Origin of the sequence: Azoarcus sp. CIB, assembly GCF_001190925.1 — a bacterium.
GTDB lineage: Bacteria > Pseudomonadota > Gammaproteobacteria > Burkholderiales > Rhodocyclaceae > Aromatoleum.
On record NZ_CP011072.1, the window covers coordinates 3,133,245 to 3,246,607 of the forward strand.

At 64.9% G+C, this 113,363-nt stretch carries 101 protein-coding genes, 3 tRNA genes and 2 pseudogenes (2 of these 106 cut by a window edge); 40 read left to right on the forward strand and 66 right to left on the reverse strand.

Translation table 11 applies throughout. The annotated features are described in order from the left end of the window. A protein-coding gene (locus tag AzCIB_RS13850; RefSeq protein ID WP_050418376.1) for a sigma-E factor negative regulatory protein crosses the window boundary here: on the reverse strand, positions 1-521 show its 5' portion. It extends 34 nt beyond the left edge of the window; the window shows 521 of its 555 coding nt (coding positions 1-521); the start codon lies at positions 519-521; the stop codon falls past the left edge of the window. A 9-nt stretch (positions 522-530) separates the two neighbouring features. Next, complete coding sequence (gene rpoE, locus AzCIB_RS13855; protein WP_050416433.1) at positions 531-1,130, reverse strand: RNA polymerase sigma factor RpoE; 600 nt, start codon at positions 1,128-1,130, stop codon at positions 531-533. A gap of 223 nt (positions 1,131-1,353) precedes the next feature. On the opposite strand from rpoE, the gene nadB reads away from it, so the two are divergent. Next, a complete protein-coding gene (gene nadB, locus AzCIB_RS13860; RefSeq protein WP_050416434.1) occupies positions 1,354-2,937 on the forward strand; it encodes an L-aspartate oxidase in 1,584 nt (527 codons plus the stop codon). Between the two features lie 38 nt (positions 2,938-2,975). Here nadB and AzCIB_RS13865 read toward each other — a convergent pair whose 3' ends face one another. The 9 genes from AzCIB_RS13865 to AzCIB_RS13905 all read right to left on the reverse strand — a co-directional run bounded on the left by AzCIB_RS13865 (position 2,976) and on the right by AzCIB_RS13905 (position 9,546). After that, entirely contained in the window at positions 2,976-3,461 is a 486-nt protein-coding gene (locus AzCIB_RS13865; protein WP_353611518.1) for a protein YgfX, read from the reverse strand. A gap of 19 nt (positions 3,462-3,480) precedes the next feature. Beyond that, entirely contained in the window at positions 3,481-4,719 is a 1,239-nt protein-coding gene (gene fabF, locus AzCIB_RS13870; RefSeq protein ID WP_050416436.1) for a beta-ketoacyl-ACP synthase II, read from the reverse strand. A 21-nt stretch (positions 4,720-4,740) separates the two neighbouring features. Further along, the gene (gene acpP / locus AzCIB_RS13875; RefSeq protein ID WP_004255952.1) at positions 4,741-4,980 is read right to left on the reverse strand and encodes an acyl carrier protein; all 240 of its coding nucleotides are present in this window, start codon (positions 4,978-4,980) and stop codon (positions 4,741-4,743) included. A gap of 93 nt (positions 4,981-5,073) precedes the next feature. Further along, entirely contained in the window at positions 5,074-5,823 is a 750-nt protein-coding gene (fabG, locus tag AzCIB_RS13880; protein WP_050416437.1) for a 3-oxoacyl-ACP reductase FabG, read from the reverse strand. A gap of 5 nt (positions 5,824-5,828) precedes the next feature. Continuing rightward, positions 5,829-6,758, reverse strand: coding sequence for an ACP S-malonyltransferase (gene fabD / locus AzCIB_RS13885; RefSeq protein ID WP_050416438.1), 930 nt, complete (start codon positions 6,756-6,758; stop codon positions 5,829-5,831). A 15-nt stretch (positions 6,759-6,773) separates the two neighbouring features. Then, positions 6,774-7,739, reverse strand: coding sequence for a beta-ketoacyl-ACP synthase III (locus AzCIB_RS13890; protein WP_050416439.1), 966 nt, complete (start codon positions 7,737-7,739; stop codon positions 6,774-6,776). Continuing rightward, positions 7,736-8,749 carry a phosphate acyltransferase PlsX gene (plsX, locus tag AzCIB_RS13895; protein WP_050416440.1) on the reverse strand — a complete coding sequence of 338 codons (1,014 nt, stop codon included), beginning with the start codon at positions 8,747-8,749 and terminating at the stop codon, positions 7,736-7,738. The genes AzCIB_RS13890 and plsX overlap by 4 nt, the downstream gene beginning before the upstream one ends. Positions 8,750-8,835: 86 nt before the next feature. After that, complete coding sequence (gene rpmF, locus AzCIB_RS13900; protein WP_018992335.1) at positions 8,836-9,015, reverse strand: 50S ribosomal protein L32; 180 nt, start codon at positions 9,013-9,015, stop codon at positions 8,836-8,838. 27 nt (positions 9,016-9,042) lie between these two features. Continuing rightward, positions 9,043-9,546, reverse strand: a complete 504-nt coding sequence (locus AzCIB_RS13905; RefSeq protein WP_050416441.1) for a YceD family protein — start codon at positions 9,544-9,546, stop codon at positions 9,043-9,045. Between the two features lie 134 nt (positions 9,547-9,680). Here AzCIB_RS13905 and AzCIB_RS13910 point away from each other — a divergent pair, with 134 nt between their 5' ends. After that, complete coding sequence (locus tag AzCIB_RS13910) at positions 9,681-10,256, forward strand: Maf family protein (protein WP_050416442.1); 576 nt, start codon at positions 9,681-9,683, stop codon at positions 10,254-10,256. After that, the gene (locus AzCIB_RS13915; RefSeq protein WP_050416443.1) at positions 10,253-10,972 is read left to right on the forward strand and encodes an SAM-dependent methyltransferase; all 720 of its coding nucleotides are present in this window, start codon (positions 10,253-10,255) and stop codon (positions 10,970-10,972) included. Before AzCIB_RS13910 ends, AzCIB_RS13915 begins: the two co-directional genes overlap by 4 nt. Positions 10,973-10,985: 13 nt before the next feature. On the opposite strand, the gene AzCIB_RS13920 is transcribed toward AzCIB_RS13915, so the two are convergent. Together AzCIB_RS13920 and AzCIB_RS13925 are read right to left on the reverse strand one after the other, a co-directional pair. Further along, a complete protein-coding gene (locus AzCIB_RS13920) occupies positions 10,986-11,642 on the reverse strand; it encodes an HAD-IA family hydrolase (protein WP_050416444.1) in 657 nt (218 codons plus the stop codon). After that, positions 11,635-12,594, reverse strand: coding sequence for an RluA family pseudouridine synthase (locus AzCIB_RS13925; protein WP_050416445.1), 960 nt, complete (start codon positions 12,592-12,594; stop codon positions 11,635-11,637). Before AzCIB_RS13925 ends, AzCIB_RS13920 begins: the two co-directional genes overlap by 8 nt. 378 nt (positions 12,595-12,972) lie before the next feature. Here AzCIB_RS13925 and AzCIB_RS13930 point away from each other — a divergent pair, with 378 nt between their 5' ends. Continuing rightward, positions 12,973-15,846, forward strand: a complete 2,874-nt coding sequence (locus AzCIB_RS13930) for an Rne/Rng family ribonuclease (RefSeq protein WP_050416446.1) — start codon at positions 12,973-12,975, stop codon at positions 15,844-15,846. Between the two features lie 77 nt (positions 15,847-15,923). Here the strand turns inward: AzCIB_RS13930 and AzCIB_RS13935 are convergent, their stop codons facing one another. Together AzCIB_RS13935 and uvrB are read right to left on the reverse strand one after the other, a co-directional pair. Then, positions 15,924-16,394, reverse strand: coding sequence for a low molecular weight protein-tyrosine-phosphatase (locus AzCIB_RS13935; protein WP_050416447.1), 471 nt, complete (start codon positions 16,392-16,394; stop codon positions 15,924-15,926). An 11-nt stretch (positions 16,395-16,405) separates the two neighbouring features. Continuing rightward, positions 16,406-18,463 (reverse strand): excinuclease ABC subunit UvrB, encoded by a 2,058-nt coding sequence (uvrB, locus tag AzCIB_RS13940; RefSeq protein WP_050416448.1) that lies wholly within the window; start codon positions 18,461-18,463, stop codon positions 16,406-16,408. A 172-nt stretch (positions 18,464-18,635) separates the two neighbouring features. Here uvrB and AzCIB_RS13945 point away from each other — a divergent pair, with 172 nt between their 5' ends. The 3 genes from AzCIB_RS13945 (at position 18,636) to AzCIB_RS13955 (ending at position 20,098) form a co-directional block, all read left to right on the forward strand. Beyond that, positions 18,636-19,844, forward strand: coding sequence for an amino acid aminotransferase (locus tag AzCIB_RS13945; protein WP_050416449.1), 1,209 nt, complete (start codon positions 18,636-18,638; stop codon positions 19,842-19,844). A gap of 59 nt (positions 19,845-19,903) precedes the next feature. After that, positions 19,904-19,979, forward strand: a tRNA-Asn gene (locus AzCIB_RS13950). Positions 19,980-20,022: 43 nt separating this feature from the next. After that, positions 20,023-20,098 (forward strand) — tRNA-Asn (locus AzCIB_RS13955). Positions 20,099-20,216: 118 nt separating this feature from the next. Here the strand turns inward: AzCIB_RS13955 and AzCIB_RS13960 are convergent. Continuing rightward, the gene (locus AzCIB_RS13960; protein ID WP_050416450.1) at positions 20,217-22,652 is read right to left on the reverse strand and encodes a Lon protease family protein; all 2,436 of its coding nucleotides are present in this window, start codon (positions 22,650-22,652) and stop codon (positions 20,217-20,219) included. Between the two features lie 95 nt (positions 22,653-22,747). Continuing rightward, positions 22,748-22,954 carry a hypothetical protein gene (locus AzCIB_RS13965; protein ID WP_232299225.1) on the reverse strand — a complete coding sequence of 69 codons (207 nt, stop codon included), beginning with the start codon at positions 22,952-22,954 and terminating at the stop codon, positions 22,748-22,750. 344 nt (positions 22,955-23,298) lie between these two features. On the opposite strand from AzCIB_RS13965, the gene moaA reads away from it, so the two are divergent. From moaA to AzCIB_RS13980, 3 genes are all read left to right on the forward strand, one after another. Beyond that, positions 23,299-24,375: a GTP 3',8-cyclase MoaA gene (moaA, locus tag AzCIB_RS13970; RefSeq protein ID WP_050416452.1), complete on the forward strand. Its 1,077-nt coding sequence runs from the start codon at positions 23,299-23,301 to the stop codon at positions 24,373-24,375. A 388-nt stretch (positions 24,376-24,763) separates the two neighbouring features. Next, positions 24,764-25,651: an NHL repeat-containing protein gene (locus AzCIB_RS13975; RefSeq protein WP_050416453.1), complete on the forward strand. Its 888-nt coding sequence runs from the start codon at positions 24,764-24,766 to the stop codon at positions 25,649-25,651. A gap of 92 nt (positions 25,652-25,743) precedes the next feature. Continuing rightward, the gene (locus AzCIB_RS13980; RefSeq protein ID WP_050416454.1) at positions 25,744-26,655 is read left to right on the forward strand and encodes a cytochrome c3 family protein; all 912 of its coding nucleotides are present in this window, start codon (positions 25,744-25,746) and stop codon (positions 26,653-26,655) included. 129 nt (positions 26,656-26,784) lie between these two features. Here AzCIB_RS13980 and AzCIB_RS13985 read toward each other — a convergent pair whose 3' ends face one another. Together AzCIB_RS13985 and AzCIB_RS13990 are read right to left on the reverse strand one after the other, a co-directional pair. Beyond that, entirely contained in the window at positions 26,785-29,280 is a 2,496-nt protein-coding gene (locus AzCIB_RS13985) for an ABC transporter permease (RefSeq protein ID WP_050416455.1), read from the reverse strand. A gap of 31 nt (positions 29,281-29,311) precedes the next feature. Beyond that, positions 29,312-30,478, reverse strand: a complete 1,167-nt coding sequence (locus AzCIB_RS13990) for a M20 aminoacylase family protein (RefSeq protein WP_050416456.1) — start codon at positions 30,476-30,478, stop codon at positions 29,312-29,314. A gap of 137 nt (positions 30,479-30,615) precedes the next feature. On the opposite strand from AzCIB_RS13990, the gene AzCIB_RS13995 reads away from it, so the two are divergent. Further along, positions 30,616-31,572, forward strand: coding sequence for a histone deacetylase family protein (locus AzCIB_RS13995; RefSeq protein WP_050416457.1), 957 nt, complete (start codon positions 30,616-30,618; stop codon positions 31,570-31,572). Between the two features lie 7 nt (positions 31,573-31,579). Here the strand turns inward: AzCIB_RS13995 and AzCIB_RS14000 are convergent, their stop codons facing one another. From AzCIB_RS14000 to mltG, 6 genes are read right to left on the reverse strand one after another with little or no spacing between them, the layout of a single operon-like run. Further along, positions 31,580-32,254 carry an ankyrin repeat domain-containing protein gene (locus tag AzCIB_RS14000; RefSeq protein WP_050416458.1) on the reverse strand — a complete coding sequence of 225 codons (675 nt, stop codon included), beginning with the start codon at positions 32,252-32,254 and terminating at the stop codon, positions 31,580-31,582. Then, entirely contained in the window at positions 32,238-33,011 is a 774-nt protein-coding gene (locus AzCIB_RS14005; protein WP_050416459.1) for a TatD family hydrolase, read from the reverse strand. Before AzCIB_RS14005 ends, AzCIB_RS14000 begins: the two co-directional genes overlap by 17 nt. 10 nt (positions 33,012-33,021) lie before the next feature. Next, positions 33,022-33,387 (reverse strand): PilZ domain-containing protein, encoded by a 366-nt coding sequence (locus AzCIB_RS14010; RefSeq protein WP_050416460.1) that lies wholly within the window; start codon positions 33,385-33,387, stop codon positions 33,022-33,024. Next, entirely contained in the window at positions 33,384-34,442 is a 1,059-nt protein-coding gene (gene holB, locus AzCIB_RS14015; RefSeq protein ID WP_050416461.1) for a DNA polymerase III subunit delta', read from the reverse strand. The genes AzCIB_RS14010 and holB overlap by 4 nt, the downstream gene beginning before the upstream one ends. Continuing rightward, on the reverse strand, positions 34,439-35,071 hold the full coding sequence (tmk, locus tag AzCIB_RS14020; RefSeq protein WP_083447021.1) for a dTMP kinase: 633 nt from the start codon (positions 35,069-35,071) through the stop codon (positions 34,439-34,441). Before tmk ends, holB begins: the two co-directional genes overlap by 4 nt. After that, positions 35,068-36,069 carry an endolytic transglycosylase MltG gene (gene mltG, locus AzCIB_RS14025; protein WP_050416462.1) on the reverse strand — a complete coding sequence of 334 codons (1,002 nt, stop codon included), beginning with the start codon at positions 36,067-36,069 and terminating at the stop codon, positions 35,068-35,070. The genes tmk and mltG overlap by 4 nt, the downstream gene beginning before the upstream one ends. Positions 36,070-36,201: 132 nt before the next feature. On the opposite strand from mltG, the gene ygfZ reads away from it, so the two are divergent. The 3 genes from ygfZ to AzCIB_RS14040 are packed head-to-tail and all read left to right on the forward strand — an operon-like array spanning position 36,202 to position 38,338. Beyond that, positions 36,202-37,239, forward strand: a complete 1,038-nt coding sequence (gene ygfZ / locus AzCIB_RS14030) for a CAF17-like 4Fe-4S cluster assembly/insertion protein YgfZ (RefSeq protein ID WP_050416463.1) — start codon at positions 36,202-36,204, stop codon at positions 37,237-37,239. Then, a complete protein-coding gene (locus AzCIB_RS14035; protein WP_050416464.1) occupies positions 37,236-37,544 on the forward strand; it encodes a DUF4936 family protein in 309 nt (102 codons plus the stop codon). The genes ygfZ and AzCIB_RS14035 overlap by 4 nt, the downstream gene beginning before the upstream one ends. Continuing rightward, positions 37,535-38,338 (forward strand): NRDE family protein, encoded by an 804-nt coding sequence (locus AzCIB_RS14040; RefSeq protein WP_050416465.1) that lies wholly within the window; start codon positions 37,535-37,537, stop codon positions 38,336-38,338. Before AzCIB_RS14035 ends, AzCIB_RS14040 begins: the two co-directional genes overlap by 10 nt. Before the next feature lie 5 nt (positions 38,339-38,343). Here AzCIB_RS14040 and AzCIB_RS24465 read toward each other — a convergent pair whose 3' ends face one another. The 3 genes and pseudogenes from AzCIB_RS24465 to tadA all read right to left on the reverse strand — a co-directional run bounded on the left by AzCIB_RS24465 (position 38,344) and on the right by tadA (position 39,743). Next, positions 38,344-38,796, reverse strand: a complete 453-nt coding sequence (locus tag AzCIB_RS24465) for a GNAT family N-acetyltransferase (protein WP_198149711.1) — start codon at positions 38,794-38,796, stop codon at positions 38,344-38,346. Then, a pseudogene (locus tag AzCIB_RS24470) lies at positions 38,797-39,273 on the reverse strand (L,D-transpeptidase family protein); the annotation flags it as partial. It lies immediately after the preceding gene. A 5-nt stretch (positions 39,274-39,278) separates the two neighbouring features. Then, positions 39,279-39,743: a tRNA adenosine(34) deaminase TadA gene (tadA, locus tag AzCIB_RS14050; protein ID WP_050416466.1), complete on the reverse strand. Its 465-nt coding sequence runs from the start codon at positions 39,741-39,743 to the stop codon at positions 39,279-39,281. A gap of 261 nt (positions 39,744-40,004) precedes the next feature. Here tadA and AzCIB_RS14055 point away from each other — a divergent pair, with 261 nt between their 5' ends. Further along, complete coding sequence (locus AzCIB_RS14055; protein WP_050416467.1) at positions 40,005-40,745, forward strand: PEP-CTERM sorting domain-containing protein; 741 nt, start codon at positions 40,005-40,007, stop codon at positions 40,743-40,745. Positions 40,746-40,867: 122 nt separating this feature from the next. Here the strand turns inward: AzCIB_RS14055 and AzCIB_RS14060 are convergent, their stop codons facing one another. The 12 genes from AzCIB_RS14060 to fdhD all read right to left on the reverse strand — a co-directional run bounded on the left by AzCIB_RS14060 (position 40,868) and on the right by fdhD (position 54,863). After that, the gene (locus AzCIB_RS14060) at positions 40,868-41,275 is read right to left on the reverse strand and encodes a thioesterase family protein (RefSeq protein ID WP_050416468.1); all 408 of its coding nucleotides are present in this window, start codon (positions 41,273-41,275) and stop codon (positions 40,868-40,870) included. 62 nt (positions 41,276-41,337) lie between these two features. Continuing rightward, a complete protein-coding gene (locus AzCIB_RS14065; protein ID WP_050416469.1) occupies positions 41,338-43,422 on the reverse strand; it encodes a CoA-binding protein in 2,085 nt (694 codons plus the stop codon). 77 nt (positions 43,423-43,499) lie between these two features. Continuing rightward, entirely contained in the window at positions 43,500-44,843 is a 1,344-nt protein-coding gene (gene paaK / locus AzCIB_RS14070; protein WP_050418378.1) for a phenylacetate--CoA ligase PaaK, read from the reverse strand. After that, entirely contained in the window at positions 44,833-46,161 is a 1,329-nt protein-coding gene (gene padI, locus AzCIB_RS14075) for an NADH-dependent phenylglyoxylate dehydrogenase subunit beta (protein ID WP_050416470.1), read from the reverse strand. The genes paaK and padI overlap by 11 nt, the downstream gene beginning before the upstream one ends. A 10-nt stretch (positions 46,162-46,171) precedes the next feature. Beyond that, positions 46,172-47,440, reverse strand: coding sequence for an NADH-dependent phenylglyoxylate dehydrogenase subunit epsilon (gene padH, locus AzCIB_RS14080; protein ID WP_050416471.1), 1,269 nt, complete (start codon positions 47,438-47,440; stop codon positions 46,172-46,174). 7 nt (positions 47,441-47,447) lie between these two features. Next, positions 47,448-48,701: an NADH-dependent phenylglyoxylate dehydrogenase subunit alpha gene (gene padG, locus AzCIB_RS14085; RefSeq protein ID WP_050416472.1), complete on the reverse strand. Its 1,254-nt coding sequence runs from the start codon at positions 48,699-48,701 to the stop codon at positions 47,448-47,450. Beyond that, the gene (padF, locus tag AzCIB_RS14090; RefSeq protein ID WP_050416473.1) at positions 48,698-48,997 is read right to left on the reverse strand and encodes an NADH-dependent phenylglyoxylate dehydrogenase subunit delta; all 300 of its coding nucleotides are present in this window, start codon (positions 48,995-48,997) and stop codon (positions 48,698-48,700) included. Before padF ends, padG begins: the two co-directional genes overlap by 4 nt. Beyond that, positions 48,994-49,566, reverse strand: a complete 573-nt coding sequence (gene padE / locus AzCIB_RS14095) for an NADH-dependent phenylglyoxylate dehydrogenase subunit gamma (protein ID WP_050416474.1) — start codon at positions 49,564-49,566, stop codon at positions 48,994-48,996. Before padE ends, padF begins: the two co-directional genes overlap by 4 nt. A gap of 173 nt (positions 49,567-49,739) precedes the next feature. Continuing rightward, positions 49,740-50,648 (reverse strand): DmsC/YnfH family molybdoenzyme membrane anchor subunit, encoded by a 909-nt coding sequence (locus tag AzCIB_RS14100; protein ID WP_050416475.1) that lies wholly within the window; start codon positions 50,646-50,648, stop codon positions 49,740-49,742. Beyond that, the gene (locus AzCIB_RS14105) at positions 50,645-51,292 is read right to left on the reverse strand and encodes a 4Fe-4S dicluster domain-containing protein (RefSeq protein ID WP_050416476.1); all 648 of its coding nucleotides are present in this window, start codon (positions 51,290-51,292) and stop codon (positions 50,645-50,647) included. The genes AzCIB_RS14100 and AzCIB_RS14105 overlap by 4 nt, the downstream gene beginning before the upstream one ends. Beyond that, positions 51,289-54,045 carry a molybdopterin-dependent oxidoreductase gene (locus AzCIB_RS14110; RefSeq protein ID WP_050416477.1) on the reverse strand — a complete coding sequence of 919 codons (2,757 nt, stop codon included), beginning with the start codon at positions 54,043-54,045 and terminating at the stop codon, positions 51,289-51,291. Before AzCIB_RS14110 ends, AzCIB_RS14105 begins: the two co-directional genes overlap by 4 nt. Positions 54,046-54,065: 20 nt before the next feature. Then, positions 54,066-54,863 carry a formate dehydrogenase accessory sulfurtransferase FdhD gene (gene fdhD / locus AzCIB_RS14115; RefSeq protein ID WP_232299226.1) on the reverse strand — a complete coding sequence of 266 codons (798 nt, stop codon included), beginning with the start codon at positions 54,861-54,863 and terminating at the stop codon, positions 54,066-54,068. A gap of 299 nt (positions 54,864-55,162) precedes the next feature. Here fdhD and paaX point away from each other — a divergent pair, with 299 nt between their 5' ends. Continuing rightward, a complete protein-coding gene (paaX, locus tag AzCIB_RS14120; protein ID WP_050416479.1) occupies positions 55,163-56,119 on the forward strand; it encodes a phenylacetic acid degradation operon negative regulatory protein PaaX in 957 nt (318 codons plus the stop codon). A gap of 53 nt (positions 56,120-56,172) precedes the next feature. Here paaX and AzCIB_RS14125 read toward each other — a convergent pair whose 3' ends face one another. Further along, positions 56,173-56,790 carry a TetR/AcrR family transcriptional regulator gene (locus AzCIB_RS14125; protein WP_050416480.1) on the reverse strand — a complete coding sequence of 206 codons (618 nt, stop codon included), beginning with the start codon at positions 56,788-56,790 and terminating at the stop codon, positions 56,173-56,175. Positions 56,791-56,902: 112 nt separating this feature from the next. Between AzCIB_RS14125 and AzCIB_RS14130 the strand changes: the two genes are divergently transcribed. Genes AzCIB_RS14130 through AzCIB_RS14140 form a run of 3 tightly spaced genes read left to right on the forward strand, consistent with a single transcriptional unit; the run spans position 56,903 to position 61,065 of the window. Further along, positions 56,903-58,357, forward strand: a complete 1,455-nt coding sequence (locus AzCIB_RS14130; RefSeq protein WP_050416481.1) for an efflux transporter outer membrane subunit — start codon at positions 56,903-56,905, stop codon at positions 58,355-58,357. Positions 58,358-58,378: 21 nt separating this feature from the next. Further along, positions 58,379-59,497, forward strand: coding sequence for an HlyD family secretion protein (locus AzCIB_RS14135; protein ID WP_050416482.1), 1,119 nt, complete (start codon positions 58,379-58,381; stop codon positions 59,495-59,497). A 14-nt stretch (positions 59,498-59,511) separates the two neighbouring features. Next, positions 59,512-61,065, forward strand: a complete 1,554-nt coding sequence (locus tag AzCIB_RS14140; protein WP_050416483.1) for a DHA2 family efflux MFS transporter permease subunit — start codon at positions 59,512-59,514, stop codon at positions 61,063-61,065. An 82-nt stretch (positions 61,066-61,147) separates the two neighbouring features. On the opposite strand, the gene AzCIB_RS14145 is transcribed toward AzCIB_RS14140, so the two are convergent. The 5 genes and pseudogenes from AzCIB_RS14145 to AzCIB_RS14165 all read right to left on the reverse strand — a co-directional run bounded on the left by AzCIB_RS14145 (position 61,148) and on the right by AzCIB_RS14165 (position 65,856). Next, on the reverse strand, positions 61,148-62,293 hold the full coding sequence (locus AzCIB_RS14145; protein ID WP_232299227.1) for an MFS transporter: 1,146 nt from the start codon (positions 62,291-62,293) through the stop codon (positions 61,148-61,150). Between the two features lie 68 nt (positions 62,294-62,361). Further along, complete coding sequence (locus tag AzCIB_RS14150; RefSeq protein ID WP_050416485.1) at positions 62,362-62,775, reverse strand: MarR family winged helix-turn-helix transcriptional regulator; 414 nt, start codon at positions 62,773-62,775, stop codon at positions 62,362-62,364. A 246-nt stretch (positions 62,776-63,021) separates the two neighbouring features. Beyond that, positions 63,022-63,198: pseudogene (locus tag AzCIB_RS14155) on the reverse strand (YfhL family 4Fe-4S dicluster ferredoxin); the annotation flags it as partial. Between the two features lie 88 nt (positions 63,199-63,286). Beyond that, positions 63,287-64,126, reverse strand: coding sequence for a 2-oxoacid:ferredoxin oxidoreductase subunit beta (locus AzCIB_RS14160; RefSeq protein ID WP_050416487.1), 840 nt, complete (start codon positions 64,124-64,126; stop codon positions 63,287-63,289). Between the two features lie 2 nt (positions 64,127-64,128). Then, positions 64,129-65,856: a 2-oxoacid:acceptor oxidoreductase subunit alpha gene (locus tag AzCIB_RS14165; protein WP_083447025.1), complete on the reverse strand. Its 1,728-nt coding sequence runs from the start codon at positions 65,854-65,856 to the stop codon at positions 64,129-64,131. 172 nt (positions 65,857-66,028) lie between these two features. Here AzCIB_RS14165 and AzCIB_RS14170 point away from each other — a divergent pair, with 172 nt between their 5' ends. The 6 genes from AzCIB_RS14170 to AzCIB_RS14195 all read left to right on the forward strand — a co-directional run bounded on the left by AzCIB_RS14170 (position 66,029) and on the right by AzCIB_RS14195 (position 69,061). Then, positions 66,029-66,490, forward strand: a complete 462-nt coding sequence (locus tag AzCIB_RS14170; protein ID WP_050416488.1) for a MarR family winged helix-turn-helix transcriptional regulator — start codon at positions 66,029-66,031, stop codon at positions 66,488-66,490. After that, on the forward strand, positions 66,487-66,726 hold the full coding sequence (locus AzCIB_RS14175) for a VF530 family protein (RefSeq protein WP_050416489.1): 240 nt from the start codon (positions 66,487-66,489) through the stop codon (positions 66,724-66,726). The genes AzCIB_RS14170 and AzCIB_RS14175 overlap by 4 nt, the downstream gene beginning before the upstream one ends. Beyond that, positions 66,723-66,920, forward strand: a complete 198-nt coding sequence (locus AzCIB_RS14180; protein ID WP_018990247.1) for a hypothetical protein — start codon at positions 66,723-66,725, stop codon at positions 66,918-66,920. Before AzCIB_RS14175 ends, AzCIB_RS14180 begins: the two co-directional genes overlap by 4 nt. A 13-nt stretch (positions 66,921-66,933) precedes the next feature. Further along, on the forward strand, positions 66,934-67,377 hold the full coding sequence (locus AzCIB_RS14185; protein ID WP_050416490.1) for an OsmC family protein: 444 nt from the start codon (positions 66,934-66,936) through the stop codon (positions 67,375-67,377). A 74-nt stretch (positions 67,378-67,451) separates the two neighbouring features. Next, positions 67,452-68,072 carry a histidine phosphatase family protein gene (locus tag AzCIB_RS14190; RefSeq protein ID WP_050416491.1) on the forward strand — a complete coding sequence of 207 codons (621 nt, stop codon included), beginning with the start codon at positions 67,452-67,454 and terminating at the stop codon, positions 68,070-68,072. A 23-nt stretch (positions 68,073-68,095) separates the two neighbouring features. Next, the gene (locus tag AzCIB_RS14195; RefSeq protein ID WP_050416492.1) at positions 68,096-69,061 is read left to right on the forward strand and encodes a Vgb family protein; all 966 of its coding nucleotides are present in this window, start codon (positions 68,096-68,098) and stop codon (positions 69,059-69,061) included. Positions 69,062-69,073: 12 nt separating this feature from the next. On the opposite strand, the gene AzCIB_RS14200 is transcribed toward AzCIB_RS14195, so the two are convergent. From AzCIB_RS14200 to AzCIB_RS14225, 6 genes are all read right to left on the reverse strand, one after another. Then, positions 69,074-70,003 (reverse strand): SphA family protein, encoded by a 930-nt coding sequence (locus AzCIB_RS14200; protein WP_050416493.1) that lies wholly within the window; start codon positions 70,001-70,003, stop codon positions 69,074-69,076. Positions 70,004-70,160: 157 nt separating this feature from the next. Continuing rightward, on the reverse strand, positions 70,161-71,603 hold the full coding sequence (locus AzCIB_RS14205) for an aldehyde dehydrogenase family protein (protein ID WP_050416494.1): 1,443 nt from the start codon (positions 71,601-71,603) through the stop codon (positions 70,161-70,163). A 9-nt stretch (positions 71,604-71,612) separates the two neighbouring features. Next, the gene (locus tag AzCIB_RS14210; protein ID WP_050416495.1) at positions 71,613-73,160 is read right to left on the reverse strand and encodes an FAD-binding oxidoreductase; all 1,548 of its coding nucleotides are present in this window, start codon (positions 73,158-73,160) and stop codon (positions 71,613-71,615) included. Between the two features lie 40 nt (positions 73,161-73,200). Next, complete coding sequence (locus AzCIB_RS14215) at positions 73,201-73,602, reverse strand: twin-arginine translocation signal domain-containing protein (RefSeq protein WP_050416496.1); 402 nt, start codon at positions 73,600-73,602, stop codon at positions 73,201-73,203. Between the two features lie 7 nt (positions 73,603-73,609). Next, entirely contained in the window at positions 73,610-73,912 is a 303-nt protein-coding gene (locus tag AzCIB_RS14220; protein ID WP_050416497.1) for a c-type cytochrome, read from the reverse strand. A gap of 283 nt (positions 73,913-74,195) precedes the next feature. Then, on the reverse strand, positions 74,196-75,191 hold the full coding sequence (locus AzCIB_RS14225; protein ID WP_050416498.1) for an integron integrase: 996 nt from the start codon (positions 75,189-75,191) through the stop codon (positions 74,196-74,198). 138 nt (positions 75,192-75,329) lie between these two features. On the opposite strand from AzCIB_RS14225, the gene AzCIB_RS14230 reads away from it, so the two are divergent. The 7 genes from AzCIB_RS14230 to AzCIB_RS14255 all read left to right on the forward strand — a co-directional run bounded on the left by AzCIB_RS14230 (position 75,330) and on the right by AzCIB_RS14255 (position 80,999). After that, the gene (locus AzCIB_RS14230; protein ID WP_050416499.1) at positions 75,330-75,920 is read left to right on the forward strand and encodes a hypothetical protein; all 591 of its coding nucleotides are present in this window, start codon (positions 75,330-75,332) and stop codon (positions 75,918-75,920) included. 140 nt (positions 75,921-76,060) lie between these two features. Beyond that, positions 76,061-77,230: a transposase gene (locus AzCIB_RS14235; protein WP_198149534.1), complete on the forward strand. Its 1,170-nt coding sequence runs from the start codon at positions 76,061-76,063 to the stop codon at positions 77,228-77,230. Next, entirely contained in the window at positions 77,182-77,574 is a 393-nt protein-coding gene (locus tag AzCIB_RS24475; RefSeq protein WP_232299443.1) for a transposase, read from the forward strand. Before AzCIB_RS14235 ends, AzCIB_RS24475 begins: the two co-directional genes overlap by 49 nt. Positions 77,575-77,764: 190 nt before the next feature. Further along, the gene (locus AzCIB_RS23860; protein ID WP_083447026.1) at positions 77,765-78,754 is read left to right on the forward strand and encodes a WD40 repeat domain-containing protein; all 990 of its coding nucleotides are present in this window, start codon (positions 77,765-77,767) and stop codon (positions 78,752-78,754) included. Positions 78,755-78,824: 70 nt separating this feature from the next. Beyond that, entirely contained in the window at positions 78,825-79,325 is a 501-nt protein-coding gene (locus AzCIB_RS14245; protein WP_232299228.1) for an RDD family protein, read from the forward strand. A gap of 483 nt (positions 79,326-79,808) precedes the next feature. Next, positions 79,809-80,477, forward strand: a complete 669-nt coding sequence (locus tag AzCIB_RS14250; RefSeq protein WP_050416502.1) for a DUF6064 family protein — start codon at positions 79,809-79,811, stop codon at positions 80,475-80,477. Between the two features lie 93 nt (positions 80,478-80,570). Continuing rightward, positions 80,571-80,999, forward strand: coding sequence for a MarR family winged helix-turn-helix transcriptional regulator (locus AzCIB_RS14255; RefSeq protein ID WP_050416503.1), 429 nt, complete (start codon positions 80,571-80,573; stop codon positions 80,997-80,999). A 16-nt stretch (positions 81,000-81,015) separates the two neighbouring features. On the opposite strand, the gene AzCIB_RS14260 is transcribed toward AzCIB_RS14255, so the two are convergent. The 4 genes from AzCIB_RS14260 to AzCIB_RS14275 form a co-directional block, all read right to left on the reverse strand. Further along, positions 81,016-82,383 (reverse strand): sigma-54-dependent transcriptional regulator, encoded by a 1,368-nt coding sequence (locus AzCIB_RS14260; protein ID WP_050416504.1) that lies wholly within the window; start codon positions 82,381-82,383, stop codon positions 81,016-81,018. Continuing rightward, the gene (locus AzCIB_RS14265) at positions 82,380-84,533 is read right to left on the reverse strand and encodes a PAS domain S-box protein (protein WP_050416505.1); all 2,154 of its coding nucleotides are present in this window, start codon (positions 84,531-84,533) and stop codon (positions 82,380-82,382) included. The genes AzCIB_RS14260 and AzCIB_RS14265 overlap by 4 nt, the downstream gene beginning before the upstream one ends. Before the next feature lie 113 nt (positions 84,534-84,646). Further along, positions 84,647-86,038 carry an MFS transporter gene (locus AzCIB_RS14270; protein ID WP_050416506.1) on the reverse strand — a complete coding sequence of 464 codons (1,392 nt, stop codon included), beginning with the start codon at positions 86,036-86,038 and terminating at the stop codon, positions 84,647-84,649. 111 nt (positions 86,039-86,149) lie between these two features. Then, positions 86,150-87,640: an AMP-binding protein gene (locus AzCIB_RS14275; RefSeq protein ID WP_050416507.1), complete on the reverse strand. Its 1,491-nt coding sequence runs from the start codon at positions 87,638-87,640 to the stop codon at positions 86,150-86,152. Between the two features lie 398 nt (positions 87,641-88,038). Here AzCIB_RS14275 and AzCIB_RS14280 point away from each other — a divergent pair, with 398 nt between their 5' ends. After that, positions 88,039-90,363 (forward strand): aldehyde ferredoxin oxidoreductase C-terminal domain-containing protein, encoded by a 2,325-nt coding sequence (locus AzCIB_RS14280; RefSeq protein WP_050416508.1) that lies wholly within the window; start codon positions 88,039-88,041, stop codon positions 90,361-90,363. A 113-nt stretch (positions 90,364-90,476) separates the two neighbouring features. On the opposite strand, the gene adeC is transcribed toward AzCIB_RS14280, so the two are convergent. The 3 genes from adeC to AzCIB_RS14295 are packed head-to-tail and all read right to left on the reverse strand — an operon-like array spanning position 90,477 to position 96,261. Next, positions 90,477-91,871, reverse strand: a complete 1,395-nt coding sequence (adeC, locus tag AzCIB_RS14285) for an AdeC/AdeK/OprM family multidrug efflux complex outer membrane factor (RefSeq protein ID WP_050416509.1) — start codon at positions 91,869-91,871, stop codon at positions 90,477-90,479. Next, a complete protein-coding gene (locus AzCIB_RS14290) occupies positions 91,871-95,038 on the reverse strand; it encodes an efflux RND transporter permease subunit (protein WP_050416510.1) in 3,168 nt (1,055 codons plus the stop codon). The genes adeC and AzCIB_RS14290 overlap by 1 nt, the downstream gene beginning before the upstream one ends. Before the next feature lie 11 nt (positions 95,039-95,049). After that, positions 95,050-96,261 carry an efflux RND transporter periplasmic adaptor subunit gene (locus tag AzCIB_RS14295; RefSeq protein ID WP_050416511.1) on the reverse strand — a complete coding sequence of 404 codons (1,212 nt, stop codon included), beginning with the start codon at positions 96,259-96,261 and terminating at the stop codon, positions 95,050-95,052. A gap of 123 nt (positions 96,262-96,384) precedes the next feature. Between AzCIB_RS14295 and AzCIB_RS14300 the strand changes: the two genes are divergently transcribed. Continuing rightward, the gene (locus AzCIB_RS14300; RefSeq protein WP_083447027.1) at positions 96,385-97,032 is read left to right on the forward strand and encodes a TetR/AcrR family transcriptional regulator; all 648 of its coding nucleotides are present in this window, start codon (positions 96,385-96,387) and stop codon (positions 97,030-97,032) included. A 16-nt stretch (positions 97,033-97,048) separates the two neighbouring features. Here the strand turns inward: AzCIB_RS14300 and def are convergent, their stop codons facing one another. Next, positions 97,049-97,588 carry a peptide deformylase gene (gene def / locus AzCIB_RS14305; RefSeq protein ID WP_050416512.1) on the reverse strand — a complete coding sequence of 180 codons (540 nt, stop codon included), beginning with the start codon at positions 97,586-97,588 and terminating at the stop codon, positions 97,049-97,051. A gap of 30 nt (positions 97,589-97,618) precedes the next feature. On the opposite strand from def, the gene AzCIB_RS24250 reads away from it, so the two are divergent. The 3 genes from AzCIB_RS24250 (at position 97,619) to nifJ (ending at position 102,625) form a co-directional block, all read left to right on the forward strand. Continuing rightward, the gene (locus AzCIB_RS24250; RefSeq protein WP_157058501.1) at positions 97,619-98,029 is read left to right on the forward strand and encodes a hypothetical protein; all 411 of its coding nucleotides are present in this window, start codon (positions 97,619-97,621) and stop codon (positions 98,027-98,029) included. 78 nt (positions 98,030-98,107) lie between these two features. Then, entirely contained in the window at positions 98,108-98,761 is a 654-nt protein-coding gene (gene alkB, locus AzCIB_RS14310) for a DNA oxidative demethylase AlkB (RefSeq protein ID WP_050416513.1), read from the forward strand. A gap of 189 nt (positions 98,762-98,950) precedes the next feature. Next, entirely contained in the window at positions 98,951-102,625 is a 3,675-nt protein-coding gene (nifJ, locus tag AzCIB_RS14315) for a pyruvate:ferredoxin (flavodoxin) oxidoreductase (RefSeq protein ID WP_050416514.1), read from the forward strand. Between the two features lie 19 nt (positions 102,626-102,644). Here the strand turns inward: nifJ and AzCIB_RS14320 are convergent. The 6 genes from AzCIB_RS14320 to tig form a co-directional block, all read right to left on the reverse strand. After that, a tRNA-Val gene (locus AzCIB_RS14320) sits at positions 102,645-102,720 on the reverse strand. A 38-nt stretch (positions 102,721-102,758) separates the two neighbouring features. Next, positions 102,759-103,031, reverse strand: coding sequence for an HU family DNA-binding protein (locus AzCIB_RS14325; protein ID WP_050416515.1), 273 nt, complete (start codon positions 103,029-103,031; stop codon positions 102,759-102,761). Positions 103,032-103,230: 199 nt separating this feature from the next. Next, a complete protein-coding gene (gene lon, locus AzCIB_RS14330) occupies positions 103,231-105,651 on the reverse strand; it encodes an endopeptidase La (protein ID WP_050416516.1) in 2,421 nt (806 codons plus the stop codon). An 87-nt stretch (positions 105,652-105,738) separates the two neighbouring features. Continuing rightward, positions 105,739-107,007 carry an ATP-dependent Clp protease ATP-binding subunit ClpX gene (gene clpX, locus AzCIB_RS14335; RefSeq protein ID WP_050416517.1) on the reverse strand — a complete coding sequence of 423 codons (1,269 nt, stop codon included), beginning with the start codon at positions 107,005-107,007 and terminating at the stop codon, positions 105,739-105,741. A gap of 17 nt (positions 107,008-107,024) precedes the next feature. Beyond that, on the reverse strand, positions 107,025-107,663 hold the full coding sequence (clpP, locus tag AzCIB_RS14340) for an ATP-dependent Clp endopeptidase proteolytic subunit ClpP (RefSeq protein ID WP_050416518.1): 639 nt from the start codon (positions 107,661-107,663) through the stop codon (positions 107,025-107,027). Between the two features lie 19 nt (positions 107,664-107,682). Next, the gene (gene tig / locus AzCIB_RS14345) at positions 107,683-108,987 is read right to left on the reverse strand and encodes a trigger factor (RefSeq protein ID WP_050416519.1); all 1,305 of its coding nucleotides are present in this window, start codon (positions 108,985-108,987) and stop codon (positions 107,683-107,685) included. Positions 108,988-109,257: 270 nt separating this feature from the next. Between tig and AzCIB_RS14350 the strand changes: the two genes are divergently transcribed. The 3 genes in view from AzCIB_RS14350 to AzCIB_RS14360 are tightly spaced (at most 60 nt apart) and all read left to right on the forward strand, a layout consistent with a single transcriptional unit that may run on beyond the window. Next, positions 109,258-111,180 (forward strand): PrkA family serine protein kinase, encoded by a 1,923-nt coding sequence (locus AzCIB_RS14350; RefSeq protein WP_050416520.1) that lies wholly within the window; start codon positions 109,258-109,260, stop codon positions 111,178-111,180. Positions 111,181-111,240: 60 nt separating this feature from the next. Continuing rightward, positions 111,241-112,509: a YeaH/YhbH family protein gene (locus tag AzCIB_RS14355; RefSeq protein WP_050416521.1), complete on the forward strand. Its 1,269-nt coding sequence runs from the start codon at positions 111,241-111,243 to the stop codon at positions 112,507-112,509. Beyond that, positions 112,506-113,363 carry the 5' portion of a SpoVR family protein gene (locus tag AzCIB_RS14360; RefSeq protein WP_050416522.1) on the forward strand. Its footprint extends 681 nt past the window's final position, so the window shows 858 of its 1,539 coding nt (coding positions 1-858); it begins with the start codon at positions 112,506-112,508; the stop codon falls past the right edge of the window. Before AzCIB_RS14355 ends, AzCIB_RS14360 begins: the two co-directional genes overlap by 4 nt.

The following is a 113,363-nucleotide window of genomic DNA, read 5'->3' on the forward strand; positions in this document are numbered from 1 at the left end:
GTGCGCACGTGCTGGATCACACCTGATATGGGTCCGCCACCGGACATCGCCTGATGAACAAACACATATTCGCGCGTCGGATCTACCGCAACCGGCGCCGGCGCAACCGCAGCCGGACGCACCACCGTGTGCGCCGCGACGGCAGCCGACGATCGCGCGACGGCAACGCGGCTGCCGGCCCCCGGCCCCTGATCGCGGTACAAGGTATGGGCAACCCACCCCACGGCGGCTACGCCCATCACCGAGGCGGCCAGCGGCATCACGGACTGCCACAGCCGCCCGCCCTCCGCCGGGCCTCGCACAGGAGGCGCAAGCAAGGTGGGCTCCTCGACGATGTTCGCCATGACGCGCCCGACAAAACCGGCGCTCCCGTCACGTTCTCCGCGGAGCACGTCACCGATCAGGCAGTACGCCTCCCAGTCGGTGCGCAATGACCGGTCCCGTCGCATCGACTCGAAAACCGGATGTGCCGATCGCTCGTCGAGGTCACCATCCAGAAGTGCCGACAATCTGTCCTTCATGAGTACCACCTACCAACGTTTATCAGGTGCCGTGTCCAGCAACGGCCGCAGTCTTTCAGCAATCGCCTCGCGTGCACGAAAGATTCGCGAACGCACGGTTCCGATCGGACAATCCATGATGCTGGCAATTTCCTCGTAGCTCAGCCCTTCGAGTTCCCGAAGCATGATCGCCGTACGCAACTCCTCAGGCAGCGCCTCCATCGCCTGATCGACGGTCTCGCCGATCTGCCGCGTCATCATCAAACGTTCCGGCGTATTGATGTCGCGCAACTGCTCGCCTTCCTCGAAAGTCTCCGCCTCTTCCGAATCGAATCCGGTCGAGGTGGGCGCCCGTCGGCCTTGCGAAACCAGATAGTTCTTGGCGGTATTGATCCCGATACGGTAAAGCCACGTGTAAAAAGCGCTGTCGCCCCGAAACGACCCCAAGGCGCGATACGCCTTGATGAAGGTTTCCTGGGCCACGTCTTCGACCTCTGCCGAATCGCGGATCAAGCGGGACAGCAGCCTGTGCAACTTGCGTTGGTACTTTGCTACCAGCAAGCCGAAAGCCTGCTTGTCACCGCGCTGCACGCGCTCGACAAGCTGCTGATCTATCTCGCGATCGCTCATGGGCGGGTCGTTTCTCTATGTTGTGCAAAATCCGCGCCAGTATAGCGACCCCGCCCCGTCTCCGGCAAAGTCGAATCTAACAAGAAGACCGACACGACTTGAAATAGTTCAGACCGCAAAGTGGTTTTCCCGCGCGCGCAAAGGGCACGGCGACCGACGTCCCGGAGCGGCATATCGAACGTGATATAGTTGAAGAACCTGTCGATTCCTGGCACATACGATCTTGTCAAAACAATACGACGTACTCATCCTCGGCAGTGGTGCCGCAGGGCAATCGATCGCCCTGCGCCTGGCGGACAGTCTTCGAGTCGCCCTCGTCACCAAACGCGCGATCTCCGACAGCGCTAGCGCTTGGGCGCAGGGCGGCATCGCTGCGGTCCTCGACACCTCCGACAGTATCGAAGCCCATATCCAGGACACCTATATCGCGGGCGGCGGCCTGTGCGATCCGAAGGCCACGCGCTTTGTCGTCGAACACGGGAAGGCGGCCATCGAATGGCTGATCGGACGCGGCGTCCCCTTCACGCGCGAAGACCAGTCGAGCCTCGGATACCACCTCACGCGCGAAGGCGGCCACTCGCACCGGCGCATCATCCATGCGGCGGACGCCACCGGCGCTGCGGTGCAGGCAACGCTGACCGAGCAGGTCAGCAAGCATCCCAATATCGACATCCTTGAAAACCACATTGCCGTCGACCTGATTCTCGGCGACAAGCTGGGCCTGCCCGACCGGGGCTGCCTTGGCGCCTATGTGCTCGACATCGCCAACGACCGCGTCGAGACGATCGGTGCCCGCAATACCGTCATCGCGACCGGCGGGGCTGGCAAGGTCTATCTATATACGACCAACCCCAGCGTCGCGACCGGCGACGGGATCGCCATGGCATGGCGGGCCGGTTGCCGCGCTGCGAACATGGAATTCATCCAGTTCCATCCGACCTGCCTTTATCATCCGCAAGCGAAATCCTTCCTGATATCGGAAGCCGTGCGCGGTGAAGGGGGCCTGCTGAAGCTTCCCGACGGCACCCGATTCATGCCGGCGCACGATGCCCGCGCGGAACTGGCTCCCCGCGACATCGTCGCCCGCGCCATCGACTTCGAGATGAAGAAGCACGGTCTCGACTGCGTCTATCTCGATATCAGCCACAAGCCGGCGGAATGGTTGCGCGAGCATTTTCCCAATATTCACGCGCGCTGCCTGGAACTGGGAATCGACATCACGCGTGAGGGAATTCCCGTCGTCCCCGCGGCTCACTACACCTGCGGGGGCATCGTTACCGATCTTGCCGCACGTACCGACGTGCCCGGCCTCTACTCCGTCGGCGAATCGGCGTACACGGGCCTTCACGGCGCGAACCGCCTCGCCAGCAACTCGCTCCTCGAGTGTCTGGTCTTTGGCGAGGCGGCAGCGAACGACATCCTTTCCCAACCGCGCCGCCCCCTGCCCCGGCTCCCGGACTGGGACGAGAGCCGCGTGACCGACGCCGACGAAGAAGTCGTGATCTCGCACAACTGGGCGGAACTGCGGCGCTTCATGTGGGACTATGTCGGCATCGTGCGCACGACCAAGCGCCTGCAGCGCGCGCAGCACCGCATCCGCCTACTGTCGCGCGAAATCAACGAGTTCTATTCGCACTTCCGCGTCAGCAACGATCTGATCGAACTGCGCAACCTCGTCGTCACTGCCGACCTGATCGTGCGCTGCGCCTTGCGCCGCAAGGAAAGCCGCGGCCTGCACAGCTCGCGCGATTACCCCGACACGCTGCCGGTCGCACGCCCCACCGTCCTGCGACCGCACCGACGCTGAGGACCCACCCCCGCCGGAACGGATTCGCAGCCGCGGACTTAGCGCTGCGCGGATGCATCGCCCCCGGACTCGTCCGTCCGGGCAGCGCCGGCCTTGTGCCTGAGCCAAATCTTCAGCCCTCGCCACTCGTCGTCGCCGACGTTTCCTGGCACGAGCATCAGCGCCCCGCGCATCGGTCTGCGAGGCGAACGTCGCACCCGCGTACCGCGCCAGTGAATCCACACCGCCCAGCCGAAATCGACGCAACCCGGCTCGGGCACCGCGTACACCAATCGGCGCCCGTGGCCATCGGGATCCATGCACAGTTCGCCATCGTCCTCGAGGACCAGACGCACGCACGCCTTTTCCCTTTCGGCACGGATCGTCGAGCGCAGCGAGATTCCCAGTCCCGCGACGGCGACGATGACGAGCGGCAGCGGAAAGGACGAACGCAGAAATGCAAACGCCGCGATCGTATGGATCGCGGCGTTCAACAGAAATATCAGCCTCGACGGGCGAAGCCGGATTTCAAGCGGGTAGCGCACGGGCTACCGTACCGGTGACTCAGACGCGGCGGAACGCGATGGTTCCGTTGGTGCCGCCAAAGCCGAACGAGTTCGACAGCGCGGCGCGGATCTCCATCGGGCGTGCCTTGTTCGCGACATAGTCGAGATCGCAGCCTTCGTCCTGCTCGAAGATGTTGATCGTCGGCGGAGCAATCTGGTGATGGATCGCCAACGTTGTGAACACCGCCTCCACGCCCCCGGCTGCGCCCAGCAGGTGACCGGTCATCGACTTGGTCGAATTCACCGCGATCGACTTGGCGCGGTCACCAAAGCAACGCTTGACTGCCGTCGTTTCGGCCAGATCGCCGAGCGGCGTCGACGTACCGTGCGCGTTGATATAGTCGACCTCGTCGAGTGCCATGCCGGCATCGCGCATCGCATTCGTCATGCAGCGCGCTGCACCGTTGCCGTCCTCGCACGGGGCGGTCATGTGGTAGGCGTCGGCGCTCATGCCGAAGCCGGCGACTTCGGCATAGATCTTCGCGCCACGCGCCTTCGCATGCTCATACTCTTCGAGCACGAGTACGCCGGCCCCCTCACCAAGCACGAAGCCGTCGCGCCCCTTGTCCCACGGACGGCTCGCCGTCTGCGGGTCGTCGTTGCGCGTGGAAAGCGCACGGGCCGAGGCGAAACCACCGACGGCCAGCGGCGTCACGGTTGACTCGGCGCCACCGGCGATCATCACGTCGGCGTCGCCGTACTGGATGAGACGCGCGGCTTCGCCGATGCAGTGCGTGGCTGTCGTGCAGGCAGTAACCATCGCCAGGCAAGGCCCCTTCAGGCCGAACATGATCGACAGGTTGCCCGCGATCATGTTGATGATCGTTCCGGGGATGAAGAACGGGGAAATCTTGCGTGCCCCCCCCTTCAGGTAATCGTCGTGGGTGGATTCGATCATCGGCAGGCCGCCGATGCCCGAGCCCAGATTCACGCCGATACGCTCGGCGTTCTCGGCGGTAACCTGCAGGCCGGCATCCTTGAACGCCTGGATGCCGGCGGCCATGCCGTAATGGATGAACACATCCATACGGCGGGCCTCCTTCGGCGAAAGATATGCGTCGATGTCGAACCCCTTCACCTCACCGGCGATCTTCACCGGGAAGTTCGTGGTATCGAAACGCGTGATTTCGCCGATACCGGAGCGGCCGTTGACAATGTTGTCCCAGGCCTCCGGAACGGTATTGCCGACCGGGGAAATGATGCCCAGACCGGTAATGACGACTCTGCGACGGGTCAATGTTCGCTCCGGTAATCAGTCTTACTTCTTCAGGTGGGCGTTGACGTAGTCAATCGCCTGCTGAACCGTGGTGATCTTCTCAGCTTCCTCGTCCGGGATTTCGCACTCGAACTCTTCCTCGAGGGCCATGACCAGTTCCACGGTATCCAGCGAATCCGCGCCCAGATCGTCGACGAACGAGGACTCGATCTTGATTTCCGACTCGTTCACACCAAGTTGTTCGGCGACAATTTTCTTGACGCGCTGCTCGATGTTCTCCATGAACTAACTCCTTCCCAGAATGATCCAGATATGTAAGAAAAAAAGCCGGCGTATTCTACCAAAAAGGATGAGAACCGCTATCGCCGCCGGTGATTACGACATGTACATGCCGCCATTCACGTGCAAGGTCGTGCCCGTCACGTAGGCGGCTGCGGGCGATGCCAGGAAGGCCACCGCCCCAGCGATTTCTTCAGGACGTCCCAGCCGGCCGAGGGCGATGTTGCCCAGCAGCGCGTCGCGGGCCGTTTCGGGCAGCGCACGGGTCATGTCGGTGTCGATGAAGCCAGGAGCCACGCAATTGACGGTGATATTGCGGCTACCCAGCTCACGCGCCAGCGCACGACTCATGCCGGCCACGCCGGCCTTTGCCGCCGCGTAGTTCGCCTGCCCGGGGTTGCCGGCGCTGCCGACAACGGACGTAATGTTGATGATGCGGCCGCCGCGGGCCTTCATCATGCCACGCATGACGAGACGCGACATGCGGAACACCGCTTTCAAGTTAGTGTCGATGACGGCATCCCACTCGTCGTCCTTCATGCGCATCGCGAGGTTGTCGCGCGTGATGCCGGCATTGTTCACGAGGATGCCGACGGCACCGAAGCGCTTCTCGATGTCGCCAATGGCCGCTTCGCACGCAGCCGCGTCGGTGACGTTGAGCGCCATCCCGCACCCCTTGATGCCGGCTTCCTGCAGACCATTTTCAATATCGGCGGCACCGGCTTCCGAAGTTGCCGTACCGACGACAGTCGCACCCAGACGGCCCAGTTCGAGCGCCACGGCGCGTCCGATCCCGCGGGACGCACCGGTCACAAGGGCCACCTGCCCCTCGAGCGAAAAACTCATTGAAATCACCTCAAGGCCGCAATGGATTGTTCGAGACTCGCAGCGTCGTGAATCGAGCCGCCCTGCACGTCGCCCGCGATCCGCTTCGTCATACCCGCAAGGACCTTGCCCGGACCACACTCGATGACGTGTCCCATGCCGCGGCGCGCCATCTCCTGCACCAGCTCGATCCAGCGCACCGGCGAGAAGGCCTGGCGCACGAGCGCGTCACGGATCCTGGCCGGATCGTCATACACGGCAACGTCCACGTTGTTGATCACCGCAATCTCGGGTTTGCCGATCGTTACCGACGCGAGTCGCTCGGCGAGTCGCTCCGCCGCCGGCTTCATCAGCGCGCAGTGGAACGGGGCGCTCACCGGCAGCAGCATCGCGCGCTTGGCGCCGCGTGCCTTCGCTGCCTCGATCGCACGCTCGACCGCGCCCTTGGCGCCGGCGATTACGATCTGACCGGGGGCGTTCAGGTTCGCAGCCTCGACGACTTCGCCCTGCGCCGCTTCGGCACAGGCTTCACGGACAGCGTCGACTTCCAGACCCAGCAACGCTGCCATGCCGCCTTCGCCGGCAGGAACGGCCTCCTGCATCGCCTGAGCGCGGAAACGCACAAGGGGCACCGCATCGGAGAAGGCCATCGCACCGGCAGCGACGAGGGCGGAATACTCGCCGAGACTGTGACCCGCAACCAATTGCGGCTTGGGACCGCCCGCAGCAAGCCAGGCGCGATATGCAGCCACACCGGCCGTGAGCATCAGAGGCTGGGTATTGACGGTCAGCACGAGACGCTCGGCAGGCCCTTCATTGGCCATCTGCCAAAGATCCTCTCCGAGCGCATCGGATGCCTCGGCGAAGGTGTCACGGATTTCGGCGCGCTCACCGTAGCCCGCCATCATTCCAACGGATTGGGACCCCTGTCCCGGGAACACCAGAGCAAAAGCCATTGATCTTGTCCTGTCTCAGAATTGGAGCAGCGCAGCGCCCCACGTGAAGCCACCGCCGACGCCTTCGACGATGATCCGCTGGCCCGCACGGATACGCCCGTCGCGCACGGCCAGATCGAGGGCGAGCGGGATCGATGCCGCCGACGTGTTGCCATGCCGATCGACCGTCGCAATGACCTTGTCCATCGGCACACCGAGCCGCTTCGCGGTCGCCTGGATGATGCGGATGTTGGCCTGATGCGGGATCAGCCAATCGACCGTCTCGGCCTGCACACCAGCGGCGGCGAGAACCTCGTGCGCGACCTCGCCCAACACCTTGACCGCAAACTTGAACACCGCCTGGCCGTCCATACGCAGGAAGGGGTCTCCGATCACCTGACCTGAGGCGACCGCGCCCGGCACGCACAGGATGGGGTGATGGCTGCCGTCTGCGTGCAGTGCAGTCGCCAGGATGCCCGGCGCATCGGACGCCTCGAGCACGACTGCGCCCGCCCCATCGCCGAACAGCACGCAGGTGCCGCGGTCAGACCAGTCGAGGATGCGCGAGAATACTTCCGCGCCAACCACCAGCGCGCGCTTGTGACTCCCCGAGCGGATGAACTTCTCGGCGATCGTCAACCCATAGACAAAACCGGTACAAACGGCCTGCACGTCGAACGCCGCGGCGCCGTTACGCATCCCCAGCTTTGCCTGCAGCAGGGTCGCAGTGCTCGGGAAGATGCAGTCCGGAGTGGAGGTCGCGACGACGACGAGATCGATGTCCTCGGGCTGCAGGCCCGCGGCCGCGATGGCGCGGCGGCTCGCTTCGCAGGCGAGATCGCTCGACGTGACGTCGCTGGCCGCGAGGTGACGGGTACGGATACCCGTGCGCTCGACGATCCATTCATCCGACGTATCGATTCCGCGAGTGACGAGATCGTCGTTACTGACAGGCTCGCCCGGCAGGAAACTTCCGGTGCCGGCGATTCGTGCATAGATCATGCTGCTCTCCCCATGGCCGTCATGCGCTCGCTAATGCGCTCAACGAGGCGGTTCGACGCAGCCTCGGCAGCCCGGTGAATGGCCTGCTCGAACGCATATGTGTCGGCAGAGCCGTGGCTCTTGACCACCACGCCGCGCAGACCGACCAGGGCCGCACCGTTATAACGACGGTGATCGACGCGGCGCTTGAAACGCTTGAGCGCGGGCATCGCAACGACCGCCATGACCTTGGTCAGCAGGCTGCGGCTGAATTCCTCCTTGAGGAATGCGGCAAGCATCTGCGCCAACCCCTCGGATGTCTTCAACGCCACATTGCCGACAAACCCGTCGCACACGACAACGTCGGTCGTCCCCTTATAGATGTCGTCGCCTTCCACGTTGCCGTAAAAGTTCAGGCCGCTTCCGCGCAGCAGTTCGCCGGCGCGTTTGACGACATCGTTACCCTTGATCGCCTCTTCGCCGATGTTGAGCAGCCCTACTGACGGGCGGTCGACGTGCTCGACCGCAGACACGAGCATTGCCCCCATGATGCCGAACTGGAGCAGGTGCTCGGGCTCGCAATCAACGTTAGCGCCGAGGTCGAGCACATACACCTGCCCCTTGCGCGTGGGCAGGATTGTCGCGATCGCGGGCCGGTCGATGCCGTCGAGCGTCTTGAGGACGAAACGCGAGATCGCCATCAGGGCGCCGGTATTCCCGGCCGACACTGCCGCCTGGGCCGTGCCGGCCTTCACCAGATCCACCGCGACGCGCATCGAGGAATCCTTCTTCTTGCGCATCGCGATCGCTGGCGGATCGTCCATTTCGACGACCTCGGACGCCGCACGGACCGACAAACGACCCGCGAAACCATTGCCGATGGCCGCCACGGCCTGATCGAGCGCGTCCTGACGCCCGACCAGAATCACCTTGGCCTCGGGATGGTTGCGCAGGAAGGCGCGCGCGGCCGGCACCGTCACGGACGGGCCATGATCGCCGCCCATGCAATCTATCGCAACGGTGACACCCATGGAACTTTCGTGCACCTCGAACAGGGACTCGGGATGAAAAAACGGCGCAGACGCCCTAAGCGCCGCGCCGCCTTGGAAGACAGGACTTATTCGCCCTTGGTCTTGACGACTTTCTTGCCGCGATACACACCGCTCGGGCTGATGTGATGACGCAGGTGGACTTCGCCGGTGGTCGCTTCGACAGCGAGCGGCGGATTGGTCAGGAAGTCGTGGGCACGATGCATGCCACGCTTGGAGGGGGATTTCTTGTTCTGCTGAACGGCCATGAAAAACTCCTAGTACAAATATCGCGCCTATTCCGCGCCGTCGGTCTTGCGCAACTTCTCAAGCGACGCGAAAGGCGATTCCTTTACGGCACCACCGTCGGGGCGGGGCGCCTCACACTTTTCATGCCGAGGCGCAATAGGCACCGCCAGCACGATCTCATCCTCGACCAACGCCTTCACATCCATATCCGGCGTCGCCTCAATTGCATCGAACTCGTCTTCTTCCAACTCGTCGTCCGCGATCGGCTGACCGGGCCTGACCAACTCGAATAGCGCATCCACCTCCAGCGGCCAAACCATCGAACCAAGGCAGCGCTGGCATCGCACCTGCAACTCGCCAGAAATGGCGAGCCGCACGCGCGGCTTGCGATCGAGCCCCACCTCGCCAACTAGGCTGAACTGCACGCTACCGGACTTATCCAGCAACACGTCGCCGAGTCGTGGCAACTCCACCAGCGGAATGACCCCACTCAGGCTGCGGCCTTCGGCTGCGAACTTGAACGGGTCCGGAAGAACGCTTCGTTGCGACATAAGAGGCGCATGATATTATTTTCGGCTTCCCCTGTCAAAACCCCGAAACGCCTATTTTCAAGGATTTGCGCCGCCAGCAAGGCTGCACAAGCCTCACCCGCATCGTCCGACAGCCGTTCGCACCCCCTTCGACCATGAAACTCGTACTCGCCTCGACCTCTGCCTATCGTCGCATGCTCCTCGAACGCCTCCAAACGCCGTTCGAGATCGCCAGCCCGAAGGTTGACGAAACCCCCCTGCCGGGCGAAACGCCGCCCGCGACAGCAAACCGCCTCGCGATCGAGAAAGCGCAGGCGGTCGCACTCAATCACACCGACGCCCTCGTGATCGGCAGCGATCAGGTCGCGCACATCGGCGACGAAGTGTTCGGCAAGCCGGGCACCGTCGAGCGCGCCGTCGCCCAGTTGCGTCGCATGAGCGGACAGGCCGTCACCTTTCACACCGCGCTCGCGATCGTCAACACCCGCAGCGGACACGTCCGCAGCGAGAGCGTCCCGACCTTCGTGCGCTTCCGCAATCTCGACGACGACGAGATCCGGCGCTACGTAGACAAGGAACGCCCCCTCGACTGCGCCGGCAGCGCCAAGTCGGAAGGCCTCGGCATCACGCTCCTGGAGTCGCTCTCTGGCGATGATCCGACAGCGCTGATCGGCCTCCCGCTCATCGCACTGTCGCGTCTCCTGCGCGCAGAAGGTATGCAGCTCCCATGAGCGCACAACGCGGCGCCCTGTTTCTCGTACCGGTGAGCCTCGGCGACACGGCGTGCTCGCACATTCTTCCGCACGAGGTGCAGGCGATTGCGCGCCGGCTTTGCCATTTTGTTGTCGAAAATGCCAAGACGGCACGAACGGAACTCAAACGCCTGGAACACCCGGGCCCCTTGCGCGACATCGACATCCAGGTCTTGCCCGAGAAGGACGCCCCGGCGGCACTCGACGCCCTGCTCACCCCGGCACTTCAGGGCCACGATATCGGCCTGATGTCGGAAGCCGGCTGTCCGGCTGTCGCGGACCCCGGGGCACGATTAGTGGCACGCGCGCACGCACGGGGCATCGAGGTGCGACCGCTGGTCGGCCCGTCGTCGATTCTGCTGGCCCTGATGGCCTCGGGCCTGAACGGCCAGAGCTTCGCCTTCAACGGCTATCTGCCCGTTTCCGAACCGGAGCGGGACGGGCGCATCCGGCAACTCGAGGACGAATCGCGCCGCCTGCAGCGCACGCAGATCTTCATTGAAACCCCCTACCGCAACGAGCGGCTGTTCGACGCCCTGCTGGCGAACTGCCGCCCGACGACACGAATGTGTGTTGCGCGCGAGTTGACGACGGACAACGAATGGGTGGGCAGCACGAGCATTGCCGACTGGCGCCGGAATCCCAAGCCCGAATTGGCCAGGCGCCCCACGCTCTTCCTGTTGCTCGCCAGCTGACCCCTCCCCGGGATCAGGCGTTCTCGCGCAGCCACAGGGCGAGCTCAGCGGGAGAGCCAACGATCCCGACAAGCTCCTCGCCCTCCAGCGCCACCCTCGGATGGGCCCCGAAGGCCACGCCTAGCCCGGCCACCCCCGCGTTCCTCGCCATCTGAAGGTCGTGCGTCGTGTCACCGACCATCAGCGTGCGATCCCGGGCGACGCCGAGTTCGTTCATGATTTCCTCCAGCATCGCCGGGTGCGGCTTGGAGAAGCATTCGTCCGCACACCGCGTGCAGTGGAAGAACGCCCCCAGCCCGCTGCACTCGAGTGCGCGACTAAGGCCCAGCCGGCTCTTTCCGGTTGCGACAGCCAGCATCCGCCCTGCCGCGGAGAGCTCCTCGATCATTTCGTACGCACCCGGGAACAGCGACAGCTCGTGATCCCGCGCCAGGTAATGGTAGCGATAGCGCTCGACCATGCGGGGATAGTCGGCCTCGGGCAAATCCGGCACGGCATGGCGGAGCGCGTCGGCCAGCCCCAGTCCGATGACGTAGCGAGCGCGCGCCTCGGACGGCTCCGGCAGATTGAGATCTCGTGACGCTGCCACGATCGCGTTTACGATCGCCGCCGCCGAATCCATGAGGGTTCCGTCCCAGTCGAAAACGATGAGGTCGAAGCGCTTAGCCATTCTTGCGAGACTCTGTTGCATCCAGGTGATCGATGAAGCCCTGCAGCTCGTGGGGAAGCGGCGACTGCAGCACGATCGGCTCCCCGGTAAGCGGATGGGCGAAGGAGAGATAGGCTGCATGGAGGAACATCCGCCTCAGCCCTTCCTGCTCGAGCGCCTTGTTGAGCGGGAAATTGCCGTACTTGTCATCGCCGCACAACGGAAAACCGAGGTGAGCAAGGTGGACACGGATCTGGTGGGTACGGCCCGTCTTGAGTTCCACCTCGAGCAAACTGAAGCGCTGCCAGCGCTTCACGAGCCGCACAACACTATGCGCCTGCTTGCCTTCGCCGCTCACGCGCACGCGCCGCTCACCCTCAGGCGTGAGGTACTTGAACAGCGGCTCCTTCACGTGCTGCAACGGGTTGGCCCACTTGCCGGGCACCAGCGTGAGGTAGCGCTTCTCCACGCGCCCCTCGCGCATCATGTCGTGGAGGGCGGTCAGCGCCGACCGCTTCTTCGCGATGATCAGGAGCCCCGAGGTCTCACGGTCGATGCGATGCGCCAGTTCGAGCATGCGTGCTTCGGGCCGCTGGCTGCGCAATTGCTCAATGACACCGAAGCTCACGCCGCTGCCACCATGCACGGCTTTGCCCGAGGGCTTGTCGACGACCATGAGGGCATCATCCTCGTACACGACGGGCAAAGCCTTGCCGGCTGGCACCACCGCCGGGGTGTTCGATTCCGCGACGCGTACGGGGGGAATCCGCACCTCGTCCCCGAGCGCGAGACGGTAGGTCGGACCGACCCGTCCGCCATTGACACGCACTTCCCCGCTGCGCAGGATCCGATAGACGTGGCTTTTCGGTACCCCCTTGCACACACGCATGAGGTAATTGTCTATCCGCTGACCGGCGACCGAATCATCGACGCGTTCGCGCCGGACCGTCACCGCTTTGCCTTGTGCCATCATCCTGAAATATACTTGCCGCCGGTTAGTCCCGGTTTCATCGACGCCCCTCTCGCACCGATGCGGAGGAAAGCGGTCGACAACGAGCCCCAGAAGAGCTCCCGGACAACCACAACGTGCTGTCGTTGCCGAAAAAGGCATCGATGGTAACGCAATTGACAATCTTCGATCCATTGGATTGAACAAAGACGCGTAACGCACCCGCAGGATCAAGCGTTCCGGCCCCAGGCGGGAATGCATGAACATCGACCAGCCGACCCATCACAGCCCATTACCGACCGGAAAAAAGTAGAAGAACCTACCCGCTCCTGATCACGTAACAAGCGCGATGGTGCGCGCGGTTCGTCCTGCCCGTGGGTTTCGCGCGGGGGAACGAAATCAATGAAGCGCATGCTTTTCAATGCGACGCAGGCCGAGGAACTGCGCGTCGCAATCGTGGATGGTCAGAAACTGATCGACCTCGATATCGAATCGGCCGCCAAGGAACAACGCAAGAGCAATATCTACAAAGCCGTCATCACGCGCATCGAGCCCAGTCTCGAAGCGGCGTTCGTTGATTACGGCTCGGAGCGGCATGGTTTTCTGCCGTTCAAGGAAATATCCCGCTCCTACTTCGCGCCCGGCGTCGATGCTGGCAAGGCGCGCATTCAGGACGCGCTCAAGGAAGGCCAGGAACTCATCGTCCAGGTCGAGAAGGACGAGCGCGGCAACAAGGGCGCGGCCCTGACCACCTACATCTCGCTGGCGGGACGCTACCTGGTCCTGATGCCGAACAACCCCCGTGGGGGTGGCGTTTCGCGGCGCGTCGAGGGTGACGAGCGCAGCGAACTGCGTGAAGTCATGGATCAGCTCGAAGTCCCCCCCGGCATGAGCCTGATCGCGCGCACCGCGGCGATCGGCCGCAACGCCGAGGAACTGCAGTGGGACCTCAACTACCTGCTGCAGTTGTGGCGCGCGATCGACGGTGCCGCGCAGTCGCAGTCTGGCGCGTTCCTGATCTACCAGGAAGGCAGCCTCGTGATTCGCGCAATCCGCGACTACTTCCAGCCGGACATCGGCGAGATCCTGATCGACACCGATGACGTGTACGAGCAGGCCCTCCAGTTCATGGCCCATGTGATGCCGGCCAACGTCAATCGCGTGAAGCGGTACAACGACGATGTGCCGCTGTTCTCGCGCTTTCAGATCGAGCATCAGATCGAGTCCGCCTACTCGCGCCAGGTGAGCCTGCCCAGCGGCGGCGCGGTCGTGATCGACCATACCGAAGCCCTCGTCTCCATCGACGTAAACTCCGGCCGCTCGACCAAGGGCGCGGATATCGAGGAAACGGCCTTCCGCACCAACCTCGAGGCGGCCGAAGAAATTGCACGCCAGCTCCGTCTGCGAGACCTCGGCGGCCTGATCGTCATCGACTTCATCGACATGGAGTCGCAGAAGAATCAGCGCGAGGTCGAGAACCGCCTGCGTGACGCGCTGCGCCACGACCGCGCGCGCGTCCAGACCGGCAAGATCAGCCGCTTCGGCCTGCTTGAGCTTTCGCGCCAACGCCTGCGCCCCGCGCTGGCGGAAACGAGCTACATCCCCTGCCCGCGCTGCAACGGCACCGGCCACATCCGCAGCACGGAATCGTCCGCGCTGCACATCCTGCGCATCCTCGAAGAGGAAGCGATGAAGGAAAACACCGGCGCAGTGCATCTGCAGGTGCCGGTGGATGTCGCAACCTTCCTCCTCAACGAGAAGCGTTCGGACATTGCACACATCGAGTACCGGCACAAGATCCAGCTGATCATCATTCCCAACCGCCACCTCGAGACGCCGCACCACGAGATCATCCGCCTGCGCCACGACCAGCTGAATCTGGAAGAACTGGCACTCGCCAGCTACCAGATGGTCGGCAAGCCCGCAGAAGTCGACCTGCGCCTGCCGACGAAGGACGACAAGAAGCCGGCCCGCGCCGAAGCCGTAGTGAAGGGCATCGCCCCTGCGCAGCCCGCGCCGGTGGTGGAGCCTAAGCCCGAGCCTGCTGCCGCTCCGGCTGCCGAGCCTGGCCTGTTTGCGCGCCTCTTTGCGTGGCTGCGCGGCGAGAAGACGACCCCGGCTCCGCAACCCGCGGAAGAAGCACAGTCGAAGCGCGAGGCGCGTCCCCGCGGCGAACGCGGGGAGAATCGCCGCGGCGGCAACAACCGCAACCGCCGTGAAGGCCAGCGCGCCGAACGTGAGGAACCTTCGCAGCCCACCCGCAGCAACGGCAGAGGCGAACAACGGCAAGAGCGCCAGGAGCGTACCGAACGGGCCGAGCGTCCCGAACGGGCGGAACGCCAGGAACGCGCCGAACGCGCAGAGCGTCCCGAAGCTGCGGAGCGCAGCGAAGGCCGCCGGCAGCGCGGACCGCGCCAGCCCAAGCCTGTCGAGGCCGTCGAAAACGCAGCCGAACAACAAGTCGTAGAGGCCGTCGCAGTAACCGGCGTGACCGAAACGGCCGCACCGACGGGCGAGGAAGGCACGCCGGAGAAGCGCCGCCGCCGCAGCCGCGGTCGCCGGGACCGTCGCCCAGGCGAAGACCAGGGAATTGCGGCCGCAGCGGGAGTCGGCAGTGAGACCCTCGAAGAGGCAATGGCAGGCGAAACCGCACAGGCGGAGCCGGCCCCGCGAGCGGTCGAGGCGACAACAGCCGCAACCGCCGAACCTTCCCGCGAGGTGATCACTGTCGCCGAAACCGAGGCGCCGCTGCCTGTCGTCGCCAGCACAGCGGAAGCGGTGCCTGCCGAGGTCGAAGAAGCGCCCATGCCTGTTCGTGCAATCGCAGCGGCAGCACCCGCCGAGGCGGTAGCCGATGCCGCACCGACCGTCGAGGAAATAGCGACAATCGAAGCGGCGCCGACGGCACAAACCGAAGAGGCGCCAGCCGAAGTCGTCGCACCGGCAGAGGAAGCCGCTGTGGCGCCCGCGGCGGCGCTTGCCGAAGCCGTGCAACCGACTCCAGTGGAAGCCGAGGCAGCCCCCCTAGTCGTCGAGCAGGCCGCCACGGCCGAGGCGCAGGAAATCGCGCACGCGCCGTCCGCACCGATCGATCTCGGCAGCTCGCTGGCGGAGAGTGGCCTCGTGATGATCGAAACGAGCAGCGAAAAGGTCCAGGCCTTCACCGAGTCCCATGCCGATGAGGCACCTGCCCGTCCGCTTGGCCGGCGTCCGCGGCCTTCGCTCGTGATCACCGACGAGCCGCTGCAGCAGGTTGAAACCCAAAAACCGCACTGATCAGCAGCGACAAGCGGAAAGGAAGGGGCGCCCACCGGGCGCCCCTTTTTCATTTCAGGCGGTCACACGAGGATCGTTCAGCGCGACGACCTCAGCACGTCGACGAGCCCCCCGATCGCATCTTCACAGTAGTCGAGTACCAGATCGAACCCGCGCTCGCCGCCGTAATAGGGATCGGGCACTTCGTCAGCCTTGAAGCGGCGTGCGTAGCTCATGAAGAGCCTGACCTTGCCGCGATGCTCGTCGGGACAGTTTCGCTTCATGATCTCAAGGTGCCCGGTGTCCATCGCGAGCAACAGGTCGAAGGCCTCGAAGTCCGCCGGTTCGAGTTTTCGCGCCCGCAACATCGAAAGATCGTAGCCGCGCTTCTTGGCCGCCTTGCGCGTGCGCGGATCGGGCGCCTCACCGACGTGATAGCCGTGCGTCCCGGCCGATTCGACCTCGATCACCCCGTCGAGCCCCGCCGCGCGGATGGCATGCCGCGCCACACCTTCGGCAGTAGGGGATCTGCAGATGTTGCCGGTACATACGAACAGGATTTTCGTCACGACGTCACCTCTCAGGCCTCCCCATGCTGGTCCGCGCCGAACGCGCGCTGGCGCAGCCTGAACAATTCGTCCCGGGCTGCTGCAGCCTTTTCGAATTCGAGGTTGCGGGCATGTTCCTGCATTTCCTTCTCGAGTTTCCGGATCGCCTTCGCGACGGACTTCTCGTCCATCGCGAAATATTCGGCCCGCGCCTCCTGCGCTACATTCGCATTGCGCTCGTCGCTGCTCGAGTAGACGCCGTCGATGATGTCCTTGATGCGCTTGGTCACCGACTTCGGGACGATACCGTGTTCGGCGTTGAACGCGAGCTGCTTTGCCCGACGTCGCTCGGTCTCGTCCATCGCGGCGCGCATCGAGCGCGTCACCACGTCCGCGTATAGGATCGCGCGGCCGTGGATATGCCGTGCGGCCCGCCCGATCGTCTGGATCAGCGAGCGCTCGGAACGCAGGAAACCTTCCTTGTCCGCGTCCAGAATCGCCACAAGAGACACCTCGGGAATATCCAGACCTTCGCGCAGCAGGTTGATGCCCACCAGCACATCGAACTCCCCGAGACGCAGATCGCGGATAATCTCGACACGCTCGACCGTGTCGATGTCGGAATGCAGGTAACGCACGCGAATGCCGTTTTCGGCAAGATAATCGGTGAGGTCCTCCGCCATCCGCTTCGTCAGCGTCGTTACCAGCACGCGCTCACCCACGGCAATACGGCGCTTGGCCTGGGACAGCAGGTCGTCGACCTGAGTGCTTGCGGACCTGACCTCCACCGCGGGGTCGATCAGCCCCGTGGGGCGGACGACCTGCTCGACGACTTGCGCCTGGTGCGTCGCCTCGTAATTCGCAGGCGTCGCGGACACGAAGATCGTCTGCGGCATCAGGCGCTCGAATTCCTCGAACTTCAGCGGCCGGTTGTCGAGTGCCGACGGCATACGGAATCCGTATTCGACGAGGTTCTCCTTACGCGAACGGTCACCCTTGTACATGCCGCCCACCTGCGGAATCGCCACGTGCGACTCATCGACGAACAGCAACGCGTCCGGCGGCAGATAGTCGATCAGCGTCGGCGGCGGCTCGCCTGGGCCGCGCCCCGACAAATGGCGCGAGTAGTTCTCGATGCCCTTGCAGAACCCCATCTCGTTGAGCATCTCCAGATCGAAGCGCGTGCGCTGCTCGATGCGCTGAGCTTCCACCAGCTTACCCGCGCGCTGAAAATCACTGACTCGATCGCGCAGCTCATCCTTGATCGCCTCGATCGCCTGCAGCACCGTCGCGCGCGGAGTAACGTAGTGGCTGGACGGGTAAACGGTAAAGCGGACGAGCTTCTGCTTCAGGTGCCCGGTAAGGGGGTCGAACAACGTCAGATGCTCGATCTCGTCGTCGAACATCTCGATCCGCACCGCATACTCGGCATTCTCCGCCGGAAACACGTCGATCACGTCGCCGCGCACACGGAAGGTCCCGCGCCGGAAGTCGATGTCGGAGCGGGTGTACTGCATCGCCACGAGTCGCTGCACGAGGTCGCGATGGGCAATGCGCTCGCCCTCACGCAGATGCAGGATCATCGCATGGTAATCGACCGGGTCGCCGATACCGTAGATGCACGACACCGTCGCGACGATCACCACGTCGCGCCGCTCCATCAGGCTCTTCGTTGCCGACAGGCGCATCTGCTCGATGTGCTCGTTGATGCTTGAATCCTTCTCGATGAAGAGATCGCGCGACGGAACATAGGCTTCCGGCTGGTAGTAGTCGTAGTACGAGACAAAATATTCGACGGCGTTCTCGGGAAAGAACTCCCGGAATTCGGCGTACAACTGCGCGGCTAGCGTCTTGTTCGGCGCCAGCACCAGGGCGGGTCGGCCGCAGCGCGCAATGACGTTCGCCATCGTGTAGGTCTTGCCCGAGCCGGTCACGCCGAGCAGGGTCTGGAACATCAGGCCGTCGGACACCCCCTCGGTCAGCAGATCGATCGCTGCCGGCTGGTCGCCCGCGGGCGCAAAAGGCTGATGGAGTCTGAACGGACTCCCTTCGAAAGTCACCACCGGAACACTGTCCGTCGAACTCGTCATGCTAGAATTTCCGGCTGTTTCAAGCGCTTGCCCGTTTGTTGCGATAGACGAAACAGAGTCGGGCAAATGCGCATTATTTCGCAAAACTCGGCTCAAGGCACGGCAGGATGGACCGTCACCAACGCGACAGGTTCAGTCCCCCGACGCCCCCCGCCCAACCTGGAGTTGTTTAATGCCCGCTTCGATCTTCGCCGCCGTCGAGATGGCACCCCGTGACCCGATCCTCGGACTGAACGAGGCCTTCATCGCCGACGGGCGCACTGAGAAGGTGAACCTCGGCGTCGGCGTCTACTATGACGACAACGGCAAGATTCCGCTGCTCGCAGCTGTGAAGACGGCCGAGAAGTCGCGTCTCGAAGCGATGCCGCCGCGCGGCTACCAGCCGATCGAAGGCCCCGCGGCATACAACACCGCCGTGCAGAACCTGCTCTTCGGCAAGGATTCGGCCCTCATCGCCAACGGCCAGGTCGTCACCGTCCAGGCATTGGGCGGCACGGGCGCGCTGAAGGTCGGCGCCGACTACCTCAAGCGCCTGGTCCCCGGCGCAACCGTCTACATCTCGGATCCCAGCTGGGAAAACCACCGCGCGCTGTTCGAGTCCGCCGGCTTCCCGGTCGAGAACTATCCGTACTACGAGCCAAGCACCCGCGGCGTGAACTTCGCCGGCATGAAGGTCAAGCTCGAACAGCTCGCCCCGGGCTCTGTCGTCGTGCTGCACGCCTGCTGCCATAACCCGACGGGGGCCGATCTGACCGAAGCCCAGTGGGGCGAGGTCGTCGGTGCATGCCGCGAACGCGGCCTTGTGCCCTTCCTCGACATGGCCTACCAAGGATTCGCCGACGGCATCGAGCCGGACGCGGTCGCCGTGCGCCTGTTCTCCGCCAGTGGTCTGCAATTCTTCGTTTCGAGCTCGTTCTCGAAGTCGTTCTCGCTTTACGGCGAGCGCGTGGGCGCCCTGTCGATCGTCACCGCGAACAAGGACGAGTCGGCCCGCGTGCTGTCGCAGGTCAAGCGCGTGATTCGCACCAACTACTCCAATCCGCCGATCCATGGCGGCGCCATCGTCGCGGCAGTGCTGAATTCGGCCGAACTGCGTCAGATGTGGGAAGACGAACTGGCCGGCATGCGCGACCGCATCCGCGCGATGCGTACCGGGCTGGTCGAAAACCTGAAGGCGGCCGGCGTCGCGCAGGACTTCTCGTTCGTGATCCAGCAGCGCGGCATGTTCTCCTACACCGGCCTGTCGGCCGCGCAGGTCGAACAGCTCAGGAACGACTTCGGCATCTACGCCGTGTCGACTGGCCGCATTTGCCTCGCCGCCCTCAACTCGCGCAACATCGGCTACGTCGCGAAGGCGATTGCCACGGTCGTGAAGGCTTAAGAATCCGCGCAAGCAATATTGACGCATAGCCGTGCGCTACCTATAATGCGCGGCTCAATTCCCCGATAGCTCAGTTGGTAGAGCAACGGACTGTTAATCCGTGTGTCCCTGGTTCGAGCCCAGGTCGGGGAGCCAAAATTTGGCTCCTGCAGCATCCTGCATGAGCAGACGATACCGATCCCCGATAGCTCAGTTGGTAGAGCAACGGACTGTTAATCCGTGTGTCCCTGGTTCGAGCCCAGGTCGGGGAGCCAGTAAAGCCAAGTAGATGGGCCACCTTTCGAGGTGGCCCATTTGCTTTGCGGGTTTGAGGCATGCCTCCTCCCAACCGCCAGCATCGTCGCACGCGATCACATCAACCCCATCGGAACCTCATTCCTGGCCGCTCTCATGCCGCCGTCGGAAGCGGGCGTGCCGAACTTCGCTGCCGTGATCGAACGCATGTTTCGCCACGATCATCGCGCTGAGGGCCGCGGCGACCTTGTGATTGACCGTCTCCCGCGGCATTACGCCCTTGGCGTCCGCAACCCCTGCCGACAACCCGGTCAGGATCTCCATCGCCTCATCCACGGTAGCGACGGCATGGAGGTGGAACCGGCCTTCGTGCGCAGCCACGACAACGTCTTCGCGTAACATGAGATGCCGTACGCTCGCCTGCGGAATGACAACTCCCTGCTCACCGGTCAATCCGCGCGCGACGCACAGATCGAAGAATCCCTCGATCTTCTCGTTCACACCCCCGATCGCCTGGACCTCGCCGAACTGATTGACCGACCCGGTCACCGCGAAGGTTTGACGAATCGGAACCTGCGCCAGCGCAGACATCAAGGCGCAGAGTTCAGCCAGTGACGCGGAATCACCCTCCACCGGCGAATACGACTGTTCGAACACGAGACTGGCCGACAGGGACAGGGGCTGATGGCGCGCATAGCGGGCGCCAAGAAACGCGGAGAGGATCAGAACCCCCTTGGAATGGATCGCCCCACCGAGCTCGGTTTCACGCTCGATATCGACGACATCTCCCTCCCCGAGTCGCACCGTCGCCGTAATGCGCATCGGATGGCCGAACTGCTCGCCAGCAAGCTCGACCACAACCAGCGCATTGATCTGGCCGCAGCGCGCGCCGTTGGTGGAAATGAGCGTCGTGCCGTCGATCATCGACTCAAGAACCCGCTCGGCATAGCGTCCGAATCGCCGCGAGCGGGATGCGATCGCCGCATCCACCTGCGAACAACCGACGGTAGGCAACTGCGAGGCGCGCGCATGGAAATCCGCCTCGCGCATCACGTCCGCCAGCAATCGCGTCTGCAGGCTGAGGCGACCGGCATGCTCGGCCAGGCGCGCGCCATGCTCAACAAGACGCGCAATGCCTGTCCGGTCGAACGGCAACAGGTCCGACGCCCGCCCGAGCATCGCGAGCAACGCCGCATAACGAACGACATTGGCGTCGCTGCGCGGCATATCCTCGTCGAAGTCGGCGGCCACCTTGAATAACTCGGGAAAATCAGGGTCGTTTTCAGTTAGCAGGTAGAACAACTCGCGGTCGCCGACCAGAATCACCTTGACGTCGCACGGAATGGATTCCGGCTCCAGGGTCAGCATGTTGCTCCACCCCTGAGCCTCCGACGGCGGCTCGATACGGATCTCGCGGGCGCGAAGCGCACGTTTCAATCCCTCCCACGCGAACGGCTGTGTCAGGATGCGTTCGACGTCGACCACCAGATAGCCGCCACATGCCCGATGCAGGGCGCCGGGACGGATCAGGCTGAAATTGGTCACGAGCGTGCCCATCTGGGAGATATGCTCGATACGCCCGATCAGGTTGCCAAAGGTCGGATTGTCCTCACAGATGACCGGCGCACCGCGCGTCGCGGAGTGATCGACCATCAGCTTGACCTGGTAACGGTGGAATTTCGTGCGCGCTTCGTCCTCCGCCCCATCGCCCTCTTCCCCCTCCTGAGCGGCCCAGTCGCTTCCACTCTCGAGGATCTCCTTCCTGATCGCATCGAAAAACGCTAGCACCGCAGGAAGGTCGGCATAGCGCTCCCGCAGCTCGCGCATCAAATGCGAAACTGCCGGCGTCAGTGCATCGCACGCCGCGCGCTTCATCGCCTCGTGAAGCTCTTTCCGCCACCCCGGAAACTGCTCGAGCAGATCGGCCAGTCGATCGCCCCAGGCACCCACCTTCTTCTCCACCGCGGCCCGTATTTCAGGTGCCAGGGCTTCGAAATCCTCGGGAGACATGGTCTGCCCGTCTTTCGTGGGCGCGAACACGAAGCCGTCCGGCGTTTGCAACAGCGACACCCCATCGGCCGCACATGCCTCGCCCAATTCATGCAGTGCGCCGTCTTCCCGCGTCTTGTGGGCATCTTGCAGCGATTCGATGCGGCTGCTGTAGGTCTCGCTGGCGAGCGCCGTCTCGATTGCCGGACCGAGATCGGCGATGAACGCCTGCATGTCGGCCCGCAATGCTGCCCCACGCCCGGCCGTCAGCGTGAGGAGCCGGGGGCGCTGCGGATCGTCGAAATTGTGCAGATAACACAGGTCTGGCGGGACCGCGCCGCAAGCGGAGAACTCACGCAGCAGGCGAAACACCGTTGCATGCCGGCCGGTTCCCGGCTCGCCGAGCACGAACACATGGTAGCCGGGTTGGCGCATCGCGAGACCGAAACGCAATGCCTCCTCTGCCCGCCCCTGCCCGACTCCGCCCGGCAGATCGGGAAGGTTTGCCGTATCCGCAAAATCGAAGATCTCTGGTGCGCAACGGATACGGAGACGGTCCGCTGCGAGTGGGCGCAGGTCGGCCATATTGTTGTTCTCCCGATACCGCGATGAAAACGGGGCGTCCGGATAAACGGCCGCCCCGTCATGATTCCCTCACCCACCCTTGCGGGCAAGCGTCGTCAGCGGATCCCCCGACGGGAGAGATCGCCCCAACGGGTGTCGTGGTTTCCGACATCGTTCTCGAACTGCGGGAAGCGCCGGTCGTGCTCCATCAGCAGCGACATGATGGTTCCCGCATGCTCGGGCGGAAACCCCTGACGCCCCCCGCCACGGGTGTCGGTCATCAGCAGGAAAATGAACTTGCGACACTCCGCCGTCCCCCACATCCCGTCTATCTTGTGAAGATGCGGAAAACGCTCGTAAAGTTTTTCGGTCGAAGTTTCTGTAACTCTTGTCGTCATCGCAAATCCCCCGAAAGGGCTACATGCAATCGCCGGGAGTTTAATACTTTTGGCTCATATCAACGAACCCGCTTCCACGCTACTGTGCCAACTACGGCGGCGGTCTGCAAGAAAGACGGACGCCGGCGCCTCGCGCGAAGTGATTTCCGGTATTGCCTTCAGCCGAAACCACCTGTTTAACTATCGTGTAAATAGACATCAGAACTCAGCCACAGTTTGCCCGACACCCGCAACATGCAGCATTTGAGGCCATTTCAGCCAGTCATCCGATGAAATCGATCCCGATCTACCCCGCCAGCGGGACGCTGCCGCTCGCCACCGACGAGCCCCCACCTGCGGGCGCCCCCCTTCTGGACAAACGCGGCCGCACTGTCCACGACCTGCGCATCTCGGTCACGGACCGCTGCAACTTCCGTTGCATCTACTGCATGCCGCGTGAGGTCTTCGACGCCGACCACGCCTTCCTCGCCCGCAAGGAGTTGCTGTCGTTCGAGGAGATCACGCGCGTTGCCCGGCTCTTCGCAGCCCGCGGCGTGCGCAAGATCCGCATCACCGGCGGCGAACCCCTGCTGCGCAAGCACGTCGAGAATCTCATCGCCCAACTTGCCGAGATCCCCGACGTCGAACTTACGCTGACTACCAACGGCGTACTACTACCTAAAATGGCCCACGTGCTGCGAGCAGCCGGCCTGCATCGCGTGACCGTGAGCCTGGACGCGATCGATGACGCAACGTTCCGCAAAATGAACGACGCCGACTACCCGGTTTCGGCCGTCCTCAAGGGAATCGCCGCAGCGGAAGACGCCGGATTCGGTCCGATCAAGGTCAACATGGTCGTCAAACGCGGCGTCAACGACCATGGCGTGATCGACATGGCACGCCATTTCCGCGGCACGGGTCACATCCTGCGTTTCATCGAATTCATGGACGTCGGCAGCTCGAACGGATGGGAGATGAGTGCAGTAGTCCCATCCCGCGAGATCATCGAGCGGATTCATCAGGTATTTCCCGTCGAACAGATCGAGCCCAACTACTCCGGCGAGGTTGCGGAGCGCTGGCGCTACAGCGACGGCGGCGGCGAGCTCGGTGTCATCTCGTCGGTGACACAGGCCTTCTGCTCGACCTGCACCCGCATCCGCCTGTCGACCGAGGGCAAGCTCTACACCTGCCTCTTCGCACAGAGCGGCCATGACCTGCGCACCCTGTTGCGCGCCGGGGCGAGCGATTCCGAACTCGATCAAGCCATCGCAGCCGTCTGGCAGCACCGCGAGGATCGCTATTCGGAAATCCGCACCGCCAACACGGCCGGTCTGCGAAAGATTGAAATGTCGTACATCGGCGGCTGAATACCCGCCGGCCCAAGAGGGTCCGAATCTTGCTTGATTAGACGGTTCCGCGAGTCCCCTGATGCAAGGGCTCCCGCGGTGCTCGTTCAAATATTGCGCATTGCCACGACCAGCCGGGATCGCGCACGACAAGATGACTCTCAGCACTCCGAATACCTCGACATACGCAACGTCACCACGACGGGCAATTGCACTCCTTGCTCTCGCAGGCGTCACATGCCTGATCGCAAGCGGCTGTTCAACGTCCGACGCTCCCGACAAGAGAAGCGCGAAGGAATACCAGCTTGCATGGCCTGAACCGCCAAACGAAGCGCGCTTCGTGTACGAAGCTCATCTACGGTCAGAAATTAACGTCCGCCCCGAGACGGACGATGGTCAGACGAGAAAGATGCTTACCGGCAAGGGTTCGGTATCGGAAGAACTTGTCTACCGCAAACCCGCAGCCCTCGCAGCCCGCAACGGACGCATCTACGTTGCCGACCCCCCGACTGGTGCTGTCGTCGTCTTCGACGCCGCCCGTCAGCGCTTGTTTCGAATGGGCATCCGCGAACCGAACAACGTCGTCAAGCCCGTTTCGATTGCAATCGACGACAAGAATTTTGTTTACGTCCTCGACGGCAAACTGCGCAAGGTGATGGTCTTTGACTCCCTCGGGCTTTTCCAGTTTGCCGTCGGCGCTCCGAATGCCCTCGTTCAGCCCTCGGGAGTCGCCGTCAGCGCCGACGGAAAGAAGATCTTCATCGTCGATCGAGGCAGTTTCGACGGCGACGATCACAAGATAATTGCTTATTCGCCCGACAACGCAGAACTCTTCCGGCTTGGTCCCCGTGGATCGGAACCTGGCGAGCTCAACATTCCCTTGGCGGCGACAACGACACCGGATGGACGGCTCGCGGTTCTTGATTCCGGGAATTTTCGAGTGCAAATCTTCGACCTGAACGGCAAGTATCAATCCCACTTCGGTAGCGTGGGGAATGGCTACGGGCAGCTTTCACGACCACGCAGCATCGCGTCGGACCGGGACGGTAACCTCTATGTCTCCGATGCATCGTTCAACAACGTCCAGATCTTCACCGGGACAGGTGAATTGCTCATGTGGGTCGGGGGACCGGGAATGGAGAACTACCCCGGGAAGTTCGGCCTGATCGCAGGCATTGCGGTTGATGAGACCGGGCGACTCTACATCGCGGACCACTACCACCAGAAGGTCGAGGTCTACAGGCGTGCCGACAAGCAGCAAACGCCAAGCACAGAACAAAACCTTACCAGCAAGTAGCAAGACTCAGACGCCCGGGCGCGACAAGCCGATTGCAGGCATTCTTTTTGCATACCATTGCAACAACAACAACTCCAGATGCTCAAGACACTATGAACAAGAAAATCGGTGCAGCGCTGATCATCGCATTGGGTACGTTCGCATTAGGACCTGTCCTGGCCGGAAACGACCGATTAAGCGAGTTCTCGAATCAGGGCACGATCGGCAACACCCGCCACAACTTGACCCAGCGGCCAACTGACGGTAGCACCGCGATCAATGCTGGCATGATGGAGGCGTACCGGAACGACTACCAGCAGGTGTGCGTCTACTGCCACACGCCACACGCGGCGAACACCAATATCAATGCGCCCCTGTGGAACCGCACGGTTCGCACGACGACCTACACCCTCTACACGCAACAAACGCTCTCGCAGGACACGACCCAGCCAGGACCGAACTCGCTGACCTGTCTGTCCTGCCATGACGGCCAGACTGCGGTCGACTCGATCGTCAACATGCCGGGCTCAGGCGGCTACAACGGTGCGCTGGCGCTGAACCCCTCCGCAGGAACCATGGAATCATTGCTGGACACATGGCGACTGAACGGTGGCGACCCGACGGCGGTTACGCACCAGGGTCTGAACTCGGACCCCAACAGCGAAACCAGCTGTCTCGGCTGCCACTCGCCCGGGAAGACCTCTGCAGCCACGGACTTCACTGTCTTTGCGCTGGGTACCGACCTCACCAACGACCATCCGGTCGGCGTCAAACTCCCTGCCGGCAGCGATTGGAACGTCCCTTCGGGCACCTTCCAGAACATCCGGTTCTTCGACAAGGACGGCGACAACCGGCCCGACAAGGACGAACTGCGCTTCTACGACTCCGGCGACGGCTTCGAAGTCGAATGCGCTTCCTGCCACGACCCCCACGGCGTGCCGGGCACGACCTCGAAGTTCCTACCGACGTTCCTGCGTGTAACGGCAGACGGTAGCCAGATTTGCCTGACGTGCCACGTGAAGTAAGGCAGATCGTCCGGGACTACGAGAGAGGCGCCGCAAGGCGCCTTTCTCATTTTTAGAAACCATTTTACAAATATTGTCTTTGAACTGAGAAATAAGTTCAGCCCAATGTTGCATTACATGAACCATAGGTCATGAAAGGCGACGCAGACTTGCCGTCGGCGATCGCGCGAGAAGATTCCGCGTTCCCAACCACCCCGCGCCAACCACCGCACACACGCCGGCAAACATCGCAAACCCCAGCGACCAAGGCTCAGGTACATAAGGCATCTTCAACGCGTAGCGGGCGAGAACCCAGCCCAAGAGCGTCGCCCCGCCTCCGGCAAGTCCGCAGGCTAGCGCGGCGAGCACCGAAAATTCGGCCAGTAGCGCCCGGCGCAGTTGCGCATTGCGGGCGCCCAGGGTCCGCAGCATTGCAAGTTCGTAGTCGCGCTCGTCATGTGTCGATTGCAGTGCCGAGAACAACACGATGAATCCGGCCAGCACAGAGAAGGCAAACACGAACTCGACGATGAGAACCAGCTTGTCGGTCGTCGCACGTACCTGGGCAATCACGGCGTCGACGTCGATGACCGACAGATTCGGGAAGTGCTTGACCAGATCCGTGGTCAGCTGTTGATCGCCGGGAGGCTGGCGGAAGCTGGTAATCAGGCTCGCGGGGTCGCCCTCGAGCAGCCCCGGGGAAGCAATGAAGAAAAAGTTCACACGCATCGAATCCCACTCGAGGGCGCGGACGCTGGTGATCGGGGCCTCAACAAGCCGCCCGGCGACGTCGAAGCGCACGCGGTCTCCGACCTTCAGCGAAAAAGTCTCCGCCAGACCGCGCTCGACAGAAAACTGCGCAGCACTGTCCGTCCCATGCCAGCGCCCTCCTACGACTTCATTTCCATCAGGAAGCCGGCTGCCGTAGCTCAGGTTGAATTCCCGTTCTGCAAGGCGCCGCGTACGCTCGTTCTCGTAACCTTCCGGCCGAACAAGGTTTCCGTTGATCGACTCCAGCCGGCCGCGAATCATCGGACGAACTTCGGGGTCGGGCAGCCCCCGGGCGACGAACAAGGCCGACAACGCTTCGCGCTGATCCGGCTGGATATTGATCACGAAACGGTTCGGTGCGTCAGGCGGGGTCATCGCCCGCCAGTCGTCGAGCAGATCGGCGCGAACGATCGTCAGCAGTAACAGGGCGGTCATGCCAATACCGAGCGCGACGATCTGGACAACGCTTGCGCCGGTGCGGCGCACCAGGGACGCGATGCCATAGCGCCCGCCGCTTCCGCCGAGTGACGTAGTCCCTCTCATGCGACCGAGCAGGTGAAGGAATCCCCACGCAGCGGCCGCGTACACCGCCAGTGCAATACCGAAACCTCCGGCGACCTGCAAACCGAGCCGCAGGTCGTCCGCGATCCAGAACACGAGGGCAAGCAGCGAGATGGCACCGGCCGCCCAGGCGGACGCGCTACGCGTTTCCACCAGCACGATCTCGCGCCGCAGGACACGGAGGGTCGAAACACGCCCGAGGCGCAGGAGTTGCGGAAATACGAATCCGAGCAGCAGGACGACACCGACCGCAACGCCGTGCGCGAAAGGTAACAGCGAGGGCGAAGGCAGGGGCGTATTCATGATCTCGACGAGAATCAGCGCAAGCCCCTGCTGCACAGCCCAACCGAGCGATGCGCCGAGCGTCGCAGCCGCCAGTCCGAACAACGCGAACTCACCCACGACGATCCACACGATCTGCATCTGCCTGGCGCCAAGGCAACGCATCACCGCGCAGGCGTCAAGGTGCCTCTGCATGAACCGCCGGGCCGAAATTCCGATCGCAACGGCCGCGAGTATCACCGTCAGCAGTGCAGCCAGGCGCAGGAATCGCTGGGCCTGATCGAGGGCATTGCGCACTTCGGGGCGCGCATTTTCGATACTCTCGAGCGTCTCGCCGCGCCCCAGGCGGGCTTTCGCCCAGCGCTCGAATGCCGCGACCGCGTCGGGCTCACCGGCAACATGCAGCCGCCAGGTCGCCCGGCTGCCCTGGATCAGGAGACCGGACTCGGCAAGGTCTTCGGCGTTGAAAATCGCGCGGGGAAGCAGGCTGAAGAAGTTTGCGCCGCGATCCGACTCGAAGGTCACCATCCCCCCGACCCTGAACTCCAGACGCCCCAGACCGACGCGATCGCCGACCGCGACGCCGAGGGCCGCCTGCAAGCGCTCGTCGAGCCAGATTTCGCCGCGCGCGGGGATGCGATTGACGATGGCATCGGCCTGATTGGGGCCCGCGGCGACACGGATGTGCCCACGCAAGGGGTAGCCCGCGTCGACGACTTTCACGCCGGCAAGCTGCGCGACACTTTCGGTGCTCACCATGCTGGTGAACAGGACGGTGCGGGCATGCTGCAGACCCAGCCTTTCGGCCTCGCCGCGATAGCTGTCGTCCCACGGGTGATCAGCCCGCAGCAGCAGATCCCCGCCCATCAACTGGTTTGCTTCGCGATCGAGTCCGCGGGCGACGCGATCGGCGAGGAAACCCACGCTGGCAAGGCAGGCCACCGCAATGACGATGGCGATGCCCAGCAGGTGGAGTTCCCCCGCCCGCAAATCGCGCATCATCATGCGCAGGGCGAGATGCAGTGTTCTCATGCGCGGGTGGACGGCCCGCGCCGCGAAAGGTTCAGGCCTTTGGCAGCAGCCGTCGCACGAGTTCGACCCAATAGGCGACGCCGAACGGAATGATGGCGTCGTTGAAATCGTAATGCGGATTGTGGAGGGTGCAGCCACCTTCGCCGGGGCCGTTGCCTATCCACACGTAGCAGCCCGGTTTGTGGCGCAGGTAGAAGGCGAAATCCTCGGCGCCCATGCTCGGGGGCATGTCTGTCAGGACGCTGGCGCCGGGCAGGCTGCCGGCCACGGCAGCGCAGATCGCGGCTTCGTCCGCGGTGTTGATCGTCGGCGGGTAGCCGCGGCGGTAATCGACCTCGACGCTGACCCCATGGCTCGCGGCGACACCATCGCCGATGCGGGCAATGGTCGCTTCGATGCGGTACTGTACCGCGGCGCTGAACGCACGCACGGTGCCACACAGCTTCGCCCGATCCGGGATGACGTTGTAGGCTTCGCCCGCATGGAACTGTGTCACGGACACGACTGCGGAATCGAGGGGGTCGAGGGTGCGGCTGACGACCGTCTGAAGCGCCTGCACCAGCGCGGCCCCTGCGATGATGGAGTCGGTGCCGAGGTGCGGCATCGCACCATGTGCGCCCTGGCCGCGAATCTCGATGTCGAAGCGATCGGCGCTCGCCATGACGGGCCCGTCATGCACGGCGAATTGCCCCGCCGGCAAGCCCGGCCAGTTGTGCATGCCGAAGATGGAAGCCATGGGGAAGCGGTCGAACAAACCGTCGTCGACCATCGCATCGGCGCCGCCCTCACCCTCTTCGGCCGGCTGGAAGATGAAATATGCGGTGCCGTCAAAGTCGGGGTGGGCAGCGAGCACCTCGGCGGCGCCGAGCAGCATCGTCGTGTGGCCGTCGTGGCCACAGGCATGCATGCAGCCTGCGTGCTGGGAGACATGCGCGAAGTCGTTGCGCTCCTGGATGGGCAGGGCGTCCATGTCGGCACGCAGGCCGATGGCACGCAGGCTGCGGCCGGCCTTGAGCACGCCGACGACACCGGTGCCGCCAAGGCCGCGATGCACCTCGACGCCGAGGGCCTCGAGGCGGCGTGCGACGAGTTCGGCGGTACGGCGCTCTTCGAAAGCGAGTTCGGGATGGGCGTGGATATCGCGCCGCAGCGCGGTCAACGCGGGGTGGCACTGCCGGATTTTTTCGGGGATGCTCATGGCCTCACCTGTCGTCGCAGGTTTGCGATGCGGTTGTCTGTCGGGGAACATTCCGAGTGTAATGGGCATCGCGCCGCGCGTCGATCTCGCGGATCCGCACACCGCCCGTGCGTCGAAACCTGCCCAGGAATTGCTGCGTGAAACTGTTCTACGCCGACCATTTCGTCCTGCCCCTGCCCGAGGGACACCGATTTCCGATGGAGAAGTATTCCCGTCTGCGCGAGCGGCTCACGCGCAGCGGACGCTTCTCGCACGACGACTTTACGGTCCCCGCGGCGGCCAGCGATACGGAGATTCTGCGCGCACACGATGCGGGCTACGTCGAGCGTGTGGCGTGCGGGACCCTGGATCCGGCCGAGCAGCGGCGGATCGGCTTTCCGTGGTCCGAACAGATGGTGGAACGCTCGCGACGCTCGGCGGGGGCGACGCTCGCCGCATGCCGGCACGCGCTGGTCGAGGGATGTGCTGCGAATCTCGCCGGCGGAACGCACCACGCCCATCGCGATTTCGGCTCGGGCTTCTGCGTGTTCAACGACGCGGCCATCGCGGCGCTGGCGATGCGCGCGGAAGGCCGCGTGCGGGCGGTGGCGATCATCGACTGTGACGTGCATCAGGGCGATGGTACCGCCACGATCCTCGCTGGCGAGCCGGACGTGTTCACGCTGAGCCTTCACGGCGAGAAGAATTTCCCCTTCCGCAAGGCGGTATCGAGCCTCGACATCGAGCTTCCCGACGGGACCGGGGACGCGGCCTATCTTGCGGCGCTTCGCGGCGGACTGGAGCAGGGATTCGCGGCGGTGCAGCCGGACCTCGCGATCTATCTTGCCGGCGCCGACCCGTATCGCGATGATCGCCTGGGACGTCTTGGGCTGAGCTTCGAGGGGCTGGCCGCGCGGGACGAGATGGTGCTGCAACACTGCGTCGAGCACGGAACGCCGGTCGCAATCGCGATGGCGGGCGGTTACGCGCGGGAAATCGACGACACCGTCGCCATCCACGCGACGACGATCACGACGGCGGCCTGCTTCGCGCCTGCCCTGCAAGCCGCTGCGCTTGAACGGACGGCACGCGGATCCGCGCCGCCTCCCCGATAAGTATCGTTCAGCGCGCGCCGGCGGCCTGCCGGCGGTTGCGTTCTGCGCGCAGCAGAGCGGCAATGTCGGTGTTCCCGTTTTCCTGCGCCCAGCTTTCGGCGGTGAAGCCGGCGTCGTTCTTCTGGTCGAGATCGGCACCGGTCTTCAACAGGCGGCGGACGACGTCGATGTGACCGTTACGCGCCGCCAGCATCAACGCGTTCGAAGCGTTCGGCGCCAGTGCGCCGGCGTCCGCGCCGCGTGCGAGCAGTCGGTCGACGATCTCGGTACGCCCCTCGAAGGCTGCGTATGTGAGTGGCGTCCAGCCGTCGTGGTTCACCTCGGCACCGGCGTCGAGCAGGAGGTCAACGATGGCCGTTTCACCCTTGAGCACCGCCAACATCAGCGCGGAGTCGCCCGCCGCATTGCGCAGCGACACCTTGGGGCGATGCTTGAGCAGCTCCTTCACGGTATCGAGGTTGCCTTCACGCGCAGCGAGGATCAGCAGGGAACTGCCCTGCGCGTCGACGGTGTTCGGATCCACGCCGCGCGAGATGAGCTGCATGAGTTGCGGCGTGTCGCCGCGGCGCGCCGAGCTGAGCGCATCTTCGTAGCTGTCGGCGTGCGCCGCTGCGCCGAAGAGCGAGCTTGCGAGGATCGCGGAGAGGACCAGGCGCTTCATCGATTCAGTGGGCTTGTGCATGGCGGAACAGTCGGAAGAAGTTTTCGGTGGTGGCAGCTTCGATGCGCTCGAGCGGCTCGTTGCGCAGGCGGGCGATCTCTTCGGCAACATGGACGACCCAGGCAGGCTCGTTGGTCTTGCCGCGATGCGGGACCGGCGCCAGATACGGGGCATCGGTTTCGATCAGCAGGCGGTCGAGCGGCACGTATTGTGCGACCGCCTTCAGGTCCTTGGCATTCTTGAACGTGACGATGCCCGAGAACGAGATGTAGAAGCCGAGATCGAGGGCGGCCTCGGCGACTTCGCGCGATTCGGTGAAGCAGTGCATCACGCCGCCAGCCTCGCCGGCCCCCTCCTCGCGCATCAGGCGCAGGGTGTCGTCGGCGGCGGAACGCGTATGCACGATCAACGGCTTGCAGCACTTGCGGGCCGCGCGGATGTGGGTGCGGAAGCGCTCGCGCTGCCATTCGGGCGCGTCCTTCTGCCAGTAGTAGTCGAGCCCGGTCTCGCCGATCGCGACGATTTTGGGGTGGTCGGCCAGCGCCAGCAGGCGCGCTTCGTCCGGTTCTTCCACGCCGTCGTTGTCCGGATGCACGCCCACGGAGGCGAACAGATTGGGGTGGCGCTCCGCGAGGGCGAGGACGCGGGGGAAATCTTCCATCTTGACGCTGACGCACAGCGCGTGGCCGACGCGGTTCTCGGCCATCGCTGCGAGGATGGCCTCTTCGCGCTCGGCCAGGTCGGGGAAATCCAGGTGACAGTGTGAATCTACGAACATCGGTGAAGCTTCAGAGGGTATGGGTGGGGCGGTTGGAGCCGAGGTGGCCGGCGAGGATCTGCTCGATGCGCGCGCGCAGCGCCTTGCCGGATTCGTCCGAACTGAAGTGCACGCCGATACCCTGGGTCTTGCCGCCTTGGGCGCCGTGGGGGGTGACCCATACGACGGTGGCCGCGACCGGATGCTTGGTCGGGTCGTCCATCAGCTGCAGCAGCATGAACACCTCGTCCCCGAGCGCATGCACGCGCGGCGTGGGAACGAAGATGCCGCCATTGGCCAGAAAGGGCATGTAGGCGGCGTATAGCGCGGATTTCGAGTTGATGTTCAGCGACAGCACGCTGGGGCGTGCGACGCTCGGTTTGGGAGCTTCGCTCATCGGCGGGTTCCGGTCACGGCGCGTGCATAGCGCAGGAGCATGTCTTCGAGCATCAGCCTTGCATTCAGCGGATGCTGTGCGACCCGGCGAATCCGGGCGAGTTCATTGTAGCAGTTCGTCACGGCGGCCACGCTCGTGCGCTGGGCGAGCGCGGCGATGACGCCATCCTCGCCGGGGAAGAAGCGCAGGCGCCCGCCGAGGCGCAGCGATGCGAGGTCGGTGACCCAGCGCTGCAGCCACTCGACGAGCTGCGACATGCCGAAGCCGGCGGCGAGCGCTTCCTTGGACTTGAGCCAGATTTCCCATTGACCGGCGAGTTTCAGCGGATCGGCGGCCGGCAGCGCCGCGATGTCCTTCACGAAGCGCCGTAGGAGGGCATCCGAGCCGCTCTTCGCGAGGCGCTGGGCTGCGAGCGGCATGCCGCCGGTCAGCGCGAGCAAGTCCGCGGGTGGCGCATCCGGGCAGGAGAGCCATTGCGCGACGACGTCTTCCGCCGGACGCGCGAAGCTCCACTGCTGGCAGCGGCTGCGGATCGTGGGCAGCAGGCGACGCGGCGCCGACGACACAAGCAGGAAGACGCAGCCTTCCGGCGGCTCTTCGAGCAGTTTCAGCAGCGCGTTGGCGGTGAAGGCGTTCATCGCCTCGGCCGGATCGACGACGATCACGCGCCGGCTGCTCTGGTGTCCGGTCACCGAGAGCGCTTCCTGCAGGTCGCGGATCTGTTCGATCCGGATCTGCGAGGACTTTTTCTTGCCGCTGCCGCCGTCGCCGCCCTCGCTGCCGTCCCCTGCTTCGCTCTCCGGCGCCGCATCGGCTTCAGGGACGATGGGCAGCAGGTCGGGGTGATTACCGGAAAGCCGCAGCTGGCAGGGCACGCAGTGACCGCAGGCATGCCCGTCCACGGCAGGGGCCGTGCACAACAGGCGTGCCGCGAGCGCGTCGGCGAGGTCGCGCTTGCCGAGGCCTTCCGGTCCGACGAAGAGCAGCGCATGCGGCAGCCGCCCGCCGAGGCCGACCAGCCGCTGCCAGGTCTCGTGCAGCCAGGGGTAGATCATCGGAAGAAACGCTCCGCGACGATCGCCTCGATCTCGGAACGGATCTGTTCGGGCGCGCGGTCGGCCGCGATGACGCAGATACGCTGCGGCGCCATGCGTGCGCGGTTGAGGTAGGCCGCACGCACGCGCTCGAAGAAATCACGCTGCTCGCGCTCGAAACGGTCCGGCGCGGTGCCGGTGTTGGCGACGCGTGCGGCGGCGATTTCCGGCGGCAGGTCGAAGACAAGTGTCAAGTCGGGCTGGAAGCCGGGGTGAACCCATTCCTCGAGAGCGGAGAATTTCGCCGCGTCGAGCCCGCGCCCGCCGACCTGGTAGGCGTAGGTGGCGTCGGTGAAGCGATCGGACACGACCCAGCTGCCAGCGTCAAGCGCGGGATGGATGCGGGCGGCGAGATGTTCGCGGCGCGCGGCGAACATCAGCATCGCCTCGGTTTCGAGGTGCATGGGTTCGTGCAGCAGAAGCTCGCGGAGTTTCTCGCCGAGGGCCGTGCCGCCCGGTTCGCGGGTCTGGTCCACGGTCAGCCCGCGCGCCTGGAGGAGCGCGACGACCGCCGCGATCTGGCTGCTCTTGCCCGCCCCGTCGATGCCTTCGAAGGTGATGAAGCGCCCGCGGGCGCGCGTCTGGTTCAACTTCCCGATCCCCGCTGATAACGATTGACGGCCTTGTTGTGGTCGTTGAGGTTGGAGGAAAACTCGCTGGTCCCGTCGCCGCGCGAGACGAAATACAGGTATTCGGTCTGTGCCGGGCGGACCGCGGCGTTGAGCGATTCCTCGCCCGGCATCGCGATGGGTGTCGGCGGCAAGCCCGCGCGCGTGTAGGTGTTGTACAGGTGGTCGTTTTCGAGGTGCCATTTCTTCAGGCGGCCATCGAAAGTTTCGCCGTAGCCGTAGATCACCGTGGGGTCGGTCTGCAGACGCATGCCGACGCGCAGCCGGTTGGCGAAGACCGAGGCGACCAGTCCGCGATCCTCGGGCCGTCCGGTCTCCTTCTCGACGATGGATGCGAGGATCAGCGCCTCGTAGGGCGACGAAAGAGGAACCCGCGGATCACGCGTTTGCCACGCCTGCGAGAGGCGCTGCTTCATCGCCGAGTAGGCGCGGCGCAACACTGCAACGGCGCTCGACTGCTTGTCGAAGAGGTAGGTATCGGGGAAGAACAGCCCTTCCGGATGCGTTTCCGTCGCACCGATCGCACGCAGGATGTCGGCATCGGCAAGGCCGGCGGTGTCCTGCAACAGGTGCGGATTGGATTCCAGCGCCGCGCGCACCTGGCGGAAATTCCAGCCTTCGACGAAGCGGACTTCCGCCTGCGAGACGTCGCCGCTGGAGAGCTTCAGGATGAGCAGCCAGGGCGTGATGCCCTGATGCACTTCGTAGCTGCCCGCCATGATGCGGCCGGCCTTGCCGGTGATCCGGGCGATCCAGTACAGCGCCCGGGGACTGACATCGACGCCCGCCGCAGCGATCGCCGCCGCCGCCTGGCGCATCGTGTGCCCGCGCTGGACCGTGAAGTCGACGACTGGCTGCGCCAGATTGAGCGGACGCTGCGCATACCACCACGCAGCGGCGGACACGGCCGCGATGGCGAGCGCGAGTGCGATCAGCAGGCGGAGGACGAAGGGCTTCATCGGAACGGTTATCGTGGCGCGACGCGCGGCGAGGAGGCTGGCGGAAATGTTTGGCCCGCAACCATTGCGTCTGCGGGGCCCTATAATACTTCATCCCAATTCCACATCCCTCCCCCGCCCCGACAAACGCACATGAATACGCTCTGGACAGAATTTCTCGTACGCGAAGGCGCCACGCTGGAAGACTCCGGCATCCGTTTCGATGCACCGGAAGCGGAGGCGAGCGCGGTGGAATCCGGCACCGTAGTCGTGCCGCTGATGCACCTCGGCCTGACCCGCTGCGCGGGCGACGACTCGGTCGCCTTCCTGCACAACCTGTTGTCGAACGACGTCAAGAAGCTGGGGCCGCAGTCGGCGCAGTGGTCCAGCTTCAATACGCCCAAGGGCCGCATGCTCGCCAGCCTGCTGCTGTGGAACGACGACGCCGGCCAGATGATTGCCGCGTCGGCCGATGTTCAGCCGATGCTGCAGAAGAAGCTGTCGATGTACGTGCTGCGCAGCAAGGTGAAGCTTGCCGACGCCACGCCGGACACCGTGCTGCTCGGCGTGAGCGGAGCCGCCGCGGACGCAGCGCTGGCGAAAGCCGGCATTGCGGCGCCGCTTGCCCCGATGACGCAGTCGGTGGCCGGCGAAGTGCGCTGCATCCGGCTCGACCAGCGTAATTTCGTCGTCGCGGTGCCGGCGACGGCGGCACCCGAGGTCTTCGCAAAGCTCGCCGCGGGCGGCGCGACGAAGGCGGGAACGGCCGCGTGGCAACTTGCGATGATCCGCGCCGGCCTGCCGCTGATCACCGCGGCGACGCAGGAAGAGTTCGTCGCGCAGATGCTCAATTTCGAGGTCATCGGCGGCGTCAGTTTCAACAAGGGCTGCTACCCGGGCCAGGAGATCGTCGCCCGCACGCAGTACCTCGGCAAGCTCAAGAAGCGCATGTACCGCGTGCATGTACCCGGTGACGCGCCACCCGCGGTCGGCGCCGACCTGTTCACGCCGGAATTCGGCGACCAGTCGGCCGGCAAGCTGGTGAACATCGTGGCCGCGCCCAAGGGCGGCTTCGAGGCGCTGGCGGTGATGCAGATCAGTTGCGCCGAAGCCGGCGAGGTGCATCTGGGCAGCCCGCAGGGGCCGCAGCTGCAGTTCCTCGACCTGCCTTACGCGCTGCCCGAAAAATGAGCGGCGACGCATCGGCTTGCGTGCATTACTTCGTCTATTACCGCGTCCGTGCCGATGCCGAGCACGAGGACGCGGAGGCGACGGTGCGCGCCATGCAGGCAGCGCTGGAACGACGCACCGGTGTCGCGGGGCGGCTGATGGAGCGGCGCGGCGACGCGGTGACGTGGATGGAAGTCTATGAGGGCGTGGCCGACCCGGACGCTTTCGAGACGGCACTGCGGATCGAGGTGGACGCGCACCGGGCCGCGGGCATCGTCGAGCCCGGTTCAGCGCGCCATATGGAACGCTTCGTCGAATGTGCCTGATCGTCGTCGGCTGGCACGCCCATCCGGCCTATCCGCTGGTCGTCGCCGCCAATCGTGACGAGTTTCTCGCCCGTCCGGCAGTTCCGGCGCACTGGTGGACCGACGCCGCCGACCTGCTCGCGGGGCGCGATCTCGAAGCGGGCGGGACGTGGATGGGCCTCAGCCGCGAAGCGGGCGGGACGTGGATGGGCCTCAGCCGCGGCGGCCGGTTCGCCGCGCTGACGAACTACCGTGACCCGACCCTCCATCGTCCGGGCGCGCCGTCACGCGGCACGCTGGTGCGCGACTGCCTGACCGGCAACGATGACGCGGACCGGCAGCTGCGGAAAGTGGCCGAGGTCAGCGCGCAGTATGCGGCCTTCAACCTGCTGGTGAGCGACGGCCGGCAACTGGGGATCCATGAAAGCACGACGGGTGCGGTGCGGATGCTCGACCCCGGCGTCTACGGGTTGTCGAACCATGTGCTCGACACGCCCTGGCCCAAGGTGAAGCTGGCACGCGAGCGCTTCACCGCGGCGCTCGGCCGCCTGCCGGACACGGACGCGTTCCTCGCACTGCTGCGCGACGACGAGCCGGCGCCCGATCATCACCTGCCGGAAACCGGCGTCAGCGCGGACTGGGAACGGTGGCTGTCGCCGGCATTCATCCGTGCGCCGGGCTACGGTACGCGCTGCTCGACGCTGATCCTGCTGGATCACGGCGGCAACGTGACCTTTCGCGAATGGTCCTGGAACGAGCGGGGCGAGTTCGCGAGCGAAGTCGCGCACCGCTTCACGGTCGCGTCCGGCGGCTGACGCCTTCAGCCGCGTATCGGCGCCAGGGTGCGGCGCATCGTCTGGTGACGGATGCCCGCCTCGATGAAGACTTCCCCTTGCCTCTCGAAACCGTGCCTTAAGTAGAAATCGACGGCGTCGATCTGGGCGTTCAGGACGACCTCGCGGAATCCGAGGCGAGCAGCTTCGGTGACGAGGGCTTCGAGCATCAGCCCGCCAATGCCCCGATTGCGCCACGGCGCGGCAACGGCCATGCGACCGATGTGCCCGTCGGGCAGCAGCCGGCCGGTGCCGACGACCTCGCCGGTCGCGGTCGTGGCGACGGCGTGGCGACAGTGCGGGTCCTTGGCGTCGCGTTCGAGTTCGGCGGGCACGCCCTGCTCCATCACGAACACCTGTTCGCGCAGCGGCATCGCGAGTGCCGCGGCGTCGCCCCAGTCGAGAATGCGGATCGTCGGCGCAGCGTCCAGGTTCGTCATTTCCGCGATGTCCACTTCCGTTCCGGCCTGCACCAGGTCGAACAGCTCGATCACGTCGGCGTTGCGCATGCGGATGCAGCCGTGCGAGCGCGGCTCGCCCATCGGCTGATCGTCCGGCGTGCCGTGGATGTAGATGTAGCGGCGCATCGAGTCGAGCTTGCCGAGGCGGTTGCGCCCCGGCTCGCAGCCGCTGAGCCACAGGATGCGCGACAGGATCCAGTCGCGCCCGGGGTTCTCCGCGGCGAGTTCCGGCGTCCAGATTTCCCCGGTCGGCCGCCGCCCGCGGAAGACCGCGGCCTTCGCGGCACCTGCGCCGATCTTCGCGCGGATGCGATGACGGCCGCGCGGCGTGCAGCCGCTGTCCCGGATTTCGCCCGGACCGTTCAGGGCAGTGGAAACGGCGTAGCGGCGGATGCACGCGCGATCAGCCCCGAAGAGGCTCAGGCGCTGGGCGCCGAGGTCGATCAGGATGCGCACGGCCGTCACGCGACGAGCGTGCGACCGCGTCGAGCCGCGAAGAAGCTCGACAACAGGCCGCCGCATTCCTCGGCGAGCACGCCGCCGGCTATCGTCGCGTGATGGTTCAGGCGCGGCTCGGCGAAGAGGTCGATCACGCTGCCCGCCACGCCGGTCTTGGGGTCGCGCGCGCCGAACACGACGCGCGCAATGCGCGAATGCATGATCGCGCCGCAACACATCGCACAGGGTTCCAGCGTGACGTACAGCTCGCAGCCGGGCAGCCGGTAGTTTCCGAGCCGGGCCGCGGCGTCGCGCAGGGCCATCACTTCCGCGTGGGCGGTGGGGTCGTGCCGGCCGATCGGCTGGTTGAAGCCGCGCCCCACAATCTCGCCGTCGAGCACGACGACGGCGCCGACCGGCACTTCATCACAACTCCCCGCCTCGCGTGCCAGCTCCAGCGCGGCACGCATGTAGTCTTCGTCATTCATCCTTTGCTCTCCATTCGGCGAAGTTTACTGGAGCGCGGCCCCGTTGAGCCAGACTTGAGCGGTGCGGGCAGCAAATCGACAGGCGGATCAACAATTTGCATGACTCGTGGCCGATGTCACGGCCGCCCCTGCCGTTCCAAAATAAAGTGTTGCAAACAACGGGAGGAGCCCCTGACCGAGCGGCACGGCTTCAGGGAGAACGCCGGCACTGTGGACGGGTACCGCCCACCGTCGGGCCGATCAGGGCAAAGGAGAAGAACAATGGACACCAATCGACTGCTTGCGCGTACCACGCTGTTGGCTGCGCTTTCGATGCCGGCATTCGTCAGCGCGGCGCCTGTTGCGGTGGAGATCTCCAGCGGAAGCTGGAGTCTGGGCTCCGGTTGGAGCGCCGCATGCACGAGCGCGAGCTGCGACGAGGGGCACAACTACCTTAACGCCAACTGGACCATCGACCCGGATCTTGCGGGAACGAGCTTCATGCTCACGGGGGTCGGCGACTTCGAGACCGTTCTTTTCGGCAGAGGCACGCTCGCCGAGGAGGATGCCGCGATCAGCGCCAACGGCAGCGCATCCGAGATCGATCACCTGGCCCTCGCTGCCCTGATCGAGTTCGACGCGCCAACAGGCGGCCCCGCGGATCTGGAAGCCACCGTGCAGGCCACTGTGGGCCCCTTCTGGGACAAGGGGGCCGGCCCGGCGAATACCGACCTCGCGGCGACTTTCCTGCCTTTCCTGCTCACGCTCGACGACGGTGGCGAGATCGAGATCAGTTTCTCGCCGGCGGTCTGGCTGTGTGAGGGAAACAGCGGCCAGTGCACATGGAGCAAGCCGAGTCCGAACGATATCTATGCAACATTCACGCTGACGAAGGCCCCACTCGCGCCAGAGACGACGGATGGCATCGCCGCGCAGGCGGTTCCTGAGCCTTCGTCACTGCTGCTCATCGGCGCCGGGCTTGTCGGGCTGGGATTCGGACGACGCCGGCAGAAGCCGGCCTGAACGAACGCCGCCCCCTGCGCGCCAAACGACGACGGGCGTCCGAAAGGACGCCCGGTTCGCTTCCGGTATTGCTCCATGAAGCGCGGCGACGGCCGGCAGCGGCCCGCCCCGCTTCAGGCAGATCAGGCCGCGGCCATCGCCTTTTCGAGCTTGGACTTGAGGCGCTGGGCGGTCTTCTCGGCGCCGACGATGAAGCGGCTGTGCTTGCCACGCGCGACTTCCTCGAGGGCGTCGCGGGCGGTGAACTCGAAGGTCACGGCCGGGCCGTTCACTTCGACGAGCTTCACGGTGATCTCCACCCACATGCCCAGCAGGGTTGCGCCGACGTGGTCGAGCTCGACGCGCGTGCCGACCGAATCCTTGCCGGCTTCAATGTTTTCCAGCAACAGGTCGCGGCATACGACTTCGATGTCGTAGAGCAGGGCCGGGGTCGAATAGACGCGGCAGTCGTCGCCCATGAAGCCGATGGTGCGGCCCTGGTCGATGTCGTAACGGCGGGTGGAGCTCAGGCCGGCTTTCAGTTCGCTCATCTTTCAGTCTCCTTCGTGTGGGGCGCCGGTTCATGCCGGCGCCGGGTTCGTCGTGGTTCGGATTACTTGTTGCGTTCGCGGATCGCGTCGGCTTCCAGGCGGGCCTCGACGTAGCGGGCGAGCGCCCGCGTGCCGCGACCACAGTTGCGGAACACGCACACGCCCTGGTCCATCAGCTTCGCAGCCATCGCGTCGTAGAGCGAGCCGCCGTCGACGATGCCGATGACCGGCTTGTCGCTCTTCGCGGCGAGCGGCGGGTAGATGTGCACGGTGCCCTTCGGGTCCGACAGGTCGTAGCCGGGGCGCAGCTTGCTCGTCTCCAGACCACGGATCGACGGCGCGGTCGGGTCGAGGCCGACGACGACGGCGTCGATGTTGGGGTCGTCGAGGAAGGCTTCGGTGATCTGCAGGTGGGCGTCGTCGTCGGCGCCCGGGTTGATGTCGATGGGGTTGCGTACCTCGACCAGCGCGTCGAGGCGCTTGGCGGCGAGGATAGCTTGCACGCGTTCGACCGTCGCGGTTTCGAGCGCGCCCATCTCCAACGAGGAGGTTTCGGTCGCGATGGAGTCGGCCATGCCGACGGCCTCGAAACCGGCGCCGCTGATCGCACCGATGCGCTTGCCGACCTTCTTGCCGTGCAGCGCGCCGGCGATGTAGAAGAGGTCGTCGAAGGTGTTGAAGTCTTCGGCGACGATCGCGCCGGCCTGGCGCAGCACCGCTTCGAAGAGAACCGGGTCACCGGCGATCGACGCGGTGTGGCCCATCACGCCGCCCGCCCCCGCTTCGCTGCGGCCGGACTTGTACACGACGACCTGCTTGCCGTTGAGCACCGCCTTGCGCACGGCGCGGGCGAAGTCGAGGCCGTCGCCGTCCTTGAACCCTTCGATGTAGATGCCCAGGGTGTCGATCTCGGGGCGGTCGGCGAAGAAACCGAGCATGTCGCCGTGCGTGAGGTCGGTCTGGTTGCCGAGCGCGAGCATGTAGGCCGGGTCCAGCCACGGGTTCTGCGAGATGCGCGTAATCATGAAGGCGCCGGACTGGCTCAGCATCACCGAGTTGCGCTGCGCCTTCTTCTGCGGCTTGGGCAGGCGCTCGAGCGGAATGAACCAGGAGTCGTAGTCGCCCGGATGCGAGACGACGCCGAGGCAGTTCGCGCCGAGGAAGACCGGGCCGCCGCCTGGATTGCCGTGGGCAGCGTTGATCTTCGCGGCGAGCGCGGCGGCCGGTTCGCGGCTCTTCGCCGTTTCGCCGAGGCCGCCGGGGATCAGCATCACGGACTCGACGGCGTCGGTTTCGATGATCTCGTCGACGAGTTCGTACACCGCGTCGGAGGGCACGGCGACGATCAGGAGGTCCAGTTTCCCGGGCAAGGCGCGCAGGCTCTCCACACAGCGCACGCCGTCGATCTCGGCCTCGCCGGGACGGATGATGGTCAGCTTGTCCTTCGAATAGCCACTGCCCATCAGGTTCTTCAGGATGATGCGGCCGAAGTTCATGCTAGTCGCAGACACGCCGATGAGACCGATCGACTGGGGATGAATCAGCTTGTCGATCTTGTGCGCGGGGCGCGGCAGGCGGCCTGCAACAGGCTGGCCGAATTCGACGCGTGCGACACCGACGGTGGGCTTCTTCGCGAACTGCACCTGGTCGAGTTCGAGCTGCCGGATCACGAATGCGGGCTGCGGGTTCGCAGCCGAGTATTCGCGGCCGAGGCCCAGCATCAGGCCGAAGCAGAATTCGAGCACGGGATCGGGCGCACGGCGGCCGTCGCGCTGCGCGAGGGCGGCCATCTTCTGGTAGGCGACGGTGCGACGGAACAGGCGCATGAAGTCGGCGGCATCAGTCAGTTCGACCGAGGCGGACACCGCGGCGCGGTCTTTGCGGAAGTTCGCGCGGTCGAGCGCGCCGTCGAGCCCGCCTTGGCCAGCCGTGAGCACCATGCCGAATTCGCGCGTGTTCTCCAGCGCGATGCGCAGGTCCACGCCGCCGGGCACGCCTTCGGCGAGCGCCGCGCCGAAGCTTGCGACGAAGCGCTGCAGCTCGTCCCCGTTCAGCGCGTCGCGCCCCTCGCCTGCCGCCTGCCTGAACAGCTCGCCGGTTGCGGCATTCAGCGCCGCGCCCGGACTGATGGTCGTCCGATCATTCACTATCGTGTCTCCGTTTCGCCACTCTTGTGTGGTGGCAGTGCTTGTGATGTTTCCCTTGGCCTTCGTGAAACGTCGCGTCAGCTCTTCGGCCGCTTGTCGATCACGCGCTTGGCCTTGCCGACCTGAGTGCGCTCGATGCGGCCCGTCTCGACGATATGGACGTCCGCGCTCACCCCCACGCGGCTCTTGATCTCGTGCCGGACTTCAGCGGCGATCTTCGAGCGCTGCGCATCGTTGAGCCCGTCGGACAGGTCGTGGCGCACTTCGGCGAGCACGGTCAGCTCGTCCATGTGGCCCGGCCGTGTGATCTGCAGCTGGTAGTGGCCGCACAGGCTGTCGTGACGCAGGATGATTTCCTCGATTTGCGTCGGGAAGACGTTCACGCCGCGAATGATCAGCATGTCGTCGCTGCGGCCGGTGATCTTGCCCATGCGGCGCATGGTGCGCGCGGTACCCGGCAGCAGCATCGTGAGGTCACGCGTGCGATAGCGGATGATGGGCAGCGCTTCCTTCGACAGCGAGGTGAACACGAGCTCGCCCGGCGTGCCGTCCGGCAGGACTTCGCCGGTGACGGGGTCGATGATCTCGGGGTAGAAGTGGTCTTCCCAGATGTGCGGGCCGTCCTTGGTCTCGATGCATTCGCAGGCGACCCCCGGCCCGATCACTTCGGAGAGGCCGTAGATGTCGATCGCGTCGATGCCGAGGCGCGTTTCTATCTCGCGGCGCATCTCGTTGGTCCAGGGCTCGGCGCCGAACACGCCGATGCGCAGCGTCGTCGAGGCGGGATCTATGCCCTGCTCCTGCAGGCCGTCGGCGACCGTGAGCATGTAGGACGGCGTGGCCATCATCATGGTCGGTTTGAACTCGCGGATCAGCTGGATCTGCTTCTCGGTGTTGCCCCCGCCCATCGGGATTACGGTCGCGCCCAAGGCCTCGCCCCCATAGTGGGCACCTAGGCCGCCGGTGAAGAGGCCATAGCCGTAGGAGTTGAGGATGATATCGTCGGGGGTGCCGCCCGCCGCGCGCAGGGAACGCGCGACGACCGAGCCCCACATCGCGATGTCGTTCTTCGTGTAGCCGACGACGGTCGGCAGACCGGTGGTTCCGGACGAGGCATGCACGCGAACGATGTCACGCATCGGCACCGCGAACAGCCCGTAGGGATAGTTTTCGCGCAGCTCCTTCTTGGTCGTGAAGGGGAAGCGCGAGAGGTCGGACAGCTGCTTGAGGTCCGACGGATGCACGCCCGCCGCGTCGAAGGCCTGCTTGTAATGCGCGACGTTGTCGTAGGCGTGCTGCAGGCTCCATTTGAGCCGTTCGAGCTGTAGCGCGGCGAGCTCGTCGCGACTTGCCGTCTCGATCGGATCGAGTGTTCCCGGTGCTGCCCCCTTCGGTGCTGCGAAACCATCCCTAGCCGACATGTGCATGCTCCGTCATACGTTCCACGAATTTCTGGTTTTCCACGACTTTCTTCTGGATGTGCTCGACCTGCTCCGGCTCCAGGTGTCGGAAGCGGCCCATCGCCTTGAGGTACTCGGTGACCGGCAGCGGGTTATCGACCGACTTGGTGAAGTGCAGGCCCTCCTGCGGGGTGTACTCCCAAAGCATCACGAAGTTGGTCTCGACCGCCTTGCGCGCGACTTCCATGTTGAGGTTCGACGGGAAGCGCCAGCCGGTCGTGCAGGGCGAATACACATGCAGGTAGGCGAAGCCGGTCTTCGAGGCGAGGATGGCCTTGTCGAGCTTCTCGTACAGGTCCTCCATGTACGCCGTGGAGGCCGTCGCGACGTAGGCGCAGCGGTGGTTCACCATGATCAGCGGGAGGTTCTTCGCGTCCTGCGTCTTACCGCGTGACGTTTCTCCCACGGGCGTCGTCGAGGTCCAGGCGCCGTAAGGCGTGCAGCTCGAACGCTGCATGCCGGTGTTCATGTAGCCTTCGTTGTCGACCACCATGAAGAGCATCTGCTCGCCGCGCTCGGCGGCGCCCGAGAGCGACTGAAAGCCGACGTCCGAGGCCCCGCCGTCACCGGCGATCGCCAGCGCCTGCACCTCGCGGCCGACGCGCTTGTACTGGCGCTTGATGCCGGCGAGCATCGCCGCGGTGTTGGTCAGCAGCGGGTGGAAGACCGGGATCTTGGTGCCGGTCGTGCCATTGAAGCCGACCGAACCCATGCCCGGCACGCAGCCCGGGGGGGTGGCGAGCACCGTGTCGGGGCCGACGCGGCGCAGAGTGTGGCGCATCAGCAGTTCCGTGTTGCAGCCCTGGCAGCCCGCGAGGCCCGGCGCGAAGAGGTCTTCCCAGTCGCCGACTTCGTTGTAGATATTGGCGGTGGTGATGTACTTCAGCGCGCCGTGCGGACAGGCCGGCACGCAGGCCGGGTTGCCGTCGCAGGTGTCACACTTCGAGACGTGACCGGCGGTTTCGTCCAGCGCGATGCCGGCGTAGGCACACCCGACCGTGCACAAGAGGCAATCGACGCACTTGCTCGCGTCCCAGCCGATCACGCCGGTGGTGCCGTCCTTGTTCAGGGCGCCCGCCGGGCACACCGTGACGCACTTCGGATCGGCGCACTGGCGGCACAGTGCGAGTTCGAAATCCTTCTCCCGGCCGTAGATCTGGATGCGCGAACGCGCGACATCGTCCGTGCCGGTCTTGGCCTGCGCGCAGGCCGTCATGCAATCGCCGCAACCGTCGCACTTGGCGGGGTCGAAGGCGATCGTGCTGTAAGCTCGTCCCATTGATTGCTCCTTAGCGCCAGGTCTGCGACATGATTTCGCGGCCGACCGCAAGCGGGTTCGCGACGAAGCGCTCGCGCAGCGGCGTGAGGTCGATGCGGCGCAGGATCAGCTGCGCCATCACGCCGCCGTCGAAGAATTCATTCACGCCGAAGATGCCGCTGAGGCAGCCGTCGGCGGCGAAGATCGCCTTGAGGTAGTGCCCGGTCCGCTCGTCGAAGCGCGTGACGACATCGCCGCCTTCCGGCACCTTGCTCGAGCCGACCGAGATCGCGTGGCGGCCGAAGAAGTGGTAGGTATTGAGCGGCACGCCGCCCGCGTAGTCCTGGATGCCGGGGTCGCCCGCCATCGCCATGCCGGCGACGCGGCCCTGGATCGTCGCGTCGGGGAGGATCGCGTTCATCACCGGGGTGCCGGTGAAGAAGCCGCGCGCCTGCGCGCAATCGCCCGCTGCCCAGACGTTGGCGACCGTGGTCTGCATGCGGTCGTCGACGACGATGCCTTGCTGGTGCTCGATGCCGGAGCCGTTGAGGTAGGCCATCTCGGGTTTCACCCCGGTCGCGACGAGCAGCAGGTCGGCGTCCAGCGTCGTGCCGTTTTCCAGCGTGAGGGTCGCGCCCGCCGCGGTGGGTTCGAGGCGCACGACGCGGTTGCCGGTCATGATCTTCGCGCCGGCGTCGCGGAAGGCCTGCTCGATCATGTCGGCGGCGACCTTGTCGAAGTAGCCCGAGGTGAGCTGATCGCTCATCTCGACGATGGTGACGCTGGCGCCGGCCTTCACGAGGTTCTCGGCAGCGTGCATGCCGACGAGGCCCGCACCGAGAACGACGGCCTGCTTCGACGCGGCGATCGCGCCGCGCAGTTTCAGCGCGTCGTCGAGGGTGCGCAGCACATGGTAGGAGACGGTGTCGATGCCGGGGATCGGCGGGATCGCGGGCGAGGCGCCGGTCGCGAGGAGCAACTTCTCGTAGACGATGGTCGATCCGTCCGCGAGCTCGGCGGTGTTCTGGTCCGCGTGCAGGATTTTCAGCGCCGACTCCGGCCGGTAGCTCACCTTGTTGCGCGCGAAGAAGTCCTCGTCGCGCAGGAAGATGCGTGCGGGCGCGGATTTGCCGGACACGACGTAGGGCAGCACGGTGGGCGAGTACGGCAGGTGCGAATCGCGCGTGACGACCGTCAGGCTGCCTTCCGGGTCGTGCATGCGAATCGCGTTGATCGCCTCGAGCGCCGCGTGGCTGCTGCCGGCGATGAGGTACTTGGTGTGTTCGATGGCTCGGTCCATGCTCGCCTCAATCCTTTTCGTTGAGCCACACCGGCTCGATGGGCGCAGTGGCGCCGTTCAGGAGCGCCTCGGTCTCGGCGATCACGCGATGCACGTGCGGGATCGTGATGTCGGCACCGGCCAATCCGCCAATGAAGCTCATCGACGGGATATGGCGGCCGAGGCGGTACAGCACGCCCAGCGTCTCCTGGTACATCGGCCCGCAGTTCCAGCGGAACGCCACGGAGCGGTCGATGACGCCCAGTGCGCGCACCTTGGCGAGCGCCTTCTTCAGCGCCTCGACCGGGAACGGGCTGAAGGTCTTGATCTTGATGAGGCCGACCTTCTTGCCGGCGTCGCGCGCCTCGTCGATGGCGTCCTTGGCAGCGCCGGTCATGCTGCCAAGCGTCATGATCGCGAAGTCGGCATCGTCGAGCCTGTACTCCTCGACAAGCGGCGCGAAGCTGCGGCCGATGCGCTTTGCCCAGTCCGCGTGCACTTCCTCGATCACGGAGAGCGCGTTCTGCATGCCGCGGCACTGGCCCTTGCGGTAGCGCACGAAGGTCTGCGGGCCCTTGCCGGTGGTGCCGCCGGTGAGCGGATCGACTGCCATGGGGCGCAGCGGGTCGAGCGCGACGTGCCAGTTCACATCCTTCTCGCCCATGAATTCATCGACGTCGGCCTGGTCGGGCAGCTCGACGCGCGAGGCGCCGTAGGAAAGGTAGTTGCCGTCGAGGCAGACGTTCACCGGCAGCATCACGTCGTGGTGCTCGGCGATCTTGAAGGCCATCACGGTGGTGTCGAGCACTTCCTGCACGTTCTCGCAATACACCTGGATCCAGCCCGCCTCGCGCACGGTCATCGCGTCCTGGTGGCCGCCCCACACACACTGCGGGGTGATGCCGTCGCGGGTGACGATGGTCAGCACGATCGGCAGGCGCATGCCCGGAGTGCGGAAGTACGGCTCGAACATGAAGGCGAGGCCGGGGCCGCAGGTCGCGGTGTAGGTGCGTGCGCCGGCGAGCGCCCCGCCCTGCAGCACGGAGAGCACCGAGTGTTCGCCCTCGGCATCGACGATGTCCGCGTCCATGCGGCCATCGGCGATCAGCTTCGCGAGGTGCTCGACGAGCGAGGACTGCGGCGTGATCGGGTACACCGACACCATGTCGGGGCGCGCAAGTGCGACGCCCAGCGCGGCGGCCTCGTTGCCTTCGGCGAGGATCACCTTCTGCTTGCGCGGCGCCTCGGCGACCGCAGCTTTCTCCAGCGTGGCTGTCGTCATTGGGTTTCCCCCACCATGGTGATCGCCCGCTGCGGGCACTCGTTGGCGCAGATGCCACAGCCCTTGCAGGTCTTGAGGTTGAAGTCGAACCACGCGGCGTGCTCCTCGACGCACTGCACCGGGCAGTACAGCCAGCACACCGCGCACTTCACGCATTTGTCGCGGTTCACCACCGGCCGCATGTTGCGCCAGTCGCCCGGCAGCATAGGGCTGACGACGGTGGCGACCGGACAGAGGTCGTCGGGGACCCCGGCCTGTTCGAGGTTGAAGAGTGGATAACTGTGGTGCCGGCTCATGCCGCGGCCCTCCTTTCGATCTGGTGCACGACGGTCTCGGCGTAGCCGCGTTCAAGCGCCGTCATGTTCTGCGCGAGGCCGGCATCGCGGAAATCGGAGTCCTCGAGCGCGCGCTTGAGCGAGTCGAGCGACACGACACCGGTGGTGCGTGCGAAGGCGCCGAGCATCAGCGTGTTGGTGATCGGGCGCTTGAAGATCTCGAGGGCGATGCGCACCGCGTCGAGCAGGCCGACCGTACTGACGCAGTCGGGTAGCGTGAGCTCCGCGAGCGGCCGGTGAGTCGCCTGAACCAAGGTGCCGCCCGCTTTCATGCCGGCGAAAATATCGACCGTTTTCATCAGCGTGGGATCGACGCACAGAATGCAGTCGGGCTGATAGATGTTCGTGAGCTGACGGATCTCGCGCTCACTCATGCGCAGGAAGGACACCACCGGCGCGCCGCGGCGCTCGAACCCGAAAGACGGGATCGATACCGCGTACTTGCCCTCCTCGACCATCGCCGCGGCAAGCATGCCGGACGCCATCACCGAACCCTGGCCACCCCGGCCATGGAATCTCACTTCGTACATCTTGTCTCCTCCTGCGTTGCAGGGTGCGGGGCTCGTCGACCCCGCGTTGTCATTTGTGCCGCGAACTTCACGTAGGACGGGAGAAGCGAAGCGCATCCCGCCAATCGACCGTTCCCGACTCGACCACCATTCGGCGGGATCCGCCTTCGGCTCCTCCCGCCCTACCTTCGTGCCTACGCTCCCCCCCAACCGGGTTTCACCGCCGGACCGGCCGGGCCGCGACCGCGCACCGGCAGGTGCGGAATCGCGAAACCCTGCGTGAAGGCGGCGCGGCGCACCAGCGTGTACTTGAACCACCAGCCTCCGGCGACCGCGACCAGACCGGCAAGGATCAAGGCCGGACTCGCCAGCGGCGCACCGACCACGCCGACCAGCAGCAGGACGGCCGGCAGCACGTTGCCGTACTTCAGGAACGGCCCGTCGATTGCGGACAGCGCGCGCAGGCTGCCTTCCGGGGCGCCGCCGCTGCGCAGGCTATGCAGGTAGTTGCGCCACAGCAGCACACGGGCGAGGAGCAGCACCAGCACGCCCGTCGCCACCGCGATCTGCCCGGCGACCTGCGGAATCACGAAGGGCGCCGCGACCGCCAGCAGGCTCGCGCCTTCGGCAAACCCGGTCGCCGCCACGAGCGGCATGCAGCGCGGGTGGCGCCAGGCGGGGATGCCCTTGTCTGCCGCGAGGATGCGCGCCTGCGCATAGACGAAGCACGCACCGAAGATGCCGGTGAGCAGGACGAACAGGCTTTGCCCCGTCGCCAGCGCCAGCACGCCGGAGCCGAACACGAAGGGTGCCACGGCCGCCTCGCGCGTCATCCACGAGGTTGCGAGGTGCCGATACACGTTGAGCGCACGCCACGGCTTGCCGATCTCGAACCACACGCAGGTGAGCCCGATGCCGATCAGCGCCATGCCGGCGACGAGCAGTGCGCGCACGTCCGTGCCCCACAGGCTGGCAACGGCCGCAAAGGCGAGGAGCCCGCCACCCGTGCCGCCAGCGATGAAGTTCGACGCCGCGCGCCAGTCCCAGTTGTGCTGCTGGTGGGGCGAGAAGCGGTCGCCGGATCGGATTTTCGCGGCTTTCATTTTTTGTCCCAGATGTAATACACGCCCGGCCCGGTGCCGAGTTCCTCGTGCATGCGGAAGTGCTGCGTCTCGGCGATCAGGCGGCTGACCTTGCTTTCCGGGTCGTCGAGGTCGCCGAAGACCATCGCGCCGGAGATGCAGGAATTGACGCAGGCGGGCGTCACGTCCGGATCGCGCCCCGGCACCTGACCGGTCTTCGCCGCGAGGTCGATGCGGTCGATGCAGAAGGTGCATTTCATCGACACGCCGATGCGCGCCGGGTCGAAGCGCACTTCCTCGGACTTGATCGGCTTGTCGCCATAGGCGAACGTCGCCTCATGCACGATCGAGCGCGCTTCGTAGGGACAGGCCATCACGCAGTTCGCACAACCGATACAGGTGTCGTAGTCGATGGCGACGAGGCCGTCGGGGCGCTTGGTCGTGGCCTTGGTCGGGCACACCTCCTCGCATGGTGGCTCGTCGCAGTGCATGCACGACACCGGCACAAAGCTGCGGCGCACGTCCGGGAATTCGCCCGTCTCGAGGTCCAGCACGCGGCGCCACTGCACGCCCGGCGGGGTCGCGTTGGCGTTCTTGCACGCGGCGGTACAGGTCTGGCAGCCCACGCAGCGGCGCAGGTCGATGGCCATCACGTAGCGGGTCATACAGCCTCCTTGCGTTCGACCTTGCGCACCGCGACACGCACGATGTCCGAGCCCGAGCCCGTCGCGTCCGTCAGTTCCATCGACATCGGCGCGATGGTGTTCAGGCTGGGCATGCCGAAATCCTTGGCGAGCGGGGTCGCCCAGTGGTCGAACTGGCCGAGGATCACCAGCGTATCGGGTCGCACACCCTGTGCGAGCACCGCATCGCCGTAAGTCGCGCCGATGTGCGAGCGCACCTCGATACGATCACCGTCGGCGATGCCCAGACTCTTCGCGGTCTTGGCGTTCATGATCACGCCGGTGTGGCCGCGCACGTTCTGCGAGACCTCGCGCATCAGCGCGATGCTGGCATTGCCACCGGTGTGGTACTGCATGCTCTTGGTCGCCAGCAGCCACAGCGGGAAGTCCTCCGGCTTGCCGCCGGCGTTGGCGATCTGCTGCGTCCAGCGGCCCGGCACGTCGTGCCACTCGGGCAGCGCGGCGTATTCGGAGAGCTGCTCGTCCCACCAGTGCATCTTGTGCTCGTGCAGGCGGTTGCCGAGCTCGCGGCCGATGCGCAGCAGGCGCTCCTGGTAGGGCATCTCGTAGCGCAGGCCTTGCTTTTCCAGCGTGGGGCTCAGGTACCACTCGGTCTTGGACATCGGCACGGTGTAGAAACCGTGCTCCTTGAACCATTCGAGGTCATGCACCTCGCGTCCTTCGCTGAGGCTCGCGCTCGACGCGCGGCACACGGCGTCCCAGATCTCCTCAACGCCGTGCTCCTTGCTCGCGTCGAGGCTGTAGTCGTAGTTCTCCGCCTTCAAGGGGGCACCGCCGCCTGCGCCGCGATTCAGCGCATTGTTGTACGCCTCCAGCAGGCCCGTGCGCTTGGCGAGCTGGGTGCTGATCCAGGTGAAGTCGCGCGTGTCGCCCTGCGGTTCGACCGCCGGCTGGCGCAGCACGACGCCGCGGTGCTCCCAGAACTGCTCGACGAACTTGGTGCCGCCGACCTTGATCATCTGCAGCGATTCGAGGTCGGTCGCCTCGGGCAGCAGCAGGTCGGCCATCCAGTTGGTCTCGTCCAACGTGTAGGCGAAGGACACCGTGAAGGGGAACTTCGCGATCTCCTCGACCAGCGTGCGCGTGTCCCAGAACGAGATCGCCGGATTGGTGCGGTAGATGAACCACACGTCCGGCAGCGTCGGCAGGGGCATGTTCCAGTCCGACGGCACTTCGCGCTGGAACATCCACGCGAGCTGCGTCGGGCCGAGCGCCTGACTCCACGCGGTGTTGCCGACGATGGGCACCAGCGTGCGGTGGATGTTGCGCCCGGTAGGCTTCGCGACCCAGTGTTCCTTGTCGGTCGGGTTGAAGTACTGCGCCATGAAGCCGTCTTCACCGGCTTTCACGCTCAACAGGCGGTTGTCGTGCGGGCGGTTCAGCCGCACTGTCGTGCCCAGCGTGCCGCCGGGATTTTCCAGCGCACCGACCAGCGTCGCAAGCAGCGTGCGCGCCCAGCAGCATTCGAACGCGCCCCAGCCGTTGTTCACCGACTTGCCCAGCGTGACCGCGACGGGACGCAGCGGCAGCGTCTGCCCGTCGATCTCGATCGTCTCGCCGATCGAGGCGTTTTCCAGGTACTCGTTGGCGATACGGCGGATCGTCGCGGCGGACACGTCGCAGATCGACTCGGCCCACTCAGGCGAGTATTTCGCCATGTGTTCGACGAGCTTCGTATAGGCGGTGATGCCTTCGGCGACGTCGAACTGCTGCCGCGCGTCGTCGGCGTCGATGCTGATTGCGCCTTCGACACGGAAATGTCCCGCCACTGCCGGCACTGCGCCTTCCGTGTCGAAGGGCACGGCGCGGCCACTACGTTCATCCCACAACAGCGGCTTGCCCGATTCCGCGTCGCGCAGGTACAGACCGTCAGGTCCGACCAGGTACGGCGACGAGCTGCGATCACGCAGGAAAGCCACATCCAGCTTGTCGAGCCCCTGTTCGCACACCAGCACATGGATCAACGCGAACATGAAGGCCGGATCCGTCTTCGGGCGGATCGGCACCCATTCCGCCGAACAGGCACCCGTCACCGACAAGTGCGGCTCGACCTGCACGCGCTTGTAGCCGCGCACTCGCGCGTCGGCATGGCGCGTCACCGCACAGGGGCCGCCCGAGGCTTCGACGTTGGAGCCGATCGAGATCACGTAGCGCGCGAGCGGCGTGTCGGCGGCAACCGTGAAGCCGCGGTGCCAGAACTCGCCGTAGAGGTGCTCCGAATGCACGCACTTCACGCCCTGGCCGGAGCCGAAGCTGTAGTCGATAGGTCCCCACGCGGCGAGGAAGGCCGGCAGCGAGCCCATGTACATGCCGGGCGTGCCGCCATGACCGAAGGTCGCAGCGACTCGCGGCAGACCGGAGTCATCGACCAGCCCCTTCGCGCGCACCGACGTCAGCTTCGCGCTGACCAGGTCGAGCGCCTCGTCCCACGAGATCGGCACGAAGCCCGGATCCTCGTTGCGCCCCTTCTTCGGGTTGGTGCGCTTCATCGGCTGCAGCACGCGGTGCGGGTTGTAGGTCTTCTGCACCAGGCCGTAGGCCTTCACGCACACGCGACCGCGCGCCGGATGGATGTCTTCGGCGGCGAAGTTCGGCTCGATCTCGGTCGCGACGCCGTCGACGACCTTCACGTTCATGAAATCCGGTCCGGCCACGCAGTTGTAGCAATAGGTCGGAACCTTCCGCACTGATTGCGGATTGGCAGTTGAGGACATGTCTCCCCCGTTTTGATTTTTTAGTGAACCCGCTCGGGGTGGGAATAGACGCTGTGGCGCTCGCCACGCGCAAAGCCGATCAGGGTCAGGCCGGCGGCCTGCGCGACGCGCACCGCCATGCCGGTCGGCGCTGAAACCGCCGCCACCACCGCGATGCCGACCGCCGCCGACTTCTGCACGATCTCGTAGCTCGCGCGGCTGGTCATGAACAGGAAACCGTCGTTGAAGGAACGCTGCTGCGCCGCGATGGCGCCGATGAGCTTATCGAGCGCGTTGTGCCGGCCGACGTCCTCGCGCACGAACTCGACACGACCGTCGAACCCGCACCATGCGGCGGCATGCACGGCGCCCGTAAGGTCGAACAGGTGCTGGCGCGACTGGAGCTCGGCCTGGGCGCGCTGCAAGGCGCCCGCATCGAGCATTCCCGTGGCGCCGACCTTGGTGATCGGGCGACAGGCAAGCTGATCGAGGCTTTCGACGCCGCAGATGCCGCAACCTGTGCGCCCCGTCATGGCACGACGGCGTGCCCGTAGCTGAGCGAAGCGCTCGCCCGCCAGCTGCATCTGCACTTCAGTCCCGTGCGCGTGCTCGACGACCTCGATGTCGAGGATCTCGCGGACGTTGCCGGCGATGCCCTCGCTCAGACTGAAACCGACGGCGAAGTCCTCGAGGTCCTGCGGCGTGGCCATCATCACTGCGTGCGAGAACCCGTTGTACACCAGTGCGACCGGCACTTCCTCGGCCACGCTGTCCTCGGCGCGGACCGCAGCGCCGTCGGTCCACCGGTCCACGTCGTACATCCCGTGAGCATCCGCCATCGAAACCGCATCGTGCCGCATCGTCCACCTCGCAAACCGGATTTGTGTCGCCTGCCGCTACCGACGTCCAAGCCCCGACGTCTTGCGTTCACGATACAAACTGATCGCCGTATGGTCAAGCTTTCTGTATCGCTTTTTTCCTCATTGTTTGATTTGCATCAATAACGCAGAATAGCCCCGCGCGCCTTTCGTCGGACTCCACCGCGCGTTCATTTCCCGTGCTTCCGACATGGCGTTAGAATCGACCGACCCCATCACGCTCGCGCCCCGCGGACATACGAAATAACGGTGCAAAAACAATGAAAAGCCGTTTCCTGGAACAGTGGATCAGCGACTACCTGGCCGAACACCGGGTGCGCGCGAACTCCCTGATCATCACCGTGTACGGCGACTTCATCGCCCCGCACGGAGGCACCGTCTGGCTCGGCAGCTTCATCCGGCTCGTCGAGCCGCTGGGCCTGAACGAGCGCATGGTGCGCACCAGCGTGTATCGCTTGTCGCAGGACAACTGGCTGGAATCGGAACAGATCGGGCGCAAGAGCTACTACAGCCTGACGGCCTCCGGCAGGCGGCGCTTCGAGCACGCCTACCGCCGCATCTACGACACGCCGCAGGAGAGCTGGAACGGGGAATGGCAACTGGTCCTGCTGCCCTCCACGCTGGGTTCGCCCGAGCGCGACACGCTGCGCAAGGAACTGTCGTGGGCAGGCTACGGCAACATCGCGCCGGGCGTGATGGGACACCCGTCCGCCGACACCGCGACGCTGACGGAAATCCTCCAGGACACCGGCACGCAGGACAAGGTCGTGCCGATGCAGGCGGCGACGCTCGGCGCGCTATCGACCCGGCCGCTGCAGGACCTCGCGCGCGAATGCTGGAATCTCGACGAGATCGAGGCGACCTACCGGGAGTTCTCGGACCGTATGCGGCCCGTATTGCGCTCGCTACGCAGCACGCGCAACCTCGATCCGGAACAGTGCTTCCTCATCCAGACGCTGACGATGCATGAGTTCCGCCGGGCGCTGCTGCACGACCCGCAGCTGCCCGCGCAACTGATGCCGCGTGACTGGAGCGGCACTGCCGCGCGTGCATTGTCCCGCGACATCTACCGCATCACCTGGCGGCACGCGCAGCAGCACCTGATGGCGGTCTGCGAAACACCCAGCGGGCCGTTGCCGGCCGCAGCGGCCTATTACTACCAACGCTTCGGCGGACTCGAAGCGGAATCTCCCGAGCAGGAACTGGTCGAGAACTGAGCGCTACGGGGCGGGACGCCCGGGGGGGGCGGATCGTTGCACCTTTGAACCGGTCAGACTCCCCGTTCGCAGGGGCCATAGGCCGCCATGAACACATCCAGCGCCCGCGCGGTCACACCGCGGATTTCCTCCTCGCCGACACTCCCCGGCAACTGGAACAGGAAGCCGTCGATCAGCTCGGATTCGAGCAAGGCATAGAAGTGCTTCGTCGCCAGCATCGGGTCGGCGCGGTGCAGTTTGCCCTGCGCCATCGCCGCCTGGAGGAAATCCGCGATCAACCTCTGACTGCGCAGCACGCCCCGTTCGTACATCAGGTGCCCGAGCTTGGTCCGCCCGGATTCGGCAATCGACAGGTGGCGGTTGGCCAGCACTTCCGGGGAGTAGAGAAAGCCTAGAAAACGCTCGCCGAAGTGGCGCAGCGACTCGCGGATGTCGTCGGTGTTCGGATCGATCGACAGGTGGGCGGCTTCGAACTCGGCCTCGCACGAGTGAGTCATCACCTCGAAAAACAGCTCGTCCTTCGACGCGAAATAGTTGTAGAGCGTCGCCTTGGAGCCGCCCACGCGGGCACAGATCTCCGACATCGAGGCGCCCTCGAACCCGAGCTCGCGGAAGGCCTGCGCCGCCTCGTCGAGGATGGCCTGGCGCTTTGCCTCGGTCTTGGTCTTCATGGGTCGCCCTCAAAAATAAAAGTGAACCGCTGAGTACGATTTTAGCACCACGCTGCTATACTTCATACCTGTACCGTACTGTACGGTTGTGATTTAGAGCGAGACACTCCCGATGCATTGCTCCGCCCCCTTCCCTGCCCCCCGGCCGAGACTGACCGCCAGCGCTGCGCTGCTGGCCGCCCTGCTCACCCTTTCCGGGTGTGCGCAGATTCCTGCGCTGTCCTCCACGTTTTTCCCCCGCCCCGCGTCCGACTATGCGACCGCGGCGGCATTCGACGCCCCTGCGCTGGCGTGGCCTGCCGACCGCTGGTCGAGCGCGTACCAGGACCCGCAGCTCGACGCGCTCGTCGACGAGGCGCTCACCGGTTCGCCCGACATGCAGGCCGCCGTCGCTCGCGTGCGCCGCGCCGAGGCCGCCGGCCAGGTGGCCGGCGCCGCGCTGTTGCCACAGGTGAGCGCGGGGGTTTCCGTGACCGGCGATCGGCTGAGCTCCAATTACCTGACCCCCAAGGCGATGACGCCCGACGGCTGGAACGATTACGGCCGCGCGACGCTGGACCTGCGCTGGGAACTGGATTTCTGGGGCAAGAACCGTGCGGGACTCGCTGCCGCGACCTCGCAGCTGGACGCCAGCCGCGCCGAACACGCGCAGGCGCGCCTGTCTCTGGCAGCGGCCGTCGCCGCGGACTACGCCGAACTTGCCAGAATCTTCGCGGTGCGGGATACGGTGGCGCGGTCGGTCGAGGTCCGGCGCAAGACTTTGACGCTGTTCAGCGAACGCTTCGACAACGGTCTGGAGACGACGGGCAGCGTGAATGAAGCCCGCGCACGGCTCGCGGGCGTCGAAGGCGAACTGCTGGCGCTGGACGAACAGATCGGCCTGCAGCGCAACCGCCTCGCAGCGCTGCTCGGCGCCGGTCCCGATCGCGGGCTGGCGATCGGGCGCCCCGCCGTGCAGCTGTCGAACGACTTCGGCCTGCCCGCGGAGCTTGCGACCGATCTGCTGGGCAGGCGCCCCGACATCGTCGCCGCACGCCTGATCGCCGAGGCGCAGGCGCACCGCATCGAGCAGAAGAAGGCCGAGTTCTATCCGAACGTGAATCTCGCGGCCGTCATCGGCGTCCAGTCCTTCGGGCTCGACATGCTCACCCAGGGCGGTTCCACGATCGGCAGCGTCGGACCGGCGATTTCGCTGCCGATCTTCACCGCCGGGCGTCTGCAAGGCGAGCTGCGCGGCGCGGCCGCCGGTTACGACGAAGCGGTCGCGAATTACAACCGCACGGTCGCCCGGGCATTGGAGGAAGTCGCCAGCGCAGGGCTGAGCCAGAAGGCACTGACGGCGCAGCTGAACAAGGGTCAGGAGGCGGTAACGGCCGCGGGCGAGGCCCATCGCGCAGCCAGCGACCGCTATGCGGGCGGGCTGGCGAACTACCTCGAGGTGCTCTTCGCGGAAGACACCCTGCTCGGCAGCCAGCGCAACCTCGCCACCCTCCAGTCGCGCGCCTTCGCCGTGGATGTCGCGCTCAAACGCGCGCTGGGCGGCGGCTACCGTCACCACGCCATCTAATTGAAAAGGATTGAACGAACGATGTCCGACACGACCATGGCCTCCCCCAAGGAACAACGCCGCAAGACGCAACTCATCGGCCTCGCTGCCGTCGTCGGCCTGGCCGCTGCGGCCTCGGCCGCGTACTGGTTCCTGCACGCCTCGCATTTCGTTTCCACCGACAATGCCTACGCCGCGGTGGAAATCGCGCAGGTGACGCCCTCGGTCGGCGGCACCATCAGCGAAGTGCTGGTCACCGACACGCAGGCGGTGAAGAAGGGCGACGTGCTGGTGAGGATCGACCCGACCGACGCCCGCCTCGCGCTCGCTCAGGCCGAAGCCGATCTGGGCCGCGCCGAACGTCGAGTGAAAGGCTACTTCTCCACGGACGGCAGCCTCGCCGCGCAGGTCACTGCACGCGAGGCCGATGTGCGACGGGCCGCCGCAGAGCTGAAATCGGCCGAGGCCGACTTCGAGCGTGCCAGAATCGACCTGAAGCGCCGCGAGGCGCTCGCCGCATCGGGTTCGGTGTCCGGCGACGAGCTCACGCGCGCGCAGAACGCCTTCGCCGGCGCCCAGGCAGCCCTCACCGGGGCGCAGGCCGCGTCCGCCCAGGCGCGCGCCAACCTCGACGCCGCGCACGGCGCGCGCAAGACCAATGCCACGCTGATCGCCGGCACGACCGGCGACGACAACCCCGAAATCGCCTTGGCGCGGGCACGCCGCGACCAGGCCGCGATCGACCTCGAACGCACGGTGATCCGCGCCCCGGTGGACGGCATCGTCGCCAAGCGCCAGGTGCAGCTGGGCCAGCGCGTGCAGGCCGGCGCGCCGCTGCTGGCCGTGGTGCCGGTCGCCGAGATGCACGTCGACGCCAACTTCAAGGAGGTGCAGCTCGAGAAGGTGCGCGTCGGCCAGCCGGTGACGCTGCGCGCCGACCTCTACGGCAGCTCGGTGAGCTACAGCGGCACCGTCGAGGGTTTCTCGGGCGGGTCGGGGGCGGCCTTCTCGGCGATCCCGGCGCAGAACGCGACCGGCAACTGGATCAAGGTCGTGCAGCGCCTGCCGGTGCGCATCAAGCTGAACCCGGAGGAGCTGGAGCGCCATCCGCTCAAGGTGGGCCTCTCGATGAACGCAGAAATCGACACGCGGCAGAACTGAGCGGAGCGCGCCCAATGAGCCAAGCCTCACCTGCAGCCAGCCTGCCCCGCGAGGCCGCCGCCCTCACCGGCGGCCAGCTGTGGTTCGCCGCCCTGATGCTCGCGGCGGCCAACTTCATCGCCGTGCTGAACATGACGATCGCCAACGTGGCCGTGCCGAACATCGCCGGCGCGCTCGGCGCGGCCACCAGCCAGGGGACGTGGGTGATCACCGCCTACGCGGTCGGCGAGGCGATCACCGTGCCGCTGACGGGGTGGCTGTCGTCGCGCTTCGGCTCGGTGCGCGTGTTCGTCGGCTCGATGATCCTGTTCGGCGTGTTCTCGGTCGTGTGCGGACTGGCGAACTCGATCGGCGTGCTGGTCGTCGCGCGCGTCTTCCAGGGTCTGTGCGGTGGACCGCTGATGCCGCTGTCGCAGACGCTCCTGATGCGCATCTTCCCGAAGGAGAAGTCGGCGGCAGCGATCGGCCTGTGGTCGATGACCACGCTGGTCGCCCCGGTCGTCGGCCCCATCCTCGGCGGATACCTGTGCGACGAATACAGCTGGTCGTGGGTGTTCCTGCTCAACGCGCCGATCGCACTGGGCTGCGCCTTCTTCGCATGGAAGCTGCTCAAGCGCTACGGCGACGCCCTGTCGCGCAACGGCATCGATATCGTCGGACTGGTGCTGCTGATCATCTGGGTCGGGTCGCTGCAGCTGATGCTGGACGAAGGCAAGAACCTCGACTGGTTCTCGTCGAACCTGATCATCGGCCTGGCCGTCACGGCCACGGTGGGATTCGCCGCGTTCATCATCTGGGAATGGCACGAGGAGCATCCGGTGGTGGACCTGCGCGTGTTCCGCCACCGCGGCTTCACGGTCAGCGTGCTCACCATCAGCCTGGCCTTTGCCGCCTTCTTCGGCGTGAATGTGCTGACCCCGTTGTGGCTGCAGAACTTCATGGGTTACACGGCGACGCAGGCCGGTCTCGCGACCGCGTGGACCGGCGTCACGGCCTTCTTCGTCGCCCCCATCGTCGCGCACGCGGCAACGAAGGTCGATTCGCGCAAGCTCGTGTTCGCCGGCGTGATCTGGATGGGCGTCGTCACCCTGTGGCGCACCATCGCGACGACCGACATGGGTTTCTGGGACGTCGCGATCCCACTGATCGTGATGGGCTTCGCCCTGCCCTTCTTCTTCATCCCGACCACCGGGCTCGCGCTCGCCAGCGTCGACGAGGCGGAGATGGACTCGGCGGCAGGCATCATGAACTTCCTGCGCACGCTCTCGGGCGCCTTCGCGACCTCGCTCGTGACGACGAGCTGGGACAACCAGATCACGCGCAACCACGCCGAACTGGTGGGGCTGGCCGACGCCGACCAAAGCGTGCGCACGATGCTGGATCAATCGGGCATGACGCCCGACGCGGTCAACCAGGCAATCGACTACCTCGTCACCGGCCAGAGCGTGATGCTCGCAACCAACCAGGTGATGTGGGCGATCGGCATCGCCTTCATCCTCGCTGCCTCGGTGATCTGGCTCGCGCCCCGGCCCACCCGGGTCGTCGAACCGGGCGCCGGCGGCCACTGAGCTGGGGAGCGAGACACAGAAGGTGCTCACCCACTGCGGCATCCCGGTCCTCGTCTATCGCTAGCCGGCCCGACGATCCGCCTCAATGGGCGGGTCCCGAGGCGAGCAAACGTACCACATGCCGGCCATGAAGCAGGTAGAACGCGCCCATGCACAGGATGGCGAGCGCCGCCATCCCCCAATACAGGTTGCGGTAGCCGATATGCGAGATGGCGAAGCCAAGGAGATAGGGGCCAAAGCCCAGACTGGCGTCCAGAAAAATGAAGAAAGTCGAGGTCGCCAGCCCCATGCGCTGCGGTGTGACCAGCTTGACGGCGACGGCGTAGAACGCCGACTGCAGATTGCCGAATCCCAGCCCGATCAATGCCGCGGCGGCTAAAAGCATTCCCGCCGTGTGAACGTTCGCGAGCAGAACCATGCCGACCGCGAGGAGCACGCAGCACGGCAGGACAACGACGTTCGAACCCTTCCGGTCCAACAGGCGGCCGGTCAACGGGCGAGAGCACAACACCACCGCCGAATACACGATGAAGAAGTAGCTCGCCGCCGTCACGAGATCGAGTTCGACCGCGTAGACATTGATGAAGGCCAGCACGCTCGCATAGCACAGCCCGGCGAAGAAGGTTACCACCGCGATCGGAATCGCGCGGCGCTCGAGCAGGCGGCCGAACGAGAACTCGAATCCACGGATTTCCCGGTGCGCAGCGTCGAGCTCGGGCACCCGCAGAAAGGTCGCCGCCAGCAGGCCGAGGCCCCCCACGGCCACGCAGGTGGCGAATATCCACTCGAAGCTCGCGTGCTGCAGCAGCCACAGGCCCAGGAAGGGTCCGATCGCCGACGATAGCGTCGTGCTGAGGCTGAAGTGGCCGATGCCCTCGGCCTTGCGGTCCGGCGGGATGATATGCGCCACCGCAGTACCGGCAGCCGTGCTGCCCACGCCCAACGCCACCCCGTGCAGGAAGCGCACCAGGATCAGCGTCGACACGGAATCGCTCAGGAAATACAGGCAGGTGGTGAGCGCAAAAGCCGCCGTACCGAAGATGAGGGTTTTCTTCCTGCCGATGACGTCGATGAGCTGGCCGATGACCAGCCGCCCCGACAGGGTACCGATGACGAAGATGCCGGCGACCAGACCGGCCTCGCTCAGCGAGGAACCGTATGCCTCGATGGCATACGCGCCGACCACGACGATCAGCATGTAGAAGACCAGGGCCAGAAAGAAGTTCACGCCCGCGACGATCAGGAAGTCGCGGGTCCACAGCGGTGACGATTTCATGTTGGGGAGGATCGGGATTGTTATTTGAGATTGCCGAGCAGCTGCCTGAAGACGGCGACCGTCTGTTCCAACGCACCGACGCCGATTCCGGCGGTGATGCGTTGCTCCAGCGCAGTGATCTTCACGCGGCACTCGGAATAGACGCGCTGCCCCTGCTCCGTCAGCGCAAGCGACTTCTCGCGCCGGTCGTTGCCCGGAACGCAGCTCAGATACCCCAGTTCCTCCAGACGCTGCACCCTGCGGGTAACGCCCGGCTTTTCGATGCCGTAGTACTGGGAAATCTCGACGAGCGAGGCGTGCTCGTGCTCGTGCTCATGCGCATAGAGCATCACCTGCCACAACGAGTAGGACAGCTCGTAGGGGTGGAGCAGCTGGTTCAGCGCCTGAATCAGGGGCCGATAGACAGACAGGTAAGACCTGAAGAATCCTTGCATCGGGCCGTATGATTGCCTTGATTAACCGTTAACCAGAGCAACTATATGACCGAACGGCGCATCGGTCAATCGGGCAGGCAGGAAGAATATCCTTCCGAAAAGACATCGTTGCGGAGCTGGTAATCTCACGTGTTCAGCCCCGGGTTGATAGTTGTGGCAGAGCCCTCGACCTCCGCGCGGCCGAGGGCGCCTTCGATTTTCCGCGGTACGCTCTATACGCGCGGGGCTTCAGGCTGCCCGCGCCACGATCGCATCGACCGGACAGACCTCCTTGCACTGCGGCGTGTCGTAGTGGCCTTCGCATTCGGTGCACTTGGCGGCGTCGATCACAAAGATTTCGCCCCCTGCCGTAATTGCCTCGTTCGGGCATTCAGGAATACACACGTCACAGGTGATGCAGTCGTCGATGATTTGCAGCGCCATTTGTCGATCTCCTCTTTGTTTTGGAAATGATTGTCTCTGATGGGGTTGGGGGTGCGCCCGATGGGCTCGCACCCCGCGCTGATCGCCGTCACAGCGCGAAATCGGCTTCCAGATCGGCCACCGCCGCCGCGCCCTTCGCCTCGGGCTGGTAAGCGGGGCGGTCGCCCTTGTACAGCACCTTGCCGACGTTGAAGCCGTCGTCGGTCATGAGCCGCCGCGCGGCGCGGGCGGCATCGTCGGTCACATCCACCACCGCGGTGCGCACCATGTGCTTCCATTCCTGCTGCTCGGGGCGGAAGGTCACGCACGGGCTGAGCACCTGCACCAGCGAGAAGCCCGGGTGGCGGATCGCCTGCGTGATGATGTCGGCGACGTTGTTGGGGTCGCTGCTCGAGCAGCGCGCGATGAAGTTCGCGCCGGCGGCGAGTGCCACGACCAGCGGATGGAAGGATTCAATACCCGCGCCGTCGGGGGTGAGCTTGCTGCCTTCCCAGTCCGGCTCGGTGGTCGGCGAGGCCTGGCCCTTGGTCATGCCGTAGACCTGGTTGTCCATGACGATGTAGGTGAGGTCTACGTTCCTGCGGCAGGCGTGCAGGAAGTGGTTGCCGCCGATCGAGAAGCCGTCGCCGTCGCCGCCCGTCACGAGCACCGTGAGGTCGGGACGTGCGATCTTCAGTCCCGTCGCCACCGGCAGCGCCCGGCCATGCACGCCGTGGAAGCCGTACACGCTGGTGTAGGCGGGGATGCGCGAGGAGCAGCCGATGCCCGATACCACCGCGACATTTTCCGGGGCGAGCTGCAGCGTGGCGAGCGCGCGCGTGATCGCGGCGAGCACCGAGTAGTCGCCGCAGCCCGGGCACCAGATGGGCTTGACGTCCGACTTGTAGTCCTTGGCGGTGTAGTCCCGCTGCTGTACACAGGCGTCCATGCTCAGCTCCACTGGGTGATGTGTTCGACGATGGCGCCGGGGCGAACCGCCAGCGGGCCGGGGTGATGCAGTGCCTTCACCTGGCGCGGCAGGTCGTACTGCGCGCGCAGGTAGCGGTGGAACTGCCCGCTGTGCGATTGCTCGACGACGAGCACGCGTTCGACACCCTTTAGTGCGTTCGCGAATTTCTCGGGCTGCACCGGGGAGATGAGGCGCACGGCGATGAGTTTTACGCGCTGGCCGGCGGCGCGCAGGCGCTCGAGCGCTTCGCGCGCGGGGCCGGCGCTCGACCCCCAGGTGAGGATCGCGGTGTCGGCGTCTTCGTCGCCGGTGATGTCGGCCCAGTGGTCGCCGTAGTTATAGCCCGTGAGTTTGCGCAGGCGCTTGTCGAGCTGCGCCTGGTGGTCGGAGGCTTGCGACGAGGGGGTGCCGGTTTCGTTGTGTTCGAGGCCGTCGGCGGTGTAGGTGTAGCCGGCCATGCCGGGGATGGCCATCGGCGAGACTCCCGAGGCGGTGTTGGCGTAGCGTTTGTAGTGCACGCCGGCTTCGAGGGCGGCGGGTTTCTCGCGCTGGCCGATGAAGCTGACCGCGGCCGAGCGCGGCATCACCGCGCGCGCCTGGCCCATCGCCTGGTCGGTGAGCACGATCGCGGCGGTCTGCAGGCTTTCGGCGAGATGCACGGCCCACTGCGTGGTGAACAGGCAGTCGGCGACCGAGGTGGGGGCGAGCACGAGGTGCGGGGCGTCGCCGTGCAGGCCGTACACGGCGATGTTGAGGTCGGCCTGTTCGGATTTCGTGGCGATGCCGGTCGAGGGGCCGACGCGCATGACGTCGATGACGACGATGGGCACTTCGGCGGCCACCGCGAGGCCGAGCGATTCGGTCATGAGGGCCAAGCCCGGGCCGGAGGTGGCGGTGAGCGAGGGCACGCCGCCGTAGGAGCCGCCGATGATCTGGTTGATGGAGGCGAGTTCGTCCTCGGCCTGCACGAGCACGCCGCCGACCTTGGGTAGCGCCGGCGCGAGCCATTCGAGCACTTCGGTCGCCGGGGTGATCGGGTAGGCGGCGACGAAGCGCACGCCGCCACGCAGCGCGCCCATGCCGGTGGCTTCGTTGCCGGTGATGCTCCAGCGCTCGCTGGTGGCCGGCGTGCCGGCGGGGAGCCTGGGTACCGCGGGGAAGTCGGCGGCGGCTTCGACGCCGGCGCGGAAGGCGGCGATGCTGGCGGCGATCGCCTCCTCGCCCTTGCGCTTCAGGGTGTCGCGCAGCACACCGAGGACGACGTCTTCGGTGAGGCCGATCATGCCCGCGATGGCGCCGAAGGCGACCATGTTGGGGCGCCCGTCGGGGACTGTCTTGGCCAGCGCCTTCATCGGCAGCGCGATCTGCTGCGCGCCGCTGCGCACGAATACTTCGGGGGTCTCGCCTTCGCCCGGATCGCCGATGATCAGGCTCTCGGCCCCTAGCGGGATCTCGGCAGCAAAGCGGCCGACGTTCTGCCAGTCGACGCCGACCAGCAGGTGGAAGCGGTCGTCATGCGAGGCGATCGGCTCGGTGCCGAGCCGGATCATTACCGCCGCTTCGCCGCCGCGGATCTGCGGGCCCGACGAGCGCGTCATGTACGCGTACCAGCCGGCGCGTGCCGCCGCCTCCAGCAGCAGGCTGCCCGCGGTCACCACCCCCGCCCCGCCGCTGCCTGCCATCACCAGTGAAACCGTCTGTCCGCCCATCCGACCCTCCGTCTGCGACGACTGGAACTGGCGCGTAGACCACGCGCCCCGATGAGCAAACTTTACCGATCGCATTGTTTCCTGTCAAATTGTTTGTCTTCCACTATTTTTATCAACGTTTGGACGGCATACTTGGGAGACCCAACGTTTTGTTTTTCCCCATATTCATTCCATGACACAAAAAAAACCGACGGACAAAAAAGGGCTCGACTTCGGCATGCTGCCCGGCCTGGCCGGCTACCAGCTGCGTCTCGCGCAGATCGCGATCTTCCGTGACTTTTCCGAAGGACTCGGCGAATTCGACGTCACCCCCGGCCTGTTCGGCATCCTCGTAATCATCGAGGCGAACTCCGGACTGAAACAAACCGAGCTCGCCCGCGCCGCCCACCTCGACCGCTCGACGGTCGTCTCCGTCATCGACAACCTCGAACGCCGCGGCCTCGTGGAGCGCCGGCCGGCCGAGAACGACCGCCGCTCGAACTCCCTCGTGCTCACAGCCGACGGCGTCGCCCTGCTGAAGAAGCTCAAGCGACGCGTGCAGGATCACGAAAAGCGGCTCGTCGAGCACCTCAACGAAGACGAACGCACGACGCTCGTGAGCCTGCTGCAGAAGATCTTCCCGGAACATCGGTGAGCGACACACAACGCGGAAACCCGCTTCACGGCGTCACGCTGGAAGCCATGCTGACCCGCCTGGTGGAACACTATGGCTGGGAGTCGCTGGGCGAGCACATTGCCATCCGCTGCTTCACGCATGAGCCCAGCATCCCTTCCAGCCTCAAGTTCCTAAGGCGCACGCCGTGGGCGCGCGAGAAGGTCGAGTCCCTATACCTTTACATGCTCCGTTCGCAGGCAAGGAATACGAAATGACCTACGAAGAACATCTGGATGAAGTCACGACCCTGATCACCGAGAAATACAACGTCGAAGACCAGGCCGCCATCGACATGGTGATGCGCGCCCAGGCGGACGATTTCTTCACGCTTCACGACGACGATCCGTCGATCTGCACGCTCGACCGCGCCCACGCCGACGCGCGGGCGGTCTACCAGAAATATCGCTGAGGAGAAGCACACGATGTCGCAGCATTCAGCCGCAATCGAATGGTCGCGCACCCCGCACGCGACCGACCCCAAGACCTACTCGCGCAACCACGTCAGCACCCTGGCAGGCGGCCAGAAGGTCAACATGTCCTCGTCCCCCGCCTTCCTCGGCGACCCGGACTGCGCCGACCCCGAGCAGATGGTGATCAGCGCGCTGGCGAGCTGCCACATGCTGTTCTTCCTCGCGATTGCCGACCTGAAGGGATTCCCGGTGGCCCGCTACACCGATACGCCCACCGGCGAGCTCGGCAAGACCGAGAAGGGGCAGGCCCTCACGCGCATCACGCTTTCCCCGCGCGTCACCTTCGTCGACAAGGCGCCCGACGCGGCCGCCCTCACCGCAATCCATGACAGCGCCCACAAGCGCTGCTTCATCGCGAACTCGCTCACCGCGGAGATCGTCCTCGACCTCGGCTGACCCCGCCACGGCCGCGCCGGGCAAGGCTCGCGATCTGTGCTATAGCGGAACCATCGACCTTCCCGGAGTCGAGGATGTCATTGCTGCGCTGTCTGGCTGCCGCCCTTGCCGCCCTTTCGCTGGCGCTGCCATCTGCCGCGCGTGCGGTCGAGCCCGCGCTGATCGAAGCGCTGCGCACGGGCGGCTACGTGCTCTACTTCAGGCATGCCCAGACGGACTGGACGCAGTCGGACCAATCGAAGGATGCCGGCTGGGCAAGCTGCGCCCCAACGCGCATGCGCCAGCTTTCGGCGGCCGGCCGCGAAACCGCGCGGCAGGTCGGTGAAGCACTGCGGCGGCTGAAGATTCCGGTCGGCCAAGTCCTCGCGAGCGAGTTCTGCCGCACGCAGGAAACCGCCCGATTGCTCGGACTTGGCGAGGTCGCCGTCACGCGCGCATTGATCAACGAGACCCACGCCGAGCATGCCGGCGGCACCGCCGCGCTGCGCGACGCCGCGAAGCGACTGATGGCCACCCCGCCGCCGAAGGGAACGAACACCGTGCTGGTCGCACATGGAAACGTGTTCAAGCTGGTCTCCGACCGGCGGCCGGTGGAGGCCGGCGCGGCAGTGCTGCGCCCGGACGGCCGCGGCGGCTTCGAGGTCGTCGCGCACGTGGCACCGGACGAGTGGATCCGGCTCGCCAACACGCAGTAAGGGCATTCGACGGAGGAGCGACGATGCGATGGAAAGCATGGACTGCAGCGCTGGCCTGTAGCGTCGCGCTGACTGCACACGCCGCACCGACAGTGACGACCGAGCGCTTCCGCGTACCGGAAGGCGCACACCCGCACGACATCGCGCCCGCCCCCGAATCAGGCGGGCCGGTGTGGTACACCGCCCAGCGTCAGGGCGCGCTCGGCGTCCTCGATCCCGCCACCGGCAAGACGCGCCACATCCCGCTCGGTCGCGGCTCCGCCCCGCATGGCGTGATCGTCGGCCCCGACGGCGCGCCGTGGATCACCGACAGCGGGCTCAACGCGATCGTCCGTGTCGATCCCAAGTCCTTCGAAGTCACGCGCTATCCGCTGCCGGAAAGCGGATATGCGAACCTCAACACCGCCGCCTTCGACGGCAAGGGCGTCCTGTGGTTCACCGGCCAGTCGGGCATCTACGGGCGGCTCGATCCCAAGACCGGCAACGTACAAGTCTTCGACGCCCCGCGCGGCCGCGGCCCCTACGGCATCGCCAGCACGCCCGGCGGCGAGATCTACTACGCCTCGCTCGCCGGCAGCCACATCGCGCGCATCGACACCGCCAGCGGCAAGGCCGAAGTCATCGAGCCGCCGACGCCGAACCAGGGCGCCCGGCGCGAGTGGTCCGACTCGTCAGGCAGGATCTGGGTCAGCGAGTGGCAGTCGGGCCAGTTGTCGCGATTCGACCCGAAGACGAAGGAATGGCGTGCATGGCGGATTCCGGGCGAAGGCCCGAAACCCTATGCGGTGTACGTCGACGAGCGCGACCATGTGTGGGTCAGCGACTTCGGCGCGAACGCTATGCACCGCTTCGACCCGGTGAGCGAACGCTTCGAATCCTTCCCCTCGCCCGAATCGAACGCCGCGATCCGCCAGATCCTCGGCCGGAAGGGTGAGGTGTGGGCGCCGGAATCCGGCACCGACCACCTCACCGTCTATCGCACGCAGTGAACGCCACAGGCCTCAGAACGGCACCACCAGCTTGAACCACGCCTTGTCGCCGCGGAAGCGGTTTTCGGCCTCGGTCTCGTGCTGCCACTGCGCGATGAACGTTGTGCCGCTCTTGTTCGTGTAGCTCACGCTCGGGCCGATCGCGAACACCTCGCCCTTGCGTCCGCGCGACCACACGCCCGGCACTTCCGGCAGCGTCTCGCCTTCCAGCTTGTCGTTCTCGGTCTGCTTCAGGTAGTAGCCGGAAAGCCCCATCGCCCACGGCCCGAAATGCTTGCCGACGAGGTAATCCATGTGGAATTCGTCGCCCGACTCGTAATCCATCTTGGGCATGCCCGGCGCGAGGCGGAAGTCCTTGTTCTTGCGCTTGATGTTGTACATGAACTTGCCCGACACCTCCCAGCCGTCGTCCGACAGCCAGGTCGCCGCGAAGATCGGCTCGAGGCTCCAGTAGTTCGCTCCGATGCTTTTCCTCGGTTCGCCTGACTTGTACTTTCCGGTCGGCATGTTGAGGTCGAGCGCGACTAACCAGTGCAGGTTCTTGGTGTGCCAGGCGATGATGAGCGGATTGAAGGTGATGTCCCCGAGCCCGGTCACCGTCTTGCTGTCACCGCCGAGCTTAACCTCCTGATGCACGAGGGGCACGATGAGGTGCATGCCCCAGTCGCCGCCCAGGACCTTCGTGTCGGTCATCTTGATGAAACGCAGTGCGTCGAACCACGCATCCACCGACGCGCCGGGTACCTTGTCGCCATCGCCGTCGCGCAGCTCGCCACGGTAGTGGCCGACGTAGTTGAGGAAATAATTCCCAGGCGGCGGCGCCGCGCCGGATAACCAGTTTTCGACGCCGTTCGGATACTGATCGCCGCCCTCCTTCGCGACGGCACTGCCGGTGGCGAGCATTGCGAGTGCGACTGCTGCGCTGATCTGTCTCATTTTCATCTTGTCTCCTCCCTGATTATTTCTGCAAATCCCGTCAAGTCATTGCACTCGTAGGGCGGAAAAGCCAAAGGCGCCTTCCGCCGCATGGTCAGCTCTGCACCGCCCTGTGGCGGAAGGCGCTGCGCTTTTCCGCCCTACGAGACGCCTTCCACTCTCGCTAGAACGGGAACTGCCGTTTCCCCATCTGCACGGTGATCCACTTGAGTTCGGTCATCTCGTCCATCGAGTGATGGCCGCCCTCGCGCCCCATGCCGCTGTCCTTGACCCCGCCAAAAGGCACGTGCGGCTCGTCCATGATCGAGGCGTCGTTGATGTGCACCATCCCCGCCTCCAGCCGCAGCGACAGGTCGAACGCCTTCTGCAGGTCGTTGGTGATGAGGCCGGACGACAGCCCGTAACACGAGTCGTTGGCGAGCCGCAGCGCCTCCTCGCTGTCCGCGGCGCGGATCACCGACACCGCCGGGCCGAAGCTCTCCTCGCGGAACACGACCATGTCGGGCGTCACGCCGGCGAGGATGGTCGGCTGGTAGAACGCCCCCTCGCTCTTGCCGCCCGACAACAGCTTCGCGCCCTTCGCGACCGCGTCGGCGACGTGGCGGTCGAGCACCGCGCACTGCTTGCGGTCGATCAGCGGCCCGATCACCGTGTGCGGATCGCGCGGATCGCCCACCTTGAAGCCGCTGATCTTGGTCGCGAGCTTGTCGCAGAAGGCATCGAAGATCGGCGCCTCGACGATCAGGCGCGAGTTCGCCATGCACACCTGCCCCTGGTGCAGGAAGATGCCGAAAGCCGCCGCATTCACCGCGTAATCGATGTCCGCGTCCTTCAGCACGATCAGCGGACTCTTGCCGCCGAGCTCCAGCGTGATTCGTTTGAAGTGCCGGCCGGCCTCCGCCGACAGCTCGCGCCCGACCTCGGTCGAGCCGGTGAAGGTGATCATGCGCACGCGCGGATCGGCGACGAACTTGTTGCCCAACACCGAGCCCTGCACCGGCACGACGTTCAGCACGCCCTTCGGCAACCCCGCCGCCTCGAAGATCTCGGCGATCTTCAATCCGGTCACCGGCGTATAGGTCGCAGGCTTCAGGATGAAGGTATTGCCCGCCGCGAGCGCCAGCGCCACCTTCTTCGTCGCGAGCAGGAAGGGGAAGTTGAACGGCGCGATGCCTGCGATGACGCCCAGCGGCCGGCGCACGCTCATCGAGAACACGCCGGGGCTGTCGGACGGCATCGTCTCGCCGGTGATGCGGCGGCACTCGCCCGCGGCGCTGCGCAGCAGATTGACGACGAAGGACGCCTCGAACATCGCCTTGCCGAAGGTCGAGCCGGCCTCGTCCATCAGCACGTCCGCGACCTCGGGAATGCGCTTCTGCAGCTCGTCCGCCGCGCGCAGCAGGATCGCCTCGCGCTCGTTGGCGAGCGTGTTGCCCCAGCTTTCGCGCGCACGGTAGGCCGCGGCGATCGCCCGCTCCAGGTCCGCGGCCGAGGCCTGATGCACGCGCCCCCACACCTCGCCGGTCGCCGGATTGATGTCGTCCAGGATCGTCTCGGTCGACGACGGCACCCACTCGCCGTCGATGAACAGCTTGTATTCCTTCATGCTTCCCCCTTACAGGCTGATGCCGCACCGTCCCGGCGCGATGATGTTGTTGGGGTCGAGCGCCTTCTTCAGGCGCTTCTCGACGTCGCGCTTCACCGGCCCGTAAGTCGCCGCGACCTTCTCCGCGAAGGCGGTGTTCGCGCGGTACATGCCGTAGCCTTCTTTCGCGAAGGTATGCAGCAGCTCGTCGTAGCACGCATACGCCTTCTCCATCTGCTCCGGATTCGAGCGGTCATAGAGCAGGTCGATCACGTGGTGCATGTCGCGCCAGCCGACGATGAACTCGCCGACGTAGTCGAAGCCATACTTGCCGAGGATGGTCTTGGCCATCTGCATCTGCTTGAGCGTCTCGGAACCCTTCGCCTGCGACACCGGCGCGAACCAGATCGAGCCGCCGCCCCCGCGCCAGTTGTACAGCCCGAACTCGCCCAGGTTGGGTTTGCCCTTCATCAGGTCGAAGCGGTACTCCAGCGCCTTGCTGCCCTTCGACGCCTCCTGCGTGATGATCTTGCCGCCCGTGCCGGCCGCCACGGCCTCGATGATCTTCCAGTTGGCGTCGTTGGTTTCCTTCGTGCCGTAGAGCCCCGCGTACACGTTCCACGCGCCGATGTTGTGGTCGGCCTGGATCTTCTTCACGGCGTCATCGGGAATCGCACCCGGCCCGGTGTAATAGTCCGCGCGCTTCACCGGCGTGCACGGCGCCTCCCACAGCGTGTGCGCGATCACCACCGCATTGGGGATCACCATCGCGATGCGCAGCGGACGCAGCGCCTCGACGATCTTGGTGATGTCGGTCTCGTTCGGGTACTGGATGCAGAAGGGGCGGAAATCCGGCGGTGCCGGCATCAACCACATCCCCATCTTTGTCACGACGCCGAAGTTCGACTGCGTGAAGATGCCATCCAGCGTCGGCCCGTAACCCCACTTGAACACCTGCCAGGTGTTCGAGTTCTCCATCGCCCCCATGCCGGTGCGCAGCACCTGCCCGTCCGCCAGCACCACCTCCATGCCGCACGAAAACATGAAGTGTTCGCCATACGGCGTGTAGCCGACGCCGCGGTCCACCATGTTGCCCACCGGCCCCGCGATCGCCGACGGCGCCGGGCACGAGAACCACAATGGGAGCTTGTGCTCCTGCAGATAGTCGTAAAGCTGCTGGTAAGTCACGCCCGGTTCGACCAGCGCCGTACACAGCTCGGGATCGACCTCGATGATGCGGTTCATGCGCCGCAGATCCATCACGATCTGCCCGCGCTGCACTGGCGCAGCGGAACCGTAGCCGAGGTTCTTGCCGGTCGAAATCGGATAGACCGGGACGCGGTACTTGTTCGCCACCTTCATGATGCGCTGGATCTGCTCGACGCCATCCGGCATCACCGAGGCCGACAGCTCGTGCTGCTCGTCCGGCACCGGCATCATGATCTTGCGATACGGCGCGAGCTTCTCCTCGTCGACCAGCACGTGCTCGTCGCCCACGATCGCCCGCATCTCGCGCACCGCCTTGTCGAACTCCGCCGCACTGATGCCCTTGGGCAGCGCCTTGCTCTTCGAACCCATTCGATTGTCTCCGTTGTATTTGTGTCTGCCGCGCACTGCGTCAGGTATTGATCGCGAAGGAAACCAGGCTCGCCGTACCCACACGGCGGTGGGTATCCATCACCAGCCCCGCCCCGCGTGCCGCGGCAATCTGCTGGAAGATCACCGCCGATGCGTCGTCCATCACCCCGATCACGCGCGCCCCCGCGGCACGGTCGAGGATCTCCGTGATGCCTGCATAGGTGCCGAGCTGCCGCGCATCCACCGCAACGGGGCTGGCCCCCACCCCCGCAGCAATCCCGCGCGCAATCGCCATCGCCTGCGGCAGGTCGCCCTGCGCGAGTAGCATCACGCCCCGCCGCTCGCCCGCCGGAAACGCCGAAACGTCCGCCAAGGCTGCCACCGGCGCCAGCCCCAGCGCTCCGCCCCCCGCCATGCCTTTCAGGAAGTTCCGCCTGTCCATGATCGGGTCACTCCCGCGCCAGCACTGCACCGGTGCTGATCCGGCGCGCGACATCCGCCAGCGTCGCATCGTCGATCTCGGTCGGCCGAAATGCCGGCATCGCCCGGTTGCCCATGCGCACGACACGCTGGATGTACTCAGGCGGCAGGCCGCGCCCCTTCAGCACCGGCCCGACGTTCGCCTCGTGACAGTGGCCGCACACCTTCTGGTACAGCTCCGCCCCGTCACGCCACTGCCCCGCGACCGCACTTCCCGCCGCAGTCGCCAACGTCAACACCCCCAGGCACCCGGCCCACGCTCTCGTTCGCATCTTTTGCGCCCCTTCTGATTGTTTGATTTCAAACGTCTCCAAACGAATCACAGCAAGAGCAATGCCTGCTTTCGCCTTACGGGCCTTAAATCTTTTTTTACAAGCACTTGCAGCACGCAATAGCGGAAAGCGCCCGGCCAAAATGAAACGGGGCGGTGTCTGAAATACAGACACCGCCCCACCGCAAACTGACCCGCACGCCGGGCCCCGCCATGCGCGACACGGCAGGTACCGTGCGATTCGCAAATTCAGACACTGTCTGAAATTGCGACACCCGCACAGCTCACCCCGTCAAGTCGAGCGGACTCCGCACACCGCGCCCTCCCCGGTTCAAGACGTGGGTGTAAATCATCGTCGTCGACACATCCGCATGTCCGAGCAACTCCTGCACCGTGCGGATGTCATAGCCGGCCTCGAGCACGTGAGTGGCAAAGGAGTGCCGCAGCGTGTGCGGACTCACCGGTTTCACGATCCCGGCACGCGCGGCAGCCGCCCTCACCGCCCGTTGCACCCGCTTCTCATCGACGTGATGACGCCGCACCGCCCCCGAGCGCGGATCCACCGACAGCCCCGCCGCCGGAAACACGTATTGCCACCCCAACGAAGTCGCAGCCGACGGATATTTCGTCGCCAAGGCATGCGGCAACCAGACATCCCCCCGGCCCGCCAGCAATTCCGCCGCATGAAGCGCACGCACCACAGAAACCTGCACGCGCAAGCGCTCGGTCAGGCTCCCCGGCAACATCGTCACGCGATCCTTGTCGCCCTTCCCCTCCCGCACCACGATCTCGCCGCGCCCGAAGTCGACGTCCTTCACCCGCAAGCGCAGCCCTTCGAGCAAACGCATGCCCGTCCCGTACAACAGCGAGACGATCAACCCCAGCAAAGGGTCATCCACCGCCGCAATCAATCGCTGCACTTCCTCGCGCGACATCACCGAAGGCAAGCGCGCCGGCCGCTTCGCCCGCGTCACCTCATCCAGCCACGGCAAGGGCTGCTCCAGCACCTCCCGGTAAAGGAACAGGATCGCTGACAAAGCCTGCCCCTGCGTCGCCGCACTCACGTCGCGCTCCACTGCGAGAGAGGTCAAAAATGCCTCAACCTCCCGCTTTCCCATGTCCTTTGGATGGCGCCGACCGTGATGAATGATGTATCTTTTGATCCAACCAACATACGCCTGCTCCGTACGCAGGCTGTAGTGCTTGAGGCGCAGCCGATCCCGAACAAGATCGAGCAAGCGCGGCGCAGTCGAACCGACAGAAGAAAGGCCTTGATCCATGTTATCGGACAGTATGCTGTATGGATATACACATGATACCTGCTAGACCAATGACTTGCCAGCCGTTGCCGGTTTATCCGCCATGTCCAATAACACTTTTACGCCGACACTTGGTGTCGACCATACGTTAGGCATTTTATGAGCGACACTGCTGACCAGTGGGAGCGGTTTCTAGACCCGGATGTGGTTAGGCCATCTCTCTTTTTGGCGACGATGTTTATCACTACGTTTGAGATCCTTAAGGACTCTGTTGTGGACGACATTCGTGGTTACTACACGAACGGGTTTGATGAGAATGGACCGACTGTCGAGCCCGAGTACCGATCCAAGGTCTTATCCAAAAATAAGAGCCCGCTCTATGCATCTCTTCAATGGCTGCGCGAGAACGACGCTATAGATAACGAAGACTTGGCAACCTTCGAGCAGCTTAAGAAAACACGCAATCTACTCGCTCACCAGCTCTTCGCCGTCGTTACGGGGCAGGTCGAGTCTGCCCACGAGGCTCAGTTCGATGCTCTTGTAGCGCTACTACGCAAGATCGGCGTGTGGTGGGTCGTCAATGTCGAGATTCCGACCAATCCAGGCTTCGATGGGCAGGAAATTGATGAAGAAGGCATTGTTCCCGGTGCAGTCCTGTCACTGCAAATGCTTATCCAAGTGGCGTCAGGAAACACCGAGCTGCTCGAACAGTGGCGCAAGGAGCGTGTCAAAGGGCGAGAAAATGCCTAACCCCTCATTCCACCGGACCTTGCGCATAAAGCCGCGCAAGGTCCGGTGAATTCAAACGTTGAGGCTGTAGAAAAACCCCGGCCGCGGCGCACACGCCAATGCCTCCGGTATAATTCGGCGACGCCTCCCGGAGTTCCGCGATGCCCCGCTTCAAGACGCCCGACTATGGTCTCAAGATGATCCCGGTGGACTTCGACCGGCAGGTGATTGCGGGGAGCTTAGAGCACGCACTCTGTCATCTGGTCGACCACGAGATCGATCTTTCGGGGCTACACGCGCGCTGCCGCAATGACACGACGGGCGCGCCGGCGTTCTCACCGGCCGTGCTGCTCAAAATCGTGCTGCTCGGATACTCGCGCGGGTTGGTGAGTTCGCGTGCGATCGCTACGGCCTGCCGCGACAACGTGCTGTTCATGGCGGTTTCGGGCGACAGCGCACCGCACTTCACGACGATCGCCGGCTTCGTCGCCGAACTCGGTGACGAAGCGGCCCGGATCTTTGCCCGGGTGCTGATGATTTGCGATCGGCAAGGATTGATCGGACGCGAACTCTTTGCCATCGATGGGGTGAAGCTTCCGGCCAACGCGAGCAAGGCCAGAAGCGGTACCCGTGCAGACTTCATGCGCGAGGCCGACAAGATGGAGACGGCGGTCAAGCGCATCATGGTCAGCCACGCCACGGCCGACATGAACGGCGAAGACGCCGAGGCCGCACGCGCGGCGCATACTGTGGAACGACTCAAGGCCGAAGCGGCGAAGATCCGCGCCAGGCTGGACGCGCATCCCGACGAGCGGCGCAGCGCCAAAGGCAAACCGCGGCTGAGCAATCGCACCGACAATGAGTCGGCCAAGATGGCTACCGGCAAAGGCGTGATCCAGGGCTACACCGGGGTGGCCGCGGTCGATGCGAAGAGCCAGATCGTCGTCGACGCCCAGGCGCACGGCACGGGCTCCGAGCAGGAACAGCTCCTGCCGGTGGTCGAGGCGACTGCGCCGTTCCGCACGCCCGACACGACGATCTGTGCCGACGCGGGCTACCATTTGGAAGCGAACCTCAAGGCGCTGGCCGACGCCGGCATCGACGCCTACGTCTGCGACAACGAATACCGCAGCCGAGACGCCCGATATGCCGGGCAGGCGAGTCACAGCCCGATCCGCTGTGGGACAAACGGAAGGCGGACAAGAAGACGCGCTGCTTCCGGCCTGCCGATTTCACGCTGGCCGACGACGGCTCGCACTGCGTCTGCCCGGCCGGCAAGAAGCTGTACTCGAACGGCTCGAACTGCACCTTTAACGGCTATGCGGCGATGAAGTTTCGCGGCGCCGAGCGCGACTGCGTGCCGTGCGTGCTGCGCGACCAGTGCCTGCGCACCCCCGACAAGACCAAGACGCGCCAGGTCGCCTTCTTCCAGGGCAAGCGCGCCAGTGAAGAGAGCCACACCGAGCGGATGAAACGGCGGATCGACACCGACACCGGCAAGCGCATGATCACCGCGCGCTTTGCCACCGTCGAGCCGGTCTTCGGCAATCTGAGAAACAACAAGCGGCTCCATCGCTTCACATTGCGCGGCCGATGCAAGGTCGACGGGCAGTGGAAGCTCTACTGCCTGGTGCACAACATCGAGAAGCTGGCGCACCACGGGTATGCACAATGAGCGGGGCACGCCACGGCAGCACGCCGCTACGCATACGGGAGCACCGGGCGCGAACGACGGAAACCGAACGCATGACGGACTCAGGCTGATCCGGACCGCAAAATGACGAACAAGACATCGTCGGCTATCGCCGACACCGATCGCTTGCCCGGAAATCGGGTTTTCCTACACCGTCGTTGGGGATCTCGATATGACCGACATTCCTATCTTCGGAATGAACGTTCGTACATCGCTGTTTGTCGTGGCGCTTGTCGCTGTTACGCAATCGTCGCTTGCAGCAGACGATGTAACCCCGATCTTGCGCGGCCATGCAGCGTGGGTAACAGCAATCGCGTTCTCGCCGGATGAAACGAAAGTCCTATCTAGTAGCGAAAGCGATGGAATCCGATTCTGGGACGTCGCCTCCAATAAGGAACTGGCGCACTTCAACGCACACCACGTTGCTAATCTCTACCCGACCTTTGATGTGAAATTCACTCCCGACGGAGCCTTTGCTGTTTCAGGCGGCCAAGACAAGGCCGTCGAGATTTGGAATTTGAAGACGCTGAGTAGCGCAATTCGGCTCCTAGAACATCCATGGGGGATCAATGCCGTTTCGGTATCTCCGCGAGGCGATACCATTCTCTCTGCGGGTCAAGGGGGCGCGTTGATACTTTGGAATCGCGCTACAGGGAAATCCATATGCCAGCTGATCGGGCATGAGCGCATGTACGCGTTGACAAGTGTGGCCTTCTTCAATGACGGTAAGAATGCCATCTCTGCTAGCCAAGACAAAAGCATCCGAACGTGGGACTTATCGACATGTAAGCAGTTGTCGGCCATCCAAAGCAAAGCATACAAAGGCGGGCCACTTGCCATGGCGATAGGCAGCAATCTCGCGGTTTCCTACGGTATCGATCGGAAGACTCTAGTGGTCTGGGAGCTTACTACCGGCGTTGAATTTCGGAGAATGACCGGGCACACCATGGACGTCAGAGCAATACGGTTTTCTCCAGATGGGCGACGCGTCATATCGGGCGGGCAGGACAGAAGGCTGCTTACGTGGGACGTGGCTACAGGAAAACTCGTCAAGGAGCAGATCGTGCCCACGGAAATCTCGTCGCTAACAGTATCTCGGACGGGGGCGGTGGCTTTGGTTGGTGGAAAGGACGGGACTATTTACCGCGCGTCGCTGCAGTGAAGCCGATTCCTAACCCGCCGCTCCAAGGGACGCGCCGCAAGCGGCGCGCCCCTGAGCTAGCACGTTAAGCATGAACGATCCACATTATCGCGAAGGAGAAAACGACTTGGACAATACTGAACTGGAATACGCAGGGTTTTGGGCGCGTACTGGGGCTACGTTAATCGACACACTGCTACTAATGCTTATAACCTTTCCCGCACTCATCGGAATCTACGGCTGGGGTTACTTTGATGCAGAGCAATCTGGCATCGTTGCGGGGCCGGCCGACTTCCTGATCTCATGGGTCCTTCCGGCAATTGCAATCATTACGTTCTGGATCATGAAGCAGGCCACTCCGGGAAAAATGGCAATCTCCGCGCGAATCGTCGACGCAGCATCAGGCCAGGCCGCTTCACCAGGCCAACTTGTCGGACGCTATTTCGCATACATAGTTTCAGCCGTTCCTTTCGGCCTTGGCATCCTTTGGGTAGCCTTCGATCGTAAGAAGCAGGGGTGGCACGACAAACTCGCTGGAACGGTCGTTATCCGCAGCGCGAAAAGGGGTCCAGACCCAGTGAGCTTCAATTAATCATCCCCCGTGAAGCCTTACATGGCGCTCAGCCCCGCTCTCTTCGGTCGCTGGGCGCTGCGCCGGCTAACTCTAGGTTAGGCACTCATGGATATCGAACCCAAAACTCTTGGCGTTTCGCTCCAGAGAAGGCATTGGTCGCCGTATTGGTTTGCTCTCGCATGCGCCGGTCTCGGTACAGTGACGATTCACCCGACCAGCGTGTCAGAATGGATCGTCGCGCTTAGCATCGTCGGGCCAGCTTTTTGGGTCTCGTTCGGTGGCCCGTACTGTGTCTATCGTTGGCAGCAGCATTCCCTTCGAATTGTGCGAGGGCTTGTTGGCCTTCTTCGTTTGGCATTCGTAGCGATTGTGCTTTGGTATGTCGCGCCCTTCGCTGTATCTTTCATCAATAGCGTGCTCCATGCCTGAACCTGCAATCAACCGGACGTGATGAACTGCGCTTTTGCAGTCCAGTTATTTCCACGCTAGCCAGCAGCACCCATGCCCCTACCGTTTTCCGCTGAGCAGTTCTACGAGGTCTTCCGTGCATACAATGACGCGGTATGGCCAGCGCAAGTGCTTCTGCTCGCTCTCGCGGTTACGGCACTTACGCTTGTGATCTGGCCGCGTACCTGGTCCGGCGTGGTGATCGCGGGCATTCTCGGGGTCCTGTGGGCGTGGCTAGCGCTTGCATACCACTTGGCGTTCTTCTCGCGTATCAATCCGCTTGCTTACGTGTTTTCTGGAGCGTCATTTGCGGGCGCATTGACCTTTCTGTGGCAGGGGGTCGTCCGGCGCCGACTTCGCTTCTCGTGGCAAGGAGGCGCTCGTTCAATTGTTGGTTTGGCTCTGGTGGTTTTCGCGCTCGTCGTTTATCCGCTCTGGTCTTGGTACGCCGGGCATTCCTACCCGTACATGCCAACCTTTGGCCTGCCTTGCCCAACCACGCTATTCACTATCGGCCTGTTGGCGTTCCTCGTGCCAAGCTATCCGAGAAGCCCTTTCGTTGTGCCGGTACTGTGGTGCTTCGTCGGCGCTCAGGCTGCATTCTTGCTCGGGGTACCTCAAGATTTTTCCTTGTTTGTTGCCGGCGTGTTTGGCCTGGTGCTTCTGGCCAGATCGAAGGCTTCGGTCTCGGCCGGGCGGTCTGTCGATGAATCTGCCGGTTAACGCTGCGGCGCGGGGCCTGGCGCATTAAGCCACGCCAAGCCCCCTCCCTTGAACGTTATAATCAGCGCAACTTATTATCACGACGATCATTCCGTGACGCGCATCGAACTTGGTTTCAGCCTCCTGCTTGCAGACGCCGCACGCCTGATGCGGCATTCCTTCACGGCTGGCCTGCAGGGCAGCCCTCTCACGCTCGCACGGGCGAGGATGTTGATTCATCTGGAGCGCAACGAAGGGATCCGGCAGGTGGATCTGGCGGAGTTGCTGGAGATCCAGCCGATGACGCTGGTGCGCATGATCGACCAGCTGACATCGGAAGGGCTGGTCGAGCGGCGCACTGACCCGGCGGACCGGCGAGCGCACCGCCTGTATCTGACCGACGCGGCCCGGCCGCAACTCGACATCATCGCGGAGGCCGGCACGGCGGTGCGGGAAAAGGCGCTCGTGGGGCTGGACGAGGCCGAGCAGGCGCAGCTGATCGGCGCGCTGCAGAAGGTGTGCCGGAACCTGTCCGGCAGCTGAGTTTTCCCGGGACGGCTTATTCCGCCGCGGCCGTCGAGCGCAGGTAGCGATAGACGGTGGAGCGCGACACGCCGAGCGCCTGCGCTGCAGCGCTGACGTTGCCGTCGAGTTGCGCCAGCACCCAGGTGACGTAGTCGCGCTCGAAGTCTTCCAGGGCGACGATGCCGGAGAACGTGCTCGGCCCTTTGGCGGCGGGCGGCGTCGCGACCGGCAGGCGCAGAATCGCACACACGCTGTCCTCGTCGATCGATTGCCCGTCGCCGAATGCGACGAGCCGCTCGACGGCGTTGCGCAGCTCGCGCACGTTGCCGGGCCACGTGTAGGCGGTCAGCCGTGCGAGTGCGGCCGGCGTAATGTCCGGCAGCTGTGCGGCACCGCGCGCGCTTCGGCGGATCAGGTAGTCGGCCAGCAGCGGAATGTCCTCGGGCCGCTCGCGCAGCGCCGGCACCGGAATGTGCACGACGTTGAGGCGGTACAGCAGGTCGTGGCGGAACTTGCCGTCGGCCACCAGCGCGTCGAGGTCGCGGTGCGTTGCGGCGATGACGCGCGCGTTGGTGCGGCGCAGAGCGGTGGCGCCGAGCTGACGGAATTCGCCCGAATCGAGCACGCGCAGCAGCTTTGCCTGACAGGCCGCGGGCAGTTCGCCGATTTCGTCGAGGAAGAGCGTGCCGCCGCTCGCGAGTTCGAACAGGCCTTCCTTGTCGGCGCTTGCGCCCGAGAAGGCGCCGCGCTTGTGGCCGAACAGTTCGCTTTCGACCAGATCGTCGTCGAGCAGGCCGCAGTTGAGCGGCACGTAGGATTCCTGCGCCCGCTGGCTCCAGCGGTGCAGCAGCCCGGCGACGATCTCCTTGCCCGCGCCGCTCTCGCCGGTGATGAGCACCGGCAGGTCGAGCGGCGCCGCGCGGCGCACGAGCTCCAGCGTACGCCGCCACACTTCGCTCTCGCCGATCACGGCCGTGTCGTCGGCGCCGCGCAGGTGCGCGACCTCGGCACTGAGCGCTGCGCAGCGCCGTGCGAGCATGCGCTTCTCCAGCGCGCGCTCGACGACGATGTCGAGTTCGGTGAGCTTGTACGGCTTGGAGAGGTAGTCGAAGGCGCCCAGCTTCATCGCCGCGATCGCGCTGTCGACGTTGCCGTGGCCGGTGAGGATCACGACCTCGACCTGGGGGTCGAGCTGTTTCAGGCGCTTGAGCACCTCGATGCCGTCGATGCCGGGCATCTTGATGTCGACCAGCGCGAGATCGACGCCCCCGTGCTGCGCGCACTCGAGCGCCGCTTCGCCGTCCGCAGCCTCGCTCAGGCGGTAGCCGGCACGCCCGAGGCGGCTCGTGAGGAGCTGCCGGTACAGGGATTCGTCATCGACGATGAGTACATGGCCTTTCATTGCATGCTTGCCTCGGCGCCGCCGTCGGAGCCCGCCTCGTCGGCGGGCAGATGGATGCGGAACCACGCGCCGCCCTCGGGGCGGTTGCCGCATTCGATGCGCCCGCCCAGTTCGGACATGATCCCGTAGCAGATCGACAGGCCCAGCCCGGTGCCGCGCCCGGGCGCCTTGGTGGTGAAGAAGGGATCGAAGACGTGGTCGATGACGCCCGACGCGAGGCCGGGGCCCTCGTCGAGCACGTCGAGCTCCACCGCGCCGCCCGCCGGGTGCAGCACGACGACGACCCGGCCCCGGCCGTCCATCGCGTCGCGGGCGTTCTTCACGAGGTTGCGCAACACCTGGTCGAGCAGCGTGGGGTTCGTCGCGACCGCCGGCAGCGGCCCTTCCGTGCGCAGTTCGACGTCGAGCCCGCGGGTCAGGCCGAGCTCGCGGTACGAATCGAGGCGCTCGCGCACGAGCATCGCGACGTCGACGACTTCCAGCGGGACTGCCTGCTTGCGCGAGAACAGCAGCAGGTTGTCGGTGATCGCCTTGCAACGCTGCGCCTGTTCCTGGATGGTGGTGAGCCCCTGGCGCAGCACGTCGAAGTCGGGATTCGACTGCGCCCCGGGGATCGACTCCATCAGCGCCTGCAGTTCCTCGGCAAAGCCGGAGACGAGGCCGAGCGGGTTGTTGATCTCGTGCGCGATGCCCGACGCGAACTGCCCGAGCGCGCTGAGCCGGTTGGCCTGCGCGAGCTGGCGCTCCATCTCGCGCCGTGCCGTGATGTCGCGTGCGACGCCGATCACGCCTTCGGGGCGCCCGTCGGTGGACAGCACAGCGGAGCTGACCTCCAGCAGGCGGTTCGGCGCACCGCCCGGCGCGACCATGATCTCGAACGGCGGTCCGCCCTCCCCCGCCAGGCGCCGGCGGAAGTCGCGCTCGACGCGCAGCGCCGACGAATGCAGCATCAGCTCGCCGCAGCTGCGCCCGATGGCGCGATCCGCGGGCACGCCCAGCAGTTCGGCCATGCGTGCGTTGACGAAGCTGAAGCGCCCGTCGAGATCGAGGACATATACGGCGTCGTTGATGATGTCCTGGATCTGCTGCTCGCGGTTTTCCAGGCGCGCGGCGTACTCGGTGAGCTTGCGCTCGCGCTCCTGCTGCGCGGTGATGTCGATGGCGAGCCCGCTGTAGCCGACAATCTTGTCGTCCTTGAACACCGGTTCGACCTGCAGGCGCATCGGCACCGGCCGCCCCGCGGCATCGCGCATCACGACGTCGAGCCGCGTGGCCGCCCGCGCGTTGGCGATGCTCTTGAGGAAGTTGGACGCCGCGACGTGGTATTCGGGCAGCACGAGGTCGCGCAGGCGCATGTTCGGCAGCTGTTCCGGGGTGATGCCCAGCCGCGTGCGCCCGGCCTTGTTGAGCTGCAGCATGCGGCCCGAGACGTGCAGCGCGAACACCATCTCGGGTAGGTCCTCGATCAGGTTGCGGTAGCGCTGTTCCGACGCTTCGAGCTCGCGCGTGCGCTCGTACACCTTGCCTTCGAGGACGTTGATGCGGTCCTTGATGTTGAGGGGCTGGAAGTACTTGCGCAGGCCTTCGAATTCCGGCGCGCAGTCCGCGGCGTTCATCAGCGTCCACGAACAGTGCTCGTCGCCGCGCCCCTCGCATTCGTGCTCGACGCAGATCATGTCGGTCTGGAACACGTAGGACGCGAAGCCCGACGCATAGCCGGCGAGCGTCCAGCACACCGCCTCGTCGGAGCGCCCGAACAGGCGCAGGTGCTGCTCGGCCTCGTAGGAGCGGCGCCAGTGGCCGCTCATGCGGTAATGCCCGCGCTTGTGGTCGACCTCGACCGCCTGGGTCTCGACTTCGGCGATGCCCGAGAACATATGCACCCGCGGCCCGCCGCGGACGAACTCCTCCAGCGTGTCGGGGTGCATGAAGCCGGGCAGCAGGCCGGCGTCCTCGAAGCCGCAACTGAAACCGTAGCGCGTCAGGATCACCTTCGCGATGTCGGCGCCGAGCGTCTCGACCAGCTCCTTGCGCAGCGCGCCCATCGCGTCGGTGTGCAGCAGGATCGCGCGCCGGCCGCTGAACTGTATCGCCCCGCTGTCGGGCGAAAACTCCACCAGGGAGTAGAAATCCAGCTGATCGGCGCGCATCTTGTCCCGGTCCTCACGACTCAGGTCGGGATCATATCCCGATTATCCGGTCCGGCACCCGCCGCATCGCGCCGGAGCCGGGCCGGAATCATTCGGGATACCGCACCGCGCGCTCAGTGCGCGCCCTGCACTTGCTGCTTGAGATAAGGCGCTCCTTCGGCTTGTGCCTCGCCTTGCTCGGGAGCCGTTTCCGGATGGAAGAACTGCTTGAGGATCAGCGCCGTCATGGCCAGCAGGCCGGGGATGGCGACCACCATGAACACCTCGCTGATGCCGAGTTTCCGGCGTGCGAGTTCCGCCACCAGGAAGGACCCGGCAATCCCGCCGAATCGGCCGATGCCGAGCATCCACGCCACCCCTGTGGCGCGCCCCTGCGTCGGGTAGAACGTGGCCGCGAGCGCCGGCATCGACACTTGCGCGGCGTTCATCATCGTCCCGGCGAGGAACACCACGACCACCAGCGCGCCGACGTTGCCGACCACCTGCCCGATCGAATACACGGAGACCGCGGTGAGTGCGTACGCGATGGCGACGATGCGGTTGCCGTTGAAGCGGTCCATCAGCCAGCCGACGAACACCGCCGCGCAACCGCCGAGTGGGAACAGCGCGGAGATCAGCGTGGCCGTCTTGGGATCGAGACCGGCCTCCTTGAACAGGATGGGCATCCAGTTGATCAGCGCATAGAAGATCACCAGCCCCATGAAATAGGCGAGCCACAGCATCACCGACCCGACCACGCGGGAGCGCGACAGCACCACGCCCAGCCCGCTCTTGCCGTCGGCGACGGCGACCGTCTCGGTGAGGCAGAACGAGCGGGCACCGGCTGCAGCGGCAGAGATGCGGCCAAGCACGGCACGGATCCGATCCGTCGACACGCCCTTTGCCACCATGTAGCGAACCGACTCCGGCAACCAGATCAGCATCACCGCAACCAGCACGATGGGAGCGATCCCGCCGAGCACCAGCACGCTGCGCCAGCCGAATTGCGGGATCATCCACGCCGCCAGGAAACCGCCCAGTGCCGCGCCGAGCGGGAAACCGGAGAACATCGCCGTGGTGATCAACGCGCGACGTTTCGTCGGGGAATATTCGCTGATCAGCGTCACCGCGTTGGGCATCGCCGCCCCCAGGCCGAGCCCGGTAAGAAAACGCAGGACCGTGAGGCTCTGCAGATCGGCGGCGAACGCCGACACCAGGCTCGCGACCGCGAACACCAGCACCGCCACGTTCAGCACCAGCCTGCGCCCCACACGGTCCGCCAGCGGGCCCGACACCAGCGCCCCGCCCGCAAGCCCGAACAGCGCCGCGCTCAGCACCGGCGCGAGGTCCGGCTTGGTGACGCCCCATTCCTGGATGAGCGAGGGCGCAATGTAGCCGATCGCCGCGGTGTCGAACCCATCCAGCAGCACGATCAGGAAACACAGGACGAAGATGAGCCACTGGAAGCCGGAAAAGGCCTGGTGGTCTATGAAGGACTGAACATCGACGGCGTCTTTACTGGACACGTTTGTCTCCTCGGTGGCCGGATGGTTTAGCGGCTGCGGGGTGGCCTTCCCGCGACAACCTCTTTGCTGCAAGAGGGCGTGCCCCGCTCGGGGGCCGCCCGAGTCTGTTCGTCAGGCAGCGGCCGCCGCGTGGCGCTCGTGCAGCGAACGCAGCCGGCCGCGCTGCAGCTTGCCGGTCGGCGTCAGCGGCAGCGCATCGAGCCAATGGACCCAGCGCGGGCGCCGGTGGCCCGGCAATGCGGCGATGCCTTCCTCCAGCCGCTGGCGTGCCACGGTCCAGCTGCCAGGCGCCGCGACGACGAGCACCGCCAGCGCCGTCAGGCCGTCGGCCGAATCGACGCCGACCGCCGCGATCTGATGCAGGGCCTCGCCGCAATGCGCCGCCAGCGCCTGCTCGACCCACAGCGTGCTGACCCACTGACCGGCAATCTTCAGCATGTCGTCGTTGCGGCCCGCGTATTCCAGGGAACCGTCAGCGTGGCGCAGGAACATGTCGCCGGGCGAGAACCAGCCGTTGTCGAAATCGACCTGCGCGTCGGGCCGCTTCCAGTAACCGACCGCGACCGTGGTGTGACGCACCCAGATCCGCTGCGGCAGCTCCGCATCGACGTCCGGATTGAAGCGCACCTCGGTCAGCGGCGTCGGGCGCATCACGCCCGAGTCGTCGTCGCTGTAGAGCATCAGGCACAGCGTCTCGGAGGTGCCATAGCCGCTGATGAGCCCGCAGCCGGTCTGCTCGCGCCAGCCTTGGCGTATCGCGAGCGGCAGCGCCTCGCCGGCCGACACGAAATGGCGGATGCCGCGATCGGCCAGCCGCGCCGCGACGCCGGTCTGCAGCATCTTGTTGTACAGCGTCGGCACGCTGAAGAGCAGCGTCGGACGATGCTTCGCGACCATCTCCTCGACGCGCTCGGCCGTCGGCCATTCGCGGTCCAGGATCACCGTCGCCCCCGCGCGCAGCCCGGCGAACAGGCTGTTGCCGAGCGCATAGGCGAAGAACAGCTTGGACGTTGCATACAGCCGGTCCGCGGACGTCAGACCGGCGAGATTACAGGCGAAGGAATGCGCATTGACGACGACGCGCTGAACATGGATCACGCCCTTGGGCGTGCCCGTGGTGCCGGAGGTGCCGATCCACAGGGCCGGCGCCTCGGCATCGAGTTGCAGGGGTTCGATCCCTTCCGCACGTGCGAGCGCCTGCGCCCAGTCACGGTCCGCAACGCCGCCGCCGACCACCGCGGGAGCCCCGGGAAGCGTCGCGACCAGCCCTTGCAGGTCCGCTGCCTGCTCCGGCTCGCACCATACGAAGCGCGCCTCGCATTCCTTCAGGATCGGCGTCAGCTCGGCCATCGACAGCCGCGGATTGACGCCGATGACCACGCCGCCGGCCCAGATCGCGCCGAGATAAGCCTCGGCCCAGTCGTCGCTGTCGGGCGCGAACACGACCACGCGCTCGCCCGGTGCCAGTCCCAGCGCCTGCCACGCGCCCGCCGCGCGACGCACGCGCTCCCGCAGTTCCGCATAGCTCACGCGCCGCTCGTCGCATTCGATGGCTGTCGCGGCATCCGCGCCAGCCGACAGCAGGATCTCAGCAGCATTCATTCGCACTTCTCCACATTGAGGCGGATTTCCCCGAGAGAAACCCGTGTAGCCGTCCGGTGAATCGGGGTGCGCCGAAGGGCGACCGAATCGTTCCGCACAATAGGCCCGGGCGATGACCGGAACAATACGCGGCAACGCCTTTCTGCATCGCATTTGATGGAAGTCAAATTATTTCGCGGTTCACGAAAACTCCGCAGGCGACGATTTTCCGCCACCACCGGCGCCGCATCCCCCGCCGTTCCTGACAGTGGCGGCAAATCCACTGACGCAGCCGCAAATCCCGCCCCGATCATCGCGCGCATCCCGCGCCCTTGCATAACCCCACCCGCTTTTTTGTTTGACTTCAAACTGTTTTATTGCAACACTACATCCAACCATCAGGACAACAGGAGACGGCAATGGGGATCAGGGACAAGGTCGAACAACTGTGCGCACGCATGCACGACACGCCGCAATACGATACGCAGGGTGCCGTGCTGTTCGTCGACCTCGAGAAGCGCGAAACGCAGCGCAAGTACCTGCCGCTCGACGTGCTGCGCACCTACCTCGGCGGACGCGGCGCTAATATGTACCTGCTCTACAACCTGCTGCAGGACGGACGCGAAGCGCTCGACCCCGAAGTCCCCCTGATCTTCGGCGCCGGCACCCTCACCGGCGACATGCCGGCCGCCACCCGCGGCAACTTCACCAGCCGCTCGCCCGAGAGCGACGCGATCCTCGACACCAACGGCGGCGACTACTTCCCCTCCTTCGTCAAGCGCCACGGCTACGACCACATCGTGCTGTACGGCCTGGCGCCGCAATGGACGCTGCTGCGCATCGCGCATGAAGAAGTGCAGTTCATCGACGCGACGCCCTACGTCGGTCTCGACAACCTCGACCTGCCCGGTGCGATCGAGCGCGACTTCGAATGCACCGAACGCAAGGACATGGCGCTCGCCCGCATCACCACCGCCGGGGAGAACCTCGCGCTGTGCAGCGGCATCATGGGCGGCATCAAGGCGATCTGGGCGCGCGGCGGCGGCGGCGCGAAGATGGGTTCGCTGCACCTGAAGGCCATCATGGTGCACGGCAAGCCCGACGATGCGCCGAAGGTGGCCGAACTCAAGGCGCACAACAAGGTGATCGGCAAGAAGATCACCTCGACCTCGGTGATCAAGAACGCGCTCAAGCAGGTCGGCACGCCCTTCCTGTACAAGCCCTCGCGCGTGCTCGGCGCACTCGGCACGCTGAACAACCAGAAGACGGACTGGTATCCGACGCTGGACGCCGACAACTTCGACCCCTACCGCCCCGGCATGGACGGGTGCTTCAAGTGCCCGGTGCATTGCCGCAACCTCAACGACATGACCCCCGAAGGCAAGGGTGGCTGGGGCTCGGCCGCGCTCAAGGGCCTGAAGGGCAACGCCAGCTATGACAAGGCCCAGGCCGACGTCGAACACGGCAAGCAGCGCACCTACAACGGCATCCACAACGACGGCAAGTTCGACCAGTACGACAAGGGCGACGGCCCCGAATACGTCACCGTCGGCAAGTTCGGTCCGATGATCGGCCTGAAGGAGCCGGAGCACATCCTGCGCCTCAACAACATCCTCAACGACCTCGGCCTCGACTCGGCTTCGACCGGCAGCGCGATCTCGTGGGCGATGGAGCTGTGGCAGCGCGGCATCATCAACGCGAGCCACACTGGCGGGCTGGACCTGTCGTGGGGCAACTACGAGACGGTCGAGAAGCTGCTGTTCATGACGGCGAAACGCGAAGGCTTCGGCGATACCATCGCCGACTCCGCACGCGCCGTCGAGCGCGGCAAGTATCCGCCCGAAGCCTTGGACTACCGCATGGCGGTGAAGGGCCTGTTCCAGTCCGACCCGCACGACGCCCGCATCCTCAAGGCCTTCGCGCTGGGCCTGTCGGTCGCCACGCGCGGCATGGACCACCTGCGCAACCGCGTCACGCTCGAGATCAACGCCCGCATCAACGACGACGCCGCGTTCAAGACCGAGCTCTACGGCGGCACCGTCGCGGCCGAACCAAACCGCTACGAAGGCAAGGAATTCGCCGTACGCCGCTGCGAGAACACCTTCGCCGTCGGCGACTCAGTGGGCATGTGTCGCTTCAACACCAAGCTGTTCAACTCGCCGACGACGCCGGACTGCGGCGACTTCGCCACCCAGCTTTCGACCGCGACCGCGCACGAATTCACCGGCGAGCAGCTGAACGAGATCGGCCGCAACATCACCGGCCTGGAGCGCATGATCAACTTCCGCCTCGGCCTGCGCGGCAAGGATGACACCCTGCCGAAACGCTGGTTCGAGGAACAGATCGAGGTCGGCCCCTTCAAGGGCGAGAAGGTCGACCGCAAGGAGTTCGAAGCGATGAAGGCGCGCTTCTACGAAGTCACCGGCCTCAACGCCGAAGGCGTGCCCAAGGCCGACTGGCACGAACAGCTCGCCGGCGCCACCACCGGCTTCGCCGTGCGCGTCGAACTGCCGCACCCGCTGCCCGGTGCGCCGGAAAAGGCGATCGTCATCGACGAACCCGTCGCCAACGTCGTCGCGCTGCGCGACGCCCTGGCCCGCCGCCTGCCCGAAGCCCGCGAGGCGCTCAACGACCACTCGTGGAACGTCGCGGTCAACGGCCACATGGTCCTGGCGGGCGAGCGCGAGACCGCCCTGCACCACGGCGACCGCGTGGCCTTCGTGCCGATCATCGCCGGGGGCTGACGAAGGCAGAACGGACGGGGAGCCCCCTCCCCATCCGCGCAGCACGAAATGCAAACGGCGGACGATCACCTCGTCCGCCGTTTGCATTCACGGGGTACTTCAGCGCGACCTTTCTACTGCCAGCCCCCGCCCAGCGCCTTGTACAGCGCGATGCGGTTGGCGGCGTCGGACTGGCGCACGGCGATCAGGTCCAGCTCGGCGACGTACAGGCTGCGTTGCGCATCGAGCAGGCCGAAGTAGCTGTCGATGCCCGCCTTGTAGCGCGCCTCCGAAAGCTTGAAGCTCGCCTCGGTCGCCTCCACCAACTTGCGCCGCGCGTCGAGCTGCTCGGCCAGCGTCGCGCGGTCGGCCAGCGCATCGGCCACTTCGCGGAACGCCGACTGGATCGCCTTCTCGTACTGCGCCACCACGATCTCCCGCTGCACCTTCGTCGCCTCCAGATTCGCCGTGAGCCGCCCGGCCTCGAAGATCGGCAGCGAAATCTGCGGCACGAAGCTCCACGTCCCCGATCCCGCCTCGAACAATCCGTCCAGCGTGCTGCTCGCGGTGCCCGCCGCAGCGGTCAGCGTGATGCGCGGGAAGAAGGCCGCGCGCGCCGCACCAATGCTGGCATTCGCCGCACCCAGCTGACGCTCCGTCTGCAGGATATCCGGACGGCGCGTCAGCACCTCCGACGGCACGCCCGCCGGCAGCTCCGCCACCGACGTGATCGAGTCAGTCAAGCCTTGCGGCAGCAACCCGACCGGAACCTCCGCGCCGACCACCAACGCCAGCGCATTCCGGTCCTGCGCGACGAGCGACGTGTAGCGTGCCGCATCGGCGCGTGCCCCTTCGAGCAGCGTCTGCGCCTGGCGCAGATCCACCGCCGAGGTCGCCCCCACATCGAAACTGCGCTTCGTCAGCTCATAGGACTTCTGCCGCGTCGCCAGCGTGTTGTTCGCCAGCGTCTGCCGCTCGCGATCCGCCGCGAGCCGCAGCCACGCATCGGCGACTTCCGCGACGAGGCTGATCTGCGCGCTGCGCCGCGCCTCTTCGCTGCCGAGGTACTGCTCCAGCGCCTGCTCGTTCAGGCTGCGGATGCGGCCGAAGAAATCCAGCTCATAAGCCGAGAAGCCCACCGTCGCGCTGTATTGCCGCGTCGTGCCCGCTTCGCCGGTGCGGCTCAGGTCGGCGGGCAGGCGCTGTGCAGTCTGCCCGCCGCTCGCCGCGATCGACGGGAACAGGTCCGCGCGCTGGATGCCGTACTGCGCCCGCGCACGCTCGATGTTGAGTGCGGCGATGCGCAGGTCGCGATTGTTCGCGAGCGCCAGCTCGACGAGTTCGCGCAGGCGCGCGTCGGCGAAATAGGCGCGCCATGCCGGCGCCTCGCTTGCGCTCGCGGCGCTCGCGGGCGCATCCGGGAACGCGGCCGGCACCGGCGCGGCCGGACGTTCATAGGCGGGAATCAGCGAGCAGGCCCCCGCCAGCGTGGCGGCCATCGCGACGACCAGGGTACGCAATCGAGTCATCACTTTGCCTCCTGCACTGCCGGCGCATCGACCGCGGACACCTCGTTCTGCGGATTGCTCTTGAAGATGCGCTTGATCACGACGTAGAACAGCGGAATGAAGAAGATGCCCAGCACGGTCGCCGCAATCGTGCCGCCGAGCACGCCGGTGCCGATCGCGTTCTGGCTGCCCGCGCCCGCCCCCTTGGCAATCGCCAGCGGCAGCACGCCGAGGCCGAACGCCAGAGAGGTCATCAGGATAGGCCGCAGCCGCATGCGCACGGCCTCCAGCGTCGCGGTGATCAGGTCCTTGCCCTCCTTCTCCATCTGCGCCTTCGCAAACTCCACGATCAGGATCGCGTTCTTCGCCGACAGGCCGATCGTGGCCAGCAGGCCGACCTGGAAATACACGTCGTTCGACAAGCCGCGTCCGGTCGCCGCCAGGATCGCACCCAGCACCCCGAGCGGCACCACCAGCATCACCGCGAAGGGCACCGACCAGCTCTCGTACAATGCCGCAAGGCACAGGAACACCACCAGCAGCGACAGCGCATAGAGGGCCGGCGCCTGCGCCCCGGAACGGCGCTCCTCGTACGAGGTGCCGGTCCATTCGTAGCCGATCCCCGCCGGCAGCTTGGCCATGATCTCCTCGACCGCAGCCATCGCGTCACCCGAGGACAGCCCAGGCGCCGCCTGGCCGAGGAGCTCGATCGACGGCTGGCCGTTGTAACGCTCGAGACGCGGCGATCCATACACCCAGCGCGCCGTCGTGAAGGCCGCGAGCGGCACCATCTCGCCCTGCTTGTTGCGCACGTACCACTTGCCGAGATCCTCCGGCGTCATCCGCGCCGGTGCGTCGGCCTGCAGATACACCCGCTTGATGCGGCCACGATCGATGAAGTCGTTTACATAGACGCCGCCCCACGCCGTGTTCAGCGTGTCGTTGACGTCCGCAATCGAGACACCCAGTGCGCCCGCCTTCGCATGGTCGATGTCGAGCTGATACTCCGCGACATCGTCCTGGCCGTTCGGGCGCACGGCGACCAACCGCTTGTCCTGCGCCGCCAGGCCCAGGAACTGGTTGCGCGCCCCCACCAGCACCTCGTGGCCGAGGCCCGCGCGGTCCTGCAGCATCAGGTTGAAGCCGTTCGACGTGCCCAGCTCCAGCACCGCGGGAGGAACGAAGGCGAACACCATCGCCTCGCGGATCTGCGAGAACGCGCCCATCGCCCGCCCCGCCACCGACTTCACGTCACGCCCCGGCGCGCGCCGCTCGCCCCAGTCGCGCATGCCGACAAAGCCCAGGCCCATGTTCTGGCCGCTGCCGCCGAAGCTGAAACCGGCCGCAGTGAAGATCGAGCGCACGTTATCCTTCTCGGTCTCGAGGAAGTGCTGTTCGACCTTCTTCAGCACCTCGACCGTGCGCTCCTGCGTCGCGCCTGCGGGCAGCGTGACCTGCGTGAACATCACGCCCTGATCTTCCTCCGGCAGGAAGGAAGTCGGCATGCGGGCGAACAGCAGACCCAGCACGACGATGATCGCGACGTAGATCGCGAGGTAGCGGAAACTGCGATGCAGGATGCGGGCAACCGCTGACTCGTAGCGCTGCGTATTGCGCGCGAACATCACGTTGAACCAGTGGAAGAAACGCCCGAAGACACCTCCCTCGCCGTGCTCGTGGCCTTTTTCCACCGGCTTGAGCATCGTCGCGCACAGCGCCGGCGTGAACACGATCGCCACCAGCACCGACAGGCCCATCGCCGCCGCGATCGTGATCGAGAACTGGCGATAGATCACGCCCGTCGAACCGCCGAAGAACGCCATCGGGATGAACACCGCGGACAGCACGAGGCCGATGCCCACCAGCGCGCCGGTGATCTGCCCCATCGACTTCTTCGTCGCCTCCTTCGGCGAAAGCCCCTCCTCGGTCATCACCCGCTCGACGTTCTCGACGACCACGATCGCATCGTCCACGAGCAGGCCGATCGCCAGCACCAGGCCGAACATCGTCAGCGTGTTGATCGAGAACCCCGCCACCGCCATCACGCCGAAGGTACCGAGCAGCACCACCGGCACCGCAATCGTCGGGATGATCGTCGCGCGGAAGTTCTGCAGGAACAGGTACATCACCAGGAACACCAGCACGATCGCCTCGATCAGCGTCTGCACCACTCCCTGGATCGAGATCTTCACGAACGGCGTCGTGTCGTACGGGACCACCACCTCGATGCCGGCCGGGAAGTAGGGCTTCATCTGCTCCATCTTCGCCCGCACCGCGGCCGCGGTTTCCAGCGCGTTCGCGCCCGCCGCCAGCTTCACGCCGATACCCGCGGCCGGCTCACCGTTGAAGCGGCCCACAATGCCGTAGTTCTCCGCACCGATCTCGATGCGCGCGACATCCTTGAGGCGCACCTCGCCGCCTTGCGCGGAACTGCGCAGCAGGATCTTCTCGAACTGCGCGACCGATTCGAGACGGTTCTGTGCCGTGATCGTCGCCGTAAAGCCCTGCCCCGACACCGCCGGTACGCCACCGAGCTGGCCCGCCGACACCTGCGCGTTCTGCGTGCGGATCGCCGCCTGCACGTCGCCCGGGGTCAGGTGGAAATTGTTGAGCTTCGCCGGATCCAGCCACACGCGCATCGCGTATTGCGCGCCGAACACCTGCACCTCGCCGACGCCGGTCACACGCGACAACGGATCCTGCACACTCGACACGAGAAAGTCCGCGAGGTCGGCACGATCCAGGTTCTCGTCCTTCGAGACGAAGCCCAGCACCATCAGGAAGTTGCGCGTCGACTTGGCGACCTGCACCCCCTGCTGCTGCACCGCCTGCGGCATCAGCGGCAGCGCCAGCTGAAGCTTGTTCTGCACCTGCACCTGCGCAATGTCGGGGTTCGTGCCCGCGTCGAAGGTCAGCGTGATCGTCGCGCGGCCAAAGGAGTCCGACGACGAACTCATGTACAGCAGCCCGTCGAGGCCCGTCATCTTCTGCTCGATGACCTGGGTGACGGAATCCTGCACCGTTTTTGCCGAAGCGCCGGGATAGGTCGCGTTGATCACCACGGTCGGCGGTGCGATCGACGGATACTGCGCCACCGGCAGGCGCATGATCGACAGCGCGCCGAAAAGCATGATCACGATCGCGATGACCCACGCGAAGATGGGCCGATCGATGAAGAAACGTGCCATCGTCCGTTACCTCACTTGGCCGCCGCGGGGGCGGGCGCCGCCGCAGGCGCAGCCTCGGGCGAACCCGCCGCACCGGCTTCCTGGGCCTGCACTGCCGCGCCCGGGCGCACCTTCTGCAAGCCCTCGATGATCACGCGCTCGCCCGCCGCCAGGCCCTGCGTCACCACCCAGGCGTCGCCCTGCGACTGGCCCGTCGTGACGATGCGCGACTCGACCTTGCTCTCCCCGTTGACCACCATCACCGTCGCGTTGCCGCGCGCATCGCGGCTCAAGGCAGCATGTGGAACGAGGATCGCGTCGCTGTTCACCCCTTGGGCGAGGCGCGCACGCACATACATGCCCGGCAGGAGGTCGCCCTTCGGGTTCGGGAACACCGCACGCAGCGTCACGCTGCCGGTGCCCTGATCGACCGTGATTTCCGAGAACTCCAGCTTGCCCTCGCTGCCGTACACCGAGCCATCCTCCAGCACCAGGCTGACCGGAACCGCGTCGCCGCCGACGCGCTTCAGCCGTCCGTCGGCAAGATCGCGTCGCAATTTCAGCAGTTCCGCACTCGACTGCGTGACATCCACATAGATTGGATCGAGCTTCTGCACCGTCGCCAGGGCCGCAGCCTGATTGGCCGTCACCAGCGCGCCCGGCGTCACGGTCGAACGACCGATGCGTCCGCTGATCGGCGAATTCACGCGGGTGAAATCGAGATCGATCTTCGCCTTGTCGACCGCCGCCTTCGCGCTCGCCACCTCGGCCTGCACCTGCTTGAGCGCGGCCGCCGCATCGTCGTTGGCCTGCTTGCTGACCGCCTCGATGCCGACCAGCTGCGCGTAGCGCTCCGCCTTCAGCCGCGCCGCATGCACGTTCGCCTCGGCGCGCGCGAGGTTCGCCCTGGCGCTGTCGTACGCGGCCTGATAAGTCGCCGGGTCGATCTGGTACAGGACCTGCCCGGCCTTCACCTCGCTACCTTCCGTGAACAGGCGCTGCTTGACGATGCCGCCCACCTGCGGCCGCAGCTCCGCGATCAGATACGGAGCGGTCCGGCCCGGCAGCTCCGACGTCAACGGCACCGCTTCCGTGCGTACCGAAACCACCGTCACGGCGGGCGCTCCCTGCCCCGCGCCAGGCCCGGCCGGTTGCGACTTGTCGCCGCTGCAGGCGGTGAATAGAAATGCGCCAACGACGACCATTGTCAGGACGTTGTAACGCAGGCTGGGGGTTCTATGCATGTTTCGCCTCGAAATCATCGCGGACCGCCGGTCGCGCTCCGCTGAACGAATTTGATTGTGCCAGAACTAGAATGAACATTCTAGATCGAACGCTCATTCTATGTTAGCCTTGACCACAGATCAATGTTGCTGCAAACCGATTACGACCGCGAGAACCGCCAGATGTGCCCCGAATCCGTCGAACCGTCACGCGCTGAAGTGCGCCGCGCCCAGATTCTTGCCGCTGCAGTCGATTGCTTCCGCCAGCACGGATTCCATGGCGCAAGCATTGCGCAGATCTCGAAGGCGGCCGGCATGAGCCCGGGGCACATCTATCACTACTTCGAGAACAAGGAAGCGATCATCTCCGCAATCGTCGCGGGCGATCTCGAACGTTTCCTGATCCTCACGGCGGAAATCCGGTCCGCATGCAACGTGCGCGAAGCGATGCTCGCCCGCGTGGCCGAAGGCATCGACCAGTGCCTGGACCACCACACCGCAGGCCTGAAGCTGGAAATCGTCGCCGAAGCCTCGCGCAACCCCCACGTCGCCAAAATCGTGCGCTCGGCGGACAAGGTCTGCCGTGAAAGCCTCATGCTGACGATGCGCGACATGCGGCACGCAGCCGGCCACGACGACGATGACGCCACGCTCGCAGCGATGGTCGAGGTCTTCGTCTCGATGTTCGAGGGCCTGCAGATCCGGACCATCCGCAACCCGGGCATCGACCGCAGCATCGTCATTCCCCTGTTTCAGAACTCCCTGCGCGCCCTGCTCGACCAGACCCCTTGAACGCGCGGGTCGCCCCTCACTCGGCGCCCGGATCGTCCGCGGAATCCGGGAACAGCACGTCGGTAAAGCCGAACCTGCTCAGGTCGCGCATGCGCATCGGGTACAGCACGCCCGCCAGGTGATCGCACTCGTGCTGCACGACGCGCGCGTGAAATCCCTCCACGCTGCGGTCGATCCGGCTACCGTCCGGCGCATGCCCCTGGTAGCGGATACCCCGGTAACGCGGCACCACGCCGCGCAAACCCGGCACCGAGAGACAGCCTTCCCAGCCCTCCTCCTCGTCATCGCCCAAGGGCGTGATCACCGGATTCAGGAGGATCGTGCGGGGCACCGCAGGAGCATCCGGGTAACGCTCGCTGTGCTCGAAGCCGAAGATCACCACCTGCAGGCCCACTCCGATCTGCGGAGCCGCCAGTCCCACGCCTCCTGCAGCGGCCATCGTGTCGAACATGTCGACGATCAGGGCGTCGAGTTCCGACGTAGCGAACGCAGACACCGGTTGGGCCGCTTGCAGCAGGCGCGGATCGCCCATGCGGAGGATGGTTCTGATTGCCATGGATTGCGCGCTCCGGACGGATTCATTGTGATGGACTTTGCCAAAGCGGCCCGACGACCGGGCCTCGACGCGCGCAATGGTACGACGCACGCAGTGGACGTCAAGGAGGCCGCCCGGAACCGCAGCCAACGGACCACCGTCGAACCTCCTGTCGAATCGTGCGGAATTGAGCTGTTTTCCCCGCCCTTATCGACGCAGCGATTGCTCGAATGGCGCGATAACCTGCTCCCATGTCCGAAGCAATCGGTGCGAACGGACGAGGAGCAACAAATGGAAATCGAATATCTCGAGTACGAGTGCGAAGTGATCGACCTCGACGACACGACCGCGAGCAGCCGCGAGGCACGGGCCGAAGAAGGCGCCGCCGAAGCGATATTTGCAAGCTGGTTCACCGACTGGCGCAGCCGCAACGAGCGCGAGGCAAACACGGACGCAAACTGAAAGCCGAGGCAGGGACTAGCGCCGAAACCGGATGTGGGGCCCGTCTCCGCGTTCATGGTGTCAGTGCGAATCCCGAGAATGACACCCGATCTCTTTGATAAGGACGCCGAAGGCCCCACCGGCATCGAACAACTCGCGCCGGGCGCGGTGGTCCTGCGCGGCTTCGCTGGTCCGCACGCTCCACATCTTGTCGCCGCGATCGACGAAATCGCCGCTTCCGCCCCGTTCCGTCACATGCTCACCCCGGGCGGCCAGCGCATGTCCGCCGCCATGACCAATTGCGGTCCGCTCGGCTGGATCTCCGACCGCCGCGGCTACCGCTACGAATCGTGCGATCCGCTTAGCGGGACTTCATGGCCGCCGCTGCCCCCATCCTTCCTCCAACTCGCCGCCGATGCGGCTACCGCGGCCGGCTTTCTCGGATTCGTTCCCGACGCCTGCCTCATCAACCGCTACGAGCCGGGCACCCGCATGTCGCTGCATCAGGATCGTGACGAGCAGGACCTCACGGCCCCCATCGTGTCGGTATCGCTCGGACTTCCGGCAGTCTTCCTTTTTGGGGGACTGACCCGCGGCGAATCCAGCGAACGTATCCCTCTCATGCACGGTGACGTGGTCGTCTGGGGCGGTCCGTCGCGCTTGCGTTTTCACGGCATCCTGCCGCTGAAGGACGCCGCTCACTCCCTGCTCGGTCGTCAGCGCATCAACCTGACCTTCCGCAAGGCGACCTGACCGGGGCGAAACACCGCCCCGGGTCCGCGCGGCTTCCCCTCGAACAGCCCCGACCCGCCAAGCAGTTCACGCCCACGTGCCGGGTAGGCGCGCCGCACGGTAGCCCCATGCTGCATCGCACGATATATTGATATCAGCATGTTGCGATATTACAGCAGCCCGACCAGGTCGGCCTGCACGGGAGTCGTCATGAAGCATATGGTCACCATCGACGGCAACGAAGCTGCGGCCTCCATTGCCTATCGCGTTTCCGAAGTCATCGCGATTTATCCCATCACGCCCTCCTCCACCATGGGCGAGCTTTCCGACGAGTGGGCGGCGCAGGGCCTGCCCAACATCTGGGGCGACGTCCCCAAGGTCATCGAACTCCAGTCGGAAGGCGGTGCCGCGGGCGCCATCCATGGCGCACTGCAGGCCGGCGCGCTGGCGACCACCTTCACCTCCTCGCAGGGCCTGCTGCTGATGATCCCGAACATGTACAAGATCGCCGGCGAACTCACGCCGACGGTCTTCCACGTCGCCGCCCGCGCCGTCGCAACGCATGCGTTGTCGATCTTCGGTGACCACTCGGACGTAATGGCCGCGCGGGCGACAGGTTTCGCTCTGCTGTCCTCCGCATCCGTGCAGGAAGCGCACGACTTCGCCGCGATCGCCTCCGCCGCGACCCTCGCCGGACACATTCCTGTCCTGCATTTCTTCGACGGTTTCCGCACCTCTCACGAGATCGCCAAGATCGACGCCATCGGCGACGAGACCTTGCGTGCGTTGCTGCCGGACGGACTTGTCGCCGCCCAGCGAACCCGTGCGCTCAATCCAGAGCACCCGGTGATCCGCGGCACGTCCCAGAACCCCGACGTGTTCTTCCAGGCCCGCGAGGCGCAAAACCCCTGGTTCGACGCCTTCCCGGACATCGTCCAACAGACGATGGACCGCTTCGCCACCCTTACCGGCAGGCACTACCGCCTGTTCGACTACATCGGCGCCCCCGATGCCGAACGCGTCATCATCCTCATGGGTTCGGGCGCCGAAACGGTGGAGGAAACGGTCGAACACTTGTGCGCACGTGGAGAAAAGGTCGGTCTCCTGAAAGTACGCCTCTTCCGCCCCTTGGCCCCCGCGGCCCTGGTCGCGGCGCTCCCCCGCAGCGCCAAGGCCATTGCAGTGCTCGACCGCTGCAAGGAGCCGGGAGCGGATGGCGAGCCCCTGTACAAGGACGTCGCAGTCGCCTTGACCGAAGACGCGTCCGGCACGCTGCCGGGGGGCTCCCCTCACCTCTCCGCGATGCCGCGACTGATCGGCGGCCGCTACGGACTCGGATCCAAGGAATTCACGCCGGCGATGGTCAAGGCCGTGTTCAACGAGCTTGCCGTTACGTCGCGGCAACTCCGCCGCCGCTTCACGGTGGGCATCATCGACGACGTCAGCGGCCTCTCGCTGAATCACGACCCCGAATTTCGCACCGACGCAGACCGCAGCAGCTTCGCCGCGGTCTTCTACGGGCTCGGATCCGACGGCACCGTGTCGGCCAACAAGAACACGATCAAGATCATCGGCGACCAGACCGAACTCCATGCGCAAGGCTACTTCGTCTACGACTCGAAGAAGTCCGGCGCCATGACGGTCTCGCACTTGCGCTTCGGCCCGCGCCCGATCCGCTCGACCTACCTCACCGGCGACGGCGATGCCCGCTTCGTCGCCTGTCATCAGACACAGCTCCTCACCCGCGCAAACCTGCTCGCCCACGCCGCCCACGGCGCGGTATTCCTGCTGAACACACCAACTCCCCCCGACCGGATCTGGGCGACGCTCCCCCAGGCACTGCAGGACGAGATCATCGCCAAACAGATCCGCATGCACGTCATCGATGCATACGCGCTTGCAGAAGAAGCCGGCATGGGACGGCACATCAACACGATCATGCAGACCTGCTTCTTCGCGATCTCCGGCATCCTTCCCCAGGACGAAGCGATCGCCGCAATCAAACGCGCCGTTGCCAAGGCCTACGGCCGAAAGGGGCAGGACATCGCAGAGCTCAATAGCCGTGCGATAGACGCAACCCTTGCACACCTGCATCCCGTCGAAGTGCCAAGTTCCGATGCACGCGGCGGCCATCCCATCCCTGGGCAGATCCCCGCCCAATTGCCGGATGAGCATACACGGGACGCGTTCACTCAACGCGTCACCCTCCCGCTCATCGCGGGCCGCGGCAACGCACTGCCTGTATCCTTCCTTCCGCCCGACGGCACTTGGCCAACCGGCACAGCGAAGTACGAAAAACGCAATCTCGCGCAACAGATCCCGGTATGGGCGCCCGACCTGTGCACCCAATGCGGCAAATGCGTGTTCGTGTGTCCGCATGCCGCAATCCGCGCCAAGGTGTTCGATTCCGCGCTCGCGGCTGACGCCCCCGCGACTTTCAAGCACGTCACCGCACGCAGCAAGGACTACCCGTCCGGTCACCATATGAGCTACCAGGTAGCCCCGGAGGACTGCACGGGCTGCACACTCTGCGTCGATGTCTGCCCGATCCGCGACAAGGTCGATCCACTGCGCAAGGCACTCAACATGGCGCCGCAGGCTTCGCTCCGCGCAGCGGAAACCGATAATTGGGCCTTCTTCCTCCAGCTTCCCGACCGCGACGCACGCGAGACGAAGCGTTCGACCATTCCCGGTGCGATGATGCTGCCGCCGATGTTCGAATTCTCCGGTGCCTGCGTCGGTTGCGGCGAAACCCCCTACATCCGTCTCGCCACCCAGCTGTTCGGGGACCGCATGCTGATCGCCAACGCCACGGGTTGCTCATCGATCTATGGCGGCAACCTCCCCAGCACACCCTACACCACGAACGCCCGTGGCCGCGGCCCGGCCTGGAACAACTCACTGTTCGAAGACAACGCCGAATTCGGGCTGGGCATGCGCGTCGCTACGAATCAGCTCGCGGAGTCGGCGCGAACGCGACTGAAGAGCCTCGTCCCGGAACTCGGCTCAGAACTGGTTGAGGCGCTGCTGGCAGCCGACCAAACCACCGAGGCCGGCATCCACGATCAGCGCGAGCGAGTCGCGATCCTGAAAGAGGCCCTCGCCGGGATCGCCACGCCAGCTGCCGCCTCGCTCGCAACACTGGCGGACCACCTCGTGCGTCGCAGCGTCTGGATCATCGGCGGCGACGGCTGGGCTTATGACATCGACTTCGGCGGACTCGACCATGTGCTGGCGTCGGGAGAAGACGTCAACATCCTCGTCCTCGATACCGAGGTCTACTCGAACACCGGAGGACAGAACTCCAAGGCCACGCCTCTGGGCGCAGTGGCGAAGTTCGCCTCGGGCGGGAAGCCGACGCGCAAGAAGGACCTCGCGCGCATCGCGATGGGGTATGAGGACGTCTATGTGGCACGAGTAGCCTACGGCGCAAAGGACGTGCACACCCTCAGAGCCTTTCTCGACGCGGAAAGCTACCCCGGCGTCTCGCTCATCATTGCCTATAGCCCGTGCATTGCGCACGGCGTGGACATGTCATTCAACCTGCGACAGCAGGATCTGGCGGTGAGGTCCGGCCACTGGCCGCTGCTGCGCTACGATCCGCGCCAGCGCGCACTGGGGCGCAATCCACTGACCGTCGATTCCGCCGCACCGAGCATCCCCTATCAACAGTTCGCCTGCAGCGAAAAACGCTTCACGGCACTGAAACGCGAACATCCAGAGGCCGCTGACCACCTCATGGCAGAAGCGGCCGACTTCGTTCGATGCAGATACCAGGAATACGTTGAACTTGCGGGCCTGCCCCTGCCCGAAACGCAATCGCCCGCACACATGCAGGAAACAGCGGCGCCTGAAGAGGAGGAAAAAGAAAAAGCCCGGAACTAGTCCGGGCTTTCTCAACGAATGGTGGGTGCTGACGGGGTCGAACCGCCGACATTCGCCTTGTAAGGGCGACGCTCTACCAACTGAGCTAAGCACCCGTACTGGACGGGGGCTAGGCCCGTTCCAGCAAAGTCGATCAGTTTACAGCATCTTTCAGAGCCTTGCCAGCCCTGAACTTCGGTACCTTTGCAGCCTTGATCTTGATGTTCTTGCCGGTACGCGGATTGCGGCCGGTCCGCGCGGCACGCGCCCCAACATGGAAGGTGCCGAATCCGACAAGGGTCACGGAGTCGCCCGCCTGAAGCGCGCCCTTGACCGCCGCAATCGCTGCATCGAGCGCCTTGCCCGCGGCCGCCTTCGACAACTCTGCTCCGGAGGCGATTTGGTCGATCAGTTCGGATTTGTTCACTTAAGTCCCCTTTTGGATATGAGAGCGATAACCCGAAATGCGCAAACCCTCGGCTGGTGCCGCATTCAGGGCGATTCCAAATGCGTTGCGAGAAGCACGGACTTTATATCGCGCGGTATTCCGGGGTGTCAATACGCGCTGCAGCGTTTTACATCACTGCAACGCGTATCGACGCGGGACTTGGGGAACGCCCCCGAGCTCAGTGCGCGCGGACGGTCTTGCCCGTGGCGCCGCCCTCAGCGGATTCCGCCGGCGGAGTTTCCTCCGCCACGGCGTCCGGCAGCGGCTGGGGCACGCGCTCGAGCGCGTGTTCGAGCACCTGATCGATCCAGCGCACCGGGATCACTTCGATCGCATTCTTGATGTTCTCGGGGATTTCCACCAGGTCCTTGACGTTCTCTTCCGGAATGAGCGCCACGCGGATGCCGCCACGCACCGCCGCCAGCAACTTTTCCTTGAGGCCACCGATCGGCAGCACCTCGCCGCGGAGCGTGATTTCCCCGGTCATCGCAACGTCGCAACGCACCGGAATGCCAGAGAGCACCGATACCAGAGCGCAGCAGATCGCAGTGCCCGCCGACGGCCCGTCCTTGGGAATCGCACCTTCCGGCAGGTGAATATGGATGTCGCTCTTCTGGTAGAAGTCTTCCTGGATACCCAGCGATCGCGAACGCTTGCGCACCACCGACAGCGCTGCCTGGATCGACTCCTGCATCACCTCGCCGAGCTTGCCGGTCGTCATGACCTTGCCCTTGCCCGGCAGCACAACCGCCTCGACCGTGAGGAGTTCGCCGCCGACCTCGGTCCATGCCAGACCCGTCACCTGGCCGATCTGGTTTTCCTTCTCGGCCATGCCGAAGGAGTACTTGCGCACGCCCAGGTACTTGTCGAGATTTTTCGCGTTGACGATGACCTTGCTGGTGCGCTTCTTCAGCACCAGCGACTTCACCACCTTGCGGCAGATCTTCGAGATCTCGCGCTCCATGCTGCGCACGCCCGCCTCGCGGGTGAAGTAGCGGCACACGTCGCGCAGCGCTTCGTCGGTCACCGACAGCTCGTCGCGCTTCAGCCCGTTGTTCTTCATCTGCTTCGGCAGCAGATAGCGCAACGCGATATTGACCTTCTCGTCCTCCGTGTAGCCGGACAGACGGATCACCTCCATCCGGTCGAGCAGCGCTGCGGGGATGTTGAGGGTGTTCGCCGTCGCCACGAACATCACGTCCGACAGGTCGAAATCGACCTCGATGTAGTGGTCCTGGAAGGTGTGGTTCTGCTCGGGGTCGAGCACTTCCAGCAGCGCCGAACTCGGATCGCCGCGGAAATCCATGCCGAGCTTGTCCACCTCGTCGAGCAGGAACAGCGGGTTCTTGACCCCGACCTTGTTCATGTTCTGCAGGATCTTGCCCGGCATCGAGCCGATATAGGTGCGGCGGTGGCCGCGAATCTCGGCCTCGTCGCGCACGCCACCCAAGGCCATGCGCACGAACTTGCGGTTGGTCGCTTTCGCGACCGACTGACCGAGCGAGGTCTTGCCCACACCCGGAGGCCCGACGAGGCACAGGATCGGCGCCTTGACCTTGTCGACGCGCTGCTGCACCGCGAGGTACTCGAGGATGCGTTCCTTCACGCGCTCGAGGCCGTAATGGTCCTTGTCGAGGATCTTCTCCGCCTCGACGAGGTCGCGGCTCACGCGCGACTTCTTCTTCCACGGCAGACCGACCAGCGTGTCGATGTAGTTGCGCACGACGGTCGCTTCAGCGGACATCGGCGACATCAGGCGCAGCTTCTTGAACTCGGCCTGGGCCTTCGCGAGCGCCTCCTTGGGCATGCCCGCGGCCTTGATCTTCTTGTCCATCTCCTCGAGGTCGGCACCTTCCTCGCCTTCCCCGAGTTCCTTCTGGATCGCCTTGACCTGCTCGTTCAGGTAATACTCGCGCTGGCTCTTCTCCATCTGGCGCTTGACGCGGCCACGGATGCGCTTTTCGACCTGGAGGATGTCGAGTTCGGTCTCGAGCTGCGACAGCAGGCGCTCCAGGCGATCGCCGGTGTCGGCCATCTCCAGCACCTCCTGCTTCTGCTCGAGTTTGAGCGGCAGGTGGGCTGCGATCGTGTCCGCGAGTCGCCCGGCATCGTCGATTCCCGACAACGACGCGAGGATCTCCGGCGGAATCTTCTTGTTCAGCTTAACGTACTGGTCGAATTGGGCGATGATCGCGCGACGCATCGCCTCCAGTTCGTTGTTGTCGGTTTCGGGGACCGGCACCGGCGTAACTTTCGCCACGAAGACGCTGCGCAGGTCTTCGACCGAGTCGAGGCGGGCACGCTGCACGCCTTCGACGAGCACCTTGATCGTGCCGTCGGGAAGCTTGAGCATCTGCAGGATGTTGGCGATGCAGCCGATCTCGTACAGATCGTCCGCCGAAGGCTCGTCCTTGGCGGCGGATTTCTGCGCCACGAGGAGGATACCCTTGCCCGCCTCCATGGCGTTCTCGAGGGCCTTGATCGACTTCGGGCGACCCACGAAGAGCGGAATCACCATGTGCGGGAACACCACTACATCGCGCAGCGGCAGCAGCGGCAGTTCCATTTGCTCGTGGGGGAGGTCAAGCGGGCCTGACATGATTGTTATTACCTCGAAAGGACTGGTCAGGCCCACATGGGGGCCTGACCATGAAATATCAAGCGGCGCCTAGAACCGATTTCGGGTTTAGTTGGAACCCGACACCTTTTGTTGATCCGCGTAGATCATCAGCGGCTGGGCGCCTTCTTCGATGGTGCCTTCGTCGACGACCACCTTCTCCACCCCTTTCATGGTGGGCAAGTCGTACATGATGTCCAGCAGCGCACCCTCGAGAATCGACCGCAGGCCGCGAGCGCCGGTCTTGCGGCGGATCGCCTTGCGCGCCACGGCGTGCAGTGCCGCCGGACGGATCTCGAGTTCCACGCCTTCCATCGAGAACAGCTTCTGGTATTGCTTGAGCAGCGCGTTCTTCGGCTCCACGAGAATCTGGATCAGCGCGGCCTCATCGAGTTCCTGCAAGGTCGCGACGACCGGCAGGCGGCCGACGAATTCCGGGATCAGACCGAACTTCACGAGGTCTTCCGGCTCGACGTGGCGGAAGGATTCGGTTTGATTGCGCCCTGCCCGACTCTTGATCTCCGCACCGAAGCCGATGCCGATCTTCTCGGTACGGTTGCGGATGACCTTCTCCAGACCGTCGAATGCGCCGCCGCAGATGAAGAGGATGTTGGTGGTGTCGACCTGGATGAAGTCCTGGTTCGGGTGCTTGCGTCCGCCCTGAGGCGGAATCGACGCCACCGTGCCTTCGATGAGCTTGAGCAGCGCCTGCTGCACGCCTTCACCGGACACATCGCGCGTGATCGACGGGTTGTCGGACTTGCGCGAAATTTTGTCGATCTCGTCGATATAGACGATGCCGTGCTGTGCCTTGTCGACATCGTAGTCACACTTCTGCAGCAGCTTCTGGATGATGTTTTCGACGTCCTCGCCGACATAGCCGGCTTCGGTGAGCGTCGTTGCATCCGCCATCACGAACGGGACGTTGAGCAGGCGCGCGAGCGTCTGCGCGAGCAGCGTCTTGCCCGAGCCGGTGGGCCCGATCAGCAGGATGTTGCTCTTCGACAGCTCGACGTCGTCCTTGCGGCCCGAAATGTGGCGCAGGCGCTTGTAGTGGTTGTACACCGCGACGGCCAGGTTGCGCTTGGCCTGCTGCTGGCCGATCACATACTGGTTGAGGATCTCGCAGATCTCGGCCGGCGTGGGCAGGCTGCTGCTGCCGCCTTCCGTCTCCGCCGACTGCGCGATCTCGTCACGGATGATGTCGTTGCACAGCTCGATGCACTCGTCGCAGATAAAGACCGACGGCCCCGCAATGAGTTTGCGTACCTCATGCTGGCTCTTTCCGCAAAACGAGCAGTACAGCAGCTTTTCGCCGCCCGCCTTTTTTTCCGTCATGGTCTTCCTCTCGTATTTCAGGCTTCGGCGCGGGTCGTCAGCACCTTGTCGACGATGCCATATTCCACCGCATCCTTTGCCGACATGAAGTTGTCGCGATCCGTGTCTTTCTCGATCCGCTCGATTGCCTGCCCGGTGTGCTTCGCGAGCATTTCGTTGAGGCGAGCCCGGATATTGAGGATTTCGCGGGCATGGATTTCGATGTCGGACGCCTGCCCCTGGAAACCGCCCAGCGGCTGGTGAATCATGACGCGCGAGTTGGGCAGGCAGAAGCGCTTGCCCTTCGCGCCAGCAGCGAGCAGGAAGGAGCCCATGCTCGCGGCCTGCCCGATGCACAGCGTGCTGACATCGGGCTTGATGAACTGCATCGTGTCGTAGATGGCCATCCCCGCCGACACCGATCCCCCGGGGGAATTGATGTAGAAGAAGATGTCCTTGTCCGGGTTCTCGGACTCGAGGAACAGCAACTGCGCCACAATCAGGTTGGCGGTAACGTCGTTCACCGGACCAACCAGAAACACCACGCGCTCCTTCAGGAGGCGCGAGTAGATGTCGTAGGCGCGCTCGCCCCGACCGCTCTGTTCAACCACCATCGGAACCAGGCCAAGGCCGACCGGATCCCAGCTGCTGCCCGAATGTGGCGCCATGTTGCTCATTCCTTGGACCTTTGCGGCATCATGCCGCGTTATTACCCATCAGTTCGTCGAACGAGACCGGGTTCTCGGTGGTCTGGGCCTGCGAGCTGACCCACTCGACCACGTTGTCCTCGATCACGACGGCCTCGGCCTGTCCGAGACGTTCCGGCTGCGCGTAATACCAGCGTACCAGTTCCGACGGATCTTCGTAGCTCTGGGCCATCTCTTCGACCAGCGCACGAACCTGCTCCGGCTTGGCGTAGAGTTCCTTCGCCTTCACGAGTTCGGACATGATCAGGCCCAGTTTGACACGACGCACGGCCTGATCGGTAAACCACGCGGCCTCGACCGGAATGTCCTTGGTCTTCATGCCGCGCATCTCGAGGTCGCGCTTCGCGTTCTCGGCCAGCTGGCGGCTCTCCGCGTCAATCAGCGCCTTCGGCACTTCGATCGGGTTGGCGGTCAGCAGCGCGTCCATGACCTGTTCCTTGATCTTGGCCTGGATGCGACGCTTCACCTCGCGCTCGAGGTTGGCGCGGACTTCGTCGCGCAGCTTGGAGACGTCGCCATCGGCAACGCCCAGCGCACGAGCGAGGTCGGCATCGACCGACGGCAGAACGGCCGCTTCGACGCGCTTCACGGTGACTTCGAACTGGACCGTCTGGCCGGCGAGGTTAACGGCATGGTAGTCCTCGGGGAAGGTCATGTCGAAAGTCTTGCTTTCGCCCGCAGCGAGGCCGGTCACGGCCGTCTCGAAGTCCTTGAGCATCGACCCGGCGCCGATCACAAAGGGAAAGTCCTGCGCCTGGCCGCCGTCGAACAGCTCGCCGTCCTTGCGGCCGGCGAAATCGATCACGACACGATCGCCATCGGCGGCGGCGCGCTCGGCGGTCTCGAAGCGGGTGCGCTGCTTGCGCAGCACTTCGATGGTCTTATCGACCTCGGCATCGCCGACGACCAGCACCGGACGCTCGACCTTGCTTTGCGAAAGATCACCCAATTCCACCTGCGGGTAGACTTCGAACACGGCGCTGAACGACAGCGTGCCCTCGGCTGCGGCTTCCTTCGGTTCGATACGGGGATAGCCGGCGACGCGCAGGTTCTGTTCGCGCACGGAATCACCGAACGCCTTTTCAACCGCAGCGCCGATCGCTTCGGAGCGCGCCTGCGACTCGTAGGTCTGGGCGACGATCTTGAGCGGCACCTTGCCAGGCCGGAAACCCGGCATCTTCACGGTACGCGCCATGCGCTTCAGGCGGGCATCGACTTCTTTGTCGATCTCGGCCATGGACACGGACATGTCGATGCGGCGCTCCAGCGCGCCCATTTCCTGGTTGGTCTGCATTAAATAACGATCCCTGACAAGTCAAAATTTACTCACGAGGCACCCGCCGGGTTTCGGGGACGCCAGCCCGACCATGGCGGACGAACGGAGCACGTAAAAAGTAGGTTTTCGATTCTAGCACAGCAGACGCCCCTTCCTTCCAGAGTCCTTCCGGCCGCAAAATGGGCCTTGAGAACTTGCGCATGGAATGACAAAACCACGGAACTTGGGTCGGCACACGCCCTCTGACGGGTGTCGGTGAACGGCTCGCCCCAGACAGGAGGAATCCAGATGACGATCTTCAATGCCTATCAGGCCCGCTTCGAGGCGGCTCGCGAAGAGGAGATGTCCATCCAGGAGTACCTGGAGTTGTGCCGGTCGGATCGTTCGGCGTACGCAACGGCTGCTGAGCGGATGCTGATGGCAATCGGCGAGCCGGGGCTGGTCGATACCCGCGTAGACCAGCGCCTGTCGCGCATCTTCTCGAACAAGATGCTCAAGATCTACCCGGCCTTCCGCGATTTCTACGGCATGGAAGAGGTGATCGAGCACATCGTTTCCTACTTCCGCCATGCGGCGCAGGGACTGGAGGAGAAGAAGCAGATCCTCTACCTGCTTGGACCGGTCGGCGGGGGCAAGTCGTCCCTCGCTGAGAAACTGAAGTCACTGATCGAAAACGTCCCGTTCTACGCGATCAAGGGGTCGCCGGTGCACGAGTCGCCACTGGGCCTGTTCGACGTGAATGAGGACGGCCGCCTGCTCGAGGACGATTTCGGCATCCCGCGCCGCTACCTCAACACGATCATGAGCCCGTGGGCGGTCAAGCGCCTGCATGAGTTCAACGGTGACATCACGCGCTTCCGCGTGGTGAAGTTGCGCCCGTCGGTACTGAAGCAGACCGCCGTCGCCAAGACCGAGCCGGGCGACGAGAACAACCAGGACATTTCGTCGCTGGTCGGCAAGATCGATATCCGCAAGCTCGAGCAGTACTCCCAGGACGACCCGGACGCGTACAGCTACTCGGGCGGTTTGTGCCTGGCGAACCGCGGCCTGCTCGAATTCGTCGAGATGTTCAAGGCGCCGATCAAGGTCCTGCACCCCTTGCTGACTGCGACGCAGGAAGGCAACTACAAGGGCACCGAGGGCTTCGGCGCGATCCCGTTCGACGGCATCGTGATGGCGCACTCGAACGAGTCGGAGTGGGTCGCATTCAAGAACAACCGCAACAACGAGGCCTTCCTCGACCGGATCTACACGGTGAAGGTGCCGTATTGCCTGCGCGTGTCCGACGAGGTGCATATCTACGAGAAGCTGCTCGTCGAGAGCTCGCTCGCGGACGCCCCGTGCGCACCGGATACGCTGCGCATGATGGGGCAGTTCGCCGTGCTGTCGCGCCTGAAGGAGCCCGAGAACTCGAGCATCTACTCGAAGATGCGCATCTATGATGGCGAGAACCTCAAGGACACCGATCCGAAGGCGAAGAGCTTCCAGGAGTATCGCGATTACGCCGGCGTCGACGAGGGCATGACCGGCCTGTCGACGCGTTTCGCGTTCAAGGCGCTGTCCAAGGTGTTCAACTTCGACCACCGCGAGGTGGCGGCGAACCCGGTGCACCTGATGTATGTGCTCGAACAGCAGATCGAGCAGGAACAGTACACGCCGGAGGTCGAGGCGCGCTACATGGGCTACATCAAGGAGTTCCTGGCGCCGCGTTACGCCGAATTCATCGGCAAGGAGATCCAGACGGCCTACCTGGAAAGCTACTCGGAGTACGGCCAGAACATCTTCGACCGCTACGTGACCTACGCCGACTTCTGGATCCAGGACCAGGAGTTCCGCGATCCGAACACGGGCGAGATCCTCGACCGCTCGGCCCTGAACGACGAGCTGGAGAAGATCGAGAAGCCCGCCGGCATCAGCAACCCGAAGGACTTCCGCAATGAGGTGGTGAACTTCGTGCTGCGCGCAAGGGCGAAACACGACGGCAAGAATCCGAGCTGGACGAGCTACGAGAAGCTGCGCGGCGTGATCGAGAAGAAGATGTTCTCGAACACCGAGGAGCTTCTGCCGGTGATCAGCTTCAACGCGAAGGCGAGCGCCGACGACCAGAAGAAGCACCAGGACTTCGTCGATCGCATGATCGACAAGGGCTATACCGAGAAGCAGGTGCGGCTGCTGTGCGAATGGTATCTGCGGGTCCGCAAGTCGTCGTGACCGACGCGCCGTCCGGACAAAGCGTCCGGACGGCGCTCCGCATCCCTGCCGGAGACACACATGACCCGCATCATCGATCGGCGGTTCGACAGCAAGAAGAAGAGCGCGGTCAATCGCCAGCGCTTCATGCGCCGCTTCAAGCAGCAGATTCGCCGCGCGGTGAACGACGCGATCCAGGATCGCTCCATTCGCGACCTCGACAACGGCGAGCAGATCACGATCCCGTCCAAGGATCTGAGCGAGCCGCAATTCCAGCACGGCCGCGGGGGCATCTGGGAACAGGTTTTCTCGGGCAACGATCAGTTCGCCAGCGGCGATCTGATCAACCGCCCCCCTTCCGGCGGGGGCGGAGGACGAGGCCAGGGCAAGGCGAGCAACGAGGGTGAAGGCGAAGACGACTTCGTGTTCCACCTGTCGCGCGAGGAATTTCTCGACATTTTCTTCGACGACCTTGCCCTGCCCAACCTGGTCCGCACCCAGCTCGCGCGCATCTCGGACTACAAGACCCAGCGAGCCGGCTTCAAGTCGGACGGCTCGCCGGCGAACATCAACATCGTGCGCTCGATGCGCGGCGCCCTGGGGCGCCGGCTCGCGCTCGGCTCGCCGTTTTCCGCGCGGTTGCGCGAACTGCAGAAGGAGCTGGACCGGGTCATCGAGGAGTCGGGCGAGGACTGTGAGGAAGCGCTGAAGCTCAAGGACGAGATCGGACGTCTGCGCGCGAAGATCGAGGCGATCCCCTTCATTGACAGCTTCGACCTGCGCTACAACAACCGCATCCGTGTGCCGAAACCGACGACGCAGGCGGTGATGTTCTGCGTGATGGACGTCTCGGGCTCGATGGACGAGGAGAAGAAGGCCACGGCGAAGCGTTTCTTCATGCTGCTTTACCTGTTCCTCACGCGCACCTACGAGCACATCGACGTCGTCTTCATCCGCCACCACACGGTGGCGAAGGAAGTGGACGAGGAAGAATTCTTCCATTCACGCGAATCCGGCGGCACGGTGGTGTCGAGCGCATTGAAGCTGATGCACGAGGTGATCGCCGAACGCTACGCGCACGGCACCTGGAACATCTACGGCGCCCAAGCCTCGGACGGCGACAACTGGGACAACGATTCGCCGATCTGCCGCGAGCTGCTGGGCTCGCAGATCCTGCCGTGGTGCCAGTACTTCGCTTACATCGAGATCACCCCCGGCGAACCGCAGAACCTGTGGCGGGAGTACGAGAAGCTGTCGGGCGAGCACAAGAACTTCGCCTTGCAGCGCATCGAGGAACCGGCCGACATCTATCCGGTGTTTCGCGAACTCTTCAAGAAGAATTTCGTATGAAGCGCGCCACCTCAAAGAAGGTCAAGCAGCTGCCGGCGACGTCCGAGTGGACTTTCGAGGCCATCGACGCCTACCACACCGAGATCGCGCGCGTGGCGGCGAACTTCAGCCTGGACACCTATCCGGCGCAGATCGAGCTGATCACCTCTGAACAAATGATGGACGCATATGCGTCGGTCGGCATGCCAGTGAACTACCACCACTGGTCCTTCGGCAAGCACTTCCTCTCGACGGAGAAGAGCTACCGGCGCGGCCAGATGGGCCTGGCCTACGAGATCGTCATCAATTCGAATCCCTGCATCGCCTACCTCATGGAGGAGAACACGCTGACGATGCAGGCGCTGGTGATCGCGCATGCGGCCTACGGACACAACAGCTTCTTCAAGGGCAACTATCTCTTCCGCACCTGGACGAACGCGGATGCCATCGTCGACTACCTGATCTTCGCGCGAAACTACATTGCGCATTGCGAGGAGCGCTACGGCGAGGAGGAGGTAGAGCTGCTGCTCGACTCCTGCCATGCGCTGATGAACCTGGGCGTGGACCGCTACAAGCGTCCGCCCAAGCTGTCGCTTGCGAAGGAGAAGCTGCGCCAGGCGGAGCGCACGGAGTACCTGCAGAGCCAGGTCAATGAGCTGTGGCGGACGCTGCCGGTCCACGACGCCAGGCCGGGCAAGGTCGCGGCCCTGCGCTTTCCGCCCGAGCCCGAGGAGAACCTGCTGTACTTCGTCGAAAAACATGCACCGCTGCTGGAGCCCTGGCAGCGCGAAGTCGTGCGTATCGTGCGCAAGGTCGCGCAGTATTTCTTCCCACAGCGCCAGACGCAGGTCATGAACGAGGGCTGGGCGTGCTTC

What these genes read in the sequence shown, in the direction of transcription:
- padI (WP_050416470.1), bottom strand. Translation starts at nt 46,161, where the DNA reads ATGGGACGAGCTTACAGCACGATCGCCTTCGACCCCGCCAAGTGCGAC.
- AzCIB_RS14225 (WP_050416498.1), bottom strand. Translation starts at nt 75,191, where the DNA reads ATGGATCAAGGCCTTTCTTCTGTCGGTTCGACTGCGCCGCGCTTGCTC.
- padG (WP_050416472.1), bottom strand. Translation starts at nt 48,701, where the DNA reads ATGACGACAGCCACGCTGGAGAAAGCTGCGGTCGCCGAGGCGCCGCGC.
- padE (WP_050416474.1), bottom strand. Translation starts at nt 49,566, where the DNA reads ATGTACGAAGTGAGATTCCATGGCCGGGGTGGCCAGGGTTCGGTGATG.
- AzCIB_RS14165 (WP_083447025.1), bottom strand. Translation starts at nt 65,856, where the DNA reads ATGGGCGGACAGACGGTTTCACTGGTGATGGCAGGCAGCGGCGGGGCG.
- AzCIB_RS14170 (WP_050416488.1), top strand. Translation starts at nt 66,029, where the DNA reads ATGACACAAAAAAAACCGACGGACAAAAAAGGGCTCGACTTCGGCATG.
- AzCIB_RS13925 (WP_050416445.1), bottom strand. Translation starts at nt 12,594, where the DNA reads ATGATGGCACAAGGCAAAGCGGTGACGGTCCGGCGCGAACGCGTCGAT.
- AzCIB_RS14300 (WP_083447027.1), top strand. Translation starts at nt 96,385, where the DNA reads ATGTTGCTGCAAACCGATTACGACCGCGAGAACCGCCAGATGTGCCCC.
- AzCIB_RS13930 (WP_050416446.1), top strand. Translation starts at nt 12,973, where the DNA reads ATGAAGCGCATGCTTTTCAATGCGACGCAGGCCGAGGAACTGCGCGTC.
- AzCIB_RS14355 (WP_050416521.1), top strand. Translation starts at nt 111,241, where the DNA reads ATGACCCGCATCATCGATCGGCGGTTCGACAGCAAGAAGAAGAGCGCG.
- AzCIB_RS13945 (WP_050416449.1), top strand. Translation starts at nt 18,636, where the DNA reads ATGCCCGCTTCGATCTTCGCCGCCGTCGAGATGGCACCCCGTGACCCG.
- ygfZ (WP_050416463.1), top strand. Translation starts at nt 36,202, where the DNA reads ATGAATACGCTCTGGACAGAATTTCTCGTACGCGAAGGCGCCACGCTG.
- AzCIB_RS14185 (WP_050416490.1), top strand. Translation starts at nt 66,934, where the DNA reads ATGTCGCAGCATTCAGCCGCAATCGAATGGTCGCGCACCCCGCACGCG.
- AzCIB_RS23860 (WP_083447026.1), top strand. Translation starts at nt 77,765, where the DNA reads ATGACCGACATTCCTATCTTCGGAATGAACGTTCGTACATCGCTGTTT.
- AzCIB_RS14275 (WP_050416507.1), bottom strand. Translation starts at nt 87,640, where the DNA reads ATGAATGCTGCTGAGATCCTGCTGTCGGCTGGCGCGGATGCCGCGACA.
- AzCIB_RS13905 (WP_050416441.1), bottom strand. Translation starts at nt 9,546, where the DNA reads ATGTCGCAACGAAGCGTTCTTCCGGACCCGTTCAAGTTCGCAGCCGAA.
- AzCIB_RS14150 (WP_050416485.1), bottom strand. Translation starts at nt 62,775, where the DNA reads ATGCAAGGATTCTTCAGGTCTTACCTGTCTGTCTATCGGCCCCTGATT.
- AzCIB_RS14135 (WP_050416482.1), top strand. Translation starts at nt 58,379, where the DNA reads ATGTCCGACACGACCATGGCCTCCCCCAAGGAACAACGCCGCAAGACG.
- AzCIB_RS13910 (WP_050416442.1), top strand. Translation starts at nt 9,681, where the DNA reads ATGAAACTCGTACTCGCCTCGACCTCTGCCTATCGTCGCATGCTCCTC.
- nifJ (WP_050416514.1), top strand. Translation starts at nt 98,951, where the DNA reads ATGAAGCATATGGTCACCATCGACGGCAACGAAGCTGCGGCCTCCATT.
- AzCIB_RS14210 (WP_050416495.1), bottom strand. Translation starts at nt 73,160, where the DNA reads ATGGGTTCGAAGAGCAAGGCGCTGCCCAAGGGCATCAGTGCGGCGGAG.
- AzCIB_RS14215 (WP_050416496.1), bottom strand. Translation starts at nt 73,602, where the DNA reads ATGGACAGGCGGAACTTCCTGAAAGGCATGGCGGGGGGCGGAGCGCTG.
- AzCIB_RS13985 (WP_050416455.1), bottom strand. Translation starts at nt 29,280, where the DNA reads ATGAGAACACTGCATCTCGCCCTGCGCATGATGATGCGCGATTTGCGG.
- clpX (WP_050416517.1), bottom strand. Translation starts at nt 107,007, where the DNA reads ATGACGGAAAAAAAGGCGGGCGGCGAAAAGCTGCTGTACTGCTCGTTT.
- AzCIB_RS14235 (WP_198149534.1), top strand. Translation starts at nt 76,061, where the DNA reads ATGCCCCGCTTCAAGACGCCCGACTATGGTCTCAAGATGATCCCGGTG.
- AzCIB_RS14230 (WP_050416499.1), top strand. Translation starts at nt 75,330, where the DNA reads ATGAGCGACACTGCTGACCAGTGGGAGCGGTTTCTAGACCCGGATGTG.
- mltG (WP_050416462.1), bottom strand. Translation starts at nt 36,069, where the DNA reads ATGAAGCCCTTCGTCCTCCGCCTGCTGATCGCACTCGCGCTCGCCATC.
- fabD (WP_050416438.1), bottom strand. Translation starts at nt 6,758, where the DNA reads ATGGCTTTTGCTCTGGTGTTCCCGGGACAGGGGTCCCAATCCGTTGGA.
- AzCIB_RS13915 (WP_050416443.1), top strand. Translation starts at nt 10,253, where the DNA reads ATGAGCGCACAACGCGGCGCCCTGTTTCTCGTACCGGTGAGCCTCGGC.
- def (WP_050416512.1), bottom strand. Translation starts at nt 97,588, where the DNA reads ATGGCAATCAGAACCATCCTCCGCATGGGCGATCCGCGCCTGCTGCAA.
- AzCIB_RS13975 (WP_050416453.1), top strand. Translation starts at nt 24,764, where the DNA reads ATGCTTACCGGCAAGGGTTCGGTATCGGAAGAACTTGTCTACCGCAAA.
- AzCIB_RS14350 (WP_050416520.1), top strand. Translation starts at nt 109,258, where the DNA reads ATGACGATCTTCAATGCCTATCAGGCCCGCTTCGAGGCGGCTCGCGAA.
- uvrB (WP_050416448.1), bottom strand. Translation starts at nt 18,463, where the DNA reads ATGACGAGTTCGACGGACAGTGTTCCGGTGGTGACTTTCGAAGGGAGT.
- plsX (WP_050416440.1), bottom strand. Translation starts at nt 8,749, where the DNA reads ATGGGTGTCACCGTTGCGATAGATTGCATGGGCGGCGATCATGGCCCG.
- AzCIB_RS14010 (WP_050416460.1), bottom strand. Translation starts at nt 33,387, where the DNA reads ATGAGCGAAGCTCCCAAACCGAGCGTCGCACGCCCCAGCGTGCTGTCG.
- AzCIB_RS14250 (WP_050416502.1), top strand. Translation starts at nt 79,809, where the DNA reads ATGCCCCTACCGTTTTCCGCTGAGCAGTTCTACGAGGTCTTCCGTGCA.
- AzCIB_RS14060 (WP_050416468.1), bottom strand. Translation starts at nt 41,275, where the DNA reads ATGAGCGAACTGAAAGCCGGCCTGAGCTCCACCCGCCGTTACGACATC.
- AzCIB_RS14130 (WP_050416481.1), top strand. Translation starts at nt 56,903, where the DNA reads ATGCATTGCTCCGCCCCCTTCCCTGCCCCCCGGCCGAGACTGACCGCC.
- lon (WP_050416516.1), bottom strand. Translation starts at nt 105,651, where the DNA reads ATGTCAGGCCCGCTTGACCTCCCCCACGAGCAAATGGAACTGCCGCTG.
- clpP (WP_050416518.1), bottom strand. Translation starts at nt 107,663, where the DNA reads ATGAGCAACATGGCGCCACATTCGGGCAGCAGCTGGGATCCGGTCGGC.
- AzCIB_RS14295 (WP_050416511.1), bottom strand. Translation starts at nt 96,261, where the DNA reads ATGCATAGAACCCCCAGCCTGCGTTACAACGTCCTGACAATGGTCGTC.
- moaA (WP_050416452.1), top strand. Translation starts at nt 23,299, where the DNA reads ATGAAATCGATCCCGATCTACCCCGCCAGCGGGACGCTGCCGCTCGCC.
- AzCIB_RS14190 (WP_050416491.1), top strand. Translation starts at nt 67,452, where the DNA reads ATGTCATTGCTGCGCTGTCTGGCTGCCGCCCTTGCCGCCCTTTCGCTG.
- paaK (WP_050418378.1), bottom strand. Translation starts at nt 44,843, where the DNA reads ATGTCGGCTAGGGATGGTTTCGCAGCACCGAAGGGGGCAGCACCGGGA.
- AzCIB_RS14245 (WP_232299228.1), top strand. Translation starts at nt 78,825, where the DNA reads ATGAACGATCCACATTATCGCGAAGGAGAAAACGACTTGGACAATACT.
- tig (WP_050416519.1), bottom strand. Translation starts at nt 108,987, where the DNA reads ATGCAGACCAACCAGGAAATGGGCGCGCTGGAGCGCCGCATCGACATG.
- AzCIB_RS13990 (WP_050416456.1), bottom strand. Translation starts at nt 30,478, where the DNA reads ATGAGCATCCCCGAAAAAATCCGGCAGTGCCACCCCGCGTTGACCGCG.
- AzCIB_RS13890 (WP_050416439.1), bottom strand. Translation starts at nt 7,739, where the DNA reads ATGATCTATGCACGAATCGCCGGCACCGGAAGTTTCCTGCCGGGCGAG.
- fdhD (WP_232299226.1), bottom strand. Translation starts at nt 54,863, where the DNA reads ATGGCGGATGCTCACGGGATGTACGACGTGGACCGGTGGACCGACGGC.
- AzCIB_RS14200 (WP_050416493.1), bottom strand. Translation starts at nt 70,003, where the DNA reads ATGAAAATGAGACAGATCAGCGCAGCAGTCGCACTCGCAATGCTCGCC.
- AzCIB_RS14035 (WP_050416464.1), top strand. Translation starts at nt 37,236, where the DNA reads ATGAGCGGCGACGCATCGGCTTGCGTGCATTACTTCGTCTATTACCGC.
- AzCIB_RS14000 (WP_050416458.1), bottom strand. Translation starts at nt 32,254, where the DNA reads ATGCACAAGCCCACTGAATCGATGAAGCGCCTGGTCCTCTCCGCGATC.
- AzCIB_RS14260 (WP_050416504.1), bottom strand. Translation starts at nt 82,383, where the DNA reads ATGAAAGGCCATGTACTCATCGTCGATGACGAATCCCTGTACCGGCAG.
- AzCIB_RS14160 (WP_050416487.1), bottom strand. Translation starts at nt 64,126, where the DNA reads ATGGACGCCTGTGTACAGCAGCGGGACTACACCGCCAAGGACTACAAG.
- AzCIB_RS14110 (WP_050416477.1), bottom strand. Translation starts at nt 54,045, where the DNA reads ATGTCCTCAACTGCCAATCCGCAATCAGTGCGGAAGGTTCCGACCTAT.
- AzCIB_RS24250 (WP_157058501.1), top strand. Translation starts at nt 97,619, where the DNA reads ATGGACTTTGCCAAAGCGGCCCGACGACCGGGCCTCGACGCGCGCAAT.
- AzCIB_RS13920 (WP_050416444.1), bottom strand. Translation starts at nt 11,642, where the DNA reads ATGGCTAAGCGCTTCGACCTCATCGTTTTCGACTGGGACGGAACCCTC.
- alkB (WP_050416513.1), top strand. Translation starts at nt 98,108, where the DNA reads ATGACACCCGATCTCTTTGATAAGGACGCCGAAGGCCCCACCGGCATC.
- AzCIB_RS14290 (WP_050416510.1), bottom strand. Translation starts at nt 95,038, where the DNA reads ATGGCACGTTTCTTCATCGATCGGCCCATCTTCGCGTGGGTCATCGCG.
- AzCIB_RS14105 (WP_050416476.1), bottom strand. Translation starts at nt 51,292, where the DNA reads ATGACCCGCTACGTGATGGCCATCGACCTGCGCCGCTGCGTGGGCTGC.
- AzCIB_RS14055 (WP_050416467.1), top strand. Translation starts at nt 40,005, where the DNA reads ATGGACACCAATCGACTGCTTGCGCGTACCACGCTGTTGGCTGCGCTT.
- rpmF (WP_018992335.1), bottom strand. Translation starts at nt 9,015, where the DNA reads ATGGCCGTTCAGCAGAACAAGAAATCCCCCTCCAAGCGTGGCATGCAT.
- padF (WP_050416473.1), bottom strand. Translation starts at nt 48,997, where the DNA reads ATGAGCCGGCACCACAGTTATCCACTCTTCAACCTCGAACAGGCCGGG.
- AzCIB_RS14280 (WP_050416508.1), top strand. Translation starts at nt 88,039, where the DNA reads ATGGGGATCAGGGACAAGGTCGAACAACTGTGCGCACGCATGCACGAC.
- AzCIB_RS13980 (WP_050416454.1), top strand. Translation starts at nt 25,744, where the DNA reads ATGAACAAGAAAATCGGTGCAGCGCTGATCATCGCATTGGGTACGTTC.
- acpP (WP_004255952.1), bottom strand. Translation starts at nt 4,980, where the DNA reads ATGGAGAACATCGAGCAGCGCGTCAAGAAAATTGTCGCCGAACAACTT.
- AzCIB_RS14220 (WP_050416497.1), bottom strand. Translation starts at nt 73,912, where the DNA reads ATGCGAACGAGAGCGTGGGCCGGGTGCCTGGGGGTGTTGACGTTGGCG.
- AzCIB_RS14205 (WP_050416494.1), bottom strand. Translation starts at nt 71,603, where the DNA reads ATGAAGGAATACAAGCTGTTCATCGACGGCGAGTGGGTGCCGTCGTCG.
- AzCIB_RS13965 (WP_232299225.1), bottom strand. Translation starts at nt 22,954, where the DNA reads ATGTGGGGGACGGCGGAGTGTCGCAAGTTCATTTTCCTGCTGATGACC.
- AzCIB_RS14265 (WP_050416505.1), bottom strand. Translation starts at nt 84,533, where the DNA reads ATGCGCGCCGATCAGCTGGATTTCTACTCCCTGGTGGAGTTTTCGCCC.
- paaX (WP_050416479.1), top strand. Translation starts at nt 55,163, where the DNA reads ATGAAAAGCCGTTTCCTGGAACAGTGGATCAGCGACTACCTGGCCGAA.
- AzCIB_RS14180 (WP_018990247.1), top strand. Translation starts at nt 66,723, where the DNA reads ATGACCTACGAAGAACATCTGGATGAAGTCACGACCCTGATCACCGAG.
- AzCIB_RS14100 (WP_050416475.1), bottom strand. Translation starts at nt 50,648, where the DNA reads ATGAAAGCCGCGAAAATCCGATCCGGCGACCGCTTCTCGCCCCACCAG.
- AzCIB_RS14005 (WP_050416459.1), bottom strand. Translation starts at nt 33,011, where the DNA reads ATGTTCGTAGATTCACACTGTCACCTGGATTTCCCCGACCTGGCCGAG.
- AzCIB_RS24465 (WP_198149711.1), bottom strand. Translation starts at nt 38,796, where the DNA reads ATGACGAACCTGGACGCTGCGCCGACGATCCGCATTCTCGACTGGGGC.
- AzCIB_RS14140 (WP_050416483.1), top strand. Translation starts at nt 59,512, where the DNA reads ATGAGCCAAGCCTCACCTGCAGCCAGCCTGCCCCGCGAGGCCGCCGCC.
- AzCIB_RS14040 (WP_050416465.1), top strand. Translation starts at nt 37,535, where the DNA reads ATGTGCCTGATCGTCGTCGGCTGGCACGCCCATCCGGCCTATCCGCTG.
- padH (WP_050416471.1), bottom strand. Translation starts at nt 47,440, where the DNA reads ATGGACCGAGCCATCGAACACACCAAGTACCTCATCGCCGGCAGCAGC.
- AzCIB_RS14125 (WP_050416480.1), bottom strand. Translation starts at nt 56,790, where the DNA reads ATGAAGACCAAGACCGAGGCAAAGCGCCAGGCCATCCTCGACGAGGCG.
- holB (WP_050416461.1), bottom strand. Translation starts at nt 34,442, where the DNA reads ATGATCTACCCCTGGCTGCACGAGACCTGGCAGCGGCTGGTCGGCCTC.
- rpoE (WP_050416433.1), bottom strand. Translation starts at nt 1,130, where the DNA reads ATGAGCGATCGCGAGATAGATCAGCAGCTTGTCGAGCGCGTGCAGCGC.
- fabG (WP_050416437.1), bottom strand. Translation starts at nt 5,823, where the DNA reads ATGAGTTTTTCGCTCGAGGGGCAGGTGGCCCTTGTGACCGGTGCGTCC.
- adeC (WP_050416509.1), bottom strand. Translation starts at nt 91,871, where the DNA reads ATGACTCGATTGCGTACCCTGGTCGTCGCGATGGCCGCCACGCTGGCG.
- AzCIB_RS14195 (WP_050416492.1), top strand. Translation starts at nt 68,096, where the DNA reads ATGCGATGGAAAGCATGGACTGCAGCGCTGGCCTGTAGCGTCGCGCTG.
- AzCIB_RS13960 (WP_050416450.1), bottom strand. Translation starts at nt 22,652, where the DNA reads ATGGCCGACCTGCGCCCACTCGCAGCGGACCGTCTCCGTATCCGTTGC.
- tadA (WP_050416466.1), bottom strand. Translation starts at nt 39,743, where the DNA reads ATGAATGACGAAGACTACATGCGTGCCGCGCTGGAGCTGGCACGCGAG.